A 112959-nucleotide genomic window follows, 5' to 3' on the forward strand; every position below is an offset into this window, starting at 1 on the left:
GTCACCCGCTCCCGCCTTGGACGCCTCACCCGCCAGGGCTTCCTCACCCAACCCGGACGAGGCATCTACCAGAAACGGACTTAACGTCCTCTGAGTCTGAACCTAGGCCCAGAAGCGGCCGGCTTGGCCAAGTGGTCCTGGGTAACAGAGTGACTTAGCTGACGGGCTGTAAGCTGGTCGGGTGAACCTCACGCGGGGAATCCTGTCGTCGCAGCACGCGGAGGCGGCATCGCTGTCGCTCCGCCAGGCGCGGCGGTTGATGCGCGGCGTGCCTCGTGATCTTGCGGACGCGATCTGTTCCGATCGCAACTACGTCGCCCACGGAATGCAGGAAAAGGCGTCCCTAAGCTTCTCCGTTGGCGAATACGTAGATCATCTCCGAGGTGCAGCTAGGTGTGTGCCAGGGACCCCGTTCTCGGAGAAGTGCTCGGATCTGGCGGAGTTCTTGGCGGATTGCGGCCTGGGCGAGGCGGGCAGCCGTAATTTCGTCGGCCGTCACGTCCCTGTGCTCTTCGCAGCTGAGGGTATGCAGGTTGTGCTGCACATCCACGCCCTAGTACTCCAGCCGTAGATCGTGATCACGGAGTTGTGCTGCCCGGGTCGCCGCGCCTGCCGTGATGAAGTAGGTCATTGCCCGCTGGGTAGACGCGTCCCAGCTGATCCGCCAGCGGGGTCTTCTGTGCCGTCGACGACTGAACGGACGCAGGCCATCCAGTCGGTCCAGGCAGCGGGATCAGTCGGCCCGCCGTCCTCCAGGAGGCCGATGTCACCCAGAAGCGTGGAGAGGTCGTCTCCCGCGCGGTTCGCGAACTGCCACACGAAGCGCGACATGATCAGGAAGGCTTCGCGCTCGTTCAGTGCGTACTCACTCATGTGGGCTTCCCAGCGTCGGGCTCGGGCCGGTAGACCCCTTGCCGTGGATCGGTCGCGCCCGGTCGGGGCGCGGGCGCGGCCACCGGTGATCATCGTGGTTTGTGAAGACAACGAACGATCAATCAGTGGCCGCAGGTCACAGCGTAGACGCTGAGCGATGGCAAGCGATGTTCAGTGACCTCATGAGCCGGGTCGCGGGCCGCTTCGCGCGGGTCGAGCCGCGTCGGCGGGCCGGGGCGCTGGTGCTCGGACTGCTGGCCGACCTGCCGCGCAAGAACTGTTGGACGATCGCCGAGCACGCCGGAGATCCCACGCCGGACGGCATGCAGCACCTGCTGAGCCGCGCCAAGTGGGATGCCGACGCGGTGCGCGACGACCTGCGCGACTACGTCGCCGAGCACCTCCACGACGACGAGGCGGTCCTCGTCGTCGACGAGACCGGCGACGTAAAGAAGGGCACCCGCACCGTCGGCGTCCAGCGCCAATACACCGGCACCGCAGGCCGGATCGAAAACTCCCAGGTCGCCGTCTATCTGGTCTACGCCGGGAGACGCGGGCATGCGGCGGTGGACCGGGAGCTGTACATCCCGCGCTCGTGGACCGACCAGCCCGACCGCTGCCAGGCGGTCGGGCTCGACCCGCATACCGCGTTCGCGACCAAGCCCGAACTTGCCGCCCGAATGATCGCCCGGTTCCTGGATGCCGGCCACCACGCCCCGTGGGTGGCTGGCGACGAGGTCTACGGCGGCAACCCGAAGCTGCGAAGTGCCCTGGAGGAACGTGGCACCGGGTATGTGCTTGCGGTGGCCCGCGCCCACGAAGTCGCCACTCAGGCAGGAAAGTTCCGCGCGGATGCCTTGGTCAAGAAGCTCCCCAAGCGGGCCTGGCAGAAGCTGTCCGCCGGAGCGGGGGCCAAGGGGCAGCGCTTCTACGACTGGGCGCACATCAACCTGCCCAACGAGGCTTCCGGGCACCGCCATCTGTTGATCCGTCGCAACCGAACCACCGGGGAACTCGCCTACTACCGCTGCTATTCGCTCCGGCCGGTTCCACTGGCAGCCCTGGTTCGCGTTGCTGGATCAAGGTGGCGGGTCGAGGAGACATTCCAGGCCGGTAAGGGCCTGGCCGGCCTGGACGAACACCAAGTCCGCCGTTACGACTCCTGGGCCCGCTGGGTCACCCTCGCTTTGCTCGCCCATGCCTTCCTGGCCGTCCTCCGCGCCGATGAGCATGCCCGCCGACCAGCTCTGGACGACCTGATCCCGCTGACCTGCAACGAGATCTCGCGCCTGTTCATCACCCTGGTCGCCGAGCGCGGCCGTGATACGGCACACCGGCTCCGCTGGTCTCACTGGAGACGCCGTCACCAGGCCCGATCCCGAGCAAGCCACTACCACCGTCAGGACGCCACCCCAGCATGATCACGATCTACGGCTGGAGTACTAGGCCCGCAGATCGTCTCCCTGGGGTCTGCGGAGAGGGATCTAGCCCGTGGGAACGCCCGGCGCGCGCGTGTGCTGAGGTCCGCGAACGTCCCGCTCTGGGTTCTGGCGGTTGTGAGGGGGCTGCCGGAGGACGCCATCAGGTCGCTGACGCCCGAGGCACTCGTTGAGCTTGCGTGCTCTGACGTGAACCTTCCAGACGTTGAGGCTCAAGACCGGTCGCAGAAGCTGGCCCAGGCCAGGGCGGCGCTCGTCGTGCTCAAGGTGTTGACCCTCTTGGGCATTGAGCCGGCGAGCTGGCACGAGATCCTCAATCGCCTCGTGGCACTGATCGCTGCTGTTGAGCGGGTGCGTGCGTCTCGGGTGGCAGAGGTCGACATCCCGCCGCTGCCATGCCAGCCACCGGGCGAGCTGGTGATATCCAAGCCGCGAGTTCCCCGAGCGCCCGGTTCCGTCGGCCCTCGTCGTGTCGTCGACAAGGGCCGCTGTCGGCTGCGCCAGTGCGGAGGGCTTCGAGGGGGCCTCACCGCGTAGCCGACCCGGTCCGTCCTGATCAACAAGGACCGACTGTGGACTTGAACATGATCTTTGGCGGGATCTCCGCTATTGCCGCTGTGGGCTCGCTTGCCCTGCAGGGAGTGGACGAGTGGAAGGAGCGTGGCCGCGATCGTGAGGCGGAGCCTCCGGCGTCAGCGGATGAGTCCGGGGCGCCGCGAGAGACCGGCGGCGCTGTGATGGATCCCGATGGTGACCGGTCTGAGTAAGTAAGTGCGGGTGGGGTGACCGGTTGGTGGCGGTCACCCCACCCCCCCTTCAAGCCCGGCAGGTCGAGCGGGTGCCGTAGTCAGGTCTTGGGGAAGCACACGACGTTGTCGGGTAGCCGGGCGTGTTCCTGGGCCTCGCGCAACTGGTCGGCCAGGACTGCGCTCGCGAGGGTGAGCTGGGTGAGCTGGTTCTTCAGATCGGTGTTCTCCTTTGTCAGGTCGGAGACCCGCTCTTTGAGGTTGGTGACGGTCTTCCGTAGCCGCTTTTCGGGCTCCGGGGTCTGCTTTGCTTCTGTGCGGACGCGGTCGTAGAACTCGTTCTTCAGGTCCGCGTGCCGCTTGAGCAGGGCCATGCGGTGGACGCCGGCCTCGGCGGCCAGGGCGACGACAGTCAGACTGCCGTTGGATGTGGCGGCCTGCCCGGTGAGGAGGCGCTCGATGGCCTCGCGGATGCGGGTTCGTTCGTCGTGGTGCTGTTGGTTCATGTCAGGGCCTCGGAGGGTTGGGCTGTGCCGTCGTGGGTGTCCGCGGTGGCGCGGAGAAGGTCCGCGTTGCGGCGAAGACGCCTGCTGACCGGGTCGGGAGCGTGGTCGGCGAGCTGATCGATTTCGTGGGCGCGTTCGCGTAGGCCGACGGTGTGGGTGTCGATGCGGACGGCGTTGCCGCACCCGGGGCGGCAGATGTACTGGTTGGGGGCTGTAGCGTCCGGGGCGGGTTCGCACAGGGCCGTGTCCCGTTTGAACACGCAGATCAGGTGGGCGTCGGGGTTGTCGAACAGGACCAGGCCGTCGCGGGCCAGGTAGGCCGCGGCCTTCTTCGCGAACGTCTTGTGGACGAGGCGGCCTTCGAACCGGGGAGCGGCCGCGGCGGCGGTCAGGGCCCGTCGGGCGGCCGGGCCCGAGATCTTCTCGCCGGCGGCGAGGCGCTCACGCAGGCGGGCGGCGGTGTCGGCGGAGGCGAGCGCCGTTTCGATGTCGAGGACACCGTGGATGCCGTGCCGACTCCGAGTGCCGTAGCCGGTGGAGACGCGGGCGTCCAGGACGGTGCGCATGTGCCCGTACTGGATGGCCAGGGCGACCAGGCCGCCAGGACGGCGGGCGATGTGCCAGGCCAGACTCCGTCGGAACCGCGACATTCTGACCGGGCCCTGGGGGTCCTCGGGGACGACTTGGCCCGGCATGCCCTGGGCGATCGCTTCGCGGTTCACCCAGTCGACGAAGTCCTCGATCCGCCGGTTCAGCGATTCGTTCTTCAGCGCGCCGTGGTTGCCGCGCTGGGCGGAGAAGTCCTGGTGGGCGGAGCTGAACAGGAGCTCTCCCTCGGGGACGATGCGTTCCAGGACACGGATGGCGTTGACGACGGGGGTGATCGCGACCCAGGGGACGTCGCGTTCCTCGCCGGCGGAGACGTGGTTGTTGTCCTCGTCGGTGACGTTCTTGTAGTGGCGGCTGCGGATCAGGTGCCGCCCGGGGGCCCCGTCTTCGCCGGGTTCGGGGTCGGGGCAGCAGCCGGAGCGCATGCCCTGGACTACTGGCGCAAGGCACGTATTCCAACCGTGCACTATTCGGCGCTCTGCCATGACGCACCAAGGTCCCGATGACCGATAGCCCGGAAGCTTCCGGTACCAGCCTCTGGTGCCGGAAGCTGCCCCAGGGCCTACGGTGATGAGGAGGGCATGTTCCGTGGCACGCCGGAGGGCGTGGACCACGAGCCGCAATGCAGGTGTGGCGATCATCTCCACAACCCATCACAAGGCGTGATGCTCAATGACGCTCCGCACTCTTTATCTACAGCGCATGCTCAGCGTAAATGGCAGAAATAGCTTGGCCGGGCGTCAACTATTTGACCACCTAAAGGAAATCTCAGAGGAATGCCTCCTTGCCCACGCCGTACTAAAAAGGGAAGATGCAGACCGCTTCAGAAATGGAAATATAGCCAACGATGTCATATCGGAGGATCTGGTCGACCAGCTCGATCCGAACTTCATCTATCTAGAGGGTGGCCTTTTCTTGGATGGCGATCTATGGAGGATTGCCCAGCCAATCGCGGAGCACTTTGTCGCAAATGGAAGTGTGCTGGTTGTCGCGGACGTCGACATCAATCAGCTCCATGAAAACAAGGCGCAATACCGCGAAGCGTCAACCTTCCTCGGTGCGCGGTTTGATTACGGCCAATCCGACAGATCGTCGCCTGTCTACGGCGCGGACCAAGGGTCATTTTGGCTAAATCCTCGCCAAATAGTATGCCTGCCCCAGAAGATGGTGATAGCCGAATGGCTGCGCCCCGTCTATGAAGGCGTCTCTGAACTAATGGTCGGTCTGCCGGTGCGGCTTGACTTTTGGCAACATGTACTGGCTTCAGGCAACCAAGGCAGTACGGGTACGCTTCAAGATGACCGGTGGATCGATCAATTTGATTGCTGCCCGTTTGCCTCCGTTCACAACTATGGCCACGGCTATGCGGTCACCATAGGGGGACTCGTCTCATCCGACACGTGGGTTGATCGCTGCGGAGGGAACGTGCGGTGGGTGGAAAATATCGGATCCTTCCTTTCGCGAGATGCCGCATCTGACAGAAAGCGCACCGTCTCACACTTCCGTTCACCGCACTTGCTATTCCTCTCGCACAGGTCGTCGGACAAAGTGATCGTTGGGGACGTGGCGCGAGAGATCAAGAGAAAAGGGATTGCCGTATGGCTTGACAAGGACAAACTAATTCCGTCAGATTCGCTCTGGGGAGGTATTTCGTCGGGGCTCGAGGAAATGAGTCACTTCGTGCTCTTTTGGTCTCAAGCTTGCCTGAGTGGTGCCGGCGTGACGCGAGAATGGCAAGCGGCTGCAGCCGCCTTGATGGATCGAGGAATCCCGATCATAATCGTCCGGCTTGATGAAACTCCGGTCCCAGCAGTTATTGGCGACTTGTTCAGGATTGAAGCAAACGGGTTGAGTGGCGCGGAGATCTCGGTCGCACTCGACGACGCTGTGCAGCGTCTCACAAGACGTTCGAGCAGTAGCTCGTAGTCGACGCACGGGGGTCTTTACATTGTGCTGCCACAGTTAGGGCAGTGTCGTTTTTATACTGGCGGGAGGGGGTTATTCCGGTGCACTATTCCTCTCCAGAGGCATCCGGGAGGAAGCTCTGAGGATCGGTGAAGGCGACCTCAGTGTCCCTGGGTTGAGGCAGCTCAAGTCCGCAGAGCGGGTCGTCTTCGGGGTGGTGGAAGGCCGCTCGGCGGGCGTTCCAGACGAGCCGTTGGTTCAGGGCCTTCGCTATCGAGGTCGAGCCGGAAAGGGGGAAATCCTCCGTGTGATGCTCGCCCATGATCAGCGCCATGCGTCGATCAAGCGGAACCAGCACGCCGCCAGCGCTCGCGCTCCCGATCGGAAGGCCCGGGTCTTGCCCAGGGCCTTTCATGAGGACGACCGGGGTGTCGGTTGTGATGAGCGCCTTCCTAGTGAAGCGGACGAGGTGCCAGCCTCGGCTGAAGAAGCCAGCAGCCGTTCCGGGAAAGCTCCTGCTCATGGTGTGCATGTGGAGGTTCTGGTGAGCCTCATACTTGTAGTCGTCGAAGGCAGTCATGAGCGCCCACATCTCGTCAACCTCGGCCTCGGTGACCGGGCGGGCCTCGACGGATTCGAGCGCTGCCCGCATCTGCGATCGCCCGCCGAGCGCAATGGACAGCTTCAACCCCGCGTCGGCGATGTCGTTTCCCGCCTGCCGGGCCGCAGGCGTGCGGAGGTACTGGATCGCGGCCCAGGCTGCGATCGGCCTGCGTACCGCCTCAGGAATGGGCCAGACACGTTCGTCGATGAGCTGCCGGAGTGCTGTTGCCGCCTGTCCTTCCAGCTCTGACAGGGAATCCTCGACAGCGTCGGACGGGGAGCCGTCGTTGGTCTCGACCAGGTAGAAGTCGTTCTCGACCGTGGCGTTGCCGATTGACATCAAGTGCCTCTTGACGCCTGGGAGTTCAACTCGCATCAGTTGTTTCCTGGCGTCCGCGAAACGGGCGAGATAGAACCGTGGGACGGTGTGATGGCGTCTTTTCCTGGGCTGATTCATTGTTCGTCCTTCAAATCATCGGCTCGTGCGGCGAGGTACTCAGCCCAGTCGCGTCGCGCGTAGGCGACCCAGCGGAGCGCGGTGTGGCGGTGCATCCCGGTCACGTCAGCGAGGATCGGGCTGGGGAGATCAGCAGCGAGGGCGGCCAGCGCACCGTTGCGCGCGGTGCGAACCGGGATGCCATGCCGGTTGAGTTTCTGGGTCATGCCGTGCGTCGAGATCGGCTTGCCCGGGACCATGCCCGGGAAGAGCCACTGGGGACCTGGGTGGGCTCGCGAGAGCTGCGGCCGCGGTCGAGGCTGTTCGGCAAGTTGCCGCAGGAGCTCGGCGAGCCGTGGAGGCAGCAGGACGGGGTGGCGGCCCAGGAGCAGGTGGGCGTGCTTGTCGCCGAACTTGAGGTGTTCAGGCGTCAGGTGGCAAAGGCGTTCGGTGGACGTGCCGAACAGCAGGGTGATCGCGCCGCCGGCTCGGACGTCCGTCGGCAGGGCGTCGTCGGTCAGGCAGCGTTGGAGGAGCTGCCAGCGATCGTCGTCGTCGAGCAGGCCCTGGGGCTCCTGGCTCGGGATGGAGGGGACGGTCAGTTCGCGGGTGAGCCGGCGGCTCGCGGTCCATTTGAGGAAGTAGCGGATCAGGTAGCGCCGCTGGCTGGTGGCCCCGGTGATCCAGTCGTCGATGTGCTCCTGGGCGAGGTCGGCGAGGGCCAGGCCGCGTTGGTCCATCCAGGCCAGGAAGTCCAGGGCGACGCTGACGCGGCGTCGCAGGTCGCGGTCGGCGGAGGCGGGGTGGCGGCGGATAGCGGCCCGTTGGCGGGCGTGTCGGAGCAGGAACCAGTGCAGGAACGGGCGGGCGAGGCTGGCGTGCGCGGCCGGCTTGTCCGCGAGTTCGTGCTCCAGCCAGCCCGGGATGCGTTCGAGGTCCTCGTTGCGTTCCTCCAACACCCCGGTGTGGACGAGGAGTTGGCGGATGTAGCGCTGGCTCCGGCTGGGCGGGAGCTCGTCCAGCAGCTCGTGGCTGAGCTCGTTCCCTTCGGACGCCAGCCGGGCGAGGAGCTTGGTGTTCGGGCTCTCCTTGAGCCACTGGATGGCAGGGAACGGTGAAGGAGCGTCCGCCAGTGCGGCTGCGAGCGGTTCCAGCTGGGAGGTGATCGTGCCGTCGGGCCCGGCCAGCAGGGCGTTGACCCGCTCGCCGAGGACACAGTGAGCGCATCGTCCGCGGCTGTGGGGATTGCCCGTGCGGCCGCACTGCTTGCAGGTGTAGTCGGCGGCGAAGCCGACACATGGTCCGCAGACCTCGGTGCCGTCGTCATCCCGCGCGATCAGTGGCTGGACCATGCCGCAGAGAGGGCACTCGGCCGGTGAGCGGAGCACGGCGGTGTAGCAGGTCATGCAGACCGGCCCGATCGGCCACCGGGTGTTGACCGGCTTGGTCCGGCCTCAGCGGGCGCACGGCTCGCCGGTGCGATGACGCTGGTAGCAGGTGGCGCAGACCGGCTGTCCCTGTTCGTCGCGGCTGGCGCAGGGGCGGACTCGGCTGCAGATCGAACAGGTCGCGTCGGGGCCCTGGTAGCAGCCGTCGCAGAGGTCCGGCTGTCCGTCGCGCGCGTTGCGGGCGATGCGCTTGAGCTGTCCGCACCGACCGCAGAGCCGCCGGGGCCGGCGATGGCGGTTGTAGCAGAGGTGGCAGAGTGCGCCGTCGTCGTCAACGAGGGCGGCGGCTGCGGTCTTTCCGCAGCTCACGCAGGTGTGCATGGGGCGTTTCCAGCACTTGATGCATAGCCCTCGGCCGTCGTCCCGTCGTACCACCGGGTGTCGGAGCTGCCCGCATTCGGCGCACTCCTCGAACGTGGTGGGGTCGGCGCGGTAACAGCGGTTGCAGATCGGGCCCTCGGGGCGCCGGGCGACGACGCGCTGGCCGTCACGGTGGCACCGTGCGCAGGTTTCGCGTTGGCGGCTTCGGGCGTCGCACGAACCGCAGAGCCGCCCCTCGGGGCGGAGTTGCCGCAGGTCAGACCGGATCTTTCCGCAGTGTGCGCATCCGGGGCGGACCACAGAGTGCCCGGCATCGTGCAGGACTTCAGCGAGCCGAAGCAGGACCGGTGGACAGAGCGAGCTGCCTGACGTCAGCGCGTCGGGGTGGGCCGCGAGGTGTCTGGCCAGTTCTTCCAGGTAGCGAGCTGCCCCTCGGGTGGGGATCGGCACCGCGGTCACCAGCGCGGCCTCGGCGTCCTTGCGGCCAAGCGACGGCAGAGCTGAGGTGAGGTGGCCGACGACGGCGGCCGTCGCGGCCTCCAGGCGGGCTGCCTGCGCGGCGAGCCGGGCGACGGTTGACGGAGCCGTCGGAGAGGATGCGCTCACAGGCCCTCCGGCCGCCGGATCGAGGTCCGGCGCACGGCCGGAAGCGGGCCGGGCGTCTCGCCGCCAGACGTCTTGCGTACCTCTTCGTTGACGACCTGGACCTCGATGAGGTCGTTGGGCTGGCATCCGAGGATGTCGCACAGAGCCGCGAGGGTGTCCATCGACAGCCGCTGCGGCGGCTGCGTGACCAGGCGGAAGACCTGCTCGCGCGAGAGGTTGACGCCCCGCTCGGCCAGCAGCGGCACCAGGTCGGTGGTCTGGAACATCTCCCGGTCGGCCATGAGCTTGCGCAGGTTCCAGCGGTAGCCCATCTTCTTGATCACTTCGGGTCCTCCCAGATGCCGGGGAATCGCTGGCCCAACTTCTTGTGCAGCAGCCGGTTGCGGTACTCGTCCGAGACGCCGGTATAGAGGGCCGTGGTGCTGGCATAGCCGTGGCCGGCTTGGTCTTGGACGAATCTTTCCGGGTAATCAAATTCGGTCAAATGTGTGATATAGGAATGCCTCAGACAGTGCAATTCGAGTTCTTCGGGCAGGTCAGCGGCCTGCTTGGCGGCCTCGAAGGCTTCGTTCGCCGATCGGCGTGACAGCCGCCCGGCGCGTTCGGTCACCCAGATCGCGGGATGCTTTCCCACGTTGAACCGGGGCCGGACCTCGGTCAGGTAATGGTCGAGGTCATCGACGATCCAGTCCATCTCGGGGACGGTGAAAATGGTGCGGCGCTTGGGCGGGCTGCCCTTAGAAGACTTGCCCCAGCGCACGAACACCGCTCCGTGACGCCTGTATTGCGGAGCCTTCGCGTTGCGCCGCAGGTCGGCGAGGTCGAGGCCGACATTCTCCCGGCGCCGCATGCCGTAGGCGTAGTAGGTCTTGATCAGGGCGGAGTCGCGCATCGCGGTCAACGCACCCTTGCGGCCGCGCTTTCGGATCTCCTCAACCCGCCCGTCGGCAGCGTCGAACAGGTCCTGGATCTCGTCGTAGGTCAGCGGCCGGCGACTCGGGTCGCCCTCGTACTCACTGACGTGGGTGACGGTGTTCCACTCATGCAGGATCTGGACCGGCACTTCACCGAAGCGCTCCTGGCAGACGGACATCCAGCCGTAGCGTGGGTCAGTGATGTACTCGCAGAACAGTCGCAGGTGGTTCTGGTAGTTCCGGCCGCTCGACACCGTGAACGTCGGTGTTTTCGTCCGCAGATGGTCGATGAACGCCTCGAACTCGGCCGACTGCCACTGCCACGGGTACTGGTTGGAGTACTCGGCGAACCGGCGGACCAGCGACAGCCGCGGCTTGATGGTCCCGTCCCACTTCAGGAAGCGGGCCCGCTGCTGCTTGGTCCACCCCTCCAGCATGGCCTCGAACACGGCAGGTTCGGGGTCCAGGTAGGAGATCCCGTCCACGAGCATCAGGTGTGCCGCACCTGCCAAATCGGCCGCTTTCGCCACTCCAACCTCCGTTGCGTTAGGTGCAACATTGTTGGGATAGCCTCGGTGGAGCGCAAGAGCCGCTGGTAGATCGCCTGCGCAGTGCGAGAAGATGACGGAGCAGACGCCCATCACCTGCTGATTCGCGCTTACTTGGACCCTCCGGAGTGCTGCATCAGATGCAACTCCGCCCCGTTCTCCTGCGGACGCATGCCCGTCAGATACAGGCAGATGATCACCGCGGCGGTGCCCAGGTGTCGCATCAGCTCGCCGGCCTCGGCGAAGTCCAGGTGCTCACGCCAGGGCCGGCCGTCGAGCAGGCCGGTGATCGGGACGTCCAGCGATGCCGGGCCAGGCCGCCTCGTCGCCAGTTCGCCGAGTCCGTGCCGGCGGGCGAACCGGTCGACCTGCCGGAGGCTGCTTCCGGTGGTGGCCGCGATGAATGTTCGGGCGATCTGAGGGGTCGTGTTGGTGCGCGCGGTGGCGGGGATCGCGGTTCCGGCCTCGATCCGGGGCAGCAGGAACGCTGCCAGCGCGGCTTGACCCGCGGGAGTGGGCGGCGTACTCGTGGCGAGGTCGGTCAGCCGCCGGTTCTCGGCCCAGGCCGCCATGATGTCGTCGGCGAAGTCCTCCACCATACGGATCGACCACACCAGCAGCGGCCCGATGACGCCCGGGGACAGCGGCTCGGTCGTGTTCTCCCGTCGGCCAGCCGCTTCGGCCGGGGGCAGGTAGTCATCGGCTCCTTCCGTGTCCCACGGCGGACGGATCACCCCGGTGGGGACGAGGGTGAGGTTGTCGAACACCCACAGGTCGGTGAGCCGGCCCAGCACCTTCACGGCGCCGTCGCGTCCGATGCCGTCGTCCCAGCGCTGGGCGGCATAGGCGCTCCACTCCTCCCGGCCGCACGCGGCCAGGTCGGTGACGCCCTGATCGCACAGCCAGCGGGCCAGCCGGAGCCACTCGCGGCAGGTCTCCCGCAGGTCCGAAGCCGAGCTCCGCGCCCGGGCCCGGACGCCGCGCGTCTGTAGGAGCGTGGGACGGAGCTGCCCGTTGATCATGGTCCAGGCGGCCAGCTTCACCTGGCCACGCAGTGCCTCGGGGCAGTTCTTCCAGTGGAGGGCCGTCAGGCTGGCGCCCGGGTTGTCGATGAGCGGAGCGAGCGACCAGGTCAGATCCCGGTAGCGGGAGTTGGCGTGGTGGTTGCCGGAACTGATCCACTGGGCAGTGACGACCGGGCTGTCCGGGGCCGGCGCCGCCAGCACGTACGGGTCGTGCTCGGGCAGGAGGGCGGTGGTCATGGAGCGAGGTCCTCCTTCAGCAGAAGGTCGACGATGACGCGGTCGCGGTCACCGGCGTTGAGCAGCGCGGCGTTCCAGGGGGCCGGCCCGACCTTCTCGCGCAGGTCGTCGAGTCGCAGCAGGTGATCGCGCCAGCGCTGCTGCCAGAGGGGGTCGGGCAGGGCCGAGCGCAGGCTCAGGACCCGCTGGTGCAGGAGCGCGAGCCGGGAGTGGTGGCCCGGATGGACGTGCGCATTGGGGCAGGCCAGGCACAGGAGGAAGTCCGCCCCGCAGCCTCCCCGCGGCGCGGGCCACGGGCTGGCGGTCTCGTCCTCGCAGTCCGCCGTCGCCGTCTCCTGGTGCGCGGGGTCCGGGACAGTGGCCAGTCGCCCGCCGAAGACGGCGGCGCGGGCCAGCTCAAGAGCCTCCCTCGCCCCGTCCGCGACCACGGCCTGGGCACGGAGCCGGACGTCGTGGTCGGGCAGCACGTACACGCTCTCGTGGGTGCCCTGGGTGTGCTGCAGAGGCCGGCCCTCGCGGGTGACCGTGGTCCTGCGCACCCGCTGGAACGGTGATCCGCCCAGACCGTGGCTTTTGGCCCAGTGCTTTGCCTCTTCCGTGGTGACGCCGAACCTGAGCGGGCCCAGCGGCCGCGGGTGGTCCAGATCCCCTCTTACACGCCCGGGCGCGCCGGTGCGCGCGGTCATCAGCAAGTCCGTGCCCGGGGCCAGACGAGTGGCCAGCGCCCGGCCGTGCACGGTGGCCTCCAGCGCCTGGGTGATCAGCCGCCCGTCCGAGCCGGCTCCGGAATCGGTGATGTTCTCCGTCGAGTACCAGCGCCCGCTCCCGGACCGGTGCTTCTCCAGCCGGACCTGGTAGGTCACCGTCGTCGTCTCGCCGGCCGACGGCATCCTCGTGGGGGCAGGAACGCGGTTGTAGACGGACAGGTTCCACCCGAACCGGTCGGTCAGCAGCACAGCCAGCGCGGTCAGTTCCCCCCGCGTCAGGAACAATCGGCCCCAGGTCCGGTCCCGGCTCGAGCCGCCGAGAAGATGACGGTTCGCCACGAAGGCCCGGCCGTTCGTCGTGGCGAGCCGGGGGACATCACCGGTGAGCGCGAGGCCGTCGAGGATCCGGCCGATCCGCCCCTCCCGGCTCTCCGGGGTCAACTCGCCGGCCCTCCAGCGCTCCAGCAGCAGGGTGTTCTCGCGGATGCGCATCCACGCGGCCCGAAACTGCCGTGTTGCGGCCAGCAGCACCCGATCGCGCTCGGCCTCGCCGTAGGACTGCCTTCCGACGGTGGCGTGGGGGATCCGTCGGCTCAGTTCCTCGGCGACGGGACCGCTGCCAAGCCGCCCGTCCCGCCACAGCAGCAACCGCACCGACGCCAGGACGGCCCGGCCGCTGTTGGTCCCGACGTGGAGTGCACGCCAGCGCTTCAGCACGGCCGCGGTCAGGCCGTCCAGATCCTCAGGCGGCTGTTCCAGCTCGGCCAGGAACCGCGCGAACACCGCAAGCCGGCGCCAGTGGTTGTCCGCGGTGCGGTGGCTGTGCCACCCGCGGGACTGGGCCGCGAACGCGGCGGCCAGAGAACCCCGCATCGGTGCCGGAACGGGAAGGTCCTCGAAGTCGAACCTCTTCTCGTGCCCCTCGCTGTTGACCACGGTCACCACCAAGCCGTCGGCGGCCAGCGGCGGCTCGGCCCTGAACCCCGCCGGCGGCAGCGCCGCGCGGTGCCCCCGTCGGCTCACCGTCCCGCCTCCGGCAGCGCGCCCACCAGCACGTCCACGTCCTGGATCCCCGCCGACTCACGGGCCAAACGGGCGAACACCCCGTCCAGATCCTCGACCTCGCGTTCCTGGCCGTCCGACGTCTCGGCCGCGGCCAGGATCGACTCCAGGTGCAGGTGCGACACCGGCGCCAGGTAGTGCCGTTTCGTCGTCTCGACGTCCGCGTGCCCGAGCAAGACCTTGACCAGGAACCACGGGTCGCCGAACAGCAACGCGAAGTCCCGCCGGTCGGCCGCGGTCAGCCCGTATCGGGTCTCCATCAGCTGGTTCAGCACGATCAGCATGTAGAGGGCCATAGAGTGTCGAGTCGAGTGAACGGTCGCGTACGGCGTCTTCCCTCGTACTTCTGCAGCCCGAAACCCCCGGCCGAGCTCCCGCTCTTCAGGCGTCAGCAGGACTTGCTCGCAACGCTGGTTCGCGGAACGGAACACGCCTTCCCACCGGTCCGGCGGCATCGGCAGTCCCTGCTCGGTCAGCCACAGCCAGGCCGGCTCCGGTCCCTCGGGCCCCTCCAGGAACAGCCACTGACGTTCCCGCCAGCCCAGCCGTCCCAGGCTCTGCCTGCCCTCCACATCGTCCCGGTCCACCCAGTGGACCTGCGGATCCCGGCCCCGAGTCACCCTCGTGACCAGCCGCAGGAACGGCAGCTGCTCGTAGCGCCCCTTGGCCTGAGCCCGGTGAACCGCCCACGCCCGTTCCGACTGCACGTAGGACTCGACCTGCCCGAGCGCATCCACGCTCGCGTAGAACGTCCGGCCCTGCTTCGAGCGCGTCACCGCCGCAGCGATCTGACCATGGCAGTAACGCCCGTACCGCAGCTGCTGAACGGGCAGCTCGAACGTCAGCAGTGAGCCTCCCTCCTGCCTCCGCAGCCCCGAGCTCAGCTGCAGTTGCACGAACGACGTGTTCCGGGCCTCCGTCCGGCCCTCCCACCCCGCCGTCGCCGTCCCGTCCCTGCCGTGGCCCCTCAGCCCGATCCCCGACCAAAGGCCCCAGGTCCGTGGCGTCAGCCAGGACACCCGCGAGCTCACCGAGTGGGCAGCCCGGTCCTCCCGCCGCGACACATCCACCGGCAGCGGCGCCACCTTCGCCCACTTGAGCAATTTGGTGAACGCGGCCGCCTCGCGGTTCCATTTCGTCCCGCCGACCCGCTCCGGGTTCTGCACCGCGGTGCACCGCCAGGCGCGGTAGTCCGCCAGATCCTGCTCACTCGCCTCACGCCACCGGACACCGCGCGATGACAGGAAGCTCAGCAGCAGACGGATATCCGTCGCGTAGTTCCGCTTCGTCTCCCGCTCCAGCCAGCGGAAGTCCTTCGACCTCACGAAATCCAGGAGCCCCAGATCTACCGTGAAATCAGGGGACAAGAACACCGGATCACCATGTAGCAACCCCATCCGACCCACCGCTCCAGGCAGGTCTCGAACCCCCAGCACCCCGTCTTCCGGCAGCGGTCCCCATCGCTCCGGATCGGGCACCCACACCACGCGCCACTCGCCCACACAGACCTTCCCTGATGGCTTGAACTCGCTCAATCATCAGGGAAGTCGGATAGGAAGACGTGCAGCGGGGCTGGCGGCTCGGCAGATTGGTCGGTCACCGGTCGCCGCCGGCTGCGCGGAGCCGGGCGAAGTCCTCACCGGCCGGGCTCCACTTCTGCCCTCTGATGGGGGCGGCGAGGGAGGCCATGGCCTCGGGGCTGATGTGCAGGACGAGGCGGTGGCGGTAGGTGGCGATGACCTCGGCGACGGCGGCGAGGGACTGTCCTGAGCCCACCGTTGGCCGAACGCGGGCAGCACCGGCCGTCCGCGCGTCCCAGGCTGACCAGCAGCTCCCAGGTCAGGGCCGGGTGAGCTGACGTGCTGCCGCGTCGACGGTCTGCGCGAGGAGGACAGCGATAGTCATGGGGCCGACACCGCCGGGGACGGGAGTGATCAGGCTCGCCCGGTGCCGGGCGGTCTCGAAGTCGACATCCCCGACATTGCCTGGGTTGTAGCCCGCGTCGACCACCACGGCGCCGGGCTTGATGTCCGCCCCGTCGATGAAGCGCGGCCGGCCGACCGCGGCGACCAGGACGTCGGCCTCGCGCACGATCGTGGGCAGATCGACGGTGCGGGAATGACAGTAGGTCACCGTGGCGTCACGCCCGAGCAGGAGCATGCCGACGGGCTTGCCGAGGATAGGGCTGCGTCCCACCACGACGGCGTGCTTGCCCGTGAGGTCGACGTCGTACTCGTCCAACAGGCGCATGATCCCTCCGGGTGTGCAGGAGACGAAGCCGGGCACGCCGAACCCCATCGCCGCGAAGGAGTGCATCGTGACCCCGTCGACATCCTTCTCGGGGGCGATCGCCTCGAACGCGGCGCGCTCATCGATATGCGCCCCCATCGGGTGCTGGAGCAGGATGCCGTGCACGTCCGGATCCTCGGACAGTGCGGTGACGGTCTCCACCAGGCCGCTGGTACTCACGGCGGCAGGCAGCGGGACGTGTCGCGAGCGGATGCCGGCCTTCGCGCAACGGGCCTGCTTCATCCGGACATACGTGACCGAGGCCGGGTCCTCTCCCACGAGCACGGTCGCCAGACAGGGGGACACCCCCGCGCGCCGACGGATGTTCTCGGCGGCTGCCGCGCTGGTCTCGGTGATTCGGCGGGCGAGATCCGTACCGTCCATCAGCCGCGCCTGCTGCGTCTCCATCACGTACCACTCCTGAGCTCCACAGTGAGGTGCCCAGGCGCACGGCATCGACGAGACGTCAGGCCGCTCCCCGGTGGTACCCCACCTCAGCGCCAGTCACGGCCCAAGCTCACAATACCGGCGACTACCAGCCGATTGGTCCCGTCCACAGATCTTGACAATTGCTCCGCCACGATCCGACGGGTCGTCAACCTGCTCTGTCCCGGCGGCCTGGCCGATCTGACCGGTGCTGATCCCGGTGGTGCGGACTCGGTGGCCGTGGATGGCAAGGCCGCCCGTGGCTCCCGGCTCGGCCAGACTCCCGCCGCCCACCTGCTGGCCGCGATGACCAGCGACGGCCGGACCATCACCCAGCTGCGGGTTCCCGACAAGACCAACGAAATCACCTGCTTCGCGGCTCTGCTGGAGCCCTACGACCTGACCGGGGTCACCGTAACCGCCGACGCCCTGCACACCGAACGCGCCCATGCGCGGTTCCTGGTGGAGGAGAAGAAGGCCCACTACCTGTTGGTGGTCAAGGCCAACCAGCCCGAGTTGCACCGCCGACTGCGGTCACTGCCGTGGAAGGACGTCACGGGGAGGCGCTACGACCGCGAGATCGCCCACGGTCGCAAGGAGACCCGCGTGACCAGGGCCCTCACCGTCACCGGTCTCGGCCTGGACTTCCCCCACGCCGTCCAGGCCGTGCGCATCCTGCGACACCGCACCGACCTCAAGGACGGCACGGTGAGCCGCCAGACCGTCTATGCGATCACCGACCTGACCTCACAAGAAGCCTCACCCCAGCGCCTGGGCCGGCTCGCCAGGTCGCAGTGGACCATCGAGAACCGGCTGCACTTCGTCCGCGACACCACCTTCGGCGAGGACGCCTCGAAGATCCGCACCGGCCACGGACCCGAGAACATGGCGACCCTCCGCAACTTGGCGATCAACACGCTGCGGCAGCACGGATACCGCAACATCGCTGCCGGCCTCCGCCACGTCTCCTACGAGCCCTTCAATAGGTCGCTGGACCTCTTGGGTATTGCCTGACCAGCCGGTTTACATGATCACCGGGACTTTGAAACACCCCTGGCCGGGGTCAGCCCTCCACCGGCAGGCGAACGCTACGGCTTCACCCATCCGAGCGACATCACGAATTCAACTTCAGTAGCCGTTGTCGTACCGATCAGAGCGCTTGTCGATCGAACGGGAGTCTCGATCGGGTGATTACCCGCCAGTAGAAACACCGGTAATGCTGGACGCAATCCGCTACCTGGTGGACAACGGCATCAAGTGGTCGGCGATGCCCGCGGACTTCCCGCAAGGGGACCGGGTGTACGCGTTCCTCCGCCGCTGGCGCGACCGGGACCTGGCCAAGTCACCCCTTGTGCCTCGCCGCCTGCGGAGATCCGGACGTCCGGGGCGTTCGTGCTCCATGACGGAAGCGATCGGGCCGCCGGCGCCGCGGCGTGTCAAGCGGGCGGATTCGCGTCGCCGGGGCGAGCTGGACGGTGCCGCATGGCCGAAGAGCCACTAGGTACGGCGCCGGCCCAGTAGGAGAATTGACTCGCATTCCGATGAAGATTCACACCGGCTCCGGGAGAAATACATGGACATCAGTTCCCTCCAGCGACTTGTCTGGGACAACAAGGTGCTGAAGGGCTACAACACCACCGACGTGCCACTGGAGTTCTGCATGCTCCAGGAGAAGGCGGCGGCGGCCTTCACCGCCTGGCGGAATGGCAACGAGATCCTCGGGGAGGAATTGGCCGACGTCGTGCTCTACGTGGCGAGCATCGCCGAGATGACCGGCCTCGATCTGCAGCACGCGGTCAAGGTGAAGACCGACAAGAACGCGGCCCGCGCTGACTGATGAATGCGGGCGCCGAGAAGGTGAAAGGTGATGACCATGGCCCGGAGCGGAACACGAGGACTGTCCTTCGGCGAGATCGCCGACCGTTACGATCGCTTTCGGCCCAGCGTGCCGTCGGCGGCTCTGGACTGGCTCCTCCCGGACGGGTGCGAGACGGTGGTCGACCTCGCTGCTGGCACCGGCGCGTTGACCCGGGGCCTGGCGGACCGGGTGCGGCACGTCATCGCCGTCGAGCCCGACCCGCGGATGCGCGAGACCCTCGCCCGTACCTGCCCGCACGCGCTGTCGCTGCCGGGAACCGGCGAGCAGATGCCCCTGGCCGACAGCCAGGCCGACGCGGTACTGATTTCCATGGCCTGGCACTGGATGGACCCGGACCGCGCCATCCCGGAGATCGCGCGGGTGCTCCGCGGAGGCGGTACGTTCGGCGTCCTGTGGAACCACCGGGACCTGTCCGTCCCATGGGTCGCGGAGCTCGACCGCTTCACCCGCGCACTGCGGGCCCGCGAGAGCGGCCGAGGTGTCACCGCTCCAGCGCCGACCCGTGACGTCATGGACCCGCCGACCGGGTCCCTGTTCAGTCCTCTCGAGGAACTGCGCCTCACCTGGTCGATGACCGTGACCGTCGAGGAGATCGTCGGGCACCTGGGCACCGACGTCAGCGCGGTCGCGCTGTCGGCTGAAGCCCGGCACGCCGTGGACGAGCAGGTAGCCCGATACGCCCGCGACGAGCTGGGCCTGTCCGGCGACCGGACGGTCGAACTGCCGATGGCATGCCGTTGCCTGCGCACCACCAGGAACCCGGACAGCGCACCGTGAGCGTCTTCGGTACCCGGGTAAAGCGGGTAGAGGACCTGCGCCTGCTCACCTCGGGGGGCGTCTACGTCGACGACCTGCGGGTACCCGAGCTCATCGGGGCGGCGCACGTGACCTTCGTGCGTTCCCCGGTCGCGCATGCGATCATCACCAGCATCGACACGTCCCAGGCGAAGGCCCACCCTGGCGTAGTGGCCGTCTACACGGCCGCAGACTTGACCGACCTCCCAGCAGCACAGCCTTTCCGGGAGTCGGAGCGAGGCGACGGGTTCTTCGCCGAGCCCCTGCTCGCCGGAGAGAAGGTCCGATTCGTGGGCGAGCCCGTCGCGGTCGTGCTCACCGACGAGCTGCACGTCGGCCGGGACGCCGCGGAGCTCGTCGACGTGCGCTACGAGCAGATCCCCGCCGTCGTCGGCCCCGCTCTGGCTCTCCTCGACGACATACTCCTGTTCGAGGAGGCCGGGACCAACCTCGCCGACGAGCGGGACCGCGACACCTATGACGACGCCGTCTTCGCGGACGCGGAGGTGGTCGTCGAGCGGGACATCGTGAACCACCGCGTGGCCTGCGTCCCGATGGAGTGTCGTGCCACTGCGGCCGCCTTCGACGGCTCGAGGCTCACCGTGTGGCACAGCAGCCAGAACGCTCAACGCTGCCGGAGCACCCTCGCCGTGTCCCTGGGCATCTCGCCGGCCGCGATCCGAGTGATCGTCCCCGACGTCGGCGGCGGGTTCGGTGCGAAGATCGGCATCGACCGGGACGCGATCGTCGTCGCCTGGGCCGCGTGGAAGTCGGGAACCGCGGTGCGGTGGGCGGAGAGCCGCGCCGAGAACCTCGTCGCCATGACCCAGGGCCGCGCCCAGCTCAACCGCGTCAAGCTCGGCGGCAAGCGCGACGGCACGATCACGGCCTACCGCCTCGACGTCGTCCAGGACGCGGGTGCCTACCCGCGCACCAGCACCCTCGCCCCCGTGACCTGCAAGATGGCCCCCGGCGTGTACAACATCCCCTGCGTGCAGGCCGGTTTCCGTTATGTCGTCACGAACACGACCCCCGTCAACAAGTACCGCGGCGCGGGTCGACCGGAGGCCACGGCCGCCATCGAGCGAGCTGTGGACCTGTTCGCTCTCGAGATCGGCATGGATCCGGCCGAGGTGCGCCGCCGCAACGTCATCGCCGCTGACGCGTTCCCGTTCCACACCAGAACCGGGGCCCGCTACGACTCCGGTGCGTACGAGGCGGCCCTCGACAGGGTCCTCGAGGCCGCCGACTACCCGGGGCTCAGAGCCGAGCAGGCCGCCCGCAGGGACAACGGCTGCGTGAAACTGCTCGGCATCGGCATCTCCGTCTACGTGGAGATGACCGGTGGCGGTGGTGAGACCGCCAAAGTGACCGTGGACAGCAGGGGGCGGGCAACGGTGCTGACCGGCAGCTCGGCGCAGGGTCAGGGCCATCACACCGCCTGGTCGATGCTGGTCGAGGCCGAGCTCGGCATCCCGATCGACCAGATCACCGTCGTGCACGGGGATACCGACCTCATCCCGAAGGCCGTTGGCACCTACTCCAGCCGGTCGCTGCAACTCGGCGGTACCGCGGTCCACATGGCCGCCTCCGAGGTCAGGAACCAGGCCCAGCGGCACGCCGCCGGCCTCCTCGGAGCCTGCGTGACCGACGTCGCCCTCGACATCGGTTCCGGCACCTGGCACGTGGCAGGCAACCCCAGCCGGTCCCTGAGCTGGGCCCAGGTCGTCGAGCAAGTCGGGACGGATGGCATCAGTGCCGATGTCGAGTTCGACTCGGACCATCCGACGTTTCCGTTCGGTGCGCACCTCTCGGTCGTCGAGGTCGACACCGAGACGGGGACGACCACGGTGCTCCGCCACGTGACCGTGGACGACGCGGGGCCGGTCCTCAATCCGGTCCTCGCCGAAGGCCAGCGCCACGGAGGCATCGCGCAAGGGATCTCCCAGGCGCTGTTCGAGGAGGTGCGGTACGACGATGACGGCAACCCACTCAACGCGACGCTTGTGCACTACTGGCCCGTCACCGCCGCCGACCTGCCCGGCTTCGAACTGGAAACCGGCGAGACCCCCACGGACGTGAATCCGCTCGGCGTCAAGGGCATCGGCGAATCGGGAACGATCGGTTCCACTCCCGCGGTGCAGAACGCGGTCATCGACGCGGTCGCCCACCTCCGTGTCCGGCACATCGACATGCCGCTGACACCAAGCCGGGTCTGGGCGGCGATCAGGGAAGCAGGCGTCGAGCACCGGGTTCAGCGTTGAACACCGGGTTCAGCTTGAACGGCGAACAGATCACTGACGGGTCCCGACGAGCGCACCGATGATCCGTCGATCTCCACACCGGCCATGGGCGGTACCGCGCCCACCAATCCTCAAGCCGAGAGCGAGGCTGTCATGGTGCGTCCCCTACCACGCGGTGTACAGGACCTTCCGCCCCACACCGAGAACCTGATGACGTCAAAGGAAAGGCGACGCATCCTCCTCCGGGACATCGATGTGGTCATCGACGGCGGTGCGAATGGCGGTCAGTACGCGAGGTGGATGCGCCACTGCGGCTTTCGCGGGGAGATCCTCTCGTTCGAGCCGGCGTCCGCGACGTTCGACGTGCTGTCCGAAGCTGCCCGGTCGGACGACAACTGGCACTGCCACAACGTGGCACTCGGGCCGGAAGACGGCCAAGTCCTGTTGCACCTGACGCGTACGTCGCTCGGCTCGTCGGTCTTCAGCCGGACCGGTCTGCACTCCCGCATGTGGCCCGACGACGTCGACGCCGGTACGGAACTGGTCCCGATGCGATCGCTGCGCTCCCTCTGGCATGAGCTGGGCTGCGAAGGGCGCCGGGTGTACCTGAAGCTGGACGTGGAGGGCGCTGAGCTGTCCGTCCTCGAGGGTGCGGGGCCGATCCTCGACCGCATCGCGCTGCTGGAACTCGAACTGTCGTTGGCCGACATGCACGAGGACGCGCCCGCGTTCCCCGACGTGTTGAACTTTCTGACCGCACGCGGCTTCTCGGTGGTCGCCCTGGAGCAGAACCACAAGGGCGACGAAGCAACCGGTCATATGCTGATGATCGACGGCATCTTCCGGCGTGGAGAGCTGACGGCTTCTCAGCGAAGCGATCCGGGCGAATTGACGTGAACCTCCCATGTGCCTGGAAGGACAGGTCCCACCATGAGGTCCTGTCCCCAAGCTACTCAGCCGAAGTGGTGGCGGGCCCCACCGCTGTGGCCACCGCGAGAGCAGGGTGCTCGTCGGGTCGCCAGGCCTGCTCGACGCCCGGGTGACCTGCCCGACTCATAGCCGGACCCCTGCCTCCTCGGCTATTTCGGCTGAACGGGCCACTGTGTCACCGTCCATGAGGATGCGAGGGACGATCGCATCGCCGTACTCGAGGCCGAGCAGTTCCGTCAAAACGAACGTGATCTCCACGGCACTCAGTGAGTCTCCCCCCAGGTCATGAAAGTCATCGTGCACTCCCACCTCGTCCAGGTCCAGGACGTGTGCCCAGGTATTCGCGATCAGCTCCTCGATCGGCCCTCTCGGCTCCTGGAAGGCCACCTCGAGGGCCGGCCGGGCACGTCCTGGCGGGTCAAGCCGATGCACGTCAACCTTCCCGTGCCTGCTCAAGGGCATGGAGTCGAGCAGAACGAACTTCGAGGGAATGGAGCGGGCCGGCAGTAGCCGTGTCAGATGCTCGTGGAGTGCACTCACGGGGTTGCCCATCTCATGCTGGTTGTCGACCACGACGTACGCGACCAGCACCGTGCGGCCACTTCCGGACGCATGGGCCTTCACGTAGGCGTCGAGGACCCTCTCGTGGTCGCGCAGCGCCTGGATGATCTCGCCGGGCTCAACTCGCTGGCCACGGATCTTGAGCTGATCATCGGCACGGCCGCAGTACTCGATCTGCCCGTCAGGCGTGTATCGGCCCAGGTCCCCGGTACGGAACGTCCTCCAGCCTTCGGGCGCATCGAGGTGGATCAGATTGAAGCGGGCCGCCTCCTCCTCGTCGGCTCCCAGGTACCCGACCGCAACGCCTGCGCCCTGTATGTGTATCTCACCCGGTTCGCCAATCGGGCACACGAAGCCGTCCCCATCCAGGACGTAGAGTCGAGTGTTGGTGATCGGACGCCCGATGGGAACCGGCTGCCGCGGGGCCGCACTCGCGGGATAGTGCGTGACATCGATCGCAGCTTCGGTGGGTCCGTACAGATTGTGGAGCTCCGCTGCGGACTGTCGGCTGAATTCCTCGACGAGCGCGCTGTCCAGGGCCTCTCCGCTGGAGAACACCATGCGCAGGCTCGGGCAGCGGCGAGCGCCTTCGGCCCGGAGCCACATGCGCAGCATGGAGGGTACGAAGTGGGCGACCGTCACTTGATGTTCGTTGAAGAGCGAGATCAAGGCCTCGGGTGAGGCGTGTTCACCGGGCGGTACGATGACGGTTGCCGCGCCGGCGTACTGGGGCCAGAACATCTCCCAACCGGCGACATCGAAGGTGACGGGCGTCTTGAGAGCAACCCGGTCGCGGGGCCCGAGCGGGAAGGTCTCCTGCATCCAGCGGAGCCGATTGGCGAAGCCGGCACGACTGCAGATGACGCCCTTGGGCCGACCGGTCGAACCCGAGGTGAAGATGACCTGGGCGGCAAGGCACATTCCGCCAGTTGCGGGTTCGAAGTCCGGCTTGACACAGGCCTCTGAACTGATTGCGAAGGAGTGCGGGAAGATGTCCTGACTCGTGTCGTCGACCGCCAGGACGGCTGCTGCCCCGCTCGTCCCGACAACGGACGACTGCCACGGTGCGGGATCGGCTGGGCTGATGGGGCAGTAGGCAGCCCCGGTCAGCGCCACGGCATGGACAGCCATGATGAGTTCCGGCGAGCGGTCGACCGCGACGCCGAATACCTGTTCCTCGAGCATCCCGGGTGGTGGGAAATTCACGGCAAGGCAGTGCGCCAGGCCGAAGACTCGCTCACCCAGTTCGGCGTACGTCCACGAGCGAGTGCCATCTATCACCGCAACGCGATCACCGCTGTGTCGATAGTGGCCCCGTAGGCGCTGCTCGATCTCGTCGTCGGGGACGGGCCGCACCTCCCCCTGGAGTAGTTCGATGACCTCGCGGTCAGCATCGGAGCACCGGCTCCATGGATCGATTTGTGACGACACGGCACTTCTCTCTTCGAACAGGTGCCACGGTGGGCCTGGGCAGCATTGACGACTGGCCGCTCATGAGGGTTGTCCCACAGGCTCTGCCATCACCACGCTGCCTCCGAGAAGTCCTGCGACCGCCGACGCGGCGAGGAGGACTCCGCTCCGGCCACCAGGCACGATTCAACATCACTGGTCAACTGGAACGCTGCTGTAGTGCCGGTTGTCGCCCCGGCGTCTGGCGCTTTACCGGCGGGGAATGAAGTCGACCACGTCTCCGGCCCGTTCGCCGCCGGTGAGCTGGCCGTTGCGGCTGGTGCGGACGTAGGCGCGGTGGAGCCAACGGTCCTTGCCGTCCCAACGCGCCTCAAACGGTGTGCGTGCGTGGGCGGTTCGCAGGTTGTCGATGACCAGCAGGTCGCCGGCGCCCAGGTGGACCGCTTCGGCCGTGCTGTCGAGCGCGTCGGCCAGCGCTTCCAGTGCCGCCTTGTCGGCCTGGTCCTCGGCTGTCAGGACGGAGCGGTCGTACCCGAGGTATGGATCGTCCCTGTCGCCGTACAGCGGCTTGACGTAGGTCATGGCATTCGGATCCTCGATCTGGTCGCGGAAGCCGATTCCGACGGGGCGGCGGAGCTTGCGGTCGAACAGGTGATCCTTCACCTCATCGCTGAGCAGGGGCAAGGCCTTGCGGATCGAGCCGATGAGGGTCGCGGCCTTGCCCTCGTGGTCGCCTCGGGAGCAGGCGAGCACGATGTAGCTCGGCTGGAGCGCGTGGTGGGACAGGTCCGAGTGGAATTCGAGCTGGATCGTGGAGGTCTCGCCCGAGAGGGGGTGGGCCTGTGGGGTGGGGTACAGCTCATGGAGGACCGTGCGCGAGCGGCGGTTGCCGTATCCCTGGTCGTAGGCGGTGTGGAGTCCGAGTCGGCGTCCGGCGATGGCGAGCATCGCCTCCATGTTCAGGAGCTGACGGTCCTCTGGCGTGGGTGTCGAGCGGGGTGTCGGCGCCAGTTCGTCGTCCGGCTCAACCGGAAGGCCCTTCAGGAGAAGGTAGCCGTGCTGATTGCCTTCGGTGTTGAACTCGTCCAAGGCTGTGGCGATTTCTTCCGGGAGCTTGTCTGCCTGTACATTCGCCGCCTCCAGGAAGGCGTAGACGTCCGCGCGCGGAACCCTCGGGAGGGCGGAGGCGAGGGCGAGGAGTCGCTCCTGGTGCGAAGTGCAGTCAATAACCGGAGTCTTCAAGGCCCGATGCTCCCTTGTCCGCAGGCAAAAGCTGTCGAGAAACGGATGATCCCGGCTGATCGGAGACGCTGTCGACCGGCTCTTCGACCCTGGAGCACCGGCCACTTGTGGAACGCGCCGATACCCTCATAGCCTGAGAAAAGCCCCCGCTGTTGCATCTGACTGGGCATTGAACGCTGCCATGTCATGGCCTGAGGGACGCACCGGGCCGGGCTCGACGCCGTGATTCCGCTGGCGATCTCCAGGTGATGCCGAGCGCAGGCGGAGCGCGTGGAACGGGTCGGTCTGCACTCGGCTCGGCGACTGAAGCGGATCGGGTCTGCGGCGCGGACGGCGTGACGGCGGCGGCGATGAGAAGGAGGAAAGAGTGACCACAGGCGGCTTCTCATCCAAACGGCTGGCCCGCGTGCGGGACGTGCTCGAGCGCTACGTCGACGCCGGCCACGGCTCGGGGGTGGTTGCCGTCCTTGCCCGGCGCGGTGAGGTCCACATCGAGGCAAGGGGCCATCTGGCCTTCGAAGGTGCAGGCTCGAGGAAAGTGATGGCAGCTGACACGATCTGCCGCATCGCATCGATGACGAAGCCGGTCGTCGCCGCCTGCGCGATGACGCTCGTCGAAGACGGCACGCTGCGCCTCGACGACCCCGTCGACGCGCACCTCCCGGAACTGGCGGACATGAAGGTGCTCGCTGATCCGAGCGGGCCACTGAATGACACCGTCCCGGCGGAGCGCCCGATAACCCTGCGGGATCTGCTCACCTGCCGCCTCGGCACCGGCGTGGTTGTCACCGGCACGGCAATCGCCCAGCCGGGGACGGTGCCGATCTCGGATGCGCTCGATGCGCTCGGGCACACGCAGGTCCCGGGCGATCCCGAACCGTCGCTGGACGAGTGGATTCGCCGGCTCGGCGAGCTACCGCTCGTCTACCAGCCGGGTGAGCGGTTCATGTACAACGCCGGCCCCACGGTGACGGGCCTGCTCATTGCTCGCGCCACCGGCATGTCCCTGGGGGATGCCCTGCGCGAACGGCTCTGCGAGCCCCTCGGGATGAAGGACACCGTCTTCACCGTGGCCGGCGAGAGCGCCGGCCGCCTGGCGACCGCGTACCAGCCCGACGGAGTCACCGGCGCGCTCGTCGTCGAAGACGGTCCCGACGGGCGCTGGAGACGGCCGCCGACGTTCAAGGCGCCCGCCAGCGGGCTCCTGTCGACCGGCGACGACTACCTTGCCTTCGCCTCGGCCCTGCTCCATGGCGAGCGAGTGCTCTCGCGGCCATCGGTAGCACTGATGACGAGCAACCACCTGACGCTGACACAGAAAGCGCTCTCCAGATTCGTGCCGGGGTCGTTCTTCAAGGAATACGGCTGGGGTTTCGGGATGTCGGTCCGCACTAGGTCGGCGCGCCTCGGCCCCTCCGCTGGGAGCTACGGATGGTACGGGAAGTACGGCAGCACCTGGATCAACGACCCCGTCGCGGACATGACGACGATCCTCATCCTCCAGCGGACGGAGTGGAGGGGCCTGCCGATCTCCCTTGAGTTCTGGAGGGCCGCCTACCAGGCGATCGACGACTGACGTTCATGCGTCAGGACCGCCTATCGGTCGCGTTCGACACGTGGGGCGGCTTATTTACGCCTTGGCAAGCGATAATGAATCGGGTGTCGGCTAGTAGAAGAGCGATACGGGGAGGCCCTGTGGCGATTCATGAAGTTCGATTCACTGGCGGTCGAACCGGCGATGCCCCCCTGACCTGGGGGCAGAAATGCATATGGGCCGAGGCGAAGTGGTTTGCTCCCGAGCATGTTCAGTTCAATATGCGTCAGATCATCGACATTCCAGAACCAACAAGCTTGGCCGACGTCTTGGTCGGCCTGCAAGTACTCCTGCAGCGCCGGGAGCCTCTGCGCACAATTTACCCGATTTCCGCCGCGGGTGAGCCGTATCAGCATGTTCCGGCGGAGGGGAGCATCGAGGTCGCAGAGTACTCCGTGCCGGCCGGCGAGGCGGGCTCCGTGGCCGTCGATCTTGCGGCCGAATTCCAGCGCAAGCCTTTCGTGCTGGATGACTTTCCATTTCGGGCCGCAATCGTCACGAGTGACGGGCGGCCTCGATATCTTGTGATAGCCGTCTTTCACATGGCGGCGGACGGTTGGGACATGCAGAACATTGCGAGAGAAACGGAACGGCTTCTCGCGGCGCCCGCAATGGCAGTTGACTCGACTCCCCTTTCGTCTAGAATGCATCCCCTGGACTATGCAGAACATGAGCGGGGCGCCGCGGGCCGGATGGTATCCGAAAGATCCATGCGGTACTGGAGGCGGCAGCTTGTGGATGCTCCGGTTGATATGTTCCGGGGGCGAGCACTCGCTCCGGAGCCTTCTCGATTTGTGGAGGTGTACATTGAGTCGGAAGCCCTGGCCGTAGCCCTCTATTTTCTGTCGCGCGAGCTTCGCGCCAGTCAGGAGACAGTTTTTCTGGCCATAGCCGCTGCGCTGCTCGCTGGGATAGGTGGAGAAAAGAAGGCATTCTTCCTGGCGTGGTGCCACAACCGTATCACCCCAGCAGAAATGAATGCCACCGGGTCCGTTGCCCAGGATTCTCCAATAACGATCGATGTCACTTCCGCAGACCTTCGGGAATTGGTGAGACGCACTTGGTGCGCCGCCGTTCCGGCATACGCCGCAGCCAAACATGATCCAGCTCAAGTAGCGGTTGCCGTCGCACAGATCGAGCAGGAGCGGGAGAGGAGTGTGGATCTTTCGTGCAACATCAATGTCATGCCGCTCGAAACTTCTGGGATCGAACCCCAGATTGCTGGGCTGGACTCGCGGGCAGCGTTGGACCTCATCAGTTCGATCCGCGCAGATACCCGGATCATTCGCGTGCTCGGGACGTCGCAAGACCGGATCGGTCGAAGGTTCTACCTCAGGGCGCATGGCAGTCGCAAGAAAGTCATGACGTTCCTGCGCGCAGACACGGCCGTACTCTCAAGGAGTGAGATCATTTCATTCCTCCGGGACATCGAGGAGTCGAGCGTGCGGGAATTGGCTTGCCTCCTGGCCGGGCGCTGACGAGCGCAGCGCTCCGAATCGGGGTGGCGCCGAGGTCGAAAGGATACCGAATGGGAAACACGCCTCGTCTGCTTGGGTTGCTGTGGTCGGCAGGAAAGGGAATCGCGGCTGCCGTCACCGTGATGCGGCTGACCCAAAGGATGATTCCGGCAGCCACTGCCATGGTGGTGGGATTGCTCATGAGCCGGCTTACGGTGCACGGTACCAAGTCCTTCAGCACCATGCTGGTGCCGCTGGCCGCGTTCGGTGCGGTGCTGTTCGTGAGTCATGCGGCGGAGACATTCGTCGAACCCTTGGCCTATCTGACGCAGCAGCGGATCGACGGGGCACATCGCGTGGCCGTGACCCGCTTGGTGGCGAGCAGTCCGACTGTTGACGTCCTGGAGCGCCCCGAGGCACAGCAGCTGATTCGGCAGGCCAAGGCCGACCCTGACGATTACACGCAACGCACGCCGGGGCAGGCCGCCCTGGCGGAGCTTGATCAGGCGGCGGATGCCGCAGGAGCCGCCGCAGCCTGCCTGGTAGTCGCTCAGTTCTCCTGGTGGCTGGTGCCGTTGCTGTTGATTCCCTCGCTGGCCTGTGTCCGGCTGCGCTACCGCCAACGGTTGGAGTCCGTCATGCTCTGGCGGGCCCAGCTCGGTGAGCTTCTGAGGGCAGACCGCTGGCAGGAAATGCTGACCTCGGGGGGAGTGGGCAAGGACCTGCGGGTCTTCGGATTCGGCGACTGGGCGGTGCGGAGGCTCTCGCGGCTTCACGTGGCCCGCAGCGAGCCCATGTTCGCCTTGTGGAAACGCCACATCCGTGGTCAGCTGTGGATTCCCCTACTGGTGGCACCCTCCTTGCTGCTCGCGATCACGGCCGTGGCGGCGGGAACAGTGAACGGACATGGCTCGATCGCAACGGAGACTGCGGTGTTGGCGGCTGGAGCGTCGTTGTTCACGATGTTCGGGTCGGGAGACAGCGCCCTGACCCGGCTGTCCGGGCTCGAGGCCCTCACGGCATATGACGAGTTGGCCGGGCTCTTCGGGAAGCACACCCGGCACCCGCTTCCCGCGGCCCCGGCCCGTACCCGGTCCTACAGTCCTGTCCGTTTCGAGCAAGTCGGTTTCACCTACCCGGGGACGACACATGCCGTGCTCGACGGACTCGACCTGGAGATCCGCTCCGGCGAGCTGCTCGCCATCGTCGGCCTCAACGGGGCAGGCAAGTCAACTCTCATCAAACTGCTCGCCGGACTGTACGACCCGACCAGCGGGCGCATCCTCGTCGGCGAGGGCCAGGACCTGTCCGAGCTGGGAGCCGAAGCATGGCGGGAGCGGATATCCGTCGTCTTCCAGGATTTCGTCAAGTACCAGCTGTCAGCAGCGGACAACGTCACTCTCGGCCGGCCCGGTGTACCGGATCCGGCCGTATTGGAGGCGGCGGCCCAGGATGCGGGACTGCAACCGGTTCTTGATCGCCTTCCCGACGGCTGGGAGACGCCGCTGGCACGCTCGCGCACGGGCGGCGTGGATTTGTCCGGTGGCCAGTGGCAGCAGGTCGTGCTGACCCGGGCGCTGTACGCGTTGCGTACGGGCGCGGAGCTGCTCGTCCTCGACGAGCCGACCGCCCACCTGGACGTCCGCACCGAGTTCGAAGTCTTCCGGCGGCTGGCCGAACAGCGCAACGCGGCCGGTGTCGTGCTGATCTCCCACCGTCTGTCCACGGTGCGACAGGCTGACCGGATCGTGCTGCTCGACGGCGGCCGGATCACTGAATCCGGCAGCCACGACGAGCTGGTCGCACTTGGCGGCAGCTACGCCAGGATGTTCGCGATCCAGGCGGAGCGCTTCCAACACGGCCACCGGCACGCGATCGAGGAAGACGAACTGTTGTGAGGCGCTACCTGGCCTTGTGGTACGAGCTGCTGAGGATCTCGTGGCGGCGGGCTCCGGCCGCGACGGCTGCGATGATCGGTGTCTGCGCACTGACCATCGCAGCCGCCGCCGGGATCGCCCTGTCGCTGCGTGCGGTGATCGACGCCAGCGCCCACGGCACGCTGGGCACGGCCGTGGCGGCGGCCTGCGTCGCGGCCGTCTGTTACGGCGTGACCGTGACGCTCCAGCAGACGACGTGGGACCTGTTCCAACTGCTGTTGGACAAGACGAACGGGGAGTTGCGTCCGCAGATCCACGGTTGGATCGCCGGGATCGAGGGCCTGGACCACATGGAGCGCACCGACTTCCTGGACAGGTTGGAGGGAGCGCGTGACCACAGCTGGCAGATCTGCATGAGCCCATGGCAGTTGGTCATGGCCGTCCGCTCCGGGCTACAGCTGGGCCTCATGCTCCTCATCCTGGGCGCCGTGAGCCCTTGGCTGCTGTTCCTCCTCCTCTTTGCCGCGGTCCCGCTGTGGTTTGACCACCGCGGGAAGCAAGCCGTGCTGGATGCCGAGACGGCGACCGCCGAGGCTTTCCGGCTACAGCGCCACCTCTTCCAACTCGGCACCCGCGCCGACAGCGGCAAGGACATCCGCGTAGCGGGCGCCGGCGAGGAACTCGTCCGCAGGCAGGCTGCAGCCTGGGACGAGGTGGCGCACCTGCGCTACCGGGCCCGGATGCGTGCTGCGGGGAGCAAGTTCGGCGGCTGGGCGGTCTTCGCCTGCGGGTACGTCGGAACGCTCGCTCTTGTCGCCTACCAGGCAGCGCATGGCCGAGGCACCGCGGGCGATGTGGTGATGGCCGTAACCGTTGCGTCCGGCCTGCGGCAGACTGTGCAGCAGGTGGTTGGTCGCACGGAGAGCACGCTTGCGACAAGGACGGCCATCGAGTCGTACTTCTGGCTGAGGGCGTACGCCGCCGCCGAGACGGCCCGTACGGTCGGCACCATTCCCGCCCCCAGCCGGCTGGACCAAGGTATCGCCTTCGAGCACGTCTCCTACAGCTACCCCGGCACCGACCGCCTGGCCCTCGATGATGTCAGCGTCCGCATTCCAGCGGGGACAGTGGTCGCGATCGTCGGTGAGTACGGATCGGGCAAGACCACCCTGGTAAAGCTCCTCGCCAAGTTCTACCGGCCGGACGAGGGCCGGATCACCGTCGACGGCACGGACCTCGCCGACCTCGACACCGCTGACTGGCGCTCGCACATCAGCGCCGCGTTCCAGGACTTCGGACGCCTGGAGACGACGTTCGCCGAGGGCGTCGGTCTCGGCGACCTGCCGCACCTGACCGACCACGAGCGCATCGCACGCGCGGTGCGGGAGGCCGACGCCACGGACATCGTGAAGTGCCTGCCACAGGGCATGGACACCCAACTCGGGCGCGAGCTCGGCGGCGTCGATCTCTCCGAGGGGCAGTGGCAGAGGGTCGCGCTCGCGCGTGCCGTCATGCGGGGCGAGCCACTGCTCTTCGTGCTGGACGAGCCCACGGCCTCCCTCGACGCCCCCAGCGAGCATGCCATCTTCGAGCGCCAGATGGGACGCGCACGTCAACTCGCCAAGAGCACCGGGGCGGTTACCGTGATTGTCTCGCACCGTTTCTCCACAGTGACCGGCGCCGACCTGATCCTCGTCCTCGACCGGGGCCGACTGGTCGAGTCCGGCACCCACGCCGAGCTGAGCGCCCTCAACGGAGGCCGCTACGCCGACCTGTACGGAATCCAAGCGGCTGCTTACAGCACCTGAGGACGACGTGGAACGAAGGCCGTTCGTCCGCAGGCAAGAGGAATGTCGCCGCCGCTCGACGCGGGAGCTGGGCTTCCGTCCCAACCCGACATATTTACGTCCGAGTTGACCATCGACCCGAGGGGCCATGAACCTACTCCTGATCGGTATGTCGAGATTCGCCCAGCGGCGGGTCCTGCCGGCTGTGGCCGCGCTGGAGCGGATCGACAGGCTGGACATCGCTAGTGCGCACGCCCGTGCGCAGGACGTCCGACATCTGCCGAAGTTCGGCCTCCTGCATAGTGACTGGCGCGAGGCCTTGGAGCGGAATCGCCCCGGGCTGGTCTACGTCTCCACGACCAACAGCGAGCATGCGACGGTTGTGCGCCATGCGTTGGATACCGGAAACCATGTGGTCGTCGACAAGCCAGGACTGCTGAGCCTGGCGGTGGTTGAGGAAGTCCTCACGGTGGCCCGATCATCTGGCCTCGTCGTGGCGGAAGCCGTCTGCTACAGCTTCCATCCCGTATTTGAAGCCGTCAGGTCGGTGTTCGACGAGCTGGGTACGGAGGGCATGACCGCGGCAGCGGTGTTCACACCACCGGTTCCGCCGGGCGACTTCCGGTACGACCGACGGAAGGGTGGCGGGGCCCTGATGGACACCGGGCCGTACTTCGCCTCGTTGGGCCGAGTGCTGTGGGGAGTGGAACCGGAGCGGCTGAGCGTCGTCGTGGGGAATCGCTCCGCCGACGGTCTGGACACCTCGTACAGTGTGCTCGCGGGCTACCCCGGCGGCAGGGCGGTGACTGGGCACTTCGGCTTCACCACGCTGTACCAGAACTGCCTCCGCTTGGCTGGCCCCGGTTTCACCGCCGGGATCGAGCGCGCCTTCTCCATTCCCCCTGACATGACGGCGGAGCTGGAGGTCACGTTCGGCGAGCAGCACGAGGTGCGGCGAATCAACCGCTCGGACAGCCTGGAGATCTTCCTGTCATGGGTTCTGGGAGCCATCGACGCCGGTTCGAGGGAATTCGACGATCCACTGATCAGCGACGCCCGGACGCTCGACCGCCTGGTCCGGGCTGCCGCACTACCGTAGCTCCCCGTCGGGTTCCGCCGACGGCGGAACCCGTGACGGAAGACACCTGTGTGAGACATGCCCGGGATTGACGAGCAGCTGGTCCGCAGCCTGCGCCACGAGCGGCATCCCGATGCGGCAGGGGTGGACCTGCGGCTGGACGCTGGCGGCCGGGACGACCGGGTGGCGGCTCGGCCGTGACCCGGCGGTGCACCGCCCACCAACTCGGCGCGGCAGCCTAGGCACAAGAGCCGATGGACAGGCCGACGGATGCGACGAGAAAATGACGGGGCTTCAGAGACCATTGGCGCCGCAGTAGGAGCGGGGACGGCAGCAAGCGAACATCCCACGAACCATCAGGGCACCCCGTCCCATCAGAGAACGCTGTCGGAAAGGGAGGCGGAAATGACGCACATCGCCATAGTCGGAGCCGGCTTCCTCGGCAGCGCTCTCGGCCGCGGCGCCGTGCACCGTGGCTGCGAAGTGACCGTTGTCGGCCACTCCGACCCGTTCTCCCTGTCGGACGGCGAATTCACGTCTAGCGGAAACCGACTCATCATTGGCAGCGGCGCAGACCACATCCCGGGGATCATCGAGAACGGCGTGGACGTCATCTTCGTCGCCGCCGGCGGACGGTTCCCCGTCCCCTCATCGATCGAACCATCGGCCGATGCGATCGGCACCCTGTCGTTGTTGATCCCCATCTGCGAAGCGGTGCGCAGCTCTCCTACCGCGACAAGAATAGTGTTCTTGTCCTCGGCTGGCGCCGTCTACAGCCCGGGAGCGGTTCCGAAGAAGGAGTCGGACCTCGGAGAGCCGACCTCTCCGTACGGAATGTCACGACTCACCGGTGAGCACTACCTGAGCTACTACCGGAGGGTCCACGGGCTCCGTACCCATTCCCTGCGCTGCGCGAACATCTACGGACGGCTGCTGCCCAGTTCGCGAGGACAGGGCGTGATTTCTGCGGCCTTCCGGAGCGCATTGACGGGCGAGCCGTTCAGGCTGTACGGCGACGGACGCCAGATCCGGGACTTCATCCACGTGGACGACTTCGTTCAAGCCGCACTCGACCTGGTGTGCGATGGCATCGAGCCACCAGAGGTGATCAACGTCGGTTCCGGAGTCGGGTACTCGATTTCCCAGGTGCTCGAGAGGGTCTCTGTCGCCATGAAATCCGAGATCCCCGTCGTGACCGGCCCCACTTCGAACACGGATGTGGGTCGGCTGGTGACCGATGTATCACTGCTCCGCACGCTGGTCGCCTTCGAGCCTCGTCCCCCGGATGTCGGCATCGACCTGATGGCCGACACCATCGCGCGCTCCGGGCCCGCCGGGCGGCGCTGGGAATCGTCCGCAGCGGACCCGGCGCTGTGAGCCACTCCGCCATTCACGCAAGCGAAGGTACTGACTGCATGTCGACCGGGGCCCTTGACTCCGACGGTTTCCTGACATCCTCCCTGGCCTTGAGCAGTCCGGAGACCTCCGATCCTGACCTCTTTCTCAGGGAACGGTCGGCGGCCTCTTCCTACAGAGTGGACCGGGTGCCGCTGGGGGCTCTGGCGGACTGGCGCCTCGACGATCGCCTCGCACACGTCTCCGGGCGCTTCTTCGCGATCGAGGGGCTCGCCGTGCAGACGGACTTCGGCCCGGTGCCGCAGTGGTTCCAACCCATCATCGTCCAGTCCGAGATAGGAATCCTGGGCATCCTGGTCAAGCGAATCAACGGGATCCTGCACTTCCTGATGCAGGCGAAGATGGAGCCCGGGAACAGCGCCCTGGTCCAGTACTCGGCAACCGTCCAGGCGACCCCGAGCAACTACCAGCGGGTCCACCGGGGCAGGTCCACCCCCTACCTCGACTACTTCCTCCACTCTAACGGCCGGCGGATCGTGTTCGACCAACTCCTCTCCGAACACGCTTCCTGGTACCTGCACAAACGGAACCGGAACATGATCGTGGAGATCCCCGCCGACGAGGACGTCGCCGTGGGCGACGACTTCGTTTGGATGACCCTGGGCCAGCTACGGCGTCAACTGGCGCTGGGGAACCGCGTGAACATGAACGCGCGCACCGTACTGGCGTGCATTTCGTACGCGTTGGCCGACGGTCGCGGCGGGGCCGGTCAGCTCGGTTCCGACTTCCACTCCCAGGTGGTCGGATCACACCGCACGCAGCGGTCGGACGCCGAGGTCTCCGCCGTCATGAGCTGGCTCATCGACCAGAAGGCGACGTTCAACCTGGACGTCAGGCGGGTCAGTTTGCGCGACCTGCGGGACTGGACCTGCGACGAGGACGGGATCCGGCACCGGGAGGGGCGGTACTTCGACATCGTCGGCCAGTCGGTCACGGCGACGAGTCGGGAAGTCAGCACCTGGTCGCAGCCGATGCTCGAACCCAAGCCCGGGAACACCGTCGCGTTCCTCTGCCAGCGCCGCTCCGGCGACCTCAGGTTCCTCGTCCAGGCGATGGTCCAACCCGGCTCCATCGATCGGCTGGAACTCGCCGCCACCGTTCAACTCGCCCCGGCGAACAACTCCGGACCACATGACCTGCCTCCGCTGGCGGACTACCTGAAGCCGCCGGAATCCTGGATCCAGGTGGACAACGTGCAGTCCGAAGACGGTGGTCGCTTCTCGCGGGCGGACACCAGGCATCTCGTTGTGAACGTCCCCGAGGACCACATGGTCGACGCACCGGACAACTACCGCTGGGTCTCCCTGGGCCTCCTCAACCGGCTCATCCGCTCCGGTTACTACGTCAATGTCGAAGCCCGAAGCCTGATGGCCTGCCTGCTCTGAGCGGGAGCCGGCGAACGCCGGTCCGCAGCCTCAGGACACCGTCCGAGAAGAAAGTTGAGCCCATGAAGGCGCTGGTGCTGACAGGCGGATCGGGCACGCGCCTGCGCCCCTTCAGCTACTCGATGCCCAAGCAGCTCATTCCGCTCGCCAACACGCCGGTGCTCGTCCACGTCCTGTGCAACATCCGGGACCTGGGCGTCACCGAGATCGGCGTCGTTTTCAACGACCGCGTCGCCGACATCGAGGCCGTCGTCGGCGACGGTTCCGGCTTCGGCGCGCGCGTCACCTGTCTGCGGCAGGACGCCCCGCGCGGCCTGGCCCACACGGTGGCGGTCGCCCGGGACTTCCTCGGCAACGACGACTTCGTGATGTACCTCGGCGACATCATGCTCCCGAACGGCATACGGGCCGCGGGGGAGGAGTTCGCCGGCCGTCACCCGGCTGCCCAGGTGCTGGTCCAAAGGGTCGCCGACCCGCGTGGCTTCGGGGTAGTCGAACTCGGTCCGGACGGGGAGGTGGTGGGTCTTCTCGAGAAGCCCCGGGAGCCGCGCAGCGACCTCGCCCTGTGCGGGGTGTACTTCTTCACCGCGGCCGTGCACGAGGCCGTGGCGGCGATCCGTCCGGGCCCGCGCGGCGAACTGGAGATCACCGACGCGGTCGAGTGGCTGCTGAACTCCGGTGCCGAGGTCCGCGCTCACACCTACGACGGCTACTGGAAGGACACCGGCCGGGTCGAGGACGTGCTGGAGTGCAACCGGCACCTGCTGGACGCGGAGCGGCGCTCGGTCGCGGGCCAGGTGGATGAGGCCAGCGAGCTGATCGGGGAGGTCGTCGTGGAGCCGGGCGCGCGGATCGTCGCCTCCGGATCACCGGGCCGGTCGTCATCGGCGCCGACTCGGTGGTCGTCGACAGCCGACTCGGTCCGTACGCCTGGGTGGGCCGCGACTGCGTGGTGACGGGCACCCGGTTGCAGGACTCCATCGTCCTGGACGGTGTCTCTCTGACCGGCGTGCGGGACCTTCGCCACTCACTGATCGGTCGCTCCGCCTCGGTCGGCACCGTGGCCCAGGGCGGCGAGCACGTCCGGCTGGTCGTCGGCGACCAGACCCGGGTGGAGGTGGCGGCGTGAAGCGGATCCTGGTCACCGGCGCCGCCGGGTTCATCGGCTCGCACTTCGTCCGCCAACTGTTGGCGGATGCCTACCCGGGCTGGGAGGGAGCCCGGGTCACCGCCCTCGACAAGCTCACCTACGCGGGTAACCGTGACAACCTGCCCGCCGCCGACGGGCGCCTGGAGTTTGTCCAAGGCGACATCGGCGACGCCGCCTTGCTGCGGGAACTACTGCCCGGCCACGACGCCGTGTTGCACTTCGCCGCCGAGTCGCACGTCGACCGCTCGCTGGAGGGCGCGACCGAGTTCTTCCGCACCAACGTCCTCGGCACCCAGGTCCTCTACGACGCCGTCGCCGCCGGCGTCGGCCGGGTCGTGCACGTCTCCACCGACGAGGTGTACGGCTCGATCGCCGAGGGCTCCTGGACGGAGGACCTGCCGTTGCTGCCCAACTCGCCCTACGCCGCGTCCAAGGCCGCATCCGACCTGGTTGCCCGCGTCTACTGGTGCAGCCACGGCATGAACGTCTCGATCACCCGCTGTTCCAACAACTACGGGCCCCACCAGCACCCGGAGAAGGTGATCCCGCTCTTCATCACCAACCTGCTGGAGGGCCGGCAAGTCCCGCAGTACGGCGATGGCCGCAACGTGCGCGAGTGGCTGCACGTGGATGACCACTGCCGGGGCGTCGCCCTGGTCCTGGATCGCGGGCGGGCTGGCGAGATCTACAACATCGGTGGCGGCGACGAGCTCAGCAACCTGGAGCTCACCTACCTGCTGCTCGAACTCCTGGGTGCCGGAGCGGAGATGATCCAGCCGGTGGCCGGCCGGAAGGCACACGACCTGCGGTACTCCATCGACGAGACGAAGATCCGGGAGGAGCTGGGCTACGCCCCGCTGATCAGCTTCGAGGAGGGGCTCGCCGACACCGTCGCCTGGTACCGGGACCACCCGCAGTGGTGGAGGGCGGTCAAGGGCTGGACCGACGACAGTTCCGCCGGCTGACACTCCTAGCTGGAGGAGCCCAATGCCCGTTGTCGGCGTGACGGCCAGGGTGGAAGAGCCGATGGACAATCCACGGCAGGTCAATCAAGATACTTGAGCGATCTTCCACGCCTGATCCCACGATGATATTTCTGCCCCGGCGTGGCAAATCGACCTGCTGAGGATCTGGGACGTGTGTGAAGCCGAGCACCACGGAACGACGGGGACAAGTGGAATGAGGATTCTGTACAGGGTGTCGTCTCCAGGGCTCGGTGGTGGTCCGCGCATCGTTCTGGCCATCGTCCACGAACAGAGCGCAGCGGCTTGACGTGCGGGAAAATTACCAATGGGAGTGCCTACTGCGGCTCGCCGGATCGGATGAGCAGGTGTCGAGGTGCTGTCGCCCGGTTCCGTAATCCCTGAGGGGTAATAAGTTGAAGCAGATTCAGGCGGACTATCGCAAGCCCGACACCAGACGCAGGATCGACATCTGCGGTGACGGTGCGGTCGAGGAGATCCTCGAGGTCCTGGAGGAAAACGGATTCTGTGTGGTCGGCTCCGATGCTTCCGCTGACCATCCGAAGGCGGCCATTAAGGGGATTTCCTCTGCCTTGGGGCTAGGGGAACCCGTGATCCCCGACCTCTACATGGTGGAAAGCGCGAGGAAGTACTCCAGTCAATACCACGAAATTCAGAGAAGTGCGACGGACCGGCATCCCGGATTCAGTACGACCGATGGTCAGGCCTGGCATGTGGACGGTCTGCTCGACAATCTCGGCAGGATCAGGACCAGCGTTCTGTACTGCGTGCGGCCGGCGGACGCGGGCGGGGAGACCCTGATCTTCAACGCGGTGGCGGCCTTCCACGCGCTGCTGTCCGTTGACAGCACTGCTGCCGATGCCCTGGTGGCTCCGACGGCGCTGGAACGCCGCGCCACGATTCTCGGAGTTGAAGCCAGCACCACGGGGCCGGTCTTCTCAGTCGAGGCGGACGGGTCCTTCATCACACGATTCACGGACAACGACACCTGCGCCTGGGGCCATGCAGCCGATCCCACGGGCGCTCTGGAGTGCGGGCTGCGGTTCCTCAGGGCGGCGGCGGAAGATCCGCGCTACCGCACCGGAGTGGCTCTGGGGCGTGGGGAGGCGCTCGTCTTCCGCAACGACCGGGTCTCGCACGGCCGCACGGCGTACCAGGACAGCGCGGACGAACCCCGACACCTGGTACGGGCCCTGTACGAACTCGCTCCGCGTCGAACGGCTGCCTGAGTCACGACGCAGTCCCCGTCCTCGTGGTGGGGCGGGTGGCACCGAGAGAATCCTCAGACACGCAAGGGGCGCAACGGTGAAGGAAACATCGGAGCTTCGCAGGCTCCTGACGGAGTTCGGCCGCCATGCGGCGACTGCCGAGAGCGCAGTGAATCTGGTTCCCAGCGAGAACCGGATGTCTCCGCTGGCGCGCCTGCCCCTCAGTAGCGATTACTACCATCGGTACTTCTTCAACAGCATGCTCGACCCGGACTTCTGGCAGTTTCGAGGGGGAGAGCCGGCAGCTCGGCTGGAGACGGAAACGGCTGTCGACAGCCTCGCCGAACTCAGCCGCGCCCCCCATATCAATGTGCGCCCCATATCCGGCATGTCGGCCATGATGATTGCCCTGGCGGGCCTGGGCGGCGAGCCCGGCGGTACGGTCCTGTCCATCGATGAGGCGTCCGGCGGCCATTACGCGACGGCGGATGCGGCCCGCCGACTGGGCTTCGCCTCGGTCACGCTGGCGGTGACGGAGGGCGCGGTCGACGAGGCCGATCTGGAGCGCAGCCTGCGCCGGCTCAAGCCCCGGCTGGTCTACCTGGATCTCCAGAACAGTCGCCATGAGCTGCAGGTTTCCAGGGTGGCCAACCTCATAGAAGCGTACTCCCCGGATACGCTGCTGCACGTCGACTGCAGCCACACCCTGGGGTTGGTCTTGGGTGGCGCTCTGGACAACCCTCTCGACTTCGGCGCCGACACGATGGGGGGATCCACGCACAAGACCTTTCCCGGCCCGCACAAGGGCGTGCTGTTCACCCGCCGTCCTGAGCTCGAAGGTCGGCTCCGGGAGGCTCAGTTCAGAATGCTCAGCAGTCACCACTTCGCCGAGACCCTCGCGCTGGGCTTCGCCGCTGTGGAGTTCCTGCACTTCGGTCGTTCCTACGCGGAACAGGTCATCAGCAATGCCCAGTACTTCGGAAAGCTCCTGAGTGCGGATGGATTCGGTGTGATCACCGACGACGGGGGCAATGTCACCGAGAACCATCAGGTCTGGGTGAAGATCGGCGATGCCGCGGAGACCGACCGGTTCTCGCAGGCGTTGTACGAGCACGGCATCAGGGTGAACGTGCAGGTCGACCTTCCCGCTGTTCCGGGTCCGGTGCTCCGGCTTGGCTTGAACGAACTGACCTTCCTGGGCGGTCGCGAGTCCGCCGTGGAGGCGGTGGCCGTGGAGTTCGGACACGCCCGGTCCGGCCGACGCACGGACGGGAACGGCAGTCGGCGCATTCGCGATCAGCTCGGCGTCCCGTACTACTTCGACTTCTCTTGAGCCCCGGGGCGACACATTCGGTGGCCCCCATGATCGGAAGGAGCGCAGCAAATGTCGGACAAACCCGTCCTAGTGATCGATGCGGGTCCCTACTCCCTGTCCCGGACCGGAGTCGCCGGGGTGGGTCTGCGCCTCGCCGAAGTTACCCAAGTCCTCAGCCACCGCTACCGGGTGCGCGTGATCGTCTCAGCGGAGCCCGACACCATCGACCTGGGCGAGGCCGAGACTGTCGATACGGGGACAGGGGCCAGGAAGGCGATCCGGGAAGCGGATGCCGTCGTCTTCTTCGACAGCGCGGATCGCGACCGGTTGGAACTCGCCGCCTCGCAACGCAAGCTGATCATCGGTGAGTGCCGGGCTCCTATCGAGCATCTGGACTTTCCCTCACTGCTCGCACAGGACGATCCCACGGGTGAGCACCAGCGGTACCTCATGACGTACCGGCGCCAGTTGCAGGTGACCCACCACTTCCTGTGCCGCTCGCAGGTCGAACGAGTGTCTCTGCTGTCGACGCTGTGCGCGTTCGGTCGGATCAGGCCGAGCGACGTAGCCCGCTCCCGGACCCTGGACCACCTGATCACCACGGTGCCGATCGGATTCAGTCGGCGGAGCCTGCTGGCGGCCGATGCCGTGGAGCCAGTGCTGATGGCGGAGTTCCTCTGGACGGGCGGTGTCTGGGCCTTCTACCAGCCGACGATGCTGGTCGAGGCCGTTCACCTGCTGCGTGAACGCGGCATCGACACCACCGCCGCCTTCATGTACGCCTCCCCGATCGCGGACACCAGATCGACCCTCGCGAAGGTCGCCGACGAGATCGAACGTCTGGGCGTCGGCGACCGCGTGTTCCTCAACGATCAACCCCTCGCGCTCGACGAGCGCGACCAGTACCTGAAGGCCGCACTGGGTTACGTGTGCGTCACCCAGCCCGGGGCGGAGAACGAGACGACGGCACGTCTGCGACTGCGCGACACATGGCTGCATGGAACACCCACGATCATCGACCCTTTCGGTCACTCCGGTGAGCTGGTCGTCGCGGAGGGGCTGGGCATCGTGCTGCGGGAGCCGGACGCCCGCAGTTTGGCCGATGCGATGCAGGAAGTGAAGTCCGGTGCCATGGACCGACCGGGCCGGCGCATGGAGCGTCTGTACGAGACCACGCTGACGGGGTTCACCGAATGGCTGGACGAGGCGCTGTCCGCGAACTGAGTGCAGCCGCTTCCGCTCGCCCACCCCAAGTCCGACTGACACGTAGATAGGGAAGCAAACATGGACTACAGCGACCTCGGGGTCACGCCCGTGGTGAGCGCACAGGCCAATTCGACCCCGCTGGGCAGCTGCACCCTGAGCGACGGCGTCATCGCGGCAATGGCCAACGCCGCCAGGCACCAGGTGAATGTCGATCAGTTCTGGGACTCGGCCGGCCGCTTCCTGGCCAAGGCCACCGGTGCCGACGCCGCCTGCCCGGCCACCGGCGCGGCCGCGGGTGTGGCGATCTCCGTCGCCGCCTGCATCGTGGGCACCGACCTTCTCGGCGTCCAGCGGTTGCCTGACGCCGGTGGGCGGCGGAACGAGGTGGTGCTGCAGAAGGGCCACTCCATCAGCTACGGCGGCGCCCCTATCGGCCAGATGATCGCCCTTGGCGGAGGGTGGGCCGTAGAGGTGGGAGGCGTCAACGAAACCTTGGCCGGGCATGTCGCCGGTGCGATCACGCCGCGCACCGCCGCGCTCGTGTACGTCACGTCAACCACCCATGCGGTTCACCGCAAGGGAGTCGGCCTCGATGAGATGGTCGCCATGGGCCGCGAGCGCGGCGTGCCGGTCATCGTGGACGCCGCGGGCGAGGAGGACCTGCGCGGTTGGGCGGCTTCCGGTGCCGACCTCGTGATCTATAGCGGTCCGAAGGTGATGGGCGCTCCCACGTCGGGCTTCATCTGCGGCAAGGCGGATCTGATCGCAGCCTGCCGGGCTCAGTACAACGGGATCGCCCGGCCGATGAAGGTCGGGAAGGAGAACCTCCTCGGACTGCTGCAGGCTGTTGAGGAATTCACGTCCGGCTCGGCCGAAGAGCGGGCAGAGGCTCAGCGCACGCGGATGACCCGGCTTGCCGAGCGGTTGCAGAGGATTCCCGGGCTGCCCGTCCGCGTTCTCCAGGACGAGTCGGGGCGCGGCATCTTCCGGGTGCTCATGGACATCGACGGACATCCGAGCGGATGGAGCGCCGAGCGCCTGGTCAAGGAGTTGGTCGGCAGTACCCCATCGATCTACCTGCGTGACTTCAAAATGCACCTCGGGCAGCTCGAGGTGGACCCCCGCGCGCTCACGGCCGAGGGGGAGGAGACGGTGGCCCTCCGTCTCGAACAGCTGCTGGGGAGCTGATCCGTTCCGGAAGGGCCGCGTTCGCGTTGTGGTCCCACTCTCCTCGGGCAGACGGCCGCGGCGCTCCGCGAACCGCTGCCGCATTGCTCCGCACGGCATCTTCCGCTGATCCGAGCGGGCGAGAAGCCTGCGCGCCGGGCGTCGAGCCCCGGAGACGCGGAGCGCCGACTCTGGTGGCGCTCCTCCGCACTGAAGGGAGTACGCATGAACCGCATTTCGGTGAACGTCGACGGCACGACGTACGAGGACGAGGTGGAACCCCGGCTCCTCCTCGTCCAGTACCTGCGAGACCGGCTGGGCCTGACCGGCACCACGATCGGCTGCGACACCGCCAACTGCGGGGCGTGCACCGTCGATCTGGACGGGCTGAGCGTCAAGAGCTGCTCGGTCCTGGCGGTCCAGGCGGACGGCGGTGAGGTGACCACCATCGAGGGGCTCGCACAGGGCACCGAGTTGCATCCGCTGCAGCGGTCGTTCCACGAGCAGCACGCCCTGCAGTGCGGTTACTGCACTCCGGGGATGATCATGGCCGCCCGCGATCTGCTGCGGCACAACCCTGATCCCCGTCCGGAGGAGATCCGGCATGCGCTGCGGGGCAACCTCTGCCGTTGCACCGGCTACCAGAACATCGTTCAGGCCGTGCTCGCCGCGGCTGCTGAGCTGGAAGCCGGACGAGGAGCGGCCACGAGCAGTGAGGCAGCGTTGGCATGACCATCACGGAGTCGGCCGCCCCTGATGCGGTCGGCAAGGCACAGCCCGCCGGGGCCGTCCGGATGGTTGCGGGGCAGCGGGACCGGATGGGCGGCATCAGCGTCTCCGATCGGCTGGGTGAGCACACTCATGCCGCTGGTCCGGGAGATGGTAGCGACCCCGCGCCCCGACGCGCGTTGCGCGTCCGGCCCGCGCAGGACTCTCAGGACCAGGAAGGTGTGGCGTGTTCCCCGCGGTATTCGACTATGCGTGCCCAGCAAGCGTTGGAGAGGCCGTTCGTGTGCTGGCCGAGGGCGGCGAGGAGGCGAAGGTGCTGGCCGGCGGCCAGAGCCTGCTGCCGATGCTGCGGCTGCGACTCGCCCGTGCGGAGTTGGTGGTCGACGTGAACCGGGTGCCGCAGCTTCGCGGCGTCTGGGAGGAGGCGGACTCGCTCGTCATCGGCGCCATGACCACCCACCACGACGTCATCCACGACGAGCTGGTCCGCCGCCATGCCCCGCTGCTGGCCGCTGCGACGGAGACGGTCGGCGACCCCGCCGTCCGCCACCGCGGCACCCTCGGGGGCTCACTTGCCCACGCCGACCCGGCCGGCGACCTGCCCCCGGTGGTGCTGGTGCTGAACGGCGAGCTGGTGGCGGAGGGCCCGCGCGGGCGGCGCACCATCCCGGCTGCCGAGTTCTTCGTCGACTGCCTCACGACCGCGCTGAAGCCGGACGAACTGCTCGTCGAGTGCAGGGTGCCCAAGCTGGGAGAGGGCTGGGGCTTCCACTACGAGAAGTTCCGTCTTTCCGCGCAGGCTCCCGCATTGGTCGGCGTGGCTGTGGCGGTACGTCGCGAGAACGGCGGTATCGCCGAGGCGCGTGTCGGGCTGACCAACATGGGCGCCACCCCACTGCGGGCGGCCACAGTCGAGGTGGCGCTGGCCGGTGCGGACGCCACTGCTGAGGCGGTTGGGCGGGCCGCCGAGGCGGCGGCCGAGGGCACCTCGGCGATGTACGACCTGAGCACCTCGCCCGAGTACCGGGCTCACCTGGCCCGGGTGTTGACGCGCCGTGCTGTCCTCGCCGCTGCAGGGAGCGAGTGACGAGGACAGAGCGTGGGGGACAGACCGCGAAATCCCGGCGTCGCCTGGCACCTGTCCGGGATGCCGGGCACCGGAGAAGTGAAGTTTCCCCTTGAGGTTGGACACCTGGAGACTGGGCGATGCAAGCCCGGAGGAAGCAGCACCAGGTGGGAATCAAGAGCAACATGGCCAAGTGTCGGCGACGGGTGAAACGAGGTTCTGGATCACTTCCCGTGCTGATCTGGCTGACCATCATCGACAGTGGCCGGGCCGGGTGCCGGTCACGCGGCGAGGAGCACACGCTTGCGCAGGAGATCCAGGCCCGCCCGGCCGAACATCTGCCGCTTCAGCATCTTGATCCGGTTCACCTGCCCCTCCACCGCACCCGAGCTGAACGGCAGACTCAACCCCGCCACCACCGCCCCAAGATCAGAACCGATTCCGTTCACGAACGACACCAACGACTTGTGATCACTTTCGATGCTCTCCGGCTGGGACGGCACCACGTGCGTGATGATCATTGACCGTGAACGGCCTGGATGCTGAGGAAGTCCTGCTCCCGGACCTGGACGACCTGGAGATAGCGAACATCGAGATCGGCGGCGATACCGTGACCGTCTCGGCCTGCGCGCGGGCGCCCGAGGCGCTCTGTCCGGCCTGCGGTGCCAGATCACGTCGGGTCCACAGCCGCTACGAGCGCCGCTTGGCAGACTCCGCAATCGGTGGTCGCCGGGTGATCGTGAAGCTGCAGGTCCGGCGCTTCCGCTGTCCCACGACGTCGTGTCCCCGGGCGACATTCGTCGAGCAGGTCGCCGGCCTCACCTTCCGCCACGGGCGGCGGAGCCTGAGGCTGCACACGATCCTGCAAACGGTGGCGCTGATGCTGGCCGGCCGAGCCGGCGCCAGACTGTCCGACGTGCTCAGCTCAAAAGTCAGCCGCTCGACCCTGCTGCGACTGGTCCGCGCGATGCCCGACCCCCAGACAACGACACCACGGGTGCTCGGAGTTGACGACTTCGCCCTGCGCAAGGGCCATGTCTACGGCACCGTGCTGATCAACATCGAGACCCGCCGTCCCGTCGACCTTCTGCCCGACCGCGAGGCCGCCACGCTCGCCCGCTGGCTGACCGAGCACCCCGGCGTCGAGGTCATCTGTCGCGACCGCGCCATCGGCTACGCCGAAGGCGCCCGCCTCGGCGCCCCGGACGCGGTCCAAGTCGCGGACCGCTGGCACCTGTTCCACAACCTCACCGAAGCCGTGGAACGCTGCGTCACCCGACACTCCACCCAGCTGCGCGAACCGGCCCACATCCCCACTCCCGAGGAATCCGCGGCGGCCCTCGCCGAACTGGAGAAGATCACCGCGACCGCGAAGGCGGACCGGGGCGCTCACCGATACGCGGACCGCACCCGCGACCGGCACGATGCCGTGCATGCCCTGCTCGACCAGGGTCTGTCCCGGTGGGAGATCAGCCGTCGGCTGGGCCTGGCTCGTGGCACGGTGCGCAGGTTCGCCCGCGCCGCCGCCCCCGAGGAACTCGTCGCGGGCAAGTGGCAGGGCCGCGCCAGTGTCCTGGACGACTACAAGCCCTACCTCCACCAGCGGTGGCAGGAGGGCTGCACCACCGCGAAGACGCTCTTCGACGAGATCAAGGCCGCCGGCTACACCGGCGGCCTGACGGTCTTGCGCGACTACCTGCGACCCCTGCGTTCCGGCGCCCAGCCGCAGGACCGTTCCACCCGGCCGCCCTCGGTCCGCGACGTGACCTCCTGGATCACCCGCCACCCCGACAGCCTCACCCCGGACAAGACGCTCAAGCTCAAGGGCATCCTTGCCCGCTGCCCCAACTCGATACCACCGCTGACCACGTCCGGACCTTCGCCGAGATGATGGCCGCCCGCACCGGCCGCGACCAGCTGGCTGGCTGGATCGATCAGGTGAAGGGCACCGACGTGCCCGAGTTGGTGTCGTTCGTGAACGGGATCGGTTCTGATCTTGGGGCGGTGGTGGCGGGGTTGAGTCTGCCGTGTCATGCCGTTCAGCTCGGGTGCGGTGGAGGGGCAGGTGAACCGGATCAAGATGCTGAAGCGGCAGATGTTCGGCCGGGCGGGCCTGGATCTCCTGCGCAAGCGTGTGCTCCTCGCCGCGTGACCGGCACCCGGCCCGGCCACTGTCGGTGATGGTCAGCCAGATCAGCACGGAAAGTGATCCAGAACCTCGTTTCACCCGTCGCCGACACTCGCTCGACTTTGAGAAGAACGCGCGCTCCATGAGGCTCTTCGGGCCATGAGTAGGGGGCCGAGACTGCAGACGAGATCTTCACCCGTATCGGACTTCGGCCGGCAATCTGAACCAACGCGGAGGGTCGGCGCGGGCCGGCAGAGTGATGCAACACCGAGGGCCGGGCCGGAGCAGCCCGCTCCGACTCGGCCCTCGACCTCTTCAGTCAAGAGGCCGAGCCAACCGCCCCCGGCCGCCCCGGCTGCGCGACGGTCAGGAGCGACCGAATCCGGTCCGCCCCGAGCGCCAGCAGCAGGGTGGGAAGCCGGGGACCGGTGTCCCTTCCCACCAGCAGCTCGTACAGCAGCACGAAAAGCTCCCGCTGTGCGGTTTTCAGCTCCGGAGACGCCGGAGCGTGCAGCGGCAGACCTGCCTGGATCTTCGGCACCCCGTACACCAGCGACGCCAGCCCGTCGAGCGACCAGTGCCCATCCAGACCGTCCAGCAGCAGCTTCAGCGCCTCCCGCTGAGCCGGAGCCAACCGCTCCAGACGCTCCCGGTCGGGCTCGGCACGTACCTGGGTACGGTCCTCGGCCGGCACGTACGTGCCCACCTGTGAACGGTCAGCGATTTCCTCTACTTCTGAGGCTTCGTGGTCACGGAATTGGCCAGGGGCGCGGTCACGAGTCCCCAAGGGGAAGTTGACCACGGTGGAAGCCTGGAATACCCCAGATCAGGTGGTTTGACCTGCGAGTGATCGTTCCATCCGAATCGTTCAAGTTCCCCCTGGGCATCCCCGAGCCGGGTTGAGGGTCCTGACCGTCTCGGAGTCGTCACCGTCCCTCGACCGACAGGCCGAGAGGTCGACGGACACTCTGGATGGCAAGGAGAACGTTCACCGTGGTCGACATCGTCGAGATCTACGTCCACTGGTACGCGGGCCGGTCGAAGAACCAGCTCGCGGCCTCGTTGGGGGTGGACCGCAAGACCATCAGGAAGTATCTGGCGCCGGCGGAGGCGTCCGGGATGGCCCCGGGTGGGCCGCCGATGAGCGAGGCGGACTGGGGGAAGCTGATCAAAAGCTGGTTCCCGGAGCTGGCCCGGCGCCGGCTGAACCAGGTCACGTGGGCGGAGATCGAGCCGCACCGCGACCTGGTCAAGGGGTTGCTGGAGACGACCACGGTGACCACGATCCATCAACGCCTCAGAGATGAGGGGAAGTTGGCGGTGTCGTTGTCGACGTTCCGCCGGTGGGTGACCGAGAATCTCCCGGACGAGTCGGCCCGGTCGAAGGTGACGGTGCTGCGGGACGACGTCGAGCCGGGCTCGGAGGCCCAGATCGACTACGGCTTCCTGGGGCAGTGGATCAACCCGTCGACCGGGAAGCGGCACCGGATCTGGGCGTTCGTGATGGTGCTGCCCTGCTCGCGGCACATGTTCGTCCGTCCGGTGGTTCACATGGACCAGAACGCCTGGACTCAGTCCCACGTCGAAGCGTTCCGGTTCTTCGGCGGTGTCCCGCGGCGGTTGGTGCCGGACAACCTGCGCACGGCGGTGGACCGGCCGGACCTCTACGATCCGAAGATCAACAAGTCGTATGCCGAGCTTGCGACCTACTACGGCGCCCTGGTCGACCCGGCCCGGGCAGCGAAGCCGAAGGACAAGCCGCGGGTCGAGCGGCCGATGCCGTATGTCCGCGACTCGTTCTGGAGCGGGCGGGAGTTCACCTCGGTCGAGCAGATGCAGGCCGAGGCCCTGACGTGGTCGGCCGGCACGGCCGGTCGCAGGCAGTGCCGCCCGCTGGGCGGTGCGAGTCCGCTGTCGGTGTTCGAGGCGGTGGAGGCCAAGGCCCTGCTGCCGGTGCCGGACAAGCCGTTCGTGCTGGCCCGCTGGTCCACCGCCGCGGTCGGACCGGACATCCACATCAAGGTCGGCCGCACCCTCTACTCAGTGCCATGGAAGCTGATCGGCCGCAAGGTCGACGTTCGCTCCACCGCCACCATGGTCCAGGTCTTCCACGAGGGCGAGCTGGTCAAGACCCACGCCGCCCTCGAACAGGGCAAGCGCACCGACAAGAACGACTACCCGCCGGAGAAGATCGCCTTCCAGATGAAGACGCCGATCTGGTGCCGCAGCCAGTCTTCCGAGGTCGGCGACGCCTGCCGCGAGGTGATCGACCAGTTGCTGGAGGTCAACGCGCTCTACCGGCTCCGCGCGGCCCAGGGGATCCTCGGGCTGCGGAAGAAGTACGGCGATCAGCGGCTGGAGGCGGCCTGCACCAAGGCCATCGCGGTCGGTGACCCCTCCTACCGCACCATCAAGGGAATCCTGATCGCGGGCACCGAGACCGACCCTGAGCCGGAGACCGGCGACGCCGGGGCCGCGGCCTTCCTCCACGGCCCCGAGGGCCTGTTCGCCGCGAGCATCCCCTCCCAGACCTCCGGCGAGCCCGAGGGCACCCCGGGCCGTGATGACGCCGAGGAGGCTGCTCGATGAGCGTGATGGACACAGCCCTGCGCGAGTCGCTCAAGGCGCTTCGGCTGTCCGGGATGCTGGAGACCCTGGACGCGCGGCTGATCCAGGCCCACGGCGGCGAACTCGGCCACCTGGACTTCCTGCAGGTCCTCTGCCAGGACGAGATCACCCGCCGCGAGACGGTCGCCTTCCAACGGCGCCTGCAGAAGGCGAAGTTCGAGCAGCAGGTCACTCTGGAGGAGTTCGACTTCGCCGCTTCCCCGAAGCTGCCCGCGGCCCAGATCCGCGACCTGGCCGCTCTGCGCTGGCTCCATGCCGGCGAGTCGGTGATCTTGTTCGGACCGGTGGGCGTCGGCAAGACACACGTCGCCCAGGCCCTGGGCCACCTCGCCGTCCGCCAGGGCGCCAATGTCCGCTTCACGAAGACCAGCCGGGTCCTGGCCGAGCTCGCCGGCGGCCACGCGGACCGCACCTGGGACAAGCGCATGCGCGAGCTGATCCGACCCGACGTCCTCATCCTGGACGACTTCGCCATGCGGCAGCTGAGCGCGGCCCAGGCCGACGACCTCTACGAACTCGTCTCCGAGCGGCAGGGCCGCTCGCTGATCATCACCAGCAACCGGGCCCCCAGCGACTGGTATCCCCTCTTCCCCAACCCCGTCGTCGCCGAGTCGCTGCTGGACCGACTGATCAACACCAGCCATCAGGTGATCATGAACGGCCCCAGTTACCGGCCGAACAAGCGGCCCAAGAGCCCCATCGACAAGCCGCCGACCACCTAGCGATCCAGCTCGGCGACGTTCCACTCCCGAGGCAGGTCCTCGCCGCAGAAGACGCAGACGAAGTCCTCCTGCCGCACGATGTTGAGCTCCCGGCAGGAGCGGCAGCGGCGGAAGACCACCTCATGCGTGAAGCCGGACGGGCGATGGATCCCGACCCGGTCCAGGGCCTCGGCCACGGCCGGCCATGAGATGACGTCCGGGCAGTAGCCGGTCGACTGGTTGCTGACCTCCTCGACCGCCCACCGCCCGGACTCCTCGCGGAAGCTCATCTCACCGGCGCTCAGGACCTCTTCGCCGCCGGCGCACACCACGTGCTCGCTGCGGCGCGGGGCCAGTCGCAGCAGCCCGCCGGAATCGACGACGAACGTGAACGGCTCGGCCAACTCACCCGGGGTCAGCGCTGAGGCCCACTCGCCGAAGTCCACCGACGAGCGCATGCTCCGACCCTCACCACCCGCCCGGACGAGCTCCTTCAACTCAACCGGACCCACATACCGATACATCCGCCCCCGCGTCTTCACGCTCACCAACCTAGCCCCTCACACGGCCCGGACCTGGGGAATTACGTGACCACAGCCCTTGGGGAATTACGTGACCGTCCACACCACCCACGCCTGCGCGCGGTCCAACCGGGGCCGGGCCTCCGCCAAGCTCCCGAGCGGCTCCTCGACGGTGAAGTCCCGCAGAATGCGCAGCGTCTGCTCCGAGTGTGGACGGTCACGTAATTCGGCTCTTTCGAAGATATTGTGATCGGACCCGTGTCCGCAGGGCGACCTGTCGTGTTGTCACTGGTGTGGTTCACGGAGCGTTGATGTCCTTCTTCCCCATTTGTCCGCTGTTGTAGTCGAGTTCGTGCAGCAGTCGGCAGCCGAGATCGTCCTTCACGCCCACGCGCGTGTGGCTGGTGGTGTGTGCCCGCAGTGCCGGAGATCATCGCGGCGCGTGCACGGTCGCTATGTCCGTCGTCTGGCGGACGCGGCGATCGGGGGGCCGGGCAGTGATCGTCGAACTGCTGGTCCGCCGCTTCCGCTGTCTGAACACCGCCTGCACTGCGGTGACGTTCGCCGAGCAGGTCGAGGGGCTGACCACCCCGCACGCCCGCAAGGCTCCGCTCCTGCGATCGGTCCTACTGTCCATTGCCCGCACGCTCGCAGGCCGCCCCGGCGCACGTCTCGCCGCACTGCTCGGCATCCGCGCCGCGAAGGACACCCTGCTGCATCTTCTTCGTTCAATGCCTGAGCCGCCCGCAACTCCCGTTCGGGTACTTGGGGTTGATGACTTCGCGCTACGTAAAGGCGACTCGTATGCCACCGTGCTGGTGGACCTGGAGGCGCGTCGGCCGATCGACGTGCTGCCGGGCCGGGAGGCCGGTCCCTTGGCCGCCTGGCTGGCCGGGCACCCGGAGGTCGAGATCATATGCCGGGACCGGGCCGGCGCCTACGCGGAAGGTGCCAGTACCGGAGCGCCACAGGCCGTCCAGGTCGCCGACGGGTGGCATCTCTGGCGAAACCTCGCGGAGGCAGTCGAGAAGACCGTCGGCTCACACCACACCTGCATCCGTTCCGCGTTTGCCGCGCCCCGGAACGACCAACCGGACCCGGTCGGCGATGCCGCCCAGTCCTTCAGCCTTCCGGACGGGACACGCGATGTCCTCGGCCACCCGAGGCGCCTGGTCGCCCGGACCAAGGAACGTTACACGGCGGTCCAGGAACGGCTGGCCGAGGGCAAGTCGCTGACCGCGATCGGTCGGGAACTGCGACTGGACCACTCCACCGTCCGTCGCTTCGCCCGCGCCAGCGGGATCGACGAACTACTCGTCAAGGCGGTCAACCGGCAGTCCATCCTCGACGAGTACAAGTCCCACCTGCACCAACGATGGAGAGAAGGCTGTCGTGACATTCCCCTGCTCCACCGTGAACTCCGGGAACTCGGCTTCCCCGGGGCGTCCAGACCGTCCGCCGCTACCTTCGGGGAGCCAAGCAGCATGGCCTACCCTCAACGTCTCGGCCCGCTCCGAGGTCTCGCCGAGTGGTCCGCTGGATCATGACCGACCCGGCCCGCCTGCGCGCCGACGACGCCCAGGAACTCAAGGAGATCCGGGCGGCCTGCCTGCACCTCGACGCCGCGGCCGGGCACGTCCGTGACTTCGCCGCCATGCTCCACGACCGACGCGGCGACCTGCTACCCGACTGGATGAACCGCGTCCTCGCCGACGACCTCCCCGCCCTGCACTCCCTGGTCGCCGGCCTCCGCCGGGACCAGGCCGCCGTTGTTGCGGGTCTGTCCAGCCCCTGGAGCTCGGGCCAGGTCGAAGGTCAGGTGACCCGAATCAAGCTCCTCAAGCGGCAAGGCTACGGCCGCGCCAACCTCGACCTGCTCCGCAAGCGGATTCTTCTCACGGCCTGAACGGTCGGCCGTTGGAGGCTTGACCGTGTCAACTACATGGGCCCGCAGGAGGTTCGACGTCCGTCACAGGACGCGGGTCCCGACCGTCGATGGACTCGGCGAGCCACTCGGCAAGCGTCAGGCCTTGGGGGGAGAGGGCGTGACCGAGGCAGCATCCGTGGGGATCCCACCCCCACATCGGCCCCGCGGGATCACGGCAGTCAACGAGCCACCAGATGGCGCAACCGAGTTCGAACAGAGGGACCACACCAGCAGGGTGGACCCGATCGGGGTCGGACTTGAATCCTTCATACCCGTCAACGAGGTCGGTTGCATTCCCGCCCATCCACGGTGCCCCGCTCACGCCGAGGACACTGCGACGTGGGCCGAACCCGCCGTTCGCGACCTCCAGATAGAGGCGTCGCAAGAGAGGGGGCAACGAGTGGCCGATCACCCGCTCGGCCTCAGCAACCGCCTCCGGCGAGGCCGGAACCAGGCCCGCATTGGCGGCGTATACGCGGATACTCTCGAAAACCTCGTCCTCGGTCACGGCCGCCATGATCCAGCGCCAGCGGAGGTCTGTCCAAAGCGTATCCGCTACCGAGAGACGCGGCGGTCACACGATCTTCGCCAGAGCCCAATTCCGTGACCACGAAGCCTCAGAAGTGGGGGAAATCGCTGACCGTTCACACCGAGTCGCCGGCCGCCACGTCCGCCACCGACGCCAGCGTGCGGAACGGCAGCGGTCGCGGCGTGGAAGGCAGCGGCCCGGCCGCCGGACCGACCGAGCGGGCCTGCACTGCCACCTCAAGGTCCGTCGCCGTCCCCGCGGCCACCTTGCGTCCGAGAGCGTCCCACTCGTCGTAGAGCCGCAGGATCTCCGCATCCAGCGCGATCTGGAACGACTGCCTCGGCTGGCGACGGTTGTAGAGCCACCGCAGCACCGCAGGCTCCAGGACCTCCAGGATGTCGATCGGGGTCGGCACACCGCCGTTCGAACTGCTCATCTTCGCCATCCCGCTGATCCCGACGAAGCTGTACCCGAGGTACGACGGCGGCAGCCCGCCGAACACCTCGCGCACCAGCTGCGACCCGACGGTGAAGGACGAGCCAGGAGAGGAATGGTCGACGCCGCCGGCCTCGAAGGTCACGCCCTCGAAGGCCCAGCGCATCGGCCAGTCCACCTTCCAGACCAGCTTCCCGCGGTCCGTCTCGGACAGCGCGAAACCACCCTCATAGCCGCACTCGCACCGGTACCGCATCTGCGTGCTGGCGTCGTCGAAGCCGGTGACCGTTGTGGAGTCCCGGCCGCAGACCTCACAGTACGGCCGGTACGGGTAGTACCTTCCGGCACTGACAGCGGCCAGGTCCTCCTCGTCCTGTTCCACCTCGGCGTCGGCCTTCTTCGTCCGGTACCGGTCGAGAACGGCATCGATCTGTGCGCGGTTCCGCATCGCGTGCACGACCTGCTCGCGGTAGACCCCGGAGAGGTACATCTGCGTCTGGCTGATCTCGTCGACCTCGACGCCCAACAGCGCCAGCGCCGCGCGGAGCGGAGCCTTGAAGCGCTCCGCCCAGTTCTCGTGCTCGCCGCAGGGATCAGGCACGGCCGTCAAGGGGCGGCCGACATGCTCGGCGAAGCTGGCCGGGACACCGGCCGGCACCTTGCGGAGCCGGTCGTAGTCGTCCCACGACAACAGGTGCCGACACTCCAAGCCCCGACGGCGAAGCTCATCCGCCACGAAATGCGGGACCATGATCTCGCGCAGGTTCCCCAGATGCACCGGGCCCGACGGGCTGATTCCGGACGCGCACACCAACGGAGCCCCGCCCCGGCGTTTCCCCTCGGCGATCACCTGGTCCGCAGCTGCGGCCACCCAATCGCTCTGCTTCGCGCCCATTCAAGATTCTCCGGCTGGTGGATAGTCAGGAGTAACCAGGGTAAGGGCCGTCGGAGACTCTCCCGTCCACCCGGAAGGTGCGCGCAGCTGGTGTCTTACGAAGTTGTTGCTCTATCGATCTTGGTGGGTGTGAGTTCGAGACCGCTTACTCGGTCGAGTGAACTCTGAGCACTTCAAGGGTCGGGGCGCTTGGCGCCCTACAGCAGGACGGGGAGCGATTCCAGTCCGCGGATGAGCCGCGAGTGGCGCCAGCGGAGCTGGTCGGCGGGTTGGCCGAGTCGAAGCTCGGGGAAGCGCGCGAGAAGCACATGTAGCGCGGTAGCCACCTCGGCGCGAGCGAGCGGTGCGCCGAGGCACCGGTGGATGCCGTGGCCGAAGGCCAGGTGCGCGTGTGCGTCTTCCCGTTCGAGGTCGAGCCGGTCCGGGTCCGCGAAGCGGGCGGGGTCGCGGTTGGCGGCGCCCGGGCTGACGGATACCGGGCTGCCTGCCGGAATGTCCGTCTCGCCGACTCGGACCGGTTCGGGAGCCCAGCGCCAGGTGGCGATGGTGACCGCGGAGTCGTAGCGAAGAAGCTCGCCGACCGCGCTCTCGATTCGGTTCGGGTCCGACCGCAGCAGCTCCAGCTGGTGCGGGTGCTGGAGCAGTGCCAGGACGGCGTTGCCGATCGCGGCGGTGGTCGTCTCGTGTCCGGCGACCAGGAGCAGCACCGCCAACGAAACAAGCTCCTGCTCGGTCAGATGGTCGCCGTCGCTGTCGCGGACGTTGACCAGCGCGGACAGCAGAGCATCGTCCGGTGCGCGGCGCTTGAAAGCGACCAGCTCGGCCATGTACTCGGCGAGGGCGTGGGAGGCGGTGTCAATCCGCTTGTGGTCGCCGGCAGCGAACAGGTCTGTCGACCACGCCCGAATTCGGTCCCGGTCGGCGGTCGGGACGCCGAGGAGCTGGCAGATCACGGTGACGGGCAACGGGATGGCGAGTCTCTCGATGACGTCGACCCGCCCCCCAGGCACCCACGAGTCGGTCAGGGCGTCGGCCAGGTCGAGGATGTACGGGCGCAGACGGTCGACGGCACCGGGAGTGAACGCCTTCGTGACGAGGCGCCGCAGTCTGGTGTGGTCCGGCGGATCCGTGGCCAGCATGTTCTGCGAGACGGCGGGGTGGAGGCTGCGGCCGGTCTCCTTGCCCGCGAAGAAGCGCGCCGTGTCCTTCGACAGTCCAGGATCGGCGAGCGCTTGCTTCGCCTCGCTGTAGCCGGTTACCACGTAGCCGGCCTTGTGTCCGGTGCCTGGGAGTTTCTGTACAGCGCCGTTGCGCCGGAGCGCCGCGTACGTCGGGTACGGATCCCGGAGGAAGTCGGGGTCCTGGAAGGGACTGCTCATGCTCATCCGTTCGCGGTCTCGGGGACCAAGGGGGGCTGTCGTACGGATTGGACGATGCTGCTCGCGGCGTAGGCTCGCGCGACTGAGCGTAGCCAGGCTGTCTCGGCGCGGAGGTCTCCCGCGCGGGCCGCAGTGCCGGGCGCCTGCGGAGCACGCTCGGATTCGGGGCAGCCACCGGAGACCATCGTCCGCAGGGCGACGGCCAGCACCGCAGCCTCGACCACAGCACCGCCCTCGACCGCGTCGGCGAGTCCATGGCGTTCCACCTCTCGGGTTGCCTCCTGCTGAACCGCGAGCGACCGGTAGGGCCGGAGAGTGAGGACGGCGTCGCTGATCTCAACGACGCGGCGCTGCAGGAGGAAGTCAGCTTCGGCCGCGCTAGCGTCCGGCTGGAGGACGAGGCCGGGCATCGCGGCGGTGAGGTCGAGCCAGAGCGGTTCGAGGTCGGCGAGCGACCGAAGCTCCCAGCGCCGCTGGAGGTAGCGCGTCAGCGGCCAGAGGAGCGCAGGGAGAGTCAAGCCCAGGGTGATGAGCAGCACGCTGACCGCTGGAGCGGTGACCGCGAAGGCACAGTTCACCGGAGTGACCAGGCTCGTGCAGCGATCATGCCCGGGGATCGCTTCCCAACCAAAGGTAGCCGCAACGGCATTGATGGCCTTGTACGTCGTGTAGACGAGCGCGAAGACACAGCCGACGGCAGTGGTCCGAAGCCCGACTCGCTGGCTGGTTCGCGTGGCGGTGCGCGACCGGGTCCAGGTCTGGGCTAGGCAGTCGAAGATCGCGTAGGCGAGGAAGCAGATATAGGCCAGTGAATACAGGTGCAGGGTGACGGTGGCTTCGTCGAGGGAGCCTTGGCGCTCGGAGGCGCTCCACACGAGGGAGGACGGAGTGAGCGCGAAGGCAACTGCCATCGTCGCGACGGCCAGGGCCAGGAGCCGGAGACGGAGCCGGAGCCGGTGACGGGCCTCCGCAGCAGGGTAGTTGAGGAAGAGCAGGATCGAGGTCACGCTCGCTGCCGCGGAAAGAGTTGCAGAGTTGCTGACCAGCCGGGAGAAGTCGAGTGCGATCGAGTCTTCCAGCTTGCGAACCACTGGAGCGTAGGCGCTGAAGGCAACCGCGAAGCATGCGAGGAAGGCCGACATGCTCAATGTGCCGGCTGGGCGCTGGCCGGCACGGCGTCTGAGCGCCCAGTAGAGAGAAGCTGCCAGCAGGAGGATGGGCATCCCGCCGAAGATGGCGCTGATCACGTAGGTTCCTTGGATGGGTCAGGAGAAGATCGCGTCCCAGCGCTCGTCGGCTCGAGCCGGACGAGGTGATGGGCGGAGCCTCTCGCGGTAGGCGCGCTGGCGGATGAGCGTGGCCAGCAGCTCGGCCTCGCGCTCGTCTGCGGTGGTGTAGGTGGTACGGCCCGACATCCGCAGCGCGAGCGTCGGGTTGAACCCGATGCTCGCGGCGACGCCGTCGCCCAGAGCCAGGGAACCCGGGTGGTCGCAGAGGATGTGGCTGATCTCGTGCGCGAGGATGTGCATCTGGTGCGCGGCGGATGTGCCCTGCTCGACGAAGAGCAGGTCGGCCGACGGTGTCTCGACTCGGATGCCGCACGGCGTGGAGTTGTCGGCGTCTGCCGGGAGCCGGCGGAAGACGATCGGCTTGCCCCGCAGGGTGGCTACTGCCTCGCGGAGTTGCTGGGTGCCAAAGCGATGGGGCAGTTCGAGGAGAGCGAGGCGCTGCTCGCATGCAGCCCGGAGCTGGCTGCTGTCCATGGTCACCCCTGGAAGAAGACGAGCCTGTTGGGAAACCCGTACAGGACGTGGTCGGGCGATCAGCAGGGTGCGGGAGTTGAATCCCGCGTCGGGGAAGCGGCGGAGCGTCAGTGACCCATGGCGGCGCCGCCGTCGACTGGGATGACCGCTCCCGTGATGTAGCCGGCCTCGGGGCTTGCCACGAAGCGGACCGCCGCCGCGATCTCGCTGGGCTGGGCGATCCGGCCCAGCGGGACCTGGGCGACGATCTCGTCGAGCCGCTCCTGGCCCAGTACGGCGGTCATATCGGTCGCCGTGAGCCCAGGGGCCACCACGTTCGAGGTGATGCCCCTGCTGCCGTACTCCCGAGCCACGGAGCGGGCGAACCCGATCAGCCCGGCCTTGGACGCGGCGTAGTTGGCCTGGCCAGCCTCGCCCGCAAGCGCAACCGCCGACGAGATGAACACCAGCCTGCCGCCTCGCCGTACGCGCAGCATCGAGCGAAGGGCTCGCTTGGCGCATCGGAAGGCCCCGGTCAGGTTGGTCTCGATGGTCGCAGCCCAGTCGTCCTCCGACATCCGGAGAAGAAGGGTGTCGCGGGTGACGCCCGCGTTGACGACCACCACTTCGACCGGACCGTGCTCGGCTTCCACCAATGCGAACGCCTGCTCGACGTCCGCAGGCGACGTCACGTCGCACTTCACAGCGAACAGCCCCGCAGGAGCCTCGCCGGAACGGGAGGTGACCGCCACCTGGTTTCCGTGCTCAGCCATCTGGCGAGCGACCTCAAGACCGATCCCGCGGCTTCCGCCGATGACCAGAACAGAACGACCCGACATGCTGCTTCTCCCGAACATGTGCTGACGACGACAGGTGGGGGCAGGCAGCCCGTCACGGCGCTACACCGGAAGGCACTCGAACCTGCGCTCTAACCATGCCGGGCGCTAAGAGGAAGTGACGCTTCCGGGAAAACTTGCTTCCGCTTACGCATTGTGACGAATTGGCTTAGACCACCTCGCTGACGTCGTAGTGCGCGATGAGCGGTGCGGTGATTGCTGGGTGTAGTCGAGCCCATAACTATGGCGGTCCACGCCCGGTGCATTCCTGGTGCCGACAGGTGGTGGGACGTGGAACATTCGCATGCGCTGAGTAGCGATCGGAGGAAAATCCGATCTTCTGACAAAGTGTCAGTTGATCTGTGAGTTGCGCCACGAGTTGGGAGGGGGCTGGAAATCGGAAGCGGGGGAATATGCTCTCCGCTGTGAATAATCCGGGAATCGGGTCGGGTCCGCAGGATGATCCCGCGCAGTCTCTGAGTGAGCTTCTGCGCTCATGGCGCGCACGCGTGGATCCTCGACGAATTCCTGGGCTGGTCCGTGAGGGCCGGCGGGGCTCGGGGCTGTCACAGTTGGACGTTGCCGAGCTCACTGGTGTGACCGACCGCTGGTATCGCGAGCTGGAGCTGGGGCGCCAAGCGAACTTTAGTGCGGACTTTCTTGACCGGCTCGCCCTGGCCTTGAGGCTATCCGAGGCGGAACGCGAGGTGCTATATCGGAGGACCGTGGGTCACCCGCCCCGCCAGCGCCCAGCCGTTGACGCCGAAGAGGCTAAGATCCTCGACGAGGGAATGCAGCAACTGTTGGATGACCAACTACCCAATCCCGCCTATCTATCGGATGGGGCGTGGAACGTCTTCGGGCACAATCGGCCCCAAATCGAGTGGTTTCCCTGGATCCCCTACGAGCCCAATGTCATGAAGTGGGCTTTCCTGTATCCAGAGGCGCGCGTTCAGCTCGTCCGGTGGGCAGAGGACTGGGCTGGCCCAATGCTCGCTCAGTTGCGCTACGCCTGCCTCCAGAATCCTGAAAAGGCGGAGCTCCAGCAGGTTGCGCGCGAAATTCTCCAAGGGAGTCCGGAGGCGCGGGAGATGTGGGAGCACACTGAGCTGATCCACCATCCGGACGGTGACGTACGGCGGCTTCGGCTGCCGTATCACGGCGAGCAGGAGATCGCAGTTCGGATGATGGTCCTCGCGCCACTTCGGCGGCCGACCGTGCGGCTCATGATCCTCATGCGCATGGACTGAGCGGCTACTCGCTCAGGTCGACGCCCGGAAGATCGTCAGACGGCGGGAGTCCTTCCAGTACCCGGGCCTGTTCGATGACGGTGTGCACCATCTTGAGGCTTGCGGTGGAAAGGCCGGCGGAGCGGAGGGCGACCGTCGCGATCTGCTGGTCCCGCATCGCGGCGACGAGCTGGATCTCGGCGGCGGTTCGCTCGGCCACCTCGTCGTCGAAGAAGTAGCCGGCGGGCACGCCGAAGAAATCGGCCAGAGCCCTGATGGTGGCCATCTTGGGGTTGGTGCGCGCACCGGTGCGCAGTTGCTGGATCCCGCTGGCGGTGATGGCACCGTCGCCAGCCTCCTTGATGGCGCTGGCCACCTCGGCATACGTGTACGGGCCACGACCCTTCGGGTGAACCTCCTGGAACAGCTTCTCTAGCCGGTCGGCGAACGTCCGCCCTGTTCCGTTGGTCATGCCCACCTCCTGTCGTCGCGACCAGTGTAGCCACTGGAGAGTGTGAGTCTGCACGTCCGAGGCCCAAATCTCGACACAGCAGTTGACTCAATGGCGCAACTGGAGTGTACGTTGGTCCCGCCATGACGGGCTCAGCAGTGGAAAGACCCTGGTGGGGCCGCTGGCAAACGCCCTGGACTGGCAGCGCGGATGGCCCCTATGGTGCTGCTCCCGCCAGCAGCCCGGGGCGGGGCCAGCAGGTTGGCCCCTGTCGCCCCGGGGCCTGTACAGACCCAGAACTGAGCGGAAATGAGACCGGCGCCCGGGAGCTACCAACTCCCAGACGCCGGGCCGGCACCTCGAAGGGCGCCGATTCACAACCACGCACGCAGCGGGACTTCTTTGCACGAGACCGCTGCATGCGCTCCTACGAGCCACGGAGTATCGCATGCCAGCCACGCCCAGCGGAACCGCGCGCCCAGATCAAGAGCGCCACCGTCGGCTCGCGTCCCAGCTCAACGACATGATCCCCGGCGCCGACACTCTTCGGATCAGCCTGACTGATCCGAACCACCGATGGCCCCACCCCCATGCCTCCGCAGTGGACATGGCCGGTCATCCGATCCCCATCACCCGCGTCACCGCCAAGGTCGCCTCCCGCTGGGTGCTGCGGACGTGGCCCGACGCCGACTGGAGCCTGCCCCACACCCTCGACCTCGGCACCGCGGAGCTCGCCCTCGCCGGTCGGGGTCGCTGACATGGCTCGCATCCGATCGGTCAAGCCGGAGACCTGGGTCTCCGAGACGCTGGCCGAGGTGTCCATACCGGCGATGGTCACCTTCCTCGGCATGACCAACCATGCCGACGACCACGGCAGGCACCGCGACCAAGCCGCGATCATCTACGGCCTGATCTGGCCGCTGCGCGACGAGATCAGCCGGGCGGACGTCGAGGACCACCTTCGGCAGCTCGCCGCCGTCGGCGCGATCTGCCGGTACACCGGCTGCGACGGTCGCAAGTACTTCCACTATCCGACCTGGCACAACCACCAGAAGATCGACAAGCCGAGCCTGTCCCGGCTGCCCGCGTGCCCGCACTGCGAGCCGGAGCGGTGTGGCGTCTGCAAGGGCCCCTGCATCCAGCGGGCCGCCCTCGTCGACACCCCGGGAGCCGCCGCCGAGCGAGCCCCGAGTGCTCGCCGCGAATTCGCCGAAACCTCGGCGAACGCTCCCGCCGGGCTTGACCAACTCCCCGAACTGTCGTCGGTGCCGCCCGCTCGCTCCGCTTCCGGAGATGACGCTGAGGCAACTGCCGACCCGGCGGCGGCTCCGACCCAGAAGAAAACAGCAGGTCAGGCGACATTCGCCGAGGGCTCCCCGAATGCTCGCCGAATCCTCCCGGAGCCCTCGACGCCTGGATCTAGGATCTTGGATCCTGGATCTTCTTTCCCTACGGGGCGACAGGCGCCCGACGCGGACACCGTCTCGCCCAACCAGCTGATCGGCGAGTACGTCGCCGCGTGCAGCCGGCGTCCGCCGGGCAGCGTGCTCGGCCACCTCGGCAAGGTCGTCAAGACCCTGCTCGCCGAAGGGATCTCGGCCGAACACGTCCGGTCCGGGCTGCGGCGGTACGCCGAGATCCAGGGCCACCCGTCCCGGCTGCCGAGCCTCGTCAACGACGCCATGAATGCACAGGGCGCCGGTTTGGCTCGGCCGGGATTCCGGTCTAACGTGCCCGCTCACCAGGCGTGGACCAACCCGGTCGACGCTGCCGCCGCCTACGCCGAGGAGCTGTGATGCGCACCCACCGCGAGCCGCAGACCCTCGCCGACGGGCCCTCGGTGCTCGACCGGATGGCCCGGATCCTGGCTTCCCGGGGCATCGACCAGGCCACGGTCGACGGCTTCCCGGACGAGGCGGAGCCGTACTCGCCGGATGACGCGCTGTCCGCCGGGATGCCTCCCCGCTACCGTGACGCGGTCGCCGAGCACCCGCAGGTCCTCGCCTGGGTTCGGCAGGTTGCCGGCCAGGCCGCTGCCCCTAGCCGTGGCGCCCGCCGCCAGGTCGCCACCGGCCCGAGCCTGCTGATGGCCGGGGTCGTCGGCGCAGGAAAGACCCACGAGGCGTACGGCGCCGTGCGCCGCCTGGTCGAGGCTGGCATCGGCGTGCGCTGGCGGGCGACCACCGCCGCCGACCTCTACGCGGAGCTCCGGCCGAGCGCGGACACCGACGCCGAGCGGGTCCTCGCGACCTACAGCCGGGTGCCGCTGCTGATCCTCGACGACCTCGGCGCCGCCAAGAGCTCTGAGTTCGTCGAAGAGCAGACCTACCGGCTGATCAACCGCCGCTACAACCACTGCCTGCCGACCCTGATCACCACCAACCTGCCGATCAAGGACCTGCGCACCTGCCTCGGTGACCGCGTCACCTCCCGGCTCGCACAGATGACCACCCGGGTCAGCTTCGAGCGGGTCGACCGCAGACGGCTCCAGCGCGCCGCCTGAACGGCCGCCGCGCCAGGCCCGCCCGACGGCGAGCCGCCCAACCTCACCGACCCAGCGCACCTCTCTGCCGACGCCGCCCTGTGCGCGGAGAGCGATCGGAGCAACCCCGCATGACCATCACCACCGGCCCTGTCCGCCACCGCTCGCTCGGTGACCACACCTGGCAGGACCAGGCCGTCTGCACCCCGACCGAGTACAACTCCGTCGACCCCGAGACCTTCTTCCCGGGACCGGAGGAAGCCAGCAAGATCGCCACCGTCAAGGCGCTGTGCGCCCAGTGCCCCGTCGCTCGCACCTGCCTGGACGCCGCGCTGGAGACGGGCGACACCCACGGCATCCGGGGCGGCCTCACCGAGGAGGAACGCGAACCCCTGCACACCAATCTGGCCAACCGCCTCGACTACAGCCGCGTCAACGCCACCCTGGCCGGACGCGACATCCACCTCACCAAGGCCGAGCGCCGCGCCGTCGTCCTCGCCGGATACCGCCAGGACGTCCCGGTCGAACGCCTCGCCTGGCTCCTCAAGATCACACCAGAGCACGCCCTCAAGCTCTACCGCGAGACCCGGCGCGCCATCCGCCACCGGCAGATCGCCCAAGACGCCGCCCGCACGGCCACGACCGGTGACACTGCCGACCAGCTGAACCGGGACGACTTCGGGACGGCCGCATGAGCACCACCACCATGCCGACCACCGCCCCCGTCACTGGCTGGGACCGGGCCGTCGTCATCGCCCTCGGCACCGCCGGCTGCGCGCTCAGCTACGACGCCCTCCAGCAGATGGCTGTCGCCATCCACGTCCGAGGCTTCCTCACCTACCTGTTCCCGCTCGTGATCGACGGGTTCATCTCCTATGGGGTGCGCGCCCTGCTGGTGCTGCGCGACGCCCCGCTGCGGGCCCGGATCTACGTCTGGACGCTCTTCGGCGCGGCCACCGGGGCGAGCCTGTGGGCCAACGCCCTGCACGCAGTCCGGATGAACGAGCAAAGCGCCGCAACCGGACTGCGGCTGGGCGACACGGTGGTCGCGGTGCTGTCCACCATCGCCCCGCTCGCGTTGGCTGGCGCCGTCCACCTCTACATCCTGATCGCCCGCGGACAGGTCAACTGGGCTGACTCGGACGGCTGCGGTGACCGAACGGCCGACGCTGACCGCGGTCAGGTCACTGCCGAGGTTGACTGGGTCGAGCGACCGGGCCCGGTGACCGGCGGTCAGGGCAGCACCGGTCACCCCGGCGCCGGTCAGCCGGTCAGCCGCCCGGTCACCGCGTCGGAGAAGCGGCCGATGCTGACCCCGGTCAGCCCGGTCAGCCTGACCGAGCCCGCTGACCTGGGCGGTCACCCGGACACTGCCCGGCCGGGCACTGATCGACCGGCGGACAGCGGGCCGGTCACCGCCGCACAGGTCAGCCTCGCCGAGGTCACCGGCCAGCCGGTCACGACTCCGGTCGCCGCCCCACAGGTCAGTGACCAGGAGGGTGACCGCCGCACGGACCTGGACACCGAGGACCTGCTGAAGATCGCCCGACAGGCGGTCAAGGAGGAGGACAAGCTGACCCGCAAGGTGGTTGCCCAGGCGATCCGGGGCCAGCAGATCCCCCTGTCCAGCGACACCTTGACCCAGCTGATGGCCCAGCTCCGCGCCCAGCACGGTCAGCCGGCCACCGCAGACCGGGACTGACCTTCACCCGACCGCCGGGGTGACCGCCACGGTCACCCCGGCGGTCACCCGCCCGAACCACCACCAAACGGGAGCACCCCAGCATGTGCACCACCCCCGCCACCTGGGCCGAGTCGGACTCCTGGCTCGCCGTCCTGCACCAGCGCGGTCACCTCCACCGTGTCGAAACCCTCCCTGACGGCACCCGCAGCGTCCAGTGCGGCCGGCACTCCCGCTCCTGGACCCTCCACCACCCCGTCCTCGCCCTCGACTTCGTCGAGGACCTCGTCCGCGAGATCCGCCAGCGCGACACCGAGGCCAGCCGATGACCGCGCCCGGCCAGGCCCGCACCACTCAGGGACCGGAACGTGACCGTGATCAGGCTCCTGGCGGAGCAAGTTGTGGGGTAAGCCATGCTTACCCCGCCACCGCCCCGAACGGGTCGTCGGCACCCTGGTCGGTGGCAGACCCAGGGGGGCCTGCCACCGACCAGGAAGTCGGCCCAGGGGTGCCAGCAGAACAGGAGAGCGCGCCAGCCAGCGCTCGCGCCACCTCGCGCCGCCGCCGTCCCCGCCACGCCACCCAGCGCCGCACCTGCGTCAGCCTGCGCTTCAGCGAAGCCGAGTGGGCCGCAGTCCAACAGGCCGCCGACCACGCCGACCTCGCCCCGGGCGGCTTCTCCGCCGCCGCCACCCTCGCCGCCGCCAGCACCGACCCCAGCGCCGCCGTCGCCGACTACCGGCGCGGCATCCAGGAACTCATGGAGTCCAACCGCCAGCTCGGCGCCGTGGGCAATAACCTCAACCAGCTCGCCCACTACGTGAACGCCGGCGGCCAGCCAGGCACCGAGCTTCGCCAGCTCCTGGCCCGCGTCGAAGCCGCCATCGACGCGGTCGACGACGCCGTCGACTGGCTCATCCGCCGGTGATCCCCAAGATCCGCACCGGCACCGACCGCGCCTTCCCCCTCATTGACTACCTCTTCGGCCCCGGCAAGCACGAAGAGCACACCGACCAGCACCTCGTCGCCTCCTGGAACAACTTCGCCCCCGACCCCGGCCCCAACCCGGAACGGCATCAGGTCGCCAAGCTCGCCAGCCAGCTCGACCAGCCCGTCAAGGCCCTCGGCAAGCAGGCACCGGCCAACAAGATCTGGCACTGCTCACTGCGCACCGCCCCCGGTGACCGGCACCTCGACGACGCCGAGTGGGCCACCATCGCCCGGCGCATCGTCCACGCCACCGGCATCGCCCCCGAAGGCGACACCGCCGCCTGCCGCTGGGTCGCCGTCCGCCACGCCGACGACCACATCCACATCGCCGCCACCCTGGTCCGCCAGGACGGCCGCCTCGCCAACCTCAGCTTCGACAAGCGCAAGGCCCAGGCCGAGGCCCGCCTCATCGAGAAGGAGTACGGCCTGCGCCAGCTCAACCCCGGCGACGGCACCGCCGCCAAGAACCCCACCAGCCAGGAACGCTTCAAGGCCGAACGCATCGGCCGCACCGAGACCCCGCGCGAAACCCTGCGCGAAGCCGTCCGCCAAGCCGTCGCTGGAGCCGACAGCGAGGAGGAGTTCTTCACCCGGCTGCGCGAGGCCGGCCTGCGGGTGAAGCTCCGCCATCTGCCGTCCGGTGACCTCACCGGCTACAACGTCGCCCTGCCCGGCGACCGCAACCGCACCGGCGAGCCCATCTGGTTCCCCGGGGCCAAGCTCGCCCCCGACCTCTCCTTGCCCCGAATCCGCCTCCGCCTCGACACCGCACCCGCCACCCCGGAGCCGGACAACCACCCGGCCCGCACCGGCCGCTCCGCTCCCGCGCGCCGCCGCTGGGACGCCGCTCACGCCGCCGAGCGCGCCGCCGCCGCTCTCGACCAGGACGACGACGAAGCCGCCGCCCAGCTCGTCGGCGCTGGCGAACTTCTCGACGCCCTCGCCCAGACCTCCCCGGCCGTCACCCGCGCCGAACTCCGGGAATCAGCCCGCGCCTTCGAACGCGCCACCCGCAGCCACGTCCGTGCCGAGAATGCCGACATCCGTGCCCTGCGCTCCGCCGCCCGCGGAATCGTCCACGCCGGCGGAGCACTTGGCCGGGGCGAGGACGGCGGCGCCACCGCCATGGTCCTGTCCACTCTCGTCCTGGTCACCCTGGCCGCCGCCCGCTGGCACTCCGCCCGCGGCCACGCCCAGCAGGCCGCCGCCTCCCGCCAGGCCGCCGACCACCTACGCGCCGCCTACCAACAGGCCGCCGCCACCCCCATGCGCACCATGCGCGAGATCGGCCGAGCCCTCCCGGAGGGCGAGCGCCGCCGCCATGACACCACCATCCGCACCGTCCTCGGCGCCGTCGAGAGCCCGAAGGGCCCGGCCCGCGAGCACGACGCCCTGGCCGCCGTCCTCGCCGAAGCCGAGAAGGCCGGCCACGACCCCAAGGCCCTCCTGGAGAAGGCCGTCGACCGGCGGGAGCTGGAAACCGCCCGCAACACCACCGACGTCCTCGTCTGGCGCATCCGCCGCCTCGCCGACCTGCCCGCCAACCCCGAGCGCCCCCGCACGGCGGCCGGCATCCAGGCCCGGACGGGGCCGGAACACGCTCGCACCGTGCAGTCGGCACCGCCCCAGCCGACGGCGGCAGACCAGCGCCGCCCGGCACCACGCCGCTGAACCGGCAACCCGCTGAGCGGCCCTCCCGAAACCCCTCGACACCTGGTTCCACCAGGTGTTACGCAAGTACCCGAGCACCACGAACGGAGAGCCCGTGACCAGAACCACCGAGCACACCATCACCACCCCGGTCCCGACCACCTCCGACCCGCTCCTGCAACTGGAGTACGAGACCCAGACCCCCAACGGCCCGGAGTCCGTCCGCGGTCTGCTGCACCCGGCCGAACTCGCGCTGCGCGGCATGCCGGTGACGTGCTCCGCCTGCCGCGCCCGCCGAGACTGGCTGCTGCTCAACCACCGCCGCAACGTGTGGGTCCGCTGCCGCTGCGGAAAGGAGTGGCTGGAGCCGGAGATCACCCGTAAGGACTTCGACGCCCTGATCGCCAACCCGACCTGGACCCGCCACGCCACCACCGAAGCCGCGCGGGTGGCCCTCGGCTTCGACGGCACTTTCGCCGGCATCTACCTGGATTAACGAGCGGTGTTGCATCGGATGCAACACTCGGCGTGACCGGCGCAGGCCGCTGGCCTGCTGACTTCCGAGGGGGCCGACCGGAGTCGGCCCCCTCGGAAGTCAGCAGGGCCGGTGTGCGTAACCGATGCAACGATGTTGCGTCAGATGCAACGTGCTCGAGCGGTGGATCTCCCGGTGCAGCGCACCTGATGCAGACGGCGGGCGTCGAGGAAGCGCGTGCCGCCGGGATCTGCCGGAGCGCTCGTGTCGCCGTCAGAGCCGGCCGACGGCTACCCCCATGGTGTCGCCGGCGCCGACGGTGATGGGGGTCACCGCGTCGGTCGCGGTGTTGATCGCGAACACCGTCCCCTGGGGTGTCCCGTGGCCGTAGGAGCCAACCACGTAAGCGCTCTTCCCGTTGGGGGTGACGGCCACCTCTGCGGGGAGGAAGTACCTGCCTGACCCGGTGCTCGGCGGGATGTCGCCGATCGGGATGGTTTTGGTGACCGTGTCGGTGGTCAGGTTGATCACGGACACCTTGCCCTGCACGATCTTGTTGTCGACGCCGACCACGTAGGCCCGGCGGCCGTTGGGGCTGATCGCCAGCCCGCCCGTGCCGGCGCCGGAGATGGTGCGGACGACCTTCTGCTTCTTGAGGTTGACCACCGAGACGGCGCCGCTGTCCCCGGACAGGTAGAGGCGCTTGCCGTCAGGGGTGATCGCCATGCCGTTGGCCGCTTCGTTGAGGCGGATGGTGGCGATGACCTGGTTGTCGGCGGTGTCGATCACGGACAGGCTGCCCTTGTCGTCGGTCACATAGAGGCGCTTGCCGTTGGGACTGATCACCATGTGGTCCGGCCTGCTGACCTGGATGGTGGCGGAGACCTGTTTGGTGGCGGTGTCGATCACCGACACCTTGTCCCCGTGGAAGGGGTTCTGGACGGCCACGTAGGCGTGCTTGCCGTCGGGGGCGATCGCTTCCCCGTAAAGGATGTCGGGAGAGAGCGGGGTCTGGTCGTAAGGGATGTTCGTGACGCTCGTCTTCGCGATATTGACCACCGACACGTACTTGAAGGCGTTGGTCACGTAGAGACTGGCGCCGTCAGGGGTGACCTCCACCTCCTCGGGACCGCCGCCGACGGTAGTGGTCCCGAGCCCCTGGACCTTGTTGGTCCTCGTGTCGATCAGGTACACATGGCCGTCGAGGCTGGTGACGTAGGCGTAGACCTGCCGGTGCGGCTTCGGCGGGTGCGGCGCGGCTGTGGCAGGCGCGGGCGCCAGAAGCGCCAACCCTGACGTGATGGCCACCGCGATGGTTCGCCGTACAGCGGATCGCTGAAAGTGCACGTGGACCTCCGGATCGACGTGATGGTCTCTCGCGCCATCAGATGTACCGTGCCACGTGTCCGGTTGTCGGCGAACCAGCAGGTCAATCCCCCGGAAGAGTGCCAGCCTGGGCAGCACACGACGAGGGTGGCACTGGTCCCTCGACCATCACCTTGATCGCACCCAAGGGAATACGGCACGCGAGGAATAAGCACCCTCCGCCGGTATAGGCCAGGCAGCGAGAAGGACCGCCACCCAAGCAGTTCGGTGGCGGTCCTTCTCGCTGCAGGTCAGCGTCCCGGGCCGGGAGGTGATGCTGATGTGGGGAGCTGGTCGGCAGCAACCAGTCGGTGGAGGCTGAGCCGGACAGCGGCCGGGCGCAGGCTGAGCTCGGCGGCGAGAGCCTCCGGCGTAAGACCGGGGTCGCGCCGCAGGTGTTCGAGGACGGCGTGGTCGGTCCGGTCTTCGCTGGCGCGGACGGTGTGGTAGGCGGCCAGCGCGCCGCCGCCGAGGACGAACAGCCCTATGGCGCACACCGTGTACGTGCCGGTCACCGCGGCACCGGTCGCGGTGGCGGCGCCTATCGCGGCGGTGGAGCACCAGGCGATCAGCGGGGCAGGACGGCGGGCCGGGTGGTCGGGCATCGGCTGGTGGTCCTCTCTGTGCCCGTACAGGGGGTGGTTGCCGGCCGGTCAGCCGGAGGCGGGCTCTGCCTGGTTGTCGTGCAGGTCGCTGCGGTGGCCCTGGCCGAGGGGTTTCCAGTCCTGAAAGGTGGAGAGCTTCCAGCGGGGGCGGTCCGGGATGCTGGTGTCGTCGGGGGCGGGCAGGGTGCCGCGGTTTCGGCGGTTGCGGGCGGCGCCGACGCTGATGCCCAGGTGCGCGGCGACCTCGGCGTAGCCCCAGAGCTGTTGGTCGTCGGCCATGCGGGTGTCCTTCCTCGGTGCTTCGGTGACGAGCGTACGCGCCGCTGTGCGGGTGGGCGTACGGCGAGGCCGCCCCGGCCTGGTCGGCGCGGGGCGGCCTTGTGTGGTGGTGTTCAGGAGTCGGCGAGGCGGTTGGCGAGTTCGAGGGCGGCGGTGGCGACGGTGAGGGCGGAGCACAGGCCGGTGACCTCGTCAAGGGTGGGGCGCACCAGGCGGGGCCAGTCGTCGGGGGCGGCGGGCCAGGTGACGAGGTGGACGTCGGTGGTGGCGAGGCCGAGGCGGGCGGTGACGTCCCAGCCTGCCTCGGGGGCCTTCTCCCACCGCAGCAGGATGCGGCCGAAGGGCAGTCTGGACGCGGTGGCCGGGAGCCAGAGGACTTCGATCGGCTGGCCGGGGTCGGCGGGGACGCGGCGGACGAGTGCCCCGCTCGCCCACGGTGGCACGGGGTGCAGCGCGATGCGGTCGAGCGGCTGCGGGCGGGCGCGGCGGCGGGTGGTCGGGATGCGGGTCTCCTTTGGGGAAGGCGGTGATTCAGGCCCAGGCGAGTTCGTCGCGGACGGCGGCGGGCAGGTAGCTGTCCTGGCCGTCCTCGGCGAGGTAGGCGATCCCGTCGTGGACGACGACGTCCGTGCCGATGTAGTGGGCGAAGGCCCAGTCCGGGTTGACGGCGAGGCGCACCCGCAGGTTCGGGTCGACGGTCTGGAGCTGGGCGATCAGGTGGGCGACGGTCAGGTACTGGGGCACGGTTTCTCCTCGGAGTGATGTGGCCTATCGGGTGTCGGGGCGGAGAGGGTGCTGCGGGTCGAGCCGGGAAACCTCACGCGGGTGAGCGCGGTGTCGGTCGCTGGGGAGAACGAGGACGGGTTCGTCGGTGGGCCACGGGTCGCAGCTCTCCCACGGGTAGCCCCGGGTGAGGACGACGGTGCCTTGCGGGCCCTCGACCTCGGGCAGGCCGCAGACGCCGCATCCGCAGGTCGGGTCGTACGGCCCGGGATCTGCCGGGTAGGGCCCGGAGGCGAAGTAGTCAGAGCGGCGGTAGCGCCCCGGTCCGGCGGGTGTGAAGGCGGAGACGACGAGGTCGCCGGGGCGGACCTCGTCGGCGCGGACGATCCGAAGGGCCGGGCTGGCGAGGACGTGGCGGGAGGCGCGGTGTTCGGTGGCGGCGGTGACGATGAGGGGGTGGAAGTCGACGCGGTGGGTGTTCGTGGCGGTGTCCCTCGTGGTGGGGTGCCCCGGGCCGGGGCATCGGTGGTTCAGTCGGCCAGGCGGTAGCAGCGCAGGGGCAGCGGTTCGCCCTCGGCGGCGAGGAGCACCAGGCCGTCGTCGGCCAGGCGGGCGAGGGATCTGGCGACCGCGCCGTCGCGCAGGCCGAGGGCGGTGCCGATCTGGCGCACCCGTGCGCCATCGGGCGATTTGGCGAGCTGGGCGACGACACGGGCGTCGCGACGCAGGCCGCTCTGGTGGACGTCGTCGAAGGCCAGCCGCAGGCCGCTCGCGCTGAGGGCGAGGCCGAGGGCGAAGGCGGCGGACTGCGGCGGGACGGAGAAGGCGTTGGCCAGGCCGAGGGCGGCGATGGCCGGGCCGGGGATACGGGCGAGGTCGATGGTGATCGTCAAGGTGGTCTCCTTCGTCGAAGTGGCGTGCTGGGGTGGCCGGTTAGGAGCGTTGGCGTGGAATGGGCGGGGCTTCGCCGCCGTGAGCCTCGATCAGGTCCCGCACCAGGGCGACCGGGACGTTCAGGAACACGGATTCGGTGGGGTCGCCCTCCTCCGCGCCGGGCTCGAGGTAGTCGCGCCAGCGGGCCCACGGTTCGGGCGCCGGGTGGGGAAACCGACCTCCAGCGTCAGGGCGGGCAGCAGGAACACGTCGGAGGGGTCGGGGGCGAGCACCGAGAGGCAGAAGCCGTCCGCGCACGTGATGTGCGGGTCGGCCAGGGCGAGGCCGAGCGGGTTGCGCGCGGTGCCGTGGGCGATGCGGTGGTCCAGTCGGGGTGTGGGCAACAAGTCCTCCGAAGACGGGAGTTGGCGCAGGTCAGCGGGTGGGGGCGGCGATGAGCGCAGCGAGGAATCCGGCGACGGCCTCGGAGGGGGTGTGGACGCCGAACTCCTGGGTCCACGCGGCGGCGTCGGTGGGCTGGACCTGGATGCGCCACACGATGCCGCGCTTCCAGGCGCCGGGGTCCTCGGGCAGCCAGCCGACGTAGACGCGCCCGTCCGGGCTGGTGCAGTGGACGTTGGCCTCGGGGGTGTCGACCATCGGCCAGCCGAGACCGGCGAGCAGGGCGAGGACCGGCTCCGCGCTGTGGTCGGCGGTGAGTCAGGAGCGGTCTTCGGCGCTCGGGCGGACGGGGGCGGGCAGGAGGCTGCTGGGGGTGTTCACGGGGCCGGTCCCTTCGTTGACCTGCGGTTTCGGCGACACGAGTACTTTGACATGCAGCGTCCCGAAGTTCGTAGTCGTTTCCCGGGTTCGGCACTCTGCCCTGTGTGACTGCGACCGCTACATCGCGAATCCGAACGGCATCTTGCGAGTCACTGGGTCGCCCCGCCCTGACCTGCTGCTTCAGCACCGGCGAGGGGCTTCGGGGCCGTGGACTCGCAAGTTGTCGGTCGCAGAGGCTCGCAAACTACAACTCGCAGCAGGTCCGCGACCTGGGCTTTCGCTTCTTGGGGGCTCGCAACGTATCGGTCGCAGTCACACCCTGGGCGAACCGGGCGGGAATGGATCGGGGCCCCCGGGTGCTGAAGCAGGGTTACGGCGTTGGGCCGTACGGGGTCGAAGGGGGACGGAGGCGTTGGTGCCGAACAGAGGCCGGGACATGGCGGCGCTGGAGCGCAAGATCCGCAGTTCGGGGCGGGCCTGGACGATGGGCGACGGCGCGGTGATCGTTGACGGCCAGTGGGCCGTGCGCACGGTGAGCCGCGCCGAGCGGGAACAGGACAAGGCGGTGGAGGCGAGACTGACGGACGGGCGGCGGGTGGAGCTGAGCCTGGAAGAGCTGGCCCGCATGGTGGGCGCCACCAATCCGGGCGCCCACCACGACCGGGAGCCGAACTGACCGGCGGCTAAGGCCTGTCTGACAAATGATCATCTGGCTGGTTCGCGGAGCCAGAGGATCAGGGAGGCCAGGACGATTCCTGCTCGGTAGCGGTCGACGAGCTTGTCGAACCTGGTCGCGATCGCACGGAACTGCTTGAGGCGGGCGAAACATCGCTCGACCACGTTCCGGTCTCGTAGATCTCCTTGTCGAAGGCGGGTGGCCGGCCGCCGAGGCTCCCGCGCCGCTTGCGGTTGGCCGCCTGGTCGCGGCGCTCGGGGATCGTGGCGGCGATACCCCGGCGCCGCAGCAGGTGGCGGATCGCCCGGCTGGAATACGCCTTGTCGCCCAGCACTCGCGCCGGCGTCGTGCGGGGCCAGCCCGTTGTGACGCGCGGCACGCGGACCCCGTCCTGGACCTCGCCGAAGGCGGTGGCGTCGTTGATGTTGCCGGGCGTAAGTACGATCGACAGCGGCAGGCCCCGGCCGGCCACGGCGAGGTGGACCTTCGTGGTCAGCCCTCCCCGGAACCGGCCGAGGGCCTGGCGCGTCTGCGAGCGGCCCGGATCTTCCAGTTCGTCCCTGTCTGCGGCCCCGTTACCGTTTTCACGGCCCCGCAACGGGGCTCCCGGCCTCCGGGCTCGGTATGACTTGTGGCCCCCGTCGATCATGATCGAAAAGGTGGTGCCGCCGAGTACCGGAGGCATTGGCAGACCGCTGATTTCGGGCTTGAGCGCCGATCCCACACCTGGGTGAGGCAGGCTCTTCGTAACGTGGATGCCGGCACGCTGATGCCGCAGGGCCGGGAAGAAGCGAAGCCTGGGGAGGGGCATTGACCAGCACCGACGGCACCGACGTCTATCTCGGTCTGGACGTCGGCAAGGGTGAGCACCACGCGACCGCACTCACCCCGGCCGGCAAGAAGATCTTCGACGAGGCACTGCCCAACAGCGAGCCCAGGCTCCGTGCGCTGTTCACGAAACTGCAGGCCAAGCACGGGACCGTGCTGGTGGTGGTCGACCAGCCGGCCACCATCGGAGCCCTGCCGCTGGCCGTCGCCCGCGACACCGGCTGCCGCATCGCCTACCTGCCCGGCCTGACCATGCGCCGGATCGCAGACCTCTATTCCGGCGAAGCGAAGACCGACGCCCGCGACGCGCACGTCATCGCGGACGCCGCCCGCACCATGCCGCACACCCTGCGCGACCTGGTGCCGGGCGACGAGACCGTCGCTGAGCTGCAGATGATCGCCGGATTCGGCGACGACCTCGCGGGTGAGTCGACGAGAATCAAGAACCGTCTGCGCGGCCTGCTCACCCAGATCCATCCGTCAATCGAACGCGTCCTGGGCCCGCGACTTGACCACCCGGCGGTCCTTGCCCTGCTCGAACGGCACGGATTTCCAGCCCAGTTGAGGAAGGCAGGCCGGCGGCGACTGATCACACTGCTGCGGCCCAAGGCCCCGCGGGTGGCCGAGCGCCTGGTCGAGGACATCTTCACCGCCCTTGACGAGCAGACCGTCGTCGTCCCCGGGACCGAGGCCGCCGCGCTGATTGTTCCCAGCCTCGCCACCTCACTCACCGCGGTCCTCGACCAGCGCAAACTCCTCGCCGCGAGGATCGAGGAACTGCTGGAGGCCCACCCTCTTTCCCCGGTCCTGACTTCAATGCCCGGCATCGGGGTCAGGACCGCCGCCCGGATCCTCGTCGATGTCGGCGACGCCTGTGCCTTCCCTAGCGCCGGCCACCTCGCCGCTTACGCCGGCCTGGCGCCCGTCACCCGCGCCTCCGGCTCGTCCATCCGCGGCGAACACCCCTCCCGACGAGGCAACAAACAGCTCAAACGAGCCTTCTATCTGGCCGCGTTCGCATCGCTGTCCCAGCCGGAGTCACGCGCCTACTACGACCGAAAACGATGCGAGGGCGAGCACCACGTCGCTGCCCTCGTGGCCCTCGCTCGCAGACGCATCGACGTCCTGTTCGCCATGCTCCGCGACGGCACCCTCTATCAGCCCCCGACGACCGCAGCCGTTTGACGAAGACCATAGGGGCACGTTACCCCCACTGAACCCACTCGGGCGGCCGGAAGTATTCAGGCAGTGGTGCGGCAGTTCGCTCTCGGCTCATGCATCGTCGGCAGCAGCGTACGCTGCTCGGAATTCCTGAGAGGTCACGAAGACCGACCCGCGGGCTGCGTGAGCGGTGCCGCTGGTGATCCGCTTGGAGACTACCTCGGAGGCGTCCCGTAGCTGATCCAACTGGCGGCGCCTGGCGGCCGCCGCGAACTCCCCGGAGACCTCCCGCTGGTCGATGACGCCAGCCAAGGCCACGTCCCAGGCGCAGCTCGTAGGCCCCTCCACCTGCCCGGTTACGCCTGGGTGTTCGACATGGGCGACGGCACCGCCAACGTCGGCCTCGGCGTCCTCGACACCGCCGGCGTCGACCTCGACCGGCGCGACCTGCTGCGCCGCTGGTGCGACCGGCTCCCGCCCGAGTACGGCTACACCCCCGAGGCCGTCACCGAACCCATCCGCGGCTCCGCCCTGCCCATGGGCCTCAACCGCGAACCCCACTACGCGGACGGCCTGTTGCTGGTCGGCGACGCGGGCGGCACCGTCAGCCCCGGCGCCGGCGAGGGTATCGCCTACGCCATGGAATCCGGCCGCTTCGCCGCCGAGACCGCCGTCCAGGCACTCGCCCGCCGCACCGACCGCGGCCGCGAACTCGCCCTGCGCGCCTACCCGCAGGCCCTGCGCTCCGCCTACGCTGGCTACTTCGCGCTCGGCCGGCTCGCCGCCGACCTGCTCGGCCGCCCCCGGCTGCTCGGCGCGGCCGGCGCCGCCGGGCTCGGCAACCCGGCCCTGCTGAAGGTCGTCTTCCAGCTCATGGTCAACCTCACCGAACGCACTCCAAGGACGCCCTCAACCGGCTGCTCCACCTGGTCGAGTGGATCGCCCCCGGCCGGTGACAGCGCGGGCGCAGGACGGCGCCGCCGTCCCGGAGAAGGTGGGGTGCAGAGCGGCGGGCCGGTAGACCCGCCCGCGCTAACCCCACCCGACTCGAACTCCCGTCGGCGCGGGCGTCGGTGGAGGGCGAGGCTCCCGCGTGCGGCCGGAGAGCTACCAGTTCGGATTGATCGGTAGGGCCAGGCCGAGGTACCGGCCCTCGTCCTCCAGCATCAGCCCTTGCTCGGTGAGCCCGGTGAGCACGCGCTGCACGGCGTCCGGTGTCGGGTACGGCTCCGGATGCGGCGGTTCCGGGTGCTGTTCGAGCAGCAGCCGAAGAACTCCCGTTGCCGAACGGGGCGCCGAGGTGCAGGCCTCGTACACCTGGGCTTCCATCCCGCGCAGGGAGGTGGTGCGCGGCGGCGTGCCGTACCGGCAGTCGGTCACGACGAGCCGGTCGGCGCCCCGCTGGTACACGAGGGACGGCACCGACGAGCCCTCCCACCGGCGTTGCCAGGCCAGGACGGTCTCCTTCACTTCTCCGTAGGCCCGCTCGTCCAGGGCGGTGGGGGCGTCGTAGGCGAAGAAGTAGGCGATGGCGTCGTGGTTGACGGTGTCCGGATAGGTGTCGCCGTAGGCGGGGATAGGCCGAACGGCGCGGATGTCGACGGCTTGCGGGTCGGTGAAGTACGGGCTGAAACGGTCCAGCCGGATCCGGCCAACGTAGCCCGGCGGGCACAGGTGGGGGATGAGCCGTATGACCTCGATCTGTCGTCGGTAGTCGTCCGGTTGTTCGCCGGGGAAGCCGAGCAGCAGGTTCCAGGCGACGGTGAGGCCGTAGTAGCGGCCCCACTTGAGGAAGCAGACGTTCTGGAGGGCGGTCGTGCCCTTGCGCATGAGGTGCAGCAGCCGCGTGCTGAGGCTTTCGATCCCTGGTTGGACGATGCGGGCGCCGCCCTGGGCGAGCGTTCGGATCTGTTCGCGGGAGAGGTTCGCCTTGACCTCGAAGAAGAACGTGTAGTCCTTGCGCTGCCGGGCGAGCGGCCCGAACACCTCGCCGATGTAGCGCTGGTCGAGGATGTTGTCGACGGACAGGAACGCGTACGTGCGGTGCCGGCGGGCGAGTTCGTCAATGCCGCGCAGGGCCCGTTCGGGGGATTTGCTACGGAAGGCCATGCCGAGGCCGTTGAGTCCGCAGAAGGTGCAGTGGTGCTTGGCCCCCCACCAGCAGCCCCGCGCCGTCTCGAACGGCAGGCCCACGACCTGCCCGCGGACCACTCGGGGCAGTCCGAGTTGCTGGGCGGTGGTGAAGTAGGTGTCGTAGTCGGGTTCGGGCAGGACGTCGAGGTTGGTGACCTGTGGTGCTCGTCCGGCGAAGCGGACGGCGCCGTCCGGGGCGCGGGTGGCGACGCCGGGTACGGTCGTCGGGTCGCCGTCGTCGGCGAGTGCCCGGACGAGTGCGGGCAGTGCCTCGTCGCCCTCGCCGATGACGGCGTAGTCGATCCAGGGCAGGGCCCGTACGTATTCCAGGCCCATCTCGTCCTCGAAGTTGGCGCCGCCGAACACCGTGACCAGGGAGGGGAATTCCTCCTTGAGGCGCCGTGCCAGCGCGAGCGCGGCGCAGTTCTGCTCGAAGATCGAGGAGAAGCCGACCACGTCGAAGGCGGACCAGTCGACTCGCCGAACGCACTCCTCGACGAACCCCGGCAGCACCCGCTCCCGCAGGTCCAGCAGGAAGTCGACGTCGCACCCCAGTTCGGCGCACACCTCGCGGATCTCGGACGGATGGTGGGCGGTGTACCGCGCGTGGGCCGGGGCCAGCTCCCGGAAGGCGGCCGGGGCGAACAGCCATTCACCGAGGAGCACGTCCCGGGTGTGGCAGAGGGCCTCGTAGCGCTCCCAGCCGATGGCCGCGCCGAGTTCGAGGTTAAAGTAGAACGACTCGGCCCGGACGCCGTCCAGGCCGAGGACGGCCCGCAGCAGGCCGAGCTGGATCGAAGGGCGGCGCGAGGACGCGAAGGGCATGTTGACGAGGGCGAGCCGGATCTGGCGCCTGGCGGCCGGTGGGTCGAGGCGGACCTGCTCCGGGTGGACGTGTGCCATGGATGGGCTCCGGTTCAACGGGTCGCGTGGGCGATGACGGTCGGCGCGGTGAGGCGGAGGACGCCGTCGTACTCGTACCGTCGCAGGGCGGCCACGGCTTCCTCGGCGACCTGTCGGCGGGCCTCCGGTGCCAGACGGTCGAGCATCGGCCGCAGGTTCCAGGCGTGGTCGGGCAGGGCCTGCCAGAAGTCCTCCGCGGTGCCAGGCCACGGGCACGGCGCCGCGAGGGTCCGCGCCTGGACGTCGCGGAATCCGGTCGCGGTGAGCAGGGCGCCGAGGGTGTCGGGGACGGCGAATCCGTAAGGGTCGGGCAGTGCCGGTGCCGGTGGTCCAGGCGGGGTGTGCCGAAGGATGACGGCGATGGTGGCGCGGACGGCCGGGGTCGCGCGCGGCGGTCCGAGCGCGGTGAGGACGATCCGGCCGCCAATCCGCAGCACCCGGTGCGCCTCGGCGAGGGCCCGGCCCGGATCGGGGAAGTGCATGACGGCGTTCCGGCAGGTGACGAGGTCGAACGACGCGTCGGAGAACGGCAGCCTCTCCGCGTCGGCGACGCCGAAGATGATCGCCGCGCCGGCCTTCGCCGCGGCCTCCCCGGCGTAGCCGACCATCTCCGGGACCAGGTCCGTCGCGACGACGCGGCCGGACGGCCCGACCAGCGGGGCCAGGGTGAGCGCCGGCTCCCCCACGCCGCAGGCGAGGTCGAGCACCCGCATGCCGGGCCGTGGCCGGGCGGCCTCGACGACGGCGCGGGTGACGGCGGCGCCGGCGGTGCTGAACTCGCGTCGCCAGCGGTGCCATCCGCGGGCGACGTCCCGGTAGCCGTCGGCCACCATCGCCTTCTGCGCGGCCGTGCGGCCGGAGGGGGCCGGGGTCGTCGGCGGAAGCGGCCCTGCTGTCATCTGGCACCGTCCCTCCGGGTCAGAACGCCACGGGCAGCGTCGAGAGACCGTGGATGTTGATCTCCTCCCGCCACACCAGTGGTGCGGCGGTGTCGAGTTGCAGGCCCGGGAGCCTGGTGAGTGTGGCCTCGATCGCGGCGTGCACGATCCGGCGGGCCAGCGTGGCGCCCGGGCAGGCGCGCTTGCCGAGTCCGAACGCGATGTGGGGGTTCGGCGACCGGTCGGGTGTGAACCGGTCCGGCGCGGGGAAGCGGTCCGCGTCGCGGTTCGCGGCGGCGATGAGCAGGATGACGGGGGCGCCCTGCGGCAGGTGGACGCCGCCGATGACGGTGTCCTCCCGGACGACCCGCGACAGGATGGGCGCCGTGCCTTCGTGCCGCAGCATCTCCTCGACGGCGGTCGGGAGCCGGTCCGGCCCGCGGAGCAGGCGCTGCGCTGGCAGCGGTTGCCGCAGCAGGGTGTTCAGCCCGAGCGTGATGGCGTGGGTCACGTTCTCGTGCAGGCCCAGGATCAGGTTCGCGGCGACGAGCACCCGCTCGTCGTCGGTGAGCCCGTCGACGGCGAGCAGCGCGCTGAGGGCATCCGGTCCGGGCCGCGCGCGCCGCCGAGCGAGGAGGTGCGCGAGACAGCTGATCAGGCTGTCGACGGCGGCTTCGCCGTCGGCCATGGCCGCAGTGCCGCTGAATCCTTCGCTGAAGGTGTGGACGATGTCGTGGACGTCACGGCCGAAGTGCGAGCGGTCCGCCGCCGGGATAGCCAGCAGCTCGGCGCCGACGACGGCCGGCAGCGGGTGGGCCAGGTCCGCGACGAGGTCCATGCGGTGCCGGGCCACGACCGGGTCGATCAGCCCGTGGGCGATCGATTCCAGCCGGGCGGGCGGCAACTGGTGACCGGCGGTGGCCAACGCCCGCATCATCGCGCGGCGCAGGCGGGTGTGCTCGGGCGGATCGATCTCGTTCAGCAGCCGGCCGAGGAACCGGGTGACCTGCGCGATGCCGGCGTGCTCGGCCGGCGGGACGTTGGCCAGGACGGTTCGGTAGCCGGTCCGGTGGGACAACCGCGGGTCGCGCAGCGCGGTCACGACGTCCGCGTACCGACAGACCACCCAGGACTGCATGGTCTCGCTCCAGTGCACCGGATGCTCGGCCTGCAGCCGGTGGTAGTGCGGGTACGGATCCTCGTGGACCCCGGGCAGGAACGGGTTGTACTGCAGTGGTGTCCGCTCGACCACCCCGGCGGCCCGCAGCAGCGACTCGATCGCCTGCCGTTCGCCCGCCGGAAGGTCGGTCTGCAGGGCGCGCAGCTTGCCGAGAACACGGCCGATGTCGGTCATCGCGAGGCCGGAATGCGTCAGTTGGGCCATCGGGACTCCTCTCCCGCACGTCCGGCCCGGGCCTGGGCGAGGGGCCGGGGTCGGTGGTCGCGCGCAACCCTGCCCCGTGCGGCGCGCCGGTCGACGGACCGCACGGGGCAAGGCCGGTCGATTGTCAGAACATCACGGTGCCGGTCACGCCGATGGTGCTGCCGGCGAAGGCCGAGCCGGGCCTCAGCCGGTCGAACTGCGCGATGCCGAGCGAGTCGTCGAGCTGCGCGCGGAATCCCGGCTGCGCCGCCGGTGTGAGTTCCGCCGGGTCCGCGTTCGCGCTCTGCGTACCGGCGGACGCGGCCCGGCCGAGGAGCCACTGCAGGACGTTCTGCTCGCCCGGCGGCAGCCCCTTCGCAAAGGACTCGAGCTTCTGGCTGACGGCGTCGATGTCTTCCGCCGTGACCTTGACTTGGCGGACATTCGGATCGGACACGGGTTCCTCCTTCGACGGGCCTCTCTACGGACGATGTAGGGGGGTGATGGGTTGTTCGGTTCCGGCTGGGGGTCGGTACCGCGCGGACGCCGGTCCGTTCACCAGTTGGGATTGATCGGCAGCGCCAGACTCAGGTACCGGTCGTTCTCGCGCAGCATCAGGCCGAGTGCGGTGAACTCGTCCAGTGCCGCCTGCACGGCGCCCCGGTCGGCCTCGACGTCCGACGCCTCGCCGACCAGGTCGACGATCCGGGACGCGCTGTGTTCGGCGGGCGTGCAGCACTCGTAGACCGCGGCCGCGAGTTCATCGAACGAGAGGACCTGCGCGGGACCGGATCCGCGACCGTCGGTGACGGTCAGCCGGCCGGCACCTCGCTGGTAGACCAGGTAGGGCGGCTGGTCGCTCGCCCACCGCTGCTGCCAATCTTCAAGGTAGCTCGCCAACTCCTCGTGCGCAGCCGCTGGCACGGTTTCGACCGCGTCGTAGGAGAAGAAGTAGGCGATGCGGTCGAGCTCGACGGCGTCCGGATAGACGAAGGCGTAAGCCTGCTCGGGCCGGACGTTGACGATGCCCAGCTCGGCTCGCTGCGTGAAGTTGGGGCTGAACCGCTCCAGCCAGATCCTGCCGAGCGACTCGGGTGGCTGCAGGTGCGGGACCAACCGGGCCGTCGCCAGCTGCTGTTCGTAGTCCTCGGGCCGCTCGCCCGGGAACCCCACCAGGATGTTCCAGTGCATGCTGACCCCGTGATAGCGGCCCCACTTGAGGGCGCGCACGTTCTGGACGGCCGTGGTGCCCTTGCGCATCAGCTGCAACACGTGCGTGCTCAGGCTCTCGATGCCGGGCTGCAGGTGGCGGACGCCGCCCCGGGCCAGTCGCCGGATCTGCTCGTGGGAGAGGTTCGCCTTGGTCTCGTAGAAGAAGGTGTAGTCGCGCCGGAGTTCGGCGAGCCGGTCGAAGACCCCCTCGATGTAGTGCAGGTCGACGATGTTGTCCACGGCGACGAGTTGGTAGACCGCGTAGCGTTCGGCGAGTTCGTCGATGCCGCGCAGGGCCCGTTCGGGGGATTTGCTGCGGAAGGCCATGCCGAGGCCGTTGAGTCCGCAGAAGGTGCAGTGGTGCTTGGCCCCCCACCAGCAGCCTCGCGCCGTCTCGAAGGGCAGGCTGACCCGGTGGCCGTTCGTGCCGGCGGGCAGTCCGAGTTGCTGGGCGGTGGTGAAGTAGGTGTCGTAGTCGGGTTCGGGCAGGACGTCGAGGTTGGTGACCTGTGGTGCTCGTCCGGCGAAGCGGACGGCGCCGTCCGGGGCGCGGGTGGCGACGCCGGGTACGGTCGTCGGGTCGCCGTCGTCGGCGAGTGCCCGGACGAGTGCGGGCAGTGCCTCGTCGCCCTCGCCGATGACGGCGTAGTCGATCCAGGGCAGGGCCCGTACGTATTCCAGGCCCATCTCGTCCTCGAAGTTGGCGCCGCCGAACACCGTGACCAGGGAGGGGAATTCCTCCTTGAGGCGCCGTGCCAGCGCGAGCGCGGCGCAGTTCTGCTCGAAGATCGAGGAGAAGCCGACCACGTCGAAGGCGGACCAGTCGACCCGCCGAACGCACTCCTCGACGAACCCCGGCAGCACCCGCTCCCGCAGGTCCAGCAAGAAGTTGACGTCGCGGTCCATCGCCCGCAGGTGCTCGCCGAGATCACCCCGCAGCGCCTCCACGTAGCCGGAGGCGTCGTGCGCGTCCGCGCGGAAGGCGGCGCGGGAGAAGAGCCACTCGCCGAGCAGGAGGGTGCGGTCGTTGCACAGGACCTCGTAGAGGTCCCAACCGAGCGACGCGGCCAGGTCCAGGTTGAAGTAAAGCGACGTCGCGGGGACACCGTGCCGTCGCAGCACCGCTGTCAGCAGCCCGAGCTGGATCGAGGGACTGCGCGCGGACGTGAAGGGCATGTTGACGAGCGCGACGCGCGGTGCCGTCCCCTTCGGCCGGGGCGGCCCGACCGGCCACAGGGTCTCGTCCATCGGTTTCTCCCGCACGGCTCGTCGTGGTCACGTGGATCGACAGGCTCTGGCGAGTTCCTTCACCCCGACGCCAGGCGGCGCGCCACGGAGGCAGGTGGTCGACCACCCGCGGCCGACAACGGCCGCCTCCATCGTGTGGCAACGTCTCACCACAGCGTAAGTGCGGACACCGGTCACCGCCCGGGACGCACCCCGCTCGGCGCCCGTCCGGAGGTGGTGCGGATCGCGGACTACGCCCGCCGCCGAGCCGGCCGGTGACAGGCTGCGCGGTGGGGCGGGGAGCGGCCTAACCTGGAAGGGCGCGTACGGTGCGTGGCCTGCGGGCCTGCGGGCCTGCGGGCCGGTGTGCCCGTGGGCCGTCGACGGAAGCGGTGGCCATGACGGTGATCTCGGCGGCTCCGTTCTACCGACTGGCGGCCCGGGCTGCCCGGTGGGGCCGCGCTGCTACGCGAGTGCGCCGCCCGGGGTTGGACGGTGGTGCTGACCGGGCCGGGGCCGGCCGGGGTGCCTTAGCGATTCGCCGCCTTCATACGGGTTCCACGATGAAGCGCCGATGGATGCGATCATAGTTCCGTCATAGATGTGCAAACTTCACCGGCATTCACTCGATCGTGTAGTGGCGTTTTCCGCCAGCAACGAGGAATGATTCTTCTCGCTCGGCCCGCGAAATCCCGTGCGGGATTTCGCGGGCCTCCCGACAGGGGCTTCCCATTAATATGATCAATGGGAGTGGGGTGTCGTTCGATCATGAAAGAGGGCTCACGATGGAGATCTTCAACGGCATGGCGGCGGACACCATCAAGGCCAAGAGTCCATGGCAGAAGGCCAGGCGCAGCGTGAGCAACGGGTCCTGCGTGGAGTTGCGCTCGCTGGACAACGGTGAGGTGGCGGTCCGAAACAGCCGGCACCAGGGGGGTCCGGCCCTGGTTTTCACTCGCGCCGAGATCTCTGCCCTGTTGGACGGTGCCCGTAACGGGGAATTCGATCATCTGGCGGTTTGATCTTCAGCGGACGACGGATTCCCGTCTTAGCTGATTGATGTGACGGCCGGGCCCCCTTCGTGCGAAACTCATCCGGTTAGCTCAAAGGTTGGGATAAAGCACCTGGGGGGCCAATGGCCGTCGACACATTCATTTCTGGCCGCGGGGGCGGCGCGGACCGGCCGTGGGCGGAGGCAGGCCTGCTCCTGGGCGCCCACCTGGAGGTCGCGCGCGGGCGCCGCACGCAGAGCGAGGTGGTGGAGGCGACTAACAAGCGGGTCAGCACGTCGTACTACAGCCGTCTTGAACGCGGCGAGGTGCGGATCGACAAGCCGCACATCGTGTCCATCATCCTGGACGCCCTGAAGGTTGCGCCGGGCACCCACCACGACCACCTGACTGCCCTCGCGTTCGCCGCGTCGAAGGAGGGCTGGGCGTCGAGGTTCCGCAGCGGGCACCGCGAGGTGGTGCCCGACTCGATGCTCCGGCTTACCTCGTTGGAGGAGTCAGCTACCGAATTCTTCGTGGTGGATCGCAATGCGATCCCCGGCCAGCTCCAGACCGAGGCGTACTCCAGGCTCGTCACCCGTTACACCCTGCCGGCCAGCCTGAGGGACGCCGGTCTGCAGGAAGTGGTCGTCGGTCTGCGGGCCGAGCGCCGTACCCGGTTCGCGGGGCGGCTGATCACGGATCAGCCCAAGGGTCGGTTCTTCATCGAGGAGGCTTTGCTCTACGCGGACTTCGGCCACCCGGAGGTGCTGATCGACCAGCTGCAGGAGCTGCTCGGCCTCGTGGAGAACCGGGCCCTGCCGGTCGGCATCCGGGTGATGACCGCGCGGGCTCCCCTGGCCGTCCCGGTGAGCACCCTTGCCCGTCTCGGGTTCCGCAAGGAGCTCGCGGACGCGGTCCCCGACGTCATCTACAACGAGGCGGGCCGCACTGCGTCCTTCCACCGCGGCTCGCTCCCCGGGGTCAACGAGGTGGCCGACCCCGACTACGTGGACCTCGACGATCTCATCGACAACGTGCTCATGAGGGCTCCCGGTTACCGCGACAGCCGCCGGCTCATCGAGAACGCCCTGATGGAGGCCCAGCTCCGCCTGTAGTAGCAGAGCCGGGCCCGCGAAACGGGCGGGCGCGTTCGGGTCAGACGACCCGGGCGAGCCCGCCGAACTCGATCCACTCCAAGGTCGCCTGCCGGGCGGGCGCCTGAGCGTCGGGATACCAGTCGGTGACGTCCACCAGGCCGGGGGGCTCGACGACGAGCCTGTCGATTTCGAAGAAGCCGCGGACGTCGGCCTCTGTGCGCACGCGCCCCCACTTGCCGCCGGTCTGCTGCTGCATCAGCTCGGTTACGGTGTCGCGGACGGTGGCGTCGTCGCTGACCAGTTGACAGACCACCACGACGCTGCCCGGGGCGAGCAGGCTCACCATTCGTTCGATGATCGCCTTCGGGTCGCCGTTGTCCCGGTCGGGGACGCAGTGGAGTACGGAGACGAAGAGTGCGGCAACCGGCTCGGCCAGGTCGATCCTGCCTTTCAGGCTGGCCACTATCGCGGGCGTGTCCGCCATGTCGGCGTTGAGGATCACCGCGTTCGGGCTCTCGTCCAAAACGGCTCTGCCGTAGCCGAGGACCATCGGATCGTTGTCGACGTACACCACGCGCGCGTCCGGATGGATGGCTTCGGCGACCTCGTGGACGTTGCTCTGGGTGGGCAGGCCCGAGCCGTGATCGATGAACTGCTTGATCCCGTAGGTTTCGGCGATGTGCCTGACCACACGGATCAGGAAGCTGCGGTTGTTGAGCGCCAGTTCACGGCTGCTCGGTGCGGTCTTCAGCAGCTCCTCGACCGCCCTGCGGTCGGACGGGTAGTTGCGGTTTCCTCCAAGCAGGAAGTCGTACATGCGAGCCGCACTTGGCCTGGCCCTGTCAATAGGCTCTTGCCAATCGTTGGCTTCGTTCCGGTTCACCCGCTACCCCCTGCGTGATGCGAACTTCAGTGCCAACGATCAAGTATGACGCTGCGTCATAATATGCCGTGATCCGAAGTGTCGAAACCACACGTGAGGGTGAAGGCGGTTAAGACATGGCAAAGAGCCTGGCCAACCGGAGCATTCGGGGCCGGTTCGCCAGGCTGTCGGGTCGGTCGACGGTGTCAGGCGCCCCCGATGGAATCGCGGCCGGTCCGCCAGCGACGGGCGGCCTTCAGCTGGACGTGGACGGCGGGTTCATCCAGCCCCATCAGTGCGGCCGCGGCGGCCGGTTCCAGGCCGAGGAACTCGTGCAGCAGCGCGGCATCGGCGGCCCGGGCAGGCATGACGCGGTGGAGGGCATCCGAAGGGGAGGTCGGCGCATTCTTGCAGGCCACGGAGACGGCCTCGCGCAGGGCCCGCCAGGTGAAGGCCGCAGGATCGTCGCGCAGCGCCCACGCCCAGTCTGCCTCCGCCCTGCGCAGAACGAGCGCGACGACCTGCTCGGCGAGGCCGGCGTCGCCCAAGCGCGCCCGCGCGTACATCTCGTAGTGACCGTAGTGCAGTTCAACGAACGCGGCGTAGCCGACAGGGGTTAGGGACACGAGGGCTCCGTTCGGCGTCGATGTCGGGAGGAACGCGCCCGGCCGCAGCAGGGGGGCGCGAAGGCGCGCACAGCGGCGCGGAAGAGGGTGGGCGCGGCGGCCGGTCCGGGTGCCCTTATGTGCCCGGACCGGTTTGCGAGGGCGGGCTCAGAAACCGCGGACCCAGATCCAATCGAAGCCGGTATTGCGGCACATCCTCAGTACACCGAGGATCAACGCCGTGCGCGCCCACTCCGCCTCGACGGGCGACAGAACCGCCCACGTGAGCACCAACGGGGCGAGGGCTGCGTGCAGTTGCACCGCACCGCGGATGGCGCGCACTCCGCGCAATCCCGCGAAGGGGCCGCTGCCCCTGCTAGCGTGAGCAAACACCTCGGGCAGAGCCCGTCCAGGAGCAGGTCGGTCGTACATAGGTAGGCGTACCTCCATGGCTGGCCTGACAGCCTCGTCCGGTGGTGATGACACCGGGCGAGGCAACCCCCGTGTGGGGTAGGGCCGTTGCGAAGAAACGTAGCGCGCCGACCGGTCGTCGGTCTCCCTGGAAGGCCCCACGCAATCCTCCCCGTTTAGCCGGACACACTGACGCTGAACAGGGAACCGGTTCCGCGTCAAACTGATCAAAAACGGTCACGGGAGGGTGCCGCCCCGAAGCCCCGGTTCTTCTCTGAGAATCCGATTACCGTCGCCGGCCCGACGGTGATCTGCGAACACTCGGGGCCTGCCAGTAGCGCGCGCGGCAAGATCCGAAAGAGGGGCCCTAGTGCCGCATCAGGCAACGTTGGCCCTCTTCTGACGAGTCGCCCGGCTGCTACGGTCGGTGGCGCCGGGCGGTCAGAATGATCACGTGGCTGAACGCGTGAGAGTGCGGGACATCGATGACGACGAGGGCAGGCGCCTGCTGCGGATCGTCCGCAGAGGCACCGGGTCGGTGGTGACCTGGCGACGGGCCCAGATGGTGCTGCTGTCCGCGCAGGGCATGCCGGTCGCGAAGATCGCGGAGGTGACGTTCACCAGCGCGGACCGGGTCCGCGACGTGGTCCACAACTTCAACGCGGACGGCTTCGACTCCCTCTACCCGAAATACAATGGCGGCCGCTCAAGGACGTTCACGCTTCCGGAACGCCGGGAGATCAAGAAGATCGCCAAGTCCAAGCCGGCCGAGCACGGCCTGCCCTTCTCGACCTGGAGCCTGGCCAAGCTGGCCGACTTCCTGGTCGCCGAGGGGGTGGTCGACGACATCAGCCACGAGGGCCTTCGGGTCCTGCTCCGCGAGGAGGGCGTCTCCTTTCAACGCGTGAAGACCTGGAAGACCTCCCGCGACCCGGACTACGCGGCCAAGAAGGCCCGCGTCGAGCACCTCTACGCGATCGCCGACGGCGAGGTCATACCCGAGGAAGGCGAGCCCGAAGTCATCTTCTGCATGGACGAGTTCGGGCCGCTCAATCTCCAGCCCCACCCAGGCCGGCAGCGGGCCGAACGCGGCGGCCGGCACAGGGATCCCGACCGCGAGCCGCGACCGCGCCGACGGGCGACCTACACCCGCCCGCACGGGGTCCGGCACCTGTTCGCCGCCTACGACCTGGCCAAGGACCAGCTCTACGGCCACATCAAGAAGACCAAGAACCGCTCCAGGTTTCTGGAGTTCTGCCGCTACCTGCGCTCACTGCATCCGATAGACACGCGCATCGCGATCGTCTGCGACAACTACTCGCCGCATCTGACGACGAAGCGATGCCAGCGGGTCGGGACGTGGGCGGCGGCGAACAACGTGGAGATCGCCTACACCCCGACCAACAGCTCCTGACTCAACCGGATCGAGGCCCAGTTCACCGCCCTGCGCTACTTCGCCCTCGACGGCACCGACCATCCCAGCCACAAGGCCCAGGGCAGCATGATCCGCCGCTACATCATCTGGCGGAACAAGCACGCCGCCGACGAACGCCTACGAGCAGTGGTCAACAGGGCGAACGTCGCCTGAGCTGCCATCGCGCCAGGACCCCGGTCACCCTTCGGCTCCCGGCTCGACCGGGCGGACTTACCACTCGGAGTAGAAGTCCGCTTGCAGGACCACCTCGTCCTGTCGGAGGTAGTCGGCGTCATGTAGGACGACTCCGCTCACCACAAAGTGGCTGACGCCCGAGTCGACCGAGTCGCGCATCTCACCCGACCGCGGACGCAGCGGCACATCGATCCGCAGCGGAGCATCGGCAGGCAATTCGCTGAGAGCTTTGCGCAGTTCCCCGACCGTCAGCTCCACAGTTTCATGGCGGTAGCTCTTCATCTCCATGTCATCAGCCATGCGTCACAGGATAGGAGCAGATGACCTTGCCCAATCGGCGTCGGTCAGCTCTGCCCAACCGCCACACCGACAGGGCAAAGGTTGCTTGATGCGGCACTAGCTGTTCTGACCCGTGAGGTTGGGGACGCGGCTGGCGGGGCGGGCTGGCTTGCGGGCGACCCGAGGGGGCGGGGCGCCTGCGAGGTGCGGGCGGTGGCGGCCCGCACGCGCTCGGTGTCGGGGCCAGCTTCGGCCTTGAGCGCGAGTTCGCGGGCGTCGACGACGTGGCGGATCATCTGTAGGGCGGCGTTGCTCTCCGCGTAGGCCTTGCCGAGGCGGTGATCCGGTCGAGGTCGTAGAAGGCGGGGACGTGACCGGGCCGGGTGAGGGCGTGCAGCCGCTCCTGGTGCACGGCAATGGAGTTGGAGACGACGACGAGGAGGGACCGGTGGTGCATGGCCGAGCGCAGCATCGGGTCCTCGACGGGCATACGGGGTGCGGCCTTCTCCAGCTCGGCGATCGGGCGTCCCCAGGCTTTCTCGATCATCGCGTCCGCGTGGTCGAGGGCGGTGGCGTCGGACACGGCGTCCTCCAAGGGGTTCGTGGGCGTCAGCGGGCAGGGCCGGCGTGGGCGACCCGTGGCGGTGCCGGCGGGCGGGTCGAGGTGGTGTAGGCGAGCGCGGCGGCGGGGGCCGCGGGTCATGGCGGTGGAGCGGGCGGTGGCGGCGCGGACGCGCGCGACCTCCAGCGGGCTCGGCGCGGTGGGCGTCGCGAGGGCGCTCGCGGGCAGGCGGGCAAGCTCGTCGCGCCGCAGGTACCGGTGCACCGGGGACGGGTCGAAGGCAGCGGCGGTGAGTGCCTCCAGCAGCGGTGCGGGCACCTGCGAGGAGGCGCTGGCGTACCAGCGGCGCTGCGGTGGTCCCGATTCGAAGAGCCACCGTTCCTTGGTTTCGTCCATCTCCTCGGCGTGTGACAGGAAGCCGGGGCGCGTCGACCGGGTGACGAGCTGATCGGGGCTCCGGAGGACGATGGGGTCCACCCACCGTCCGGCCACCCGGCGTGGGGCGGGCTGGCCGGCGCCGAGGTAGGCGTCGGGGCCGCGGGTGCAGGCGTTGGCGAGGGCGGTGGTGAAGTCCTGGACGATCTCGGTGGGCACGCGGTCGTCGAAGGTGACCAGCCAGCTGGGGACGGTCGGCTCCGGACCGGCGCTGATCTTCCAGAGCGTGGAGTCCCGGCCCTCGGGCAGGAACATCAGGCGGGGCGTCAGGTCCGGCGCGGTGACGTAGGCGTTGCCCAGGTCGTCGTTGGTGGCGGCCCACCTGGCCTCGATCAAGGGGGTGATGGCCTCGGCGGCGTCGGCCTTCGTCCCTGCGAGGTAGCGTGGTGAGACGCGGTACTCCCGGGGCTTTTCGGGGGTGTACGGCATGGAGTTCCTCCATGGGGGTCAGCGCCGGCGGGCCCCGCCGGTCGTCGGCATCGCGGCGGCCGGGACGGCGGGGCCTGGCGGTGGGCAGGCGTGTGGACGGCGGTCCGGGGCCGGGGGACGGCGGGCGGTACTGGCGGTCAGGCGTTCCACGGGCTCGGGGGAGCTGAAGGCGAGGGCGGCGCACACGAGCGGGTAGAACGGCACGCCACTGGTGAAGTCCGCACGCCAGGCAGGGCGTTGAGGGGTGCCAGCGAGCATGCTCCAGGCCGGCGGGGCCAGGCCGGCGGGGCCAGGCCGGCGACCTCGGCGTCGGCGGGCTGGTGTCCGACGCGGTGTCGGTAGACGGCACTGCCGTCTGGCGCGACCTGGTCGTGGAAGCCCTTCGGTCCTTGGGCGGGCCGCCAGCCGCGGTCGGCGAGGACGGACGCAGGCGTGCCGGGCCGGTGGTTCGGCCCGCCGTGCAGGTAGTCGCGGTGTCCGCTGCGCAGGCCGTCGACGAGGACGGTGGTGAAGGCGGCGGTGATCTCGGCGGGCGTGCCGGAGCCGAACAGCGCACGCCACAGCGGCTCCGAGCCGGCGGAGGTGTAGCCGTGGACGCTCCAGATCCCCGGGCGGTCGGGCGGGCCGGAGCCGGTGATGACGGCGATGCGGCAGGGGCTGGTGAAGCGCACGCCGCCGTCCGGCGTGCGGGCGCGGCTCCAGCCGGGCGCTGCGGCCAGCGGGCCGGTGACGAGCCGCTGGTCACCGGGGCCGGCGAGCCGCAGCGGCTGAACGAGCAGAGGGGCGGCGGAGGACACGGGGCTCCTGAACGAGGCTGGGAGCGGGCCTGCACACCGCCACGGGCGGTGAGGCGGTGCGCGGACCCGGGGCGCTGAGGTCGTGGAGCCGGTCTGCGGCGGGTGTTCACGGTGGTCACCGCCCGCGCGAGGGACGGGAAGCCGAGGTGACGGCGGCGGGAACCTGCGGCTGCGGTACCGAGGCGTGGCTGAACAAGGCGGAGGGAGCAGGGCTTCGGCGCAGCGCGGCAGCGGTGCGCGCGGACTGCGCGGGGGCACCCAGGGTGCGGGCGGCGGCCGGCACGGCAGGGGTCGCGGCGGTGGTGTGCCGGTGGTCCCACTGCTGGAGGGCGGTGTAGACGGGGCCCAGGGCCCGCCCGGCGTCGGTGAGGATGTAGGGGGCGCCGTGCTGGTTGCCGTTACGGGCGACGAGGCCGTCCGCCTGCATGCGGCGCAGCCGGGTTGCGGCGAACTACGCGGGGGGCGTCGAGGCGTTCGGCCAGGTGGGTCAGGCGCAGGCTCCCGTGCTCCGAGAGCAGGCGGATCGTCTCGGTGGTGTCCGCCAGCTGCAGGCGGTGCAGGGCGTCCTCGATCCGGTCATACCGCCCCTGCGGCGTGCGGTCGATGTGGTCGGCCGACCACTGGGCGAGCATGCGGTAGACGGGGCCGAGCATGCGGGCGGCCTGGTCGAGCCGGTAGGGCGCCGTCCGGTCGAACTCGCCGTCGCGGGCAACCAGGCCGGCGGCGGACATCGTGGCCAGGCGCTTGCCGACGTACTGCTGGGACAAGGCCGGGAAGTGCTGGGTGACGTCGGAAACGCGCATCTCCGGGCCGTACTTGGCGATCGTGTGGACGACGTGGGTGGTCCACTTCGGGGCGAGCCGGCGCAGCACGCTCTCGGCGCGCTGCGCGTCGGCGGAGCTCATGGGGGTGGTCGGCTGGGAGGACACAGCGTGGAGTTCCTTGGTCAACGGGTGCGGGCGGAGAAGGAGGGCCGGGCCGCGGCTGCCGGGGGCGCTGCCTGGGCGGGGCTAGCCGTCGCGGGGACGGTGCCGCGGTAGAGGGCGGTGACCTGGCGAAGCCGCTCGGTGCGGGCGGCCGAGTTGGCCGCTACGCCCTCCGGGGCGAGGGAGAGCATGTGGCCCATCCGGGAAGCGGAGGTGCTGGTGTCGGCGGCCACGAGACCGGCGCCGATCAGCCGCTCGACGGTCTCGGCCTCGATTGGGGCACCGAGCCCGGAGCCCCAGATCACATACTTGTCGCCGTCAGCGCCCTCGCGCAGCCACATGTCTTCGTGCGCCAGCCTCAGCAACGCTGCGTGAGCGCGGCCCTGTTCGTCGTCCCAAGCGGCCCTGGCGGGCAGGGGACGCTGGCAGTTGGGCGCCGGGTGGCTACGGGGGTGCGCGTCGGCCAGTTGGCGGTCCTGGACGATGGCCGGTGCCTGCGACTCGATTCCGCCGATACGCTCGCAGGCGTCGAGGACACGGGTGAGGTGTTCGTAGGCGGCGTCCTTGCAGGCGCGGAGCTGGTCGAGTTGGCCGGCGGCGGACAGCATAGTGGTGTCGGCCTGGCACAGAGCCGGACGTTCACCGCGAGCGATCGGTTCCAGCTGGGCCATCACCGTCTGTGCCTGGTCGGTGAGTTCCCGGTGGAGGTCGTCGAGGTCGCAGGCGGCGTTGGCCGCGAGCTGGGCGAGCTGCGCGCGAGGGGCGTCGTGTCGGTACCGAGCGCCGAGCAGGGTGAACGGGTCGTCGATGCCGAGCCGCTCGTAGACGAGGTGGGCGCCGGGGTGTTTCAGGGGGTCGTGCGGGTTCACGGGGTCGCCTCCATCCGGGCGAGGAGGGAGCGGACCAGGGTGGGCAGGCTGTCGGGGCCTTCGCCGCCGAGGCGTACGAAGCTGACCGACTCGTCCAGGAGGCGGTGGGCGTTCTCGGTCAGGGCGCCGATGATCTCCGTACACGCCTCCGTGAACTCCGCGCAGGCGAGCAGGGCCTGGCCCAGCGTCCGCAGGTAGAGGCCGGGTGTGAGGGCGGCCTCGGCGGCGAGGGCGGTGATGGCCTGGCGGTCCTGCGGGGCGTAGGCGGACAGGTCGAGGCCGGCAGCCTCGCCGGGGGCGGTGGCCGTGGCGTCGGCCGACAGGCCGGCCTCGACGATCAGGAGATCGACGGCCTGGGTGAGGTCGGCGAGCGACTCGGTCAGCCAGCCCAGGGCGGAGGCGTAGGAGGCGAGGGTGAACAGGGCGGCGGGGGTGGTCGGCAGCCGCGCGCTCAGCAGGTCCTCCATCCGGCCGGCGAGCGCCGTGATCACCTTCGGCCCGGCGGTGAGCGGCCCGAGGACGGGGTGGAGGTGGGAGCGCGACGGCGGGGTGGTGTGCCGGGCGCTGACGATGCCGGAGACGGCCGCGGCGGCCTCGGCGAGCCACACGGCGAGGTCGGCGTGCGTGGGGGTGAGGGTAGTCATCATCGGGCCTTTCGGATGGCGGCGCCGGTGGCGAAGCCGGGGGATGCGGTGGTGTAGGCGGGGCTGGCGGCGGTTGCCGGCGTGGGGCGGGTGTAGCGGGCGCGGGCGGCTCGAACGCGGGCTTCCTCGGCCGGGCTGAGGCCGGACGGCAGGCTGCTGGTGCGGCCCAGGCGGTTCTGCGCGGAGCGGTAGACCGCGTAGTCGGCGCGGGGGCCGGCGGCGACGAGGTGGACCTCGCGCCGGTGCTGGGAGCCGGTGGGGGCGTCGCGGAACTGCACGACCAGGCGGTGCGAAGCCCAGTCGTTGCCGACGCCGAGGTAGATCTTGTGGAAGCCCTCCAGCCGGCCTTCCAGGCGCGTGGCGACGCGTTCGCCGTGGACGAGGTCCTGCAGGTGCAGCAGGGCCTGGTCGCGGACGGCGTCAGGGAGCTGGCGCAGGTCGGCGATGGCGTCGGGGTGGGCGGAGAAGGCGAACTTGGCGCGGCTCACAGCGACCGCCCCCTGCCGGGCTGCGCGAGGGCGGCAGCTGCGGGGGCGGAGGCCAGGACGGCGGCGGCGCTGGCCGGGGAGGTGGTGCTGCGGGCGAGGGCGGCGCGGGTGCGCAAGGCATCGCGGCGGTACTCGGGCGGTTCGGGCGGCGTCGTGGCCTGTTCCTCCACCCAGTCCTCGGCGGCGGCGTAGTCGGCGAACGCGCCTTCACGGACCGTGTAGGTGCCCTGGCCGGGCTGGGTCTGCTCGACGAAGACCCGCACCGGCAGCTCAGTGGCCTCCTTGTCCACGGCCATGGTCCACGCCTGCGTCGGGTCCTCGTCGGCGGCCTTGACCTCGATGAGGTCGTAGCGGTCGCCGGAGCGGTGGATCTGCTCTTCGACCAGGGTGGTGAGGTCGTTGGCGGGCTTGAACGGGTTGTTCGCCGTGGTCGCCTCGGGCGGGCAGCCGCGGTCGACGAGCCACTTCTGCGCGAACGCCAGGTTGGCGTGCGCGGAGCTGTCCATGGTGAACGTGCCCTGGGCCTGGTGACGTTGGACGTCGAACGTGGCGATGTTCGGCAGGTTCCGCACGACGTCCTACGTCGCTGCGGTGTCGAAGGCGACGAGGAAGGTGCGCTCACCGACGTCGTGCCGGGCCAGGAGCTGGTAGTCGCTGCCCCAGGTGTCCCGCCACTGATCCTCGGTGTGGTCGTCGGCGGGTTCCAGGTCGTCGATGTCGAAGTCCAGGTAGGCGGTCACGCGGCGAGTCCCAGCTGATCGGGGGTGGACAGGAGGCGGTGGGCCGGCCGGGACGGGCTCGTGGTGCACGCCGCGAACGGGCCGTCCGGGGACCGGAGCTGGGCGAGGGCGTGGTCGAGGTGGTCGCGGTGCCACGTCGAAGGACCGCTCTGGCCGGCCTCGGCGGCGGTCAGCTGCTGCCAGGCCAGCCACAGCGCGTGGAGGCGGGCGACGGCTTCGGGATGCTCGTGCCACTTCGCGCACCAGGGGCGGGTGGAGCCGATCTCCCGGCCGTAGACGGGCAGCAGGATGTGGGTGACCCAGAACGAGAGCTCGGCCAGTTCGGCGGCGTACTGCGCGCCGCCCATGGCGAGGATGAACAGCGGCGGGGCGGCCTCAGGCGCGTCATCGCTGCCGGGGCCCGGCTCGGTGAAGCCGGGCCCCGGTTCGTCGGCGGGCTCGGAGCCGAGGCGGTCGAGGATGACGCCGTGCTGGCGGACCTCGGCCATGGTGCGGTTCAGGGCGCTGACGAGGTCGTCGAGGTCCTCGTCGGGGATGCGGATCGGCTCGGGGGTGCCCGGCATCGGGTCGGACTCGGACATGGCACATCCAGTGGGTTCGGACGGTCGGGGAGGGCGGGGCCGGGAGGTCTTCTTCGGGTCATGGCATGACTCCGGTGATGCGGTTGTTGAGGGAGATGGTCTGCGGGATCGGCGGTTTGGTCTGGCCGCCGATTGGTGCTAGGCGCAGGCCAGTTGGGTGCCGCGCTCCTGGATGAGGCGCAGTCCGAGGGCGACGGCGTGGGCGAGGGTGTCGGTGAGCGGGTGGCCGGCGGCGGCGAGTTTGGCCGGGTGGTGAAGGCCGCCGGTGTGCAGCACCGCGTGGGCGCCGCTGGCGTGGGCGGCGTCCGCGTCGTCGACGGCGTCGCCGACCAGCAGCACCCGGTGCGCCTGCTCGGTGAGGCCGAGGGCCCGGAGGTGGGCGGCCAGCGGGGCGGCCTTGGTGCCGCCGGAGGGCCCGGTGCGGCCCTCGATCCGGGTGAAGAAGTGCCCGATGCCGGCCTCTCGGACCTCGCGCACGAGGGTGTCGTGCGGGCACAGTGACAGCAGCGACTGGGTGTGGCCGGCCTGGCGCAGGGCGGCCATCAGCTCGACGGCGCCCTCGCGCACGCGCACCGGTTGAGCTCGCAGGTGGGCGAGGAAGGCGTTGTCGCTGGAGATCCACTCCTGCTCGGTGATGGTGCGTCCGAGCAGGCGGGCGTAGAAGTTCGGGATCGGCACGGTGTGCTTGGCCCGGTAGGTCTCCCGGTCGACCGGGGCGCCGCCGAGGGCGGGCAGGGTCGCGTTCAGAGCGTCGACGTGGTGGTCGAGGTCGTCCTTGATCGTTCCGTTCCAGTCCCAGACCACGTGCATGCGGGTGGCGGGCGTTGCGGCGGTGAGGAGGGTGGTGTTCACGGCGGGTCCTTCGGGATGCGTGGGGGTCAGGCGGAGAGGCGGTCGTTGAAGCGGTGCAGCAGCCACAGCGCGAAGGCGGCCCCGGCGAGCGGGACGGCGGCGACGAGCAGCGGGGCGGTGGTGAGGGAGGCGAGGGCGGTGCCGGCGGCCTGGCCGACGCCGATGCAGGCGATCAGCCAGGCGAACGCCTCGGTCGCTTCACCTTCGGGGGCGAGGCGGTCGACGGTGAGGAAGGCCGCGGTCAGCAGCGGTGCGAGGAAGGTGCCGGGCAGGACGGCGCCCAGGACGGCGACGGCGGGCGCGGGGTCGGGCAGCAGCGGCAGCCATCCGGCGGCGAAGCCGATCGAGGCGGCGACCAGGTGCTTGGCGGGGGCGCCGGGCCAGGCGTGTCGGCCGTAGGCGAGGCCGCCGAGCATGCTGCCGATGGACAGCGCGGCCGGCATCACCCCGGCCAGCCACCCGGCGTGGTGGCGCTCGGCGGCGGACAGCGCCAGCACGTTGACTGCGCCGAGTGCGACACCGGTCCCGATCAGCGCGGCGAACAGCACCCGAAGCCCCGGCACGCGCAGCGGACCCGTCCAGTGCACCGCTTCGGTGAACTCGTTCGGCGTCCAGGCGCGGGAGGGCCGGGCGGTGACGACCAGGCCGGTGCCGAGCAGGCCGAGCGCCGTGGTCGCCACCAGGGCGGTGGTCGCTCCGGCTCCGGCGGCGAAGCCGGTGGCCAGCAGCGGACCCGCGATGAAGACCAGGCCCTGGGTGCTGCTGTCCAGCGAGAGCGCGGTGCGCTGGCGCCCGGCGTCGGGCAGAAGGTGAGGCCACAGGGCCCGAAGACCGGCCTCCAGCGGCGGCGTCGCCAGCCCCGCCGCCAGCACCGTCAGCGCGGCGAGCACCGGGTGGCGCGCCGGACCGGTGCACGGCAGCAGCAGGAACGCCGTACTGGCGGCGATCGTGGCGGGGACGAGGACCTGGGTCTGGCCGTGGCGGTCGACCAGGCGTCCGAGCAGCGGCTGCCCGAGCGCGGAGGCGAGGCCGTACAGGGCGCCGAGGGCGCCGGCCAGGGCGAGCGGGCCGTGCTCGGCGCGCACCAGCAGCAGGATCGCGATCGGTGCCATGCCGGTGGGTAGGCGGCCGATCAGGGTGCCGCCCAGCAGGCGGGCGACGTGCGGCGAACCCAGGACAGCGCGGTATCCGCTGTCCTGGGCTGGGCCGCAGGCGGTGGTGGTGCTCAAGGGAGAAGGTCCTTCGGTCGTACGGCCGGCGGCGAGCGGGCGCGCCGGACTCGGGCATGCGCAGGCATGACAGCCCCCTCGATTCGGTGCGGCTGCGGAGAGAAGAGTCCGCGGATTCCGGGATTTGGTACGGCCGGGAAAAAGAGGTAGAAGCCCCTCACTCGCCGTGGCAGCGCGGGTAGCGGGGGAAAGGTGGCGCCAGCAACTCCATTGCCCTGGTGGCCTGTTGGGGTACGACGCCGTTGCCGAGGGCGGTGAGCTGGGCCGGGCGCCCAAGCCCCGGGGTGGCGGTCACCCAGCCCGGATCAAGGCCCTGCATCCACTCGACGAACTCCGCGCGAAGCCGCCCGCCTTCGTCTGTGGGCGGCGGCGCCAGGCGGGTGAGCGTCTCCCATCGGGCGACGGCGCCGGCGTACGGCCTCCACCGTCCGGGGTCGAGCCGTCCAGCGGCGTGGCCTCCGCCCACAGGGGTAGTGCCGCCGCTTCCGACACGGGCGGGGTCGGCCGCCTGCGGGAGCGCGAGGCCGGGTGCCGGGGTGAGGAAGGCCGGAGCGAGGCCGCTGCCGAGGGCAGGGTCAGGTCCCCGCCGCCGTGCCGCTGGTTCGGCGAGCCCTTGATCCCGTCCGACGCCTTCGGCGTGGGCCGCAGCCGGGCCTACCGGGCAGGCATCATCTCGACCGTCGCCGTGCTCTTCCGCCATGCCGCCGTCGCCGAGTGGGACGACGTCCCGGCCCGCCCTTTGATCACACATGCCGACATGCCCCGCGTCATCGAACGCGTTCCCCGGTTCATCCCCAAGGACCAGCTCGAACCCGTCATGAACCGGGTCCGCCAGCTCGACTGCGCGTTGCAACGGTGCGCGCTGCTGGTCGCCCGGTGGAGCGGAGCCCGCCGCACCGAGATCCGCAAGCTCCACCTCGACTGCCTCGACACATACCCGGACGGCACCCCTCGGCTGCGGCTCGCGGCAGGGAAGGGTCTCAAGGAACGCACCGTCCCGCTGCACGACGAGGCCGCCGACGCGATCCGCGCGCTGGTCGAACTGCGGCAGCTCCAACACGATCGAGGCATCCACGACTCCGACCTCGGACGCCCCGTGCGCTACCTGTTCTTGCGTAACGGCGGCCTGGCAGGTCCCGACTACCTCTTCGCCAACCCACTGCGCGAGATCTGCCAGGCGCTCGGCATCCTGAACAGCGTCGGCAAGCCCGCGATCCACCCCCACCGCTTCCGGCACACCCTGGGCACCCAACTTGCCGAGAGAGGCGCCCGCGTGCAGACCATCATGAAGGTCCTCGGCCACAAGAGCCCCGGCATGTCGATGACCTACACCCACATCTCCGACCCCACGGTCTTGGCCGACTACCAAGCCGTTCTGACGCCCGGCGCGGTCATCGCCGGCCCGCTCGCCGACACCCTGCGCTCCGGACAGCTCGACCAGGACGCGCTGGACTGGCTCAAGACCAACTTCTACAAGACCGAACTCGAACTGGGCCGTTGCCTTCGCCTGCCCCAGGAGGGCCCCTGCGAGTGCGACCTGTATCTCAGCTGCGCGAAGTTCGTCACCACGCCTCAGTACGCGCCACGCCTGCGTGAACGGCTCTGCACCGAGCGGCAGTTGATCACCGACGCATAGGACCGCGGTTGGGAGCGGGAGATCGAGCGCCACCAGCGCATCGCCGGCCGGATCACCAGCCTCCTCGATGACCTCGGCGAACCCCACGATGAGCCTGCCGACTGAACAGTGCGGCTGAGAAATGCACTGGTCGGACGGCTCCGACCAGGACAGGATGTGGTCATGCGTTACGCTCACGAGGACCCCGAGTTGGCCACTTTGGTCCGCCGCTATGTCACGCCCGATCGGCGCTACCTCAGGCTCGGCGGCAACCTTCTGCGCGTGGCCGGCAGCGAACGCGCCAAGGTCACACGGGAGCTCGGCGAGGCCGCTGGCGACATCACGCCCCGTGAACTGACCATCCTGCTCGAAGGCGGGTGGCGTGAGCGCAAGACCGCAGCCTGGCTCATCGCCGTCGCCCGCAGAACCGAGTTCCGTGAATGCCTCGGCGAACTGCTGCTTGACAGCGAGGTCTGCTATGCGGGCATCGCCTACTGCGTCGCCCTTGCAACCTTCGGCACCCCTGCTGACCCGGACCTGTTGGCCGCCTACCTCGATCGCTACCTGCGACGCCCCGACCTCTACTACGACCAGACAGCCGCCATGGGCGCACTCCTGCACCTCGACACCAAGCTCGGCGCCGATCGAGCAGCCCGGTTCCTGGCCCCCGACGGTCTCTGGCACCAGTGGATTGACGGGCCACCCCGCAAGGAGCACCACGGCACACCGGAAAGTAGCCGCGAGATCATCAGCCAGTTCTGTGCCATCGCTGATGAGAGCTCCGAGCACTGCGCGGCAATGAAGCGATGACGCCGTCCTCAAAAGGGTGACACCTGATCGAAGGAACGCACCACCGCACAACTCGAAGTTGTCCAGATAAGCGAGGAAGACCCTGGCCCGATGGTGGGGTGCACCGACATCGGAAGCACGAAGTACAAGCCACTTCGCGTCGTACCTGAGCTCGGCCAGGGTGCCGAGTACGGCGCCAAGTGCCCGCAGATCAGGCACGTCGTTGGCCTACCAGCACCATTCAGGCATGAGGTCTCGGCGCACTGCAGGTCCAGCAGAGGGTGCGGGAAGTCCACCGCACCCGCCCAGCGAGCCTCCCAATTCGAACCCTGGGTGTACCAGTTGGGATGCTCTGAGAGACTTGGGCCGTGACGATTGACTCCCGCTTCCGCTCGCGCAGTTTCGAGGTCTCCTGGCCGCACTGGATCATCAAGGCCGAACTTGAGCGCCTCATCAAAGCGAGCGACGGGCCTCAGCACCACGTTTCGAACTGGTCTGACGAGTGCGAGCTGTTCCTGACCGAGGCATTCACTTCGACCGATCCCGCGGACGAATTCCGTAGCCTCTCGGAGCGCCGGAGTACTTGGGTCGACCCATTTGACGAGTCCTCGCCCACCTCGCGCGAGGACTGGCTACGGGACCTCAGCGGGGCGCTCGACGTGCTGCCAGTTCCGGCGCCACGGCTGCCCTACTGGTCAGAGCGGCGAACTGGTCCAAAGGCCTCGTCCTCGACCGACTTGGCAGCGACTTCGCGACGCTTCGCCTGGACGATCGGCAAAATGATCGACTCTGGTTACTTCGCCTGGGCGTTTGGCGACTCCTGCGTGGACGGCGACTACGACGGAGAGCTCGGACCGGACCCAGCCGAGGAGATGCATCGGGAGCTTGGCCGTGGGGATCTGTGGCCCGTGCCCTACTATTCCGATGGGTACAGCCTCGATGACCTGTGCGACGTCATCGAGTACTTGGCCGATCATGTTCGCCGGCCACTTCGCCGCCGATACCACGACTACGCGGGCTGCGGGTGGCACTTCGAGGCGTTCTCCGCTGAGCGCGGCGCGCAGATCTACCGCTGGCGCGTGAACCAGATCCTGTCTCAGAGCGTGCTCGGCCTAACCCTGGCCGAGAACGGCCGTCTGGAGATGGTCGCGCCCAGCGCTGTGGAAGACCTCGTCACGGCCGTGCGTGCAGCCGAGAACGTGCACGACGCCGACGACATCGAGCTGGAACATGCCCTGGCCCAGTTCCGGGCACGCGGCGCAAGTGAGATGGACCGGCGGCAGGCCGTCATCGCACTGGCTGGGATCTTGGAGCGCCGGCGCGGACTCGTCAAGGAGCAGCTGCTCAGCAAGGACGAGGGGGCGCTGTTCCAGATCGCCAACCAGTTCGGCATCCGTCACCAGGACGCCAAGCAGCAGAAGGAGTACAACTCCGAGCTATACCTGGAGTGGATCTTCTACTGGTACGTCGCGACGATCAACCTGACGAACCGGATTGTTGCTGCGCAGCCGTAGGTGTCGAGTCAAGATCGCACTCAACGCCGGAACCGTCTTGCAGCGCGCGGTGGTGATCCCGTGCAACATCACCGACCAGCCAGGTCTGCCGGTGGTGGCGCAGGAGAGCACGTACTGCTGGAGGCCCGCGAGAGGGGCTAGGACGTCGAAGGCCGCTTCGGGGGCGGGCCAGATGCCGGGCAGCATCGGCGAGTTGGTCGACGAGTGTGTGGAACTGCTCACCTCGCGCTGACCGGGGACGAAGTCCATGACGGCGGTTCCCGTGGCGATAGGGGAAAGGGAAGGGGGCTGGTTCAACGCGAGCGCGCGGCGGTGGGAGCCGGAGGCGGGGCGGCGGCTACAGCCCCAGCGGGTGGCGCGGCCGGTGCGGGAGCACCGGCCGAGCGGGCCCGGGCTGCTTGGGCCCGCGTGTGCTGGGTGTCGATGATCCTCACGGTCGTCCGGACGGCCTGCCCAGCCTCCGCGAACTCGCTGTGGGCGGTCGCGACCGCTTCCTCGATGACCTGGTTCGCGGTCTCCAACGCCTGATCGGCATCGGGCCGGCCGCGCAGCGGCGCGATGTGGGTGATCGTGGCCAACTGGTCGGTGACCGCCCCGAGAGCCGAGGCCGCCTGGCCCATCCGGTCGACGACCTGGCCGTAGGTCCAGGCCGTGCGCAGCACGTGCTCGGGGGCGGGTTCGACGGCAATCCGAGTGTGGATGGCCTGGCCCATCTCCGCGATCAGCAGGCCGAGTTCGGTGATGCTCTGGCTCACCAAGGCGGCGTCCGCGAGCCGGTTCGGCAGCCGGGTCGAGGAGGGCAGGCGCGCCTGCTGCCCTTCCAGGCGAGCGGCCAGGGACCGCAGGGCGAGGGATTCGCTGACGGGGGTGTTCACGTGGGGCTCCGGTGGGAGTGGTGGGGGCTGGTGTGCTCGTGGACCCGCTGTGGGCCGGGGGCGGGCGGAGGTACGTGGCTCGGCGTCGGGCTCGCGCGGGTGCCCGGCAGGGTGGGGCTTCGGGCGAGCGCGGCTTGGACACGGGCGGCCTGGCCATGGTCCGGCCGGGGTTGTGGTGTGGGAGGGGCGGTGGCGGTGTGCCAGCGGGCCCGTACCTCCTCCAGCGGGCCGAGGGCGTGCAGCGCGTGGCCGATCAGCTGCCCGGGGGCAAGGCGCCGTTCGTCGGCGTGGGCGGCGATCTGCAGCGCGGCGCCGGCGGCGGCGCGGGTGAGGGAGGAGCGCAGGAGCTGCTCGCCCAGCCACTCGGCCGAACCCGCCGCCCCGTCGCGCAGCACCGGCGCGAGCTGCTCCTCGGTGAGCGTGCCTTCCGCGAGCAGGCCGCGCCGCTGGACCTCCCACAGTGTGGTGACCGGGTCGATCGGCTCGCCCCGGTGGTGGAGCGCGCCCAGGCAGCGGTAGAGCTGGCCGTGGCCGGGATGGGTGAAGTCCTGGGGGCGAAGCCAGTTGAAGACCTCGCCGATCGCGCCGTTCTGGTGGACGAGCATGGACAGCAGGAACTGCTCGTCGCCTGCCTGCGCCGCCGCAGGAGGTTCGGCGGCCGCGGGGAGAGGAGGTGTCCTCGGGGCGGTGGCCCGGGGGTGGGTTCCCCAGCGCGTCGCGAGGTCGTCCAGGACGCCCGCGAGCACGTCGGCCTGGGCAGCGGTGCCGTTGACCTCGCGCTGCCCGGCGTCCTCCCGGGCGACGGCGAGCAGGCGGTCGGCGTGCTCGGCGACGGTGCGGTGGATCGACCCCTCCAGCACCATCCGCCCATACAACGGCGCGTGGGCGGGGCGCGGGCAGGCGGCGACGAGGGTGTGCAGGTAGGAGGCGGTGAGCCCGCGCACGTGCTGGCCGGCCTCGGTCAGGGTGTCGGTCAGCCATGCCAGTGGCACCGCCTCCTCCGTGCCGAGAGCCGGGTGGCTCTCGGCACGGAGCTTGCGCAGCGCGGCGAACAGCGCCTGGTGGCCGGGCCGGTAGAAGTCGCGCGGCTCCAGCCATTCGAGGCCATCGAGCTGGTGGGGGTCGAGCAGGACCGCTCCGAGTACGGCCTGCTCGCCCTGGAGCAGCGGGTCCATCACCGGCTCCGGCGGCGCCGGGCGTCGCGGTCGGCGCGGAGCTGGGCGACCGCGCGGTCGGCGGCGGCCCTCGCGGCGGCGAAGCGGTCCAGCTCACGGGTAAACGTCGGGTCGGTGGCCAGGACCGAGCCGTCGCCGGTGATCAGCCACCACTGGCCGCCCCGGCGCACGACCGGCGCACCGGCGAGCGGCTTCGGACGGCCCTGCCGGGTGGGCGAGTTGTCGGACATGGAGAACTCCTCGGGGAGTTTGGCGGATTCAGCGGCGGCGGCGCGTGGGGGTCGCGGCGGCTGATGGGGTGGCCGGCGTCCCGGCCGGAAGGGCCTGGGGCCGGGCGGGCGAGGAGGAGGCGGCAGCACGGACCCTGACCTTGTCCGGTACGGGGCGGGCGTGGGCGCGTACGGCCTCGGCGGTCGCGGTGAAGCGGCGCCGGGAAGCGTCCAGGCCGGACGGCGGCGCCCACCGGGCGGCGTTGGCGGTGAGCGCCGGGGCGAGGGCGGCGACCTCGCCGGCGAGAGCCGTACCGCAGGCGAGCAGTCGAGACTGCGGCGACCACAGGTCAAGGAACCAGTTCCCGTCGTCCAGCAGGACCGCCTGCACATGTGCGGCACCGGGGGGTGTCCTGGTAGACCCAGGTTCCGCTGCGCGGTTGGCGCCAGCCGGACCCGGCGAACACCGGTTCTGGCACTGCGAGTTGGGGCGCGGAGCCTGCGTTCTTGAAGAGGGAGGTGTTCGAGATGGTCATGCCGCCAGCCCGAAGCCGTCGTGGTCATGGGACTTGGCAAGGGCCCGTTCGGTGATGGCCTTGGTAGCGCGGGCGGAGGCCGGGCCGATCTCCTTGGCGGAGCGCTCCTTGTACCAGGGCTTGAGGTCGAGCATCGCCACCCGCATGCCGGTCGCGAAGAGCAGGATCTTGCCCTTGGGTAGGGCGCGGATCTCGTCGGGCGGCAGGATGCGCTCGGTGCGCATCGACACCGAAGTCGACTTGCCGCTGCCGGAGTCGGACACGGAGACGGTCTGCACGTCGTGCTCGCCGATCTGCCTCGACAGCTTGTCCGCGAAGTCGGCGTCATCGATCCCCGACCCGATCACCTTGACGGTGGCCGCGGACCAGAGGGCGTCCATTCCGGCCGCGCCCCAGCAGCGCTGGCCCTGCCGGTAGCTCTGGAGGATGGTGATCGGGATGACGCCCCGGCTGCCGAGGTGGGAGTAGAGGTCGGGGAGGTCGCTGATCTTGCAGACGTTGGCGGCCTCATCCAACACGCACAGGGCGGGCGGGTCGAGCCGGCCGCCGTTGCGTTCGGCGACGATGACGGCCGCGCGCATCACCGCGTCGGCCGCCGCCGCGATGATTGCCGAGGCGCTGCCGCCGCCGTCCTTGCTGAGCAGGAACAGCGTGTCGCGGGAGGAGGCGAAGGCGAACGGCTTGAACTCCGCCAGATCCGGGGTGGGGGTGACCCAGGCGGCGATCTCCGGGTCCAGCAGGCAGCTGGCGTACTGCCTCGCGGTCTCGTAGATCCCGTCACGGGTCTCGGTGGCACCGGTGACGGTGCCCTGGAGCTGGGCGGAGACCGCGTGGTGGCCGGCATCGGTGAGCAGGTCGACGGGGGTGCGGTCGGAGGGGGAGGCGAGCCAGGCCAGCACGTCGGTGATCGGGCGGCGGTGGCTCGCGGCGGCCAGGAACAGCGACCCGAGGGTGTTGCTCGCCGCGGTCGACCAGAAGTCGGAGCCGCTGGACTCGTCCACGCTCGCGGTGACGAAGTGCCCGGCCAGGCGCTTGGCCCCGGCGAGGTCGCGGGCGTCCGCGAGGATGTCCCACCACATCTCGCGCGGGTGATGCGCGATCTGCTGCGGGTCGAGTGTCCAGACCTTGCCGACCTTCGCGCGGGCGTCGACACAGGCCGTGAAAGCATCGTTCGCGGCCTTGTTCGACGTCAGAAGGACGGGCCCGGGGGCGGAGAGGATCGCGGGGATCGCGATGCCGCTGGTCTTGCCGGAGCGGGGCGCCATGATGGCGACCATCACGTCCTCCCACGAGGCCCGGACCTCGGCCTTGCCCGGGGAGAGCGTGCCGATGGGGATGCCGCGGTGGGCCGGGGCTATGTCCTTCTCGTCCCTCAGGCTTGGACGCAGGCTGCGGGCCTTGGCGGTGATCTCCTTGTCCAGCAGCGGAGCGATGTCCGCCGGCCGGGCCATGCCGCTCTTCGTCCCGGCGCGGCGGCGCAGCCACCAGGCGAGCGCGGTGCCGGTGAGGGCGAGGGTGAGCGCGCCGGGGACGACGCGGGCGCCGACCAGGACGGCGGCCGGGCCGAGGTGGGGCCACAGCCGGTGAGGGTGAAGGAGGGCTTCGGTGACGTGGAACGGCGCCCAAGGTCCGGACCCGAAGAAGTAGTTGGTGAGGTTGCCGGTCAGCCAGGCGAGGGTGCCGAAGGCGAGGGCGGCGCCGACGACGGCGACCAGGAGGTAGAGGAGCGCGTCCGTGACGGAGGTGGTCGACGGCGCGCCGGTGCGCGGGGCGGGCACGAGGGAGTCCAGGAGGGTGCGAGCGGGCGGTGGGCGGGGCGCGCTCGGCTCTCGAACGGATCACGGTGCTCTCCATGGGGGCTTGGGCTGGCGGAACGTTTCAGCGGGTGCGGGCGGCAGGCCGGACCGGCGCCGCCGCTGCGGGCGTACCGGCCTGTGCGGGAGCGGCCTTCGCAACGGCGGAGGGGAACGTGCGGCAGGCAGCGGCATGCCGCTGCTCCTCGGACTGGACGATGCAGTTCTGGCCGACGTACCCGACGACCAGGTGAGGGTCGATTCCGACTCGGTACCCGGCGTCGTCCAGGAACCCGGCCGCCGTGGAGGCCGCAGCGGGCCGGTCAGCGCCGGGAGTGTCCGGCGGAAGGTGGTAGCAGCAACGGCCGTGCGGGTCCGAGGCGGTGAAACCGCACTGGCGCAGGACGTCGTGGATCTGGTCCGGGGCGTCGATGCGGCAGTAGGCCCAGACCACCCCGTCCGAGCGGCGGACGATCTCGACGTCGGTGCCGAACGCGTCGGCGAGGGTGCGCATCGTTGGTTTCCTTCGGTTCGGTCAGCGTGCGTGCCGGGGGCGGCCGGTGGAGGCCGTGGCCGCTGCCGGGGCCCGCGGATTCGCAGGGGAGGCCCGGCGGGCGGTGGCGTGGGGGGAGGTGGCGAGGGCGGCGGCCTGGCGGGGGGGTGTCCGGCGCGTTCACACCGGGCTCAGGCGCGGCGCCCATGACGTCGTGCAGGACTTCGCGGGTGCGCAGGACGGGCATCAGGTCCGGGTGGCGGGAGGGGCTGGACTCGGTGGGGCAGGCGGCGATTCCCTCGGTGGCGGCCTTCAGGTCCTCCCGGACGGTGAGGAGCGCCTGGTGCGCGGTGGCCAGGCGTGTCCACATGTCGTAGGGCAGGTTGTAGCCGGGCGGGTCGAAGTCCACCTGGGCGCGAGCCCAGTCGGCCCCGGCCGCGACCAGCTCGGTCAGCTGCGTCAGCGGGCCGACCAAGGCGCTGGTCGTCTCTTCGAGGATCGCCGCCACGTCCCCGGGGCTGGCGTCCTCTTCCAGCCGTACGACCATGCCCGGCAACGAGTACGGGTCGGCGGCGGGCGGCGGGATGTAACGGACCTGAAGCGGCTGGTCGGCGGCGGATGGCCGGTCGCCGTGGACCAGGCGGATGTTGTGCTGCAGGGCGGCGCCGACCGCTTCTCCGATCGACGAATAGTGCTCGGGCACCGGGGCTCCCAGAGGAATAGTGACGGGCAGGAACGTTTCAGCGAGTGCGGCCGGCGGCCACCGCTGCGGCCGGGCCGGGCGGCAGCCGGGTGGAGGCGGCGGCGGGCACGCCCGGGGTGTTGGAGACGGGCACGGTGGTGCTGCGGGCGAGGGCAGCGCGGGTGCGCAGGTCGTCGGCGGCGCGGACCTCGGGAGTGCCTGCCGCGTGGGACATGGCGCGCTGCACCTCGTCGACGACACCGGCCAGTTCCGCCTGGGCGGTGACCAACTGGTCGGACGCGAAGCCGAACCGGTCGGAGAGTGCGAACTGGTCGGCGTCGAGATCGGTGATCTGCTCGGAGGCGATCTCCAGGGCCTCCTGGAGGCGGACGAGCATCCCGTCGTCCGGGTCGAGCAGCTCGTCGAGCACTTCGGCGAGTTCGGCGAAGTCCGTGGCGCCGCGCAGCGCATCGGTGAGATTCAGGACCTGCTGGCCCGCGGTGTTGAGCGGCTCGGCCTCCAGCCTGGGGTCGAGGCCGACCTTGTAGCGGGCGGCGCGCAGCATCTTGGCGGCATGGGCGGCGATGGAGGCCCGGTCGGCGGGGGCGGTGGTGGTGGGCAGCCGGTGGCGGCGGCCGTGCCAGTCGTCGATCTGCTTGAACCCGGCGTGACGCAGCAGGGTGGCCGACAGGTCGTCGCTGGTGCCGGTGGCGACGACGCTGCCGCTGGGCTCGGCGCTGATGGTGATGACGGGCATCCGGTGGTCCTTGGCGGTGGTGACGGTACGGGTGAGGTGGCCAAGGTCGGCGGCGATGCGGGTGCACTCGGCCTGTACGTGGAAGGGGTCTCGGTAGGTGCCGTGGATGTATCCGTCCTCGCGCACGACGGTAGCGACGACGTGCACCGACCGGTCGCCGTTGCGGATCGCGGCCCACCGGCAGCCGTGAGGGTCGCCAGCGGGGGCAAGCCCGGTCGCGGCGACCAGGCGCCGGGCGACGTCGGCCCACTGGGCATCGCTCAGGTCCGGGTGGCGAGGGTCGGAGCGCACCGAGCACATCCACACCGGGTACTCGGGCGCCCGGGCGCCGATCCGCAGGGCCGGGGCGTCCAGCACGCCTCCGCCGAGGACCTCCTGCGGGTCACCGAACAGCGGCAGCTGCTTATCGGCGCCGCGGTAATCGGCGCCGATCAACCTGGGACGCAGCCGGCCGTGGGGCTCGTCCAGGCCGTAGAGGGCGGGGATCAGCGCGGCCGTGGTGGTGGCGCGCTGCAGGTGGGCGATCACGGCGTCCCCTCTCGAACGGCGGGCGGGCTGACAGGGACAGAATCCGGTGATCCGGCGGTTTGGCCCGGCCGGAAGGCAGTGGTAGAGGGCAGCCCGGCCGGGCGTTCCCGCGCGCGTCAGTGCCGAGAGGTGAGCCCGTGTTCACGGGCGAAGTCCTCGCAGGCCCACCGGGCGAACCGCTGGTCGTTGTGCAGCCGAGCCCAGCGGCCGTCCCGGCGGATGACGGTGGCGACGAGATCGAGCCGGTCGTCGGCGTTGCGCAGGGCCACCCACCGGCACGCGTCGGGGTCGCCGTCCGGCTCGATGCCGGTGGCGTCAAGCACCTTCCACGTCAGCTCGAACCACCGGTCGTCGCTGAGCGCGCCGTTGCTGCGTATCGAGCAGTGCCAGGTCAGACGCCGTGACGGGGCGTGGCCGGTACGGGGCTTGCGCAGCGCCACCGGCTCGTCCAGCAGCGCCGCCAGATCCGGCAGGACGACATCCTCGTCGGCGGGCGGACCGGGCGACCACGACGCCAGCAGGTAGGACTCGAAGCCGGGATCGTCGTCGTACAGCGCGGCGAGCAGGTCGGAGGTGCTCTCGGTGCGCCGGACGGTGCAGTACAGAGAGGAGGCGGACATGGAAGGGCCTCGTGAATCGCTGTTCAGGGGAGAGAAGTTGGTGGCGGTGCCCTGCACCCGGGGCAGGGCTTCGGCGGGTCAGACGAAGGGGTTCTCAGTCGGCCGGTCGGTGTCCACGGCCGCCTCCAGCAGCTCGGGCAGGTCGCCAGGTTCGCTGGCGCGCTGGTCGATCCACCAGCCGGCGCGGGTGATCGTGCGCGCCTGGTCCTCGATCCGCTCCCACTCGGGTTCCGGCATGCCGGAGTCGAGGACCAGGGCGGTGTAGGCGGCGGCGAGGACCTGGTGGCGGCAGCGCACGCCCCAGGAGATCCCCTTCTCGGTGCCCTCCAGCGGCGGCATCCGGAACTGCTCGGACCAGGCGTCCGATTCGGCCTGTTCGGCGGCGCGCTTGGCCTCCAGCCACGCCGTCTTATCGGCCTCGTCGCCGGCCTTCGCTGCGCGCCAGCAGTCGGTGCACTCCTGCTTGGCCAGCCACTGGGCGAAGCCGGCCCGGCGGTCGGCCGGACGGTCACCGAGGTCGCGCTCGGTCTCGTGCCCGCACGAGTGGGTGATCTGCCAGACCTTCTTTACAGCCATGCGCTCTGCTCCTTGGGGGTGGGGGTCGGGGTCGGGGTCGGGGTGGTCAGCGGGCGCGCGCGAAGGCGATGCGCGGGTCGACCGCCGCCGACGGCGGGCTCACGGCCACGGCGGGCGACACGGCGGCGGGTGCCTTGAGCGCGGCTTCGTCGACGCGGAACTTGTGCGTGGTGAACGCCTGGCGGACCGCTGTGCGGTGGGCGGCGACGTCCTCGGCGAGCTGGGGCTGCATGGCGACCTGGAAGTGACCGCGTCGAAGTCCCATGACGGTGTGGGCCACCACGTCGAGTGACTCCGCCCGGGTGCCCCCTGGGGGGAGGTAGACGTCCAGGTCCCGCTGGTAGCGCCAGCCATCGGTGTTCAGGAAGATGCCCGGGTTGAAGGGCAGGTCGTCATTGACGGCGGCGACGATGCCCAGGCTCGGGTGCTCGGCGATGGCGACGTCCGGTCCAGCGCTCGGCGCGGGGGAGCGCTGCGGCCCAGGGGCCTCCGGTGTGGCGTGCGCCTGCCGCTCCTGCACCTGGTGCTGCCGGTCGGTGCTCTCCGGGGCCAGGGCCATGTCGGTGTCGACGCGGTAGCCGGCGCCGGTGAGGAGCTTGGCGGCCCAGGCGGCGCGCTCGGAGGCTTCGCGGTGCTGGTCGGTGAGTGTGAAGAGCTTCGGGTTGCCGGGCAGGCGCTGGAAGTCGAGGCGCTCCAGCATCCACTGGGCGGCGGCCGACTGGGTGGGCAGGGAGGCGACGATGCCGTGGCTCGGGTGGTGCCCGATAGCGACGTCGGGCAGCTGGGTGGGTTCGGCGGCAGGCACGGTGGGGCTCCGCTTCGCTGGTTCGGACGGTGGACCGGTAGGCGGTGCGGGGTCTGTCTCGGCGGGGCACAGCGGCCTTTCTTCTTGGATCGGGGGTTCAGCGGTGCGGCACGGCAGCGCGCACAGCGGCGGCCGGGGCGGCGAGGACGGCCTCGGCCGGGTGGCCGGTGAGAGTGTGCGCGGAGGTGGGGGAGGTGGTGAGCGCGGCGAGAACCCGGGTGTCGAGGCCACCGGCCGCGACCTGGGCTGCGGGTCGGGGACGGCCGGGGTGGGCGGTGTGCCGGTCGGCGAGGTCGCCGCGCATCGCCCGGATCTCCCCCACGTAGCCGTCCGCCGTGTCCGCGATGTACCGCAGGCGGGCGGCGTAGTGCGGATCGGACGCGCCGCCCAGGCCCTCCCACCAGCCGGCGCTCTCGTTCAGGGCGGCGACGACCTGATCCAGGACGCCGTCGCCGGGCGCGGTCAGCTCGCTGAGCGCGTCGACCACCTGCCGGGTGTGCCCGGCCGTGGAGATGGCCGTGGGTACCTCGGCCAGTAGCCGCATCGGCGGCAGCGACGGCGGGAGGGTGGCGTCGAGCAGGTCGTCCGAACAGGCAAAGGTGTAGCCGTTGGCCAGTAGGTGGTCGACGGCCCGTGCCACGGCGGCGCGACGCTCCTGTGGGTCGAGCATGGCGGCCGGGAGGCGGTGGTAGGTCTCGTGCACCCGCACGACGGGGACGAACCCAGCGCGGTGGAGGATCGACTCCGCACTGATCGGCAGATCCTGGCCCTGCTGCTGGAGCGGAGCGCCGAGTCGGTCCAGATGCGTGTCGACCGAGGCGAGCATCGACTCGACGCTGCGACCGTGTCGCGCGTCCGGACCGGTCGGCTGGCTGTCGTACAACACCTCGCGGGACCGGGTACGGGGATCTTCCCGAAACGCGTACCAGCCGACGACCTCGTCGTCGCCGATGCGAGGGACGACGAACAGACGGCCTTCGTCGGGCAGTTCAGCTTCGACGTACGCGAGGCTTCGGGCAGTGCAGGGGATTGCTCGTTGCGCGAGCGACCTGGTGATGTCGGAGAGCGAGTCCTCTTCGGGTGGACCGTTGAGGCGGTAGACGAAGGCGTTGACACCGGAAGCGGTCTCGGTGAAATGGACCATCAGCTGGTCGGGTTGCATGGCGTGCTCCTGCCTCGATCGCCCCCGGGCGCCGGGGGACGAGGCGTTGATGATGCGGGGATGCGGGAGTTTGGCCCGGCCGGAATCCGGTGGTATGGCGGCTGGTCACCGGGCAGGGCGTCGCGCATCCGGACGCGGTGGTGCCGGCGGGGCTGGGGCCGGGGTGCTCTGTCCCCGGAGGTGGCCGGAGCGGGCGAGTGCGGCCTTGACCTGCTCCTCGCAGTTCGGGGTGGGCAAGCCGATCCTCGGCGTGACGTGCGCGGCGAGCGCGGGAAGCGGGCCGTCCGTGATCGGTGCGGCGCACTCCCACGCTTCCTGGTTGCGCAGATCCTCCGCACGGTCCCGGGTCCGCTCGGCTTCGGGGCTTGTGCCGACGATGGCGCCCATGGCGCCGTGCCAGCCGTCCTGGATCTCCTGGAGGCTGGCGAGTGCAGCCTCGGTGACGTAGAACCGACGCAGGTCGGGGCCGACGACGGGGTCAAGGCGGTCCTCGATGACGGTGGCGGCTCGGATGCCGGCCGCCAGGTGCGGGCCCTGCTCGGTGAGCGTGGTGATGTAGCGCCAGGCGGCGCGGTTGCGGTCAGCCTCGGATTCGAAGGCGCCGATCTCGCCGTGGTGGCCCCAGGGCGAGCCGGGTTCGGGGATGTACGCGGTGCTCAGGCGCTGCAGGGCCTCGGCGGCGAAGGTGAAGGAGTTCGTCCGCGCGCGCCAGGCGGCTTCCCGGTAGCCGGGCGCGAAGCGGTCCCTGACCTCGGCCGCCACCGTGGCGGGTGCCGCGTCGGTCGGGAACACGATGCAGACCGGGGGCTTCACGTCGTCGAGGCGGTAGTCGGGAGCGTCATCGGGCCGGACCGCGCGGACCACGAGCTCGTCGCCGGGGCGCGGCCGTACGGCGAGGAGCCGCTCCCCGCCAGGGCCCGCGAGGGAGAGGGCGGTGTGCGGGGCCGAGACGCTGCCCCAGGGCGCTGGGCCTCCGCCCCAGAGCCGCTCGCTCAGTTCGACGAGGTCCCGGCCCGGATTGAGGGGGCAGGGCTGGACGAACCAGCCGGGCAGGTGCTCGGCCAGTTCGGCGGCCAGCGGCGGCACGGGTACGGGGCGGTGGGGCTGGTCGGGCAGCGCCCGGCCGTCCTCGTCGAAGTACACCCGCACATACGTCTCGTTGCCGGGTTCGGCGGCGGCGCGGGCGTCGCAGGGCCGGAACAGGGCGTAGGTGGATTCCCACTGGGCGCCAGTGTGGCGGGTGGAGGTGAGTACGAGGTGCCAGTCGGCGTGAAGGGCGGGGCGCTGGTCGGGGCTTGCGGCGATCAGCTGCTCGAACTCCGTGAAGTCGGCCGCCGTGAGGTGGGCATGGTCGAGGTAGGACTCAACGTCGTTGGTAGACACTCGGGTTCAGGATTCTCGAAGGGGCAGCTGGTCAGGCGGCCATGCGGAAGTCGGTGTCGTACAGCTGCTTCTCCTTGGAGTGGAGGAGGTGCTGCACGATGAAGCTCAGGCCGGCGACCTTCCACAGGCCCCGGCCGCGGGTGAGTGCGGCGATGGCCTGGGCCTCGACACCGG

Annotated in this window: 115 protein-coding genes, 4 pseudogenes and 1 riboswitch (1 of these 120 only partly in view); of the genes and pseudogenes, 50 read left to right on the forward strand and 69 right to left on the reverse strand. The window is 69.2% G+C overall.

Annotation, left to right across the window (positions count from 1 at the left end; translation table 11 throughout):
- The first annotated feature begins 181 nt into the window (after positions 1–181).
- Positions 182–571: a hypothetical protein gene (locus P3T27_RS28870; RefSeq protein WP_280683690.1), complete on the forward strand. Its 390-nt coding sequence runs from the start codon at positions 182–184 to the stop codon at positions 569–571.
- A 56-nt stretch (positions 572–627) separates the two neighbouring features.
- On the opposite strand, the gene P3T27_RS28875 is transcribed toward P3T27_RS28870, so the two are convergent.
- Complete coding sequence (locus P3T27_RS28875; protein ID WP_280683692.1) at positions 628–873, reverse strand: hypothetical protein; 246 nt, start codon at positions 871–873, stop codon at positions 628–630.
- A 182-nt stretch (positions 874–1055) separates the two neighbouring features.
- Here P3T27_RS28875 and P3T27_RS28880 point away from each other — a divergent pair, with 182 nt between their 5' ends.
- The gene (locus P3T27_RS28880; RefSeq protein WP_280683694.1) at positions 1056–2294 is read left to right on the forward strand and encodes an IS701 family transposase; all 1239 of its coding nucleotides are present in this window, start codon (positions 1056–1058) and stop codon (positions 2292–2294) included.
- A gap of 865 nt (positions 2295–3159) precedes the next feature.
- Here the strand turns inward: P3T27_RS28880 and P3T27_RS28885 are convergent.
- Positions 3160–3564, reverse strand: a complete 405-nt coding sequence (locus tag P3T27_RS28885; RefSeq protein ID WP_280683695.1) for a hypothetical protein — start codon at positions 3562–3564, stop codon at positions 3160–3162.
- Entirely contained in the window at positions 3561–4598 is a 1038-nt protein-coding gene (locus P3T27_RS28890) for a hypothetical protein (RefSeq protein WP_280683697.1), read from the reverse strand. Before P3T27_RS28890 ends, P3T27_RS28885 begins: the two co-directional genes overlap by 4 nt.
- A 247-nt stretch (positions 4599–4845) precedes the next feature.
- Between P3T27_RS28890 and P3T27_RS28895 the strand changes: the two genes are divergently transcribed.
- Positions 4846–6099: a toll/interleukin-1 receptor domain-containing protein gene (locus tag P3T27_RS28895; protein ID WP_280683699.1), complete on the forward strand. Its 1254-nt coding sequence runs from the start codon at positions 4846–4848 to the stop codon at positions 6097–6099.
- A gap of 85 nt (positions 6100–6184) precedes the next feature.
- Here P3T27_RS28895 and P3T27_RS28900 read toward each other — a convergent pair whose 3' ends face one another.
- The 10 genes from P3T27_RS28900 to P3T27_RS28945 form a co-directional block, all read right to left on the reverse strand.
- Complete coding sequence (locus tag P3T27_RS28900; RefSeq protein ID WP_280683701.1) at positions 6185–7138, reverse strand: DUF4238 domain-containing protein; 954 nt, start codon at positions 7136–7138, stop codon at positions 6185–6187.
- Complete coding sequence (locus P3T27_RS28905; RefSeq protein WP_280683703.1) at positions 7135–8469, reverse strand: hypothetical protein; 1335 nt, start codon at positions 8467–8469, stop codon at positions 7135–7137. Before P3T27_RS28905 ends, P3T27_RS28900 begins: the two co-directional genes overlap by 4 nt.
- A gap of 102 nt (positions 8470–8571) precedes the next feature.
- The gene (locus tag P3T27_RS28910) at positions 8572–8886 is read right to left on the reverse strand and encodes a hypothetical protein (RefSeq protein ID WP_280683705.1); all 315 of its coding nucleotides are present in this window, start codon (positions 8884–8886) and stop codon (positions 8572–8574) included.
- 602 nt (positions 8887–9488) lie between these two features.
- Positions 9489–9815 carry a helix-turn-helix transcriptional regulator gene (locus P3T27_RS28915; RefSeq protein WP_280683707.1) on the reverse strand — a complete coding sequence of 109 codons (327 nt, stop codon included), beginning with the start codon at positions 9813–9815 and terminating at the stop codon, positions 9489–9491.
- Positions 9812–10936 (reverse strand): tyrosine-type recombinase/integrase, encoded by a 1125-nt coding sequence (locus P3T27_RS28920; protein WP_280683709.1) that lies wholly within the window; start codon positions 10934–10936, stop codon positions 9812–9814. The genes P3T27_RS28915 and P3T27_RS28920 overlap by 4 nt, the downstream gene beginning before the upstream one ends.
- Positions 10937–11064: 128 nt before the next feature.
- The gene (locus P3T27_RS28925) at positions 11065–12216 is read right to left on the reverse strand and encodes a hypothetical protein (RefSeq protein ID WP_280683711.1); all 1152 of its coding nucleotides are present in this window, start codon (positions 12214–12216) and stop codon (positions 11065–11067) included.
- Positions 12213–13946 carry a hypothetical protein gene (locus P3T27_RS28930; RefSeq protein WP_280683712.1) on the reverse strand — a complete coding sequence of 578 codons (1734 nt, stop codon included), beginning with the start codon at positions 13944–13946 and terminating at the stop codon, positions 12213–12215. The genes P3T27_RS28925 and P3T27_RS28930 overlap by 4 nt, the downstream gene beginning before the upstream one ends.
- A complete protein-coding gene (locus P3T27_RS28935; protein WP_280683921.1) occupies positions 13943–15382 on the reverse strand; it encodes a site-specific integrase in 1440 nt (479 codons plus the stop codon). The genes P3T27_RS28930 and P3T27_RS28935 overlap by 4 nt, the downstream gene beginning before the upstream one ends.
- A gap of 199 nt (positions 15383–15581) precedes the next feature.
- Positions 15582–15761 (reverse strand): hypothetical protein, encoded by a 180-nt coding sequence (locus tag P3T27_RS28940; protein ID WP_280683714.1) that lies wholly within the window; start codon positions 15759–15761, stop codon positions 15582–15584.
- 63 nt (positions 15762–15824) lie between these two features.
- Positions 15825–16685, reverse strand: coding sequence for a bifunctional 5,10-methylenetetrahydrofolate dehydrogenase/5,10-methenyltetrahydrofolate cyclohydrolase (locus P3T27_RS28945; RefSeq protein WP_280683716.1), 861 nt, complete (start codon positions 16683–16685; stop codon positions 15825–15827).
- 21 nt (positions 16686–16706) lie between these two features.
- A riboswitch (ZMP/ZTP riboswitch) is annotated at positions 16707–16792 on the reverse strand.
- Positions 16793–16934: 142 nt separating this feature from the next.
- On the opposite strand from P3T27_RS28945, the gene P3T27_RS28950 reads away from it, so the two are divergent.
- From P3T27_RS28950 to P3T27_RS28975, 6 genes are all read left to right on the forward strand, one after another.
- On the forward strand, positions 16935–17714 hold the full coding sequence (locus P3T27_RS28950; protein WP_280683718.1) for an ISAs1 family transposase: 780 nt from the start codon (positions 16935–16937) through the stop codon (positions 17712–17714).
- A 202-nt stretch (positions 17715–17916) separates the two neighbouring features.
- Positions 17917–18201, forward strand: coding sequence for a transposase (locus P3T27_RS28955; protein ID WP_280683720.1), 285 nt, complete (start codon positions 17917–17919; stop codon positions 18199–18201).
- A 72-nt stretch (positions 18202–18273) separates the two neighbouring features.
- Positions 18274–18537: a MazG nucleotide pyrophosphohydrolase domain-containing protein gene (locus P3T27_RS28960; RefSeq protein ID WP_280683722.1), complete on the forward strand. Its 264-nt coding sequence runs from the start codon at positions 18274–18276 to the stop codon at positions 18535–18537.
- Positions 18538–18567: 30 nt separating this feature from the next.
- Positions 18568–19356, forward strand: a complete 789-nt coding sequence (locus tag P3T27_RS28965; protein ID WP_280683724.1) for a class I SAM-dependent methyltransferase — start codon at positions 18568–18570, stop codon at positions 19354–19356.
- The gene (locus P3T27_RS28970) at positions 19353–21638 is read left to right on the forward strand and encodes a xanthine dehydrogenase family protein molybdopterin-binding subunit (protein WP_280683725.1); all 2286 of its coding nucleotides are present in this window, start codon (positions 19353–19355) and stop codon (positions 21636–21638) included. Before P3T27_RS28965 ends, P3T27_RS28970 begins: the two co-directional genes overlap by 4 nt.
- Positions 21639–21827: 189 nt before the next feature.
- Positions 21828–22514: an FkbM family methyltransferase gene (locus P3T27_RS28975; RefSeq protein WP_280683726.1), complete on the forward strand. Its 687-nt coding sequence runs from the start codon at positions 21828–21830 to the stop codon at positions 22512–22514.
- Between the two features lie 156 nt (positions 22515–22670).
- On the opposite strand, the gene P3T27_RS28980 is transcribed toward P3T27_RS28975, so the two are convergent.
- Positions 22671–24539: a non-ribosomal peptide synthetase gene (locus P3T27_RS28980; protein ID WP_280683727.1), complete on the reverse strand. Its 1869-nt coding sequence runs from the start codon at positions 24537–24539 to the stop codon at positions 22671–22673.
- A 228-nt stretch (positions 24540–24767) separates the two neighbouring features.
- Positions 24768–25760, reverse strand: a complete 993-nt coding sequence (gene cs1, locus P3T27_RS28985) for a clavaminate synthase Cs1 (RefSeq protein ID WP_280683729.1) — start codon at positions 25758–25760, stop codon at positions 24768–24770.
- Positions 25761–26127: 367 nt separating this feature from the next.
- Here cs1 and P3T27_RS28990 point away from each other — a divergent pair, with 367 nt between their 5' ends.
- The 17 genes from P3T27_RS28990 (at position 26128) to P3T27_RS29065 (ending at position 45199) form a co-directional block, all read left to right on the forward strand.
- Entirely contained in the window at positions 26128–27336 is a 1209-nt protein-coding gene (locus P3T27_RS28990; RefSeq protein ID WP_280683731.1) for a serine hydrolase domain-containing protein, read from the forward strand.
- Between the two features lie 119 nt (positions 27337–27455).
- On the forward strand, positions 27456–28832 hold the full coding sequence (locus tag P3T27_RS28995) for a condensation domain-containing protein (protein ID WP_280683735.1): 1377 nt from the start codon (positions 27456–27458) through the stop codon (positions 28830–28832).
- Positions 28833–28882: 50 nt separating this feature from the next.
- Positions 28883–30709 (forward strand): ABC transporter ATP-binding protein, encoded by a 1827-nt coding sequence (locus P3T27_RS29000; protein ID WP_280683737.1) that lies wholly within the window; start codon positions 28883–28885, stop codon positions 30707–30709.
- Positions 30706–32496 (forward strand): ABC transporter ATP-binding protein, encoded by a 1791-nt coding sequence (locus P3T27_RS29005; RefSeq protein ID WP_280683738.1) that lies wholly within the window; start codon positions 30706–30708, stop codon positions 32494–32496. The genes P3T27_RS29000 and P3T27_RS29005 overlap by 4 nt, the downstream gene beginning before the upstream one ends.
- A gap of 127 nt (positions 32497–32623) precedes the next feature.
- On the forward strand, positions 32624–33574 hold the full coding sequence (locus tag P3T27_RS29010) for a Gfo/Idh/MocA family oxidoreductase (protein WP_280683740.1): 951 nt from the start codon (positions 32624–32626) through the stop codon (positions 33572–33574).
- A 57-nt stretch (positions 33575–33631) separates the two neighbouring features.
- Positions 33632–33754 (forward strand): hypothetical protein, encoded by a 123-nt coding sequence (locus tag P3T27_RS29015; RefSeq protein ID WP_280683741.1) that lies wholly within the window; start codon positions 33632–33634, stop codon positions 33752–33754.
- A 204-nt stretch (positions 33755–33958) separates the two neighbouring features.
- On the forward strand, positions 33959–34930 hold the full coding sequence (locus P3T27_RS29020) for an NAD-dependent epimerase/dehydratase family protein (RefSeq protein WP_280683743.1): 972 nt from the start codon (positions 33959–33961) through the stop codon (positions 34928–34930).
- A gap of 38 nt (positions 34931–34968) precedes the next feature.
- The gene (locus P3T27_RS29025) at positions 34969–36354 is read left to right on the forward strand and encodes an NDP-hexose 2,3-dehydratase family protein (RefSeq protein ID WP_280683923.1); all 1386 of its coding nucleotides are present in this window, start codon (positions 34969–34971) and stop codon (positions 36352–36354) included.
- Between the two features lie 62 nt (positions 36355–36416).
- Positions 36417–37310 carry a sugar phosphate nucleotidyltransferase gene (locus P3T27_RS29030; RefSeq protein WP_348534145.1) on the forward strand — a complete coding sequence of 298 codons (894 nt, stop codon included), beginning with the start codon at positions 36417–36419 and terminating at the stop codon, positions 37308–37310.
- A complete protein-coding gene (locus tag P3T27_RS41050; protein WP_348534146.1) occupies positions 37304–37483 on the forward strand; it encodes a hypothetical protein in 180 nt (59 codons plus the stop codon). Before P3T27_RS29030 ends, P3T27_RS41050 begins: the two co-directional genes overlap by 7 nt.
- The gene (gene rfbB / locus P3T27_RS29035; RefSeq protein ID WP_280683745.1) at positions 37480–38469 is read left to right on the forward strand and encodes a dTDP-glucose 4,6-dehydratase; all 990 of its coding nucleotides are present in this window, start codon (positions 37480–37482) and stop codon (positions 38467–38469) included. Before P3T27_RS41050 ends, rfbB begins: the two co-directional genes overlap by 4 nt.
- Before the next feature lie 413 nt (positions 38470–38882).
- Complete coding sequence (locus P3T27_RS29040) at positions 38883–39716, forward strand: TauD/TfdA family dioxygenase (RefSeq protein WP_280683746.1); 834 nt, start codon at positions 38883–38885, stop codon at positions 39714–39716.
- Positions 39717–39792: 76 nt separating this feature from the next.
- Positions 39793–41028 (forward strand): hypothetical protein, encoded by a 1236-nt coding sequence (locus P3T27_RS29045; protein WP_280683747.1) that lies wholly within the window; start codon positions 39793–39795, stop codon positions 41026–41028.
- A gap of 51 nt (positions 41029–41079) precedes the next feature.
- Positions 41080–42234, forward strand: a complete 1155-nt coding sequence (locus P3T27_RS29050; RefSeq protein WP_280683749.1) for a hypothetical protein — start codon at positions 41080–41082, stop codon at positions 42232–42234.
- A gap of 60 nt (positions 42235–42294) precedes the next feature.
- Positions 42295–43404, forward strand: a complete 1110-nt coding sequence (locus tag P3T27_RS29055) for a hypothetical protein (protein ID WP_280683754.1) — start codon at positions 42295–42297, stop codon at positions 43402–43404.
- Between the two features lie 204 nt (positions 43405–43608).
- A complete protein-coding gene (locus tag P3T27_RS29060) occupies positions 43609–44115 on the forward strand; it encodes a 2Fe-2S iron-sulfur cluster-binding protein (RefSeq protein WP_280683755.1) in 507 nt (168 codons plus the stop codon).
- A gap of 223 nt (positions 44116–44338) precedes the next feature.
- Positions 44339–45199: a xanthine dehydrogenase family protein subunit M gene (locus P3T27_RS29065; protein WP_280683757.1), complete on the forward strand. Its 861-nt coding sequence runs from the start codon at positions 44339–44341 to the stop codon at positions 45197–45199.
- A gap of 260 nt (positions 45200–45459) precedes the next feature.
- Here the strand turns inward: P3T27_RS29065 and P3T27_RS29070 are convergent, their stop codons facing one another.
- Complete coding sequence (locus P3T27_RS29070; protein ID WP_280683929.1) at positions 45460–45699, reverse strand: hypothetical protein; 240 nt, start codon at positions 45697–45699, stop codon at positions 45460–45462.
- A 5-nt stretch (positions 45700–45704) separates the two neighbouring features.
- Between P3T27_RS29070 and P3T27_RS29075 the strand changes: the two genes are divergently transcribed.
- Positions 45705–47069 (forward strand): ISL3 family transposase, encoded by a 1365-nt coding sequence (locus P3T27_RS29075; protein ID WP_280683759.1) that lies wholly within the window; start codon positions 45705–45707, stop codon positions 47067–47069.
- A gap of 556 nt (positions 47070–47625) precedes the next feature.
- On the opposite strand, the pseudogene P3T27_RS29080 reads toward P3T27_RS29075, so the two are convergent.
- Positions 47626–48024 (reverse strand): annotated as a pseudogene (locus tag P3T27_RS29080) (lysine--tRNA ligase); the annotation flags it as partial.
- 254 nt (positions 48025–48278) lie between these two features.
- Here P3T27_RS29080 and istA point away from each other — a divergent pair.
- On the forward strand, positions 48279–49895 hold the full coding sequence (gene istA / locus P3T27_RS29085) for an IS21 family transposase (RefSeq protein WP_280683765.1): 1617 nt from the start codon (positions 48279–48281) through the stop codon (positions 49893–49895).
- A complete protein-coding gene (istB, locus tag P3T27_RS29090; RefSeq protein WP_280683767.1) occupies positions 49892–50656 on the forward strand; it encodes an IS21-like element helper ATPase IstB in 765 nt (254 codons plus the stop codon). The genes istA and istB overlap by 4 nt, the downstream gene beginning before the upstream one ends.
- Here istB and P3T27_RS29095 read toward each other — a convergent pair.
- The gene (locus tag P3T27_RS29095) at positions 50653–51159 is read right to left on the reverse strand and encodes a hypothetical protein (protein WP_280683925.1); all 507 of its coding nucleotides are present in this window, start codon (positions 51157–51159) and stop codon (positions 50653–50655) included. The two genes, istB and P3T27_RS29095, sit on opposite strands and share 4 nt — an antisense overlap.
- A gap of 452 nt (positions 51160–51611) precedes the next feature.
- On the opposite strand from P3T27_RS29095, the gene P3T27_RS29100 reads away from it, so the two are divergent.
- Together P3T27_RS29100 and P3T27_RS29105 are read left to right on the forward strand one after the other, a co-directional pair.
- Positions 51612–52703, forward strand: coding sequence for an ISL3 family transposase (locus P3T27_RS29100; RefSeq protein ID WP_280683769.1), 1092 nt, complete (start codon positions 51612–51614; stop codon positions 52701–52703).
- On the forward strand, positions 52700–53062 hold the full coding sequence (locus P3T27_RS29105) for a transposase (protein WP_280683926.1): 363 nt from the start codon (positions 52700–52702) through the stop codon (positions 53060–53062). The genes P3T27_RS29100 and P3T27_RS29105 overlap by 4 nt, the downstream gene beginning before the upstream one ends.
- A gap of 28 nt (positions 53063–53090) precedes the next feature.
- On the opposite strand, the gene P3T27_RS29110 is transcribed toward P3T27_RS29105, so the two are convergent.
- From P3T27_RS29110 to fabG, 6 genes and pseudogenes are all read right to left on the reverse strand, one after another.
- Complete coding sequence (locus P3T27_RS29110) at positions 53091–53591, reverse strand: SMI1/KNR4 family protein (RefSeq protein WP_280683770.1); 501 nt, start codon at positions 53589–53591, stop codon at positions 53091–53093.
- A 148-nt stretch (positions 53592–53739) separates the two neighbouring features.
- Positions 53740–54942, reverse strand: a pseudogene (gene lysS / locus P3T27_RS29115) (lysine--tRNA ligase); the annotation flags it as partial.
- A 197-nt stretch (positions 54943–55139) separates the two neighbouring features.
- Positions 55140–56321, reverse strand: coding sequence for a cytochrome P450 (locus tag P3T27_RS29120; RefSeq protein WP_280683772.1), 1182 nt, complete (start codon positions 56319–56321; stop codon positions 55140–55142).
- Positions 56322–56323: 2 nt separating this feature from the next.
- Positions 56324–57568, reverse strand: coding sequence for an MAB_1171c family putative transporter (locus P3T27_RS29125; RefSeq protein ID WP_280683773.1), 1245 nt, complete (start codon positions 57566–57568; stop codon positions 56324–56326).
- An 18-nt stretch (positions 57569–57586) separates the two neighbouring features.
- On the reverse strand, positions 57587–58084 hold the full coding sequence (locus tag P3T27_RS29130) for a regulator component (protein ID WP_280683775.1): 498 nt from the start codon (positions 58082–58084) through the stop codon (positions 57587–57589).
- A 107-nt stretch (positions 58085–58191) separates the two neighbouring features.
- Positions 58192–58902: a 3-oxoacyl-ACP reductase FabG gene (fabG, locus tag P3T27_RS29135; RefSeq protein WP_280683777.1), complete on the reverse strand. Its 711-nt coding sequence runs from the start codon at positions 58900–58902 to the stop codon at positions 58192–58194.
- Between the two features lie 410 nt (positions 58903–59312).
- Here fabG and P3T27_RS29140 point away from each other — a divergent pair, with 410 nt between their 5' ends.
- Complete coding sequence (locus P3T27_RS29140) at positions 59313–60149, forward strand: helix-turn-helix domain-containing protein (protein WP_280683779.1); 837 nt, start codon at positions 59313–59315, stop codon at positions 60147–60149.
- 4 nt (positions 60150–60153) lie between these two features.
- On the opposite strand, the gene P3T27_RS29145 is transcribed toward P3T27_RS29140, so the two are convergent.
- Entirely contained in the window at positions 60154–60600 is a 447-nt protein-coding gene (locus P3T27_RS29145) for a helix-turn-helix domain-containing protein (protein WP_280683781.1), read from the reverse strand.
- A gap of 586 nt (positions 60601–61186) precedes the next feature.
- Here P3T27_RS29145 and P3T27_RS29150 point away from each other — a divergent pair.
- The 9 genes from P3T27_RS29150 to P3T27_RS29190 all read left to right on the forward strand — a co-directional run bounded on the left by P3T27_RS29150 (position 61187) and on the right by P3T27_RS29190 (position 67878).
- Positions 61187–61336 carry a hypothetical protein gene (locus tag P3T27_RS29150; RefSeq protein WP_280683783.1) on the forward strand — a complete coding sequence of 50 codons (150 nt, stop codon included), beginning with the start codon at positions 61187–61189 and terminating at the stop codon, positions 61334–61336.
- A gap of 1 nt (position 61337) precedes the next feature.
- Positions 61338–62375, forward strand: coding sequence for a hypothetical protein (locus tag P3T27_RS29155; protein ID WP_280683785.1), 1038 nt, complete (start codon positions 61338–61340; stop codon positions 62373–62375).
- Positions 62375–63082 carry an ATP-binding protein gene (locus P3T27_RS29160; RefSeq protein ID WP_280683787.1) on the forward strand — a complete coding sequence of 236 codons (708 nt, stop codon included), beginning with the start codon at positions 62375–62377 and terminating at the stop codon, positions 63080–63082. The genes P3T27_RS29155 and P3T27_RS29160 overlap by 1 nt, the downstream gene beginning before the upstream one ends.
- 110 nt (positions 63083–63192) lie before the next feature.
- Positions 63193–63756 carry a WhiB family transcriptional regulator gene (locus tag P3T27_RS29165; RefSeq protein ID WP_280683789.1) on the forward strand — a complete coding sequence of 188 codons (564 nt, stop codon included), beginning with the start codon at positions 63193–63195 and terminating at the stop codon, positions 63754–63756.
- Entirely contained in the window at positions 63753–64763 is a 1011-nt protein-coding gene (locus P3T27_RS29170; protein WP_280683791.1) for a DUF2637 domain-containing protein, read from the forward strand. Before P3T27_RS29165 ends, P3T27_RS29170 begins: the two co-directional genes overlap by 4 nt.
- A gap of 83 nt (positions 64764–64846) precedes the next feature.
- Positions 64847–65071, forward strand: a complete 225-nt coding sequence (locus P3T27_RS29175; RefSeq protein ID WP_280683793.1) for a hypothetical protein — start codon at positions 64847–64849, stop codon at positions 65069–65071.
- A gap of 179 nt (positions 65072–65250) precedes the next feature.
- Positions 65251–65670 carry a MobC family plasmid mobilization relaxosome protein gene (locus tag P3T27_RS29180; RefSeq protein WP_280683795.1) on the forward strand — a complete coding sequence of 140 codons (420 nt, stop codon included), beginning with the start codon at positions 65251–65253 and terminating at the stop codon, positions 65668–65670.
- Positions 65667–67403: a mobilization protein gene (locus P3T27_RS29185; protein WP_280683797.1), complete on the forward strand. Its 1737-nt coding sequence runs from the start codon at positions 65667–65669 to the stop codon at positions 67401–67403. The genes P3T27_RS29180 and P3T27_RS29185 overlap by 4 nt, the downstream gene beginning before the upstream one ends.
- 94 nt (positions 67404–67497) lie before the next feature.
- The gene (locus P3T27_RS29190; protein WP_280683804.1) at positions 67498–67878 is read left to right on the forward strand and encodes a hypothetical protein; all 381 of its coding nucleotides are present in this window, start codon (positions 67498–67500) and stop codon (positions 67876–67878) included.
- Positions 67879–68130: 252 nt separating this feature from the next.
- Here the strand turns inward: P3T27_RS29190 and P3T27_RS29195 are convergent, their stop codons facing one another.
- The 8 genes from P3T27_RS29195 to P3T27_RS29230 form a co-directional block, all read right to left on the reverse strand.
- Positions 68131–69321 carry a YncE family protein gene (locus P3T27_RS29195; RefSeq protein ID WP_280683806.1) on the reverse strand — a complete coding sequence of 397 codons (1191 nt, stop codon included), beginning with the start codon at positions 69319–69321 and terminating at the stop codon, positions 68131–68133.
- 152 nt (positions 69322–69473) lie between these two features.
- Complete coding sequence (locus tag P3T27_RS29200; RefSeq protein WP_280683807.1) at positions 69474–69827, reverse strand: winged helix-turn-helix domain-containing protein; 354 nt, start codon at positions 69825–69827, stop codon at positions 69474–69476.
- A 48-nt stretch (positions 69828–69875) separates the two neighbouring features.
- Positions 69876–70106 (reverse strand): MarR family transcriptional regulator, encoded by a 231-nt coding sequence (locus P3T27_RS29205; protein WP_280683809.1) that lies wholly within the window; start codon positions 70104–70106, stop codon positions 69876–69878.
- Positions 70107–70219: 113 nt separating this feature from the next.
- A complete protein-coding gene (locus P3T27_RS29210) occupies positions 70220–70549 on the reverse strand; it encodes an esterase (RefSeq protein ID WP_280683812.1) in 330 nt (109 codons plus the stop codon).
- 88 nt (positions 70550–70637) lie between these two features.
- Positions 70638–70850, reverse strand: a complete 213-nt coding sequence (locus P3T27_RS29215) for a hypothetical protein (protein ID WP_280683814.1) — start codon at positions 70848–70850, stop codon at positions 70638–70640.
- Positions 70851–71359: 509 nt separating this feature from the next.
- Complete coding sequence (locus P3T27_RS29220) at positions 71360–71722, reverse strand: MarR family transcriptional regulator (protein WP_280683816.1); 363 nt, start codon at positions 71720–71722, stop codon at positions 71360–71362.
- A 120-nt stretch (positions 71723–71842) separates the two neighbouring features.
- The gene (locus P3T27_RS29225) at positions 71843–72106 is read right to left on the reverse strand and encodes a hypothetical protein (RefSeq protein ID WP_280683819.1); all 264 of its coding nucleotides are present in this window, start codon (positions 72104–72106) and stop codon (positions 71843–71845) included.
- A 31-nt stretch (positions 72107–72137) separates the two neighbouring features.
- Positions 72138–72362 carry a DUF317 domain-containing protein gene (locus P3T27_RS29230; protein WP_280683821.1) on the reverse strand — a complete coding sequence of 75 codons (225 nt, stop codon included), beginning with the start codon at positions 72360–72362 and terminating at the stop codon, positions 72138–72140.
- 538 nt (positions 72363–72900) lie between these two features.
- Here P3T27_RS29230 and P3T27_RS29235 point away from each other — a divergent pair.
- Positions 72901–73161, forward strand: a complete 261-nt coding sequence (locus P3T27_RS29235) for a hypothetical protein (protein ID WP_280683823.1) — start codon at positions 72901–72903, stop codon at positions 73159–73161.
- Between the two features lie 7 nt (positions 73162–73168).
- On the opposite strand, the pseudogene P3T27_RS29240 reads toward P3T27_RS29235, so the two are convergent.
- Positions 73169–73720, reverse strand: a pseudogene (locus P3T27_RS29240) (IS5 family transposase); the annotation flags it as partial.
- 251 nt (positions 73721–73971) lie between these two features.
- On the opposite strand from P3T27_RS29240, the gene P3T27_RS29245 reads away from it, so the two are divergent.
- Both P3T27_RS29245 and P3T27_RS29250 read left to right on the forward strand, forming a co-directional pair.
- Entirely contained in the window at positions 73972–75174 is a 1203-nt protein-coding gene (locus P3T27_RS29245; RefSeq protein WP_280683825.1) for an IS110 family transposase, read from the forward strand.
- A gap of 351 nt (positions 75175–75525) precedes the next feature.
- Entirely contained in the window at positions 75526–76281 is a 756-nt protein-coding gene (locus P3T27_RS29250) for a hypothetical protein (RefSeq protein WP_280683827.1), read from the forward strand.
- On the opposite strand, the gene P3T27_RS29255 is transcribed toward P3T27_RS29250, so the two are convergent.
- From P3T27_RS29255 to P3T27_RS29275, 5 genes are all read right to left on the reverse strand, one after another.
- Entirely contained in the window at positions 76258–78186 is a 1929-nt protein-coding gene (locus tag P3T27_RS29255) for a RiPP maturation radical SAM C-methyltransferase (RefSeq protein WP_280683828.1), read from the reverse strand. The genes P3T27_RS29250 and P3T27_RS29255 overlap by 24 nt on opposite strands.
- 14 nt (positions 78187–78200) lie before the next feature.
- Positions 78201–79085 carry a methyltransferase domain-containing protein gene (locus P3T27_RS29260; RefSeq protein ID WP_280683830.1) on the reverse strand — a complete coding sequence of 295 codons (885 nt, stop codon included), beginning with the start codon at positions 79083–79085 and terminating at the stop codon, positions 78201–78203.
- A 19-nt stretch (positions 79086–79104) separates the two neighbouring features.
- Complete coding sequence (locus P3T27_RS29265) at positions 79105–80448, reverse strand: cytochrome P450 (RefSeq protein ID WP_280683831.1); 1344 nt, start codon at positions 80446–80448, stop codon at positions 79105–79107.
- A gap of 124 nt (positions 80449–80572) precedes the next feature.
- A complete protein-coding gene (locus tag P3T27_RS29270; protein WP_280683834.1) occupies positions 80573–80884 on the reverse strand; it encodes a hypothetical protein in 312 nt (103 codons plus the stop codon).
- 98 nt (positions 80885–80982) lie between these two features.
- Positions 80983–82887: a RiPP maturation radical SAM C-methyltransferase gene (locus P3T27_RS29275; protein ID WP_280683836.1), complete on the reverse strand. Its 1905-nt coding sequence runs from the start codon at positions 82885–82887 to the stop codon at positions 80983–80985.
- 764 nt (positions 82888–83651) lie between these two features.
- Here P3T27_RS29275 and P3T27_RS29280 point away from each other — a divergent pair.
- A complete protein-coding gene (locus P3T27_RS29280; RefSeq protein ID WP_280683838.1) occupies positions 83652–83888 on the forward strand; it encodes a DUF397 domain-containing protein in 237 nt (78 codons plus the stop codon).
- 113 nt (positions 83889–84001) lie between these two features.
- Positions 84002–84973 (forward strand): Scr1 family TA system antitoxin-like transcriptional regulator, encoded by a 972-nt coding sequence (locus P3T27_RS29285; protein WP_280683840.1) that lies wholly within the window; start codon positions 84002–84004, stop codon positions 84971–84973.
- A gap of 40 nt (positions 84974–85013) precedes the next feature.
- On the opposite strand, the gene P3T27_RS29290 is transcribed toward P3T27_RS29285, so the two are convergent.
- From P3T27_RS29290 to P3T27_RS29300, 3 genes are all read right to left on the reverse strand, one after another.
- Complete coding sequence (locus P3T27_RS29290) at positions 85014–85802, reverse strand: SAM-dependent methyltransferase (protein ID WP_280683927.1); 789 nt, start codon at positions 85800–85802, stop codon at positions 85014–85016.
- Between the two features lie 221 nt (positions 85803–86023).
- On the reverse strand, positions 86024–86443 hold the full coding sequence (locus P3T27_RS29295) for a hypothetical protein (RefSeq protein WP_280683842.1): 420 nt from the start codon (positions 86441–86443) through the stop codon (positions 86024–86026).
- Positions 86444–86590: 147 nt separating this feature from the next.
- Complete coding sequence (locus P3T27_RS29300) at positions 86591–86764, reverse strand: hypothetical protein (RefSeq protein ID WP_280683844.1); 174 nt, start codon at positions 86762–86764, stop codon at positions 86591–86593.
- 523 nt (positions 86765–87287) lie between these two features.
- Between P3T27_RS29300 and P3T27_RS29305 the strand changes: the two are divergent.
- Positions 87288–88421, forward strand: a pseudogene (locus P3T27_RS29305) (IS630 family transposase).
- A gap of 57 nt (positions 88422–88478) precedes the next feature.
- Here the strand turns inward: P3T27_RS29305 and P3T27_RS29310 are convergent.
- From P3T27_RS29310 to P3T27_RS29375, 14 genes are all read right to left on the reverse strand, one after another.
- Entirely contained in the window at positions 88479–88742 is a 264-nt protein-coding gene (locus tag P3T27_RS29310; RefSeq protein WP_280683848.1) for a DUF6225 family protein, read from the reverse strand.
- A gap of 271 nt (positions 88743–89013) precedes the next feature.
- The gene (locus P3T27_RS29315) at positions 89014–90147 is read right to left on the reverse strand and encodes a DUF317 domain-containing protein (RefSeq protein WP_280683849.1); all 1134 of its coding nucleotides are present in this window, start codon (positions 90145–90147) and stop codon (positions 89014–89016) included.
- Positions 90148–90284: 137 nt separating this feature from the next.
- A complete protein-coding gene (locus P3T27_RS29320) occupies positions 90285–90944 on the reverse strand; it encodes a DUF317 domain-containing protein (RefSeq protein WP_280683851.1) in 660 nt (219 codons plus the stop codon).
- Between the two features lie 115 nt (positions 90945–91059).
- Positions 91060–91371, reverse strand: a complete 312-nt coding sequence (locus P3T27_RS29325; protein WP_280683852.1) for a hypothetical protein — start codon at positions 91369–91371, stop codon at positions 91060–91062.
- Complete coding sequence (locus P3T27_RS29330) at positions 91343–91873, reverse strand: winged helix-turn-helix transcriptional regulator (protein WP_280683853.1); 531 nt, start codon at positions 91871–91873, stop codon at positions 91343–91345. The genes P3T27_RS29325 and P3T27_RS29330 overlap by 29 nt, the downstream gene beginning before the upstream one ends.
- 17 nt (positions 91874–91890) lie before the next feature.
- Positions 91891–92739 (reverse strand): hypothetical protein, encoded by an 849-nt coding sequence (locus P3T27_RS29335; protein ID WP_280683854.1) that lies wholly within the window; start codon positions 92737–92739, stop codon positions 91891–91893.
- Positions 92736–93386, reverse strand: coding sequence for a hypothetical protein (locus P3T27_RS29340; RefSeq protein ID WP_280683856.1), 651 nt, complete (start codon positions 93384–93386; stop codon positions 92736–92738). The genes P3T27_RS29335 and P3T27_RS29340 overlap by 4 nt, the downstream gene beginning before the upstream one ends.
- Entirely contained in the window at positions 93383–93871 is a 489-nt protein-coding gene (locus tag P3T27_RS29345; protein WP_280683859.1) for a hypothetical protein, read from the reverse strand. The genes P3T27_RS29340 and P3T27_RS29345 overlap by 4 nt, the downstream gene beginning before the upstream one ends.
- On the reverse strand, positions 93868–94443 hold the full coding sequence (locus tag P3T27_RS29350; RefSeq protein WP_280683861.1) for a glycosyl hydrolase: 576 nt from the start codon (positions 94441–94443) through the stop codon (positions 93868–93870). The genes P3T27_RS29345 and P3T27_RS29350 overlap by 4 nt, the downstream gene beginning before the upstream one ends.
- A 6-nt stretch (positions 94444–94449) precedes the next feature.
- A complete protein-coding gene (locus P3T27_RS29355; RefSeq protein ID WP_280683862.1) occupies positions 94450–94611 on the reverse strand; it encodes a hypothetical protein in 162 nt (53 codons plus the stop codon).
- Positions 94608–95192 carry a DUF4913 domain-containing protein gene (locus tag P3T27_RS29360; protein WP_280683863.1) on the reverse strand — a complete coding sequence of 195 codons (585 nt, stop codon included), beginning with the start codon at positions 95190–95192 and terminating at the stop codon, positions 94608–94610. The genes P3T27_RS29355 and P3T27_RS29360 overlap by 4 nt, the downstream gene beginning before the upstream one ends.
- A 138-nt stretch (positions 95193–95330) precedes the next feature.
- A complete protein-coding gene (locus tag P3T27_RS29365) occupies positions 95331–96044 on the reverse strand; it encodes an HAD family hydrolase (RefSeq protein WP_280683865.1) in 714 nt (237 codons plus the stop codon).
- A 26-nt stretch (positions 96045–96070) separates the two neighbouring features.
- Entirely contained in the window at positions 96071–97273 is a 1203-nt protein-coding gene (locus P3T27_RS29370; protein ID WP_280683866.1) for an MFS transporter, read from the reverse strand.
- A gap of 157 nt (positions 97274–97430) precedes the next feature.
- Positions 97431–97592, reverse strand: a complete 162-nt coding sequence (locus P3T27_RS29375; protein ID WP_280683867.1) for a hypothetical protein — start codon at positions 97590–97592, stop codon at positions 97431–97433.
- A gap of 294 nt (positions 97593–97886) precedes the next feature.
- Between P3T27_RS29375 and P3T27_RS29380 the strand changes: the two genes are divergently transcribed.
- From P3T27_RS29380 to P3T27_RS29390, 3 genes are all read left to right on the forward strand, one after another.
- On the forward strand, positions 97887–98909 hold the full coding sequence (locus tag P3T27_RS29380) for a tyrosine-type recombinase/integrase (RefSeq protein ID WP_280683869.1): 1023 nt from the start codon (positions 97887–97889) through the stop codon (positions 98907–98909).
- A 162-nt stretch (positions 98910–99071) separates the two neighbouring features.
- Positions 99072–99698, forward strand: a complete 627-nt coding sequence (locus P3T27_RS29385) for a DUF6000 family protein (protein ID WP_280683870.1) — start codon at positions 99072–99074, stop codon at positions 99696–99698.
- A 347-nt stretch (positions 99699–100045) separates the two neighbouring features.
- Positions 100046–101191 (forward strand): hypothetical protein, encoded by a 1146-nt coding sequence (locus P3T27_RS29390; RefSeq protein ID WP_280683872.1) that lies wholly within the window; start codon positions 100046–100048, stop codon positions 101189–101191.
- Positions 101192–101484: 293 nt separating this feature from the next.
- Here P3T27_RS29390 and P3T27_RS29395 read toward each other — a convergent pair whose 3' ends face one another.
- The 13 genes from P3T27_RS29395 to P3T27_RS29455 all read right to left on the reverse strand — a co-directional run.
- Positions 101485–102066, reverse strand: a complete 582-nt coding sequence (locus P3T27_RS29395; protein ID WP_280683874.1) for a hypothetical protein — start codon at positions 102064–102066, stop codon at positions 101485–101487.
- Positions 102063–103241 carry a DnaB-like helicase N-terminal domain-containing protein gene (locus P3T27_RS29400; RefSeq protein WP_280683875.1) on the reverse strand — a complete coding sequence of 393 codons (1179 nt, stop codon included), beginning with the start codon at positions 103239–103241 and terminating at the stop codon, positions 102063–102065. The genes P3T27_RS29395 and P3T27_RS29400 overlap by 4 nt, the downstream gene beginning before the upstream one ends.
- On the reverse strand, positions 103241–103471 hold the full coding sequence (locus P3T27_RS29405; RefSeq protein ID WP_280683876.1) for a hypothetical protein: 231 nt from the start codon (positions 103469–103471) through the stop codon (positions 103241–103243). Before P3T27_RS29405 ends, P3T27_RS29400 begins: the two co-directional genes overlap by 1 nt.
- Positions 103472–103499: 28 nt before the next feature.
- Positions 103500–103841 carry a hypothetical protein gene (locus P3T27_RS29410; protein ID WP_280683878.1) on the reverse strand — a complete coding sequence of 114 codons (342 nt, stop codon included), beginning with the start codon at positions 103839–103841 and terminating at the stop codon, positions 103500–103502.
- A 141-nt stretch (positions 103842–103982) separates the two neighbouring features.
- Complete coding sequence (locus P3T27_RS29415; RefSeq protein WP_280683880.1) at positions 103983–105764, reverse strand: type IV secretory system conjugative DNA transfer family protein; 1782 nt, start codon at positions 105762–105764, stop codon at positions 103983–103985.
- Between the two features lie 100 nt (positions 105765–105864).
- A complete protein-coding gene (locus P3T27_RS29420) occupies positions 105865–106293 on the reverse strand; it encodes a hypothetical protein (protein ID WP_280683882.1) in 429 nt (142 codons plus the stop codon).
- Positions 106294–107012: 719 nt separating this feature from the next.
- Positions 107013–108239 (reverse strand): hypothetical protein, encoded by a 1227-nt coding sequence (locus P3T27_RS29425; protein WP_280683884.1) that lies wholly within the window; start codon positions 108237–108239, stop codon positions 107013–107015.
- Positions 108240–108355: 116 nt separating this feature from the next.
- Positions 108356–108859, reverse strand: a complete 504-nt coding sequence (locus tag P3T27_RS29430; protein ID WP_280683886.1) for a hypothetical protein — start codon at positions 108857–108859, stop codon at positions 108356–108358.
- Positions 108860–108937: 78 nt separating this feature from the next.
- Positions 108938–109435 (reverse strand): hypothetical protein, encoded by a 498-nt coding sequence (locus P3T27_RS29435; protein ID WP_280683888.1) that lies wholly within the window; start codon positions 109433–109435, stop codon positions 108938–108940.
- Positions 109436–109481: 46 nt separating this feature from the next.
- Entirely contained in the window at positions 109482–110240 is a 759-nt protein-coding gene (locus P3T27_RS29440; protein WP_280683891.1) for a hypothetical protein, read from the reverse strand.
- 97 nt (positions 110241–110337) lie between these two features.
- Entirely contained in the window at positions 110338–111402 is a 1065-nt protein-coding gene (locus tag P3T27_RS29445) for a hypothetical protein (protein WP_280683893.1), read from the reverse strand.
- A gap of 105 nt (positions 111403–111507) precedes the next feature.
- Complete coding sequence (locus P3T27_RS29450; protein ID WP_280683894.1) at positions 111508–112785, reverse strand: hypothetical protein; 1278 nt, start codon at positions 112783–112785, stop codon at positions 111508–111510.
- Positions 112786–112816: 31 nt separating this feature from the next.
- Positions 112817–112959, reverse strand: partial view of an ATP-binding protein gene (locus tag P3T27_RS29455; protein WP_280683895.1) — the final stretch only. Its footprint extends 1363 nt past the window's final position; 143 of the gene's 1506 nt are visible here — the last part of the coding sequence; the start codon falls outside the window, past its right edge — the gene reads right to left on this strand; it ends in the stop codon at positions 112817–112819.

It is taken from the genome of Kitasatospora sp. MAA19 (genome assembly GCF_029894125.1).
In the GTDB taxonomy this organism is placed as follows: domain Bacteria; phylum Actinomycetota; class Actinomycetes; order Streptomycetales; family Streptomycetaceae; genus Kitasatospora.

Coding starts and splice junctions, on each gene's coding strand:
- P3T27_RS28875 (WP_280683692.1), bottom strand. CDS start 873: ATGAGTGAGTACGCACTGAACGAGCGCGAAGCCTTCCTGATCATGTCG.
- P3T27_RS28880 (WP_280683694.1), top strand. CDS start 1,056: ATGAGCCGGGTCGCGGGCCGCTTCGCGCGGGTCGAGCCGCGTCGGCGG.
- P3T27_RS28885 (WP_280683695.1), bottom strand. CDS start 3,564: ATGAACCAACAGCACCACGACGAACGAACCCGCATCCGCGAGGCCATC.
- P3T27_RS28890 (WP_280683697.1), bottom strand. CDS start 4,598: ATGCGCTCCGGCTGCTGCCCCGACCCCGAACCCGGCGAAGACGGGGCC.
- P3T27_RS28895 (WP_280683699.1), top strand. CDS start 4,846: ATGACGCTCCGCACTCTTTATCTACAGCGCATGCTCAGCGTAAATGGC.
- P3T27_RS28900 (WP_280683701.1), bottom strand. CDS start 7,138: ATGAATCAGCCCAGGAAAAGACGCCATCACACCGTCCCACGGTTCTAT.
- P3T27_RS28905 (WP_280683703.1), bottom strand. CDS start 8,469: ATGGTCCAGCCACTGATCGCGCGGGATGACGACGGCACCGAGGTCTGC.
- P3T27_RS28910 (WP_280683705.1), bottom strand. CDS start 8,886: ATGCACACCTGCGTGAGCTGCGGAAAGACCGCAGCCGCCGCCCTCGTT.
- P3T27_RS28925 (WP_280683711.1), bottom strand. CDS start 12,216: ATGACCACCGCCCTCCTGCCCGAGCACGACCCGTACGTGCTGGCGGCG.
- P3T27_RS28935 (WP_280683921.1), bottom strand. CDS start 15,382: ATGGGGTTGCTACATGGTGATCCGGTGTTCTTGTCCCCTGATTTCACG.
- P3T27_RS28955 (WP_280683720.1), top strand. CDS start 17,917: ATGCTGGACGCAATCCGCTACCTGGTGGACAACGGCATCAAGTGGTCG.
- P3T27_RS28960 (WP_280683722.1), top strand. CDS start 18,274: ATGGACATCAGTTCCCTCCAGCGACTTGTCTGGGACAACAAGGTGCTG.
- P3T27_RS28965 (WP_280683724.1), top strand. CDS start 18,568: ATGACCATGGCCCGGAGCGGAACACGAGGACTGTCCTTCGGCGAGATC.
- P3T27_RS28975 (WP_280683726.1), top strand. CDS start 21,828: ATGACGTCAAAGGAAAGGCGACGCATCCTCCTCCGGGACATCGATGTG.
- P3T27_RS29000 (WP_280683737.1), top strand. CDS start 28,883: ATGGGAAACACGCCTCGTCTGCTTGGGTTGCTGTGGTCGGCAGGAAAG.
- P3T27_RS29010 (WP_280683740.1), top strand. CDS start 32,624: ATGAACCTACTCCTGATCGGTATGTCGAGATTCGCCCAGCGGCGGGTC.
- P3T27_RS29015 (WP_280683741.1), top strand. CDS start 33,632: ATGCCCGGGATTGACGAGCAGCTGGTCCGCAGCCTGCGCCACGAGCGG.
- P3T27_RS29020 (WP_280683743.1), top strand. CDS start 33,959: ATGACGCACATCGCCATAGTCGGAGCCGGCTTCCTCGGCAGCGCTCTC.
- P3T27_RS29025 (WP_280683923.1), top strand. CDS start 34,969: ATGTCGACCGGGGCCCTTGACTCCGACGGTTTCCTGACATCCTCCCTG.
- P3T27_RS29030 (WP_348534145.1), top strand. CDS start 36,417: ATGAAGGCGCTGGTGCTGACAGGCGGATCGGGCACGCGCCTGCGCCCC.
- P3T27_RS29050 (WP_280683749.1), top strand. CDS start 41,080: ATGTCGGACAAACCCGTCCTAGTGATCGATGCGGGTCCCTACTCCCTG.
- P3T27_RS29055 (WP_280683754.1), top strand. CDS start 42,295: ATGGACTACAGCGACCTCGGGGTCACGCCCGTGGTGAGCGCACAGGCC.
- P3T27_RS29060 (WP_280683755.1), top strand. CDS start 43,609: ATGAACCGCATTTCGGTGAACGTCGACGGCACGACGTACGAGGACGAG.
- P3T27_RS29070 (WP_280683929.1), bottom strand. CDS start 45,699: ATGATCATCACGCACGTGGTGCCGTCCCAGCCGGAGAGCATCGAAAGT.
- istA (WP_280683765.1), top strand. CDS start 48,279: ATGGCAAGGAGAACGTTCACCGTGGTCGACATCGTCGAGATCTACGTC.
- istB (WP_280683767.1), top strand. CDS start 49,892: ATGAGCGTGATGGACACAGCCCTGCGCGAGTCGCTCAAGGCGCTTCGG.
- P3T27_RS29095 (WP_280683925.1), bottom strand. CDS start 51,159: ATGTATCGGTATGTGGGTCCGGTTGAGTTGAAGGAGCTCGTCCGGGCG.
- P3T27_RS29100 (WP_280683769.1), top strand. CDS start 51,612: ATGTCCGTCGTCTGGCGGACGCGGCGATCGGGGGGCCGGGCAGTGATC.
- P3T27_RS29105 (WP_280683926.1), top strand. CDS start 52,700: ATGACCGACCCGGCCCGCCTGCGCGCCGACGACGCCCAGGAACTCAAG.
- P3T27_RS29120 (WP_280683772.1), bottom strand. CDS start 56,321: ATGAGCAGTCCCTTCCAGGACCCCGACTTCCTCCGGGATCCGTACCCG.
- P3T27_RS29130 (WP_280683775.1), bottom strand. CDS start 58,084: ATGGACAGCAGCCAGCTCCGGGCTGCATGCGAGCAGCGCCTCGCTCTC.
- fabG (WP_280683777.1), bottom strand. CDS start 58,902: ATGTCGGGTCGTTCTGTTCTGGTCATCGGCGGAAGCCGCGGGATCGGT.
- P3T27_RS29140 (WP_280683779.1), top strand. CDS start 59,313: ATGCTCTCCGCTGTGAATAATCCGGGAATCGGGTCGGGTCCGCAGGAT.
- P3T27_RS29145 (WP_280683781.1), bottom strand. CDS start 60,600: ATGACCAACGGAACAGGGCGGACGTTCGCCGACCGGCTAGAGAAGCTG.
- P3T27_RS29150 (WP_280683783.1), top strand. CDS start 61,187: ATGGCCGGTCATCCGATCCCCATCACCCGCGTCACCGCCAAGGTCGCC.
- P3T27_RS29155 (WP_280683785.1), top strand. CDS start 61,338: ATGGCTCGCATCCGATCGGTCAAGCCGGAGACCTGGGTCTCCGAGACG.
- P3T27_RS29160 (WP_280683787.1), top strand. CDS start 62,375: ATGCGCACCCACCGCGAGCCGCAGACCCTCGCCGACGGGCCCTCGGTG.
- P3T27_RS29165 (WP_280683789.1), top strand. CDS start 63,193: ATGACCATCACCACCGGCCCTGTCCGCCACCGCTCGCTCGGTGACCAC.
- P3T27_RS29170 (WP_280683791.1), top strand. CDS start 63,753: ATGAGCACCACCACCATGCCGACCACCGCCCCCGTCACTGGCTGGGAC.
- P3T27_RS29175 (WP_280683793.1), top strand. CDS start 64,847: ATGTGCACCACCCCCGCCACCTGGGCCGAGTCGGACTCCTGGCTCGCC.
- P3T27_RS29200 (WP_280683807.1), bottom strand. CDS start 69,827: ATGCCCGACCACCCGGCCCGCCGTCCTGCCCCGCTGATCGCCTGGTGC.
- P3T27_RS29205 (WP_280683809.1), bottom strand. CDS start 70,106: ATGGCCGACGACCAACAGCTCTGGGGCTACGCCGAGGTCGCCGCGCAC.
- P3T27_RS29230 (WP_280683821.1), bottom strand. CDS start 72,362: ATGGTCGACACCCCCGAGGCCAACGTCCACTGCACCAGCCCGGACGGG.
- P3T27_RS29250 (WP_280683827.1), top strand. CDS start 75,526: ATGGGCGACGGCACCGCCAACGTCGGCCTCGGCGTCCTCGACACCGCC.
- P3T27_RS29255 (WP_280683828.1), bottom strand. CDS start 78,186: ATGGCACACGTCCACCCGGAGCAGGTCCGCCTCGACCCACCGGCCGCC.
- P3T27_RS29260 (WP_280683830.1), bottom strand. CDS start 79,085: ATGACAGCAGGGCCGCTTCCGCCGACGACCCCGGCCCCCTCCGGCCGC.
- P3T27_RS29265 (WP_280683831.1), bottom strand. CDS start 80,448: ATGGCCCAACTGACGCATTCCGGCCTCGCGATGACCGACATCGGCCGT.
- P3T27_RS29275 (WP_280683836.1), bottom strand. CDS start 82,887: ATGGACGAGACCCTGTGGCCGGTCGGGCCGCCCCGGCCGAAGGGGACG.
- P3T27_RS29280 (WP_280683838.1), top strand. CDS start 83,652: ATGGAGATCTTCAACGGCATGGCGGCGGACACCATCAAGGCCAAGAGT.
- P3T27_RS29285 (WP_280683840.1), top strand. CDS start 84,002: ATGGCCGTCGACACATTCATTTCTGGCCGCGGGGGCGGCGCGGACCGG.
- P3T27_RS29310 (WP_280683848.1), bottom strand. CDS start 88,742: ATGGCTGATGACATGGAGATGAAGAGCTACCGCCATGAAACTGTGGAG.
- P3T27_RS29315 (WP_280683849.1), bottom strand. CDS start 90,147: ATGCCGTACACCCCCGAAAAGCCCCGGGAGTACCGCGTCTCACCACGC.
- P3T27_RS29325 (WP_280683852.1), bottom strand. CDS start 91,371: ATGCAGGCGGACGGCCTCGTCGCCCGTAACGGCAACCAGCACGGCGCC.
- P3T27_RS29340 (WP_280683856.1), bottom strand. CDS start 93,386: ATGATGACTACCCTCACCCCCACGCACGCCGACCTCGCCGTGTGGCTC.
- P3T27_RS29360 (WP_280683863.1), bottom strand. CDS start 95,192: ATGTCCGAGTCCGACCCGATGCCGGGCACCCCCGAGCCGATCCGCATC.
- P3T27_RS29375 (WP_280683867.1), bottom strand. CDS start 97,592: ATGCAGGGCCTTGATCCGGGCTGGGTGACCGCCACCCCGGGGCTTGGG.
- P3T27_RS29385 (WP_280683870.1), top strand. CDS start 99,072: ATGCGTTACGCTCACGAGGACCCCGAGTTGGCCACTTTGGTCCGCCGC.
- P3T27_RS29400 (WP_280683875.1), bottom strand. CDS start 103,241: ATGGACCCGCTGCTCCAGGGCGAGCAGGCCGTACTCGGAGCGGTCCTG.
- P3T27_RS29405 (WP_280683876.1), bottom strand. CDS start 103,471: ATGTCCGACAACTCGCCCACCCGGCAGGGCCGTCCGAAGCCGCTCGCC.
- P3T27_RS29420 (WP_280683882.1), bottom strand. CDS start 106,293: ATGCGCACCCTCGCCGACGCGTTCGGCACCGACGTCGAGATCGTCCGC.
- P3T27_RS29430 (WP_280683886.1), bottom strand. CDS start 108,859: ATGTCCGCCTCCTCTCTGTACTGCACCGTCCGGCGCACCGAGAGCACC.
- P3T27_RS29435 (WP_280683888.1), bottom strand. CDS start 109,435: ATGGCTGTAAAGAAGGTCTGGCAGATCACCCACTCGTGCGGGCACGAG.
- P3T27_RS29445 (WP_280683893.1), bottom strand. CDS start 111,402: ATGCAACCCGACCAGCTGATGGTCCATTTCACCGAGACCGCTTCCGGT.